The organism is Kitasatospora sp. NPDC033851 (assembly GCF_055576085.1).
Genome location: NZ_JBVIRL010000014.1, coordinates 115343 through 227198, shown reverse-complemented (window position 1 = coordinate 227198; position 111856 = coordinate 115343). Strand labels below are relative to the sequence as shown.

Annotated in this window: 103 protein-coding genes and 4 pseudogenes (2 of these 107 cut by a window edge); 51 read left to right on the top strand and 56 right to left on the bottom strand. The window is 73.8% G+C overall.

Going from position 1 to position 111856, the window contains the following annotated elements; all coding sequences use genetic code 11:
• Positions 1-643, bottom strand: the 5' portion of a protein-coding gene (locus tag ACZ51D_RS25720; protein WP_465663636.1) for a GlxA family transcriptional regulator. The gene continues 488 nt to the left of window position 1, outside the view; the window shows 643 of its 1131 coding nt (coding positions 1-643); it begins with the start codon at positions 641-643; the stop codon falls past the left edge of the window.
• A gap of 127 nt (positions 644-770) precedes the next feature.
• Between ACZ51D_RS25720 and ACZ51D_RS25715 the strand changes: the two genes are divergently transcribed.
• The 3 genes from ACZ51D_RS25715 (at position 771) to ACZ51D_RS25705 (ending at position 2846) form a co-directional block, all read left to right on the top strand.
• A complete protein-coding gene (locus tag ACZ51D_RS25715) occupies positions 771-1694 on the top strand; it encodes an NADP-dependent oxidoreductase (RefSeq protein WP_360500416.1) in 924 nt (307 codons plus the stop codon).
• A gap of 133 nt (positions 1695-1827) precedes the next feature.
• Positions 1828-2496, top strand: a complete 669-nt coding sequence (locus ACZ51D_RS25710) for an AAA family ATPase (RefSeq protein WP_465663635.1) — start codon at positions 1828-1830, stop codon at positions 2494-2496.
• Positions 2493-2846 (top strand): nuclear transport factor 2 family protein, encoded by a 354-nt coding sequence (locus tag ACZ51D_RS25705; protein WP_465663634.1) that lies wholly within the window; start codon positions 2493-2495, stop codon positions 2844-2846. Before ACZ51D_RS25710 ends, ACZ51D_RS25705 begins: the two co-directional genes overlap by 4 nt.
• Before the next feature lie 51 nt (positions 2847-2897).
• On the opposite strand, the gene ACZ51D_RS25700 is transcribed toward ACZ51D_RS25705, so the two are convergent.
• The 15 genes from ACZ51D_RS25700 to ACZ51D_RS25630 form a co-directional block, all read right to left on the bottom strand.
• Positions 2898-3650 (bottom strand): hypothetical protein, encoded by a 753-nt coding sequence (locus tag ACZ51D_RS25700; protein WP_465621920.1) that lies wholly within the window; start codon positions 3648-3650, stop codon positions 2898-2900.
• The gene (locus tag ACZ51D_RS25695; RefSeq protein ID WP_465663633.1) at positions 3647-5122 is read right to left on the bottom strand and encodes a DUF58 domain-containing protein; all 1476 of its coding nucleotides are present in this window, start codon (positions 5120-5122) and stop codon (positions 3647-3649) included. Before ACZ51D_RS25695 ends, ACZ51D_RS25700 begins: the two co-directional genes overlap by 4 nt.
• Positions 5119-6156, bottom strand: a complete 1038-nt coding sequence (locus ACZ51D_RS25690) for an AAA family ATPase (protein WP_465621916.1) — start codon at positions 6154-6156, stop codon at positions 5119-5121. Before ACZ51D_RS25690 ends, ACZ51D_RS25695 begins: the two co-directional genes overlap by 4 nt.
• A gap of 77 nt (positions 6157-6233) precedes the next feature.
• Positions 6234-6776 (bottom strand): hypothetical protein, encoded by a 543-nt coding sequence (locus ACZ51D_RS25685; RefSeq protein WP_465663632.1) that lies wholly within the window; start codon positions 6774-6776, stop codon positions 6234-6236.
• A 65-nt stretch (positions 6777-6841) separates the two neighbouring features.
• On the bottom strand, positions 6842-7810 hold the full coding sequence (locus tag ACZ51D_RS25680) for a DUF4129 domain-containing protein (protein WP_465663631.1): 969 nt from the start codon (positions 7808-7810) through the stop codon (positions 6842-6844).
• A 375-nt stretch (positions 7811-8185) separates the two neighbouring features.
• A complete protein-coding gene (locus tag ACZ51D_RS25675) occupies positions 8186-8782 on the bottom strand; it encodes a TetR/AcrR family transcriptional regulator (RefSeq protein ID WP_465621910.1) in 597 nt (198 codons plus the stop codon).
• A gap of 158 nt (positions 8783-8940) precedes the next feature.
• Positions 8941-11817 (bottom strand): condensation domain-containing protein, encoded by a 2877-nt coding sequence (locus tag ACZ51D_RS25670; RefSeq protein ID WP_465663630.1) that lies wholly within the window; start codon positions 11815-11817, stop codon positions 8941-8943.
• On the bottom strand, positions 11814-13658 hold the full coding sequence (locus tag ACZ51D_RS25665; RefSeq protein WP_465663629.1) for a non-ribosomal peptide synthetase: 1845 nt from the start codon (positions 13656-13658) through the stop codon (positions 11814-11816). The genes ACZ51D_RS25670 and ACZ51D_RS25665 overlap by 4 nt, the downstream gene beginning before the upstream one ends.
• A gap of 67 nt (positions 13659-13725) precedes the next feature.
• Positions 13726-15561 (bottom strand): amino acid adenylation domain-containing protein, encoded by a 1836-nt coding sequence (locus ACZ51D_RS25660; RefSeq protein ID WP_465621904.1) that lies wholly within the window; start codon positions 15559-15561, stop codon positions 13726-13728.
• A 27-nt stretch (positions 15562-15588) separates the two neighbouring features.
• The gene (locus tag ACZ51D_RS25655) at positions 15589-16764 is read right to left on the bottom strand and encodes an acyl-CoA dehydrogenase family protein (protein ID WP_465663628.1); all 1176 of its coding nucleotides are present in this window, start codon (positions 16762-16764) and stop codon (positions 15589-15591) included.
• A gap of 14 nt (positions 16765-16778) precedes the next feature.
• Complete coding sequence (locus tag ACZ51D_RS25650; RefSeq protein WP_465663627.1) at positions 16779-19913, bottom strand: non-ribosomal peptide synthetase; 3135 nt, start codon at positions 19911-19913, stop codon at positions 16779-16781.
• Positions 19914-20268: 355 nt separating this feature from the next.
• Positions 20269-21576, bottom strand: a complete 1308-nt coding sequence (locus ACZ51D_RS25645; protein WP_465663626.1) for a non-ribosomal peptide synthetase — start codon at positions 21574-21576, stop codon at positions 20269-20271.
• A gap of 48 nt (positions 21577-21624) precedes the next feature.
• The gene (locus ACZ51D_RS25640) at positions 21625-22998 is read right to left on the bottom strand and encodes an MFS transporter (RefSeq protein ID WP_465663625.1); all 1374 of its coding nucleotides are present in this window, start codon (positions 22996-22998) and stop codon (positions 21625-21627) included.
• A gap of 481 nt (positions 22999-23479) precedes the next feature.
• Positions 23480-24610 carry a PP2C family protein-serine/threonine phosphatase gene (locus ACZ51D_RS25635; protein ID WP_465663624.1) on the bottom strand — a complete coding sequence of 377 codons (1131 nt, stop codon included), beginning with the start codon at positions 24608-24610 and terminating at the stop codon, positions 23480-23482.
• Between the two features lie 54 nt (positions 24611-24664).
• Complete coding sequence (locus tag ACZ51D_RS25630; protein ID WP_465663623.1) at positions 24665-25396, bottom strand: maleylpyruvate isomerase family mycothiol-dependent enzyme; 732 nt, start codon at positions 25394-25396, stop codon at positions 24665-24667.
• A 71-nt stretch (positions 25397-25467) separates the two neighbouring features.
• Here ACZ51D_RS25630 and ACZ51D_RS25625 point away from each other — a divergent pair.
• Positions 25468-26487, top strand: a pseudogene (locus tag ACZ51D_RS25625) (LysR family transcriptional regulator); the annotation flags it as partial.
• A gap of 32 nt (positions 26488-26519) precedes the next feature.
• On the opposite strand, the gene ACZ51D_RS25620 reads toward ACZ51D_RS25625, so the two are convergent.
• Positions 26520-27773, bottom strand: coding sequence for an erythromycin esterase family protein (locus ACZ51D_RS25620; RefSeq protein ID WP_465663622.1), 1254 nt, complete (start codon positions 27771-27773; stop codon positions 26520-26522).
• Between the two features lie 111 nt (positions 27774-27884).
• Here ACZ51D_RS25620 and ACZ51D_RS25615 point away from each other — a divergent pair, with 111 nt between their 5' ends.
• A complete protein-coding gene (locus tag ACZ51D_RS25615) occupies positions 27885-28664 on the top strand; it encodes a TioE family transcriptional regulator (RefSeq protein WP_465663621.1) in 780 nt (259 codons plus the stop codon).
• Between the two features lie 5 nt (positions 28665-28669).
• Entirely contained in the window at positions 28670-29149 is a 480-nt protein-coding gene (locus tag ACZ51D_RS25610) for an SgcJ/EcaC family oxidoreductase (RefSeq protein WP_465663620.1), read from the top strand.
• A 128-nt stretch (positions 29150-29277) separates the two neighbouring features.
• On the opposite strand, the gene ACZ51D_RS25605 is transcribed toward ACZ51D_RS25610, so the two are convergent.
• Both ACZ51D_RS25605 and ACZ51D_RS25600 read right to left on the bottom strand, forming a co-directional pair.
• Complete coding sequence (locus ACZ51D_RS25605) at positions 29278-30132, bottom strand: AfsR/SARP family transcriptional regulator (RefSeq protein WP_465621946.1); 855 nt, start codon at positions 30130-30132, stop codon at positions 29278-29280.
• 359 nt (positions 30133-30491) lie between these two features.
• Complete coding sequence (locus ACZ51D_RS25600) at positions 30492-31223, bottom strand: ScbR family autoregulator-binding transcription factor (protein ID WP_465621888.1); 732 nt, start codon at positions 31221-31223, stop codon at positions 30492-30494.
• A gap of 459 nt (positions 31224-31682) precedes the next feature.
• Between ACZ51D_RS25600 and ACZ51D_RS25595 the strand changes: the two genes are divergently transcribed.
• Positions 31683-32681, top strand: coding sequence for a ScbA/BarX family gamma-butyrolactone biosynthesis protein (locus ACZ51D_RS25595; protein ID WP_465663619.1), 999 nt, complete (start codon positions 31683-31685; stop codon positions 32679-32681).
• A gap of 318 nt (positions 32682-32999) precedes the next feature.
• A complete protein-coding gene (locus ACZ51D_RS25590; protein WP_465621884.1) occupies positions 33000-33530 on the top strand; it encodes a DUF5959 family protein in 531 nt (176 codons plus the stop codon).
• A 13-nt stretch (positions 33531-33543) separates the two neighbouring features.
• Here the strand turns inward: ACZ51D_RS25590 and ACZ51D_RS25585 are convergent, their stop codons facing one another.
• Both ACZ51D_RS25585 and ACZ51D_RS25580 read right to left on the bottom strand, forming a co-directional pair.
• Complete coding sequence (locus ACZ51D_RS25585; RefSeq protein WP_465621883.1) at positions 33544-35046, bottom strand: MFS transporter; 1503 nt, start codon at positions 35044-35046, stop codon at positions 33544-33546.
• Positions 35043-35597, bottom strand: coding sequence for a MarR family winged helix-turn-helix transcriptional regulator (locus ACZ51D_RS25580; RefSeq protein ID WP_465663618.1), 555 nt, complete (start codon positions 35595-35597; stop codon positions 35043-35045). The genes ACZ51D_RS25585 and ACZ51D_RS25580 overlap by 4 nt, the downstream gene beginning before the upstream one ends.
• A 99-nt stretch (positions 35598-35696) precedes the next feature.
• On the opposite strand from ACZ51D_RS25580, the gene ACZ51D_RS25575 reads away from it, so the two are divergent.
• Positions 35697-36365: a response regulator gene (locus ACZ51D_RS25575; protein WP_465621881.1), complete on the top strand. Its 669-nt coding sequence runs from the start codon at positions 35697-35699 to the stop codon at positions 36363-36365.
• A gap of 304 nt (positions 36366-36669) precedes the next feature.
• On the opposite strand, the gene ACZ51D_RS25570 is transcribed toward ACZ51D_RS25575, so the two are convergent.
• From ACZ51D_RS25570 to ACZ51D_RS25560, 3 genes are all read right to left on the bottom strand, one after another.
• Positions 36670-37893 (bottom strand): sensor histidine kinase, encoded by a 1224-nt coding sequence (locus ACZ51D_RS25570; RefSeq protein ID WP_465663617.1) that lies wholly within the window; start codon positions 37891-37893, stop codon positions 36670-36672.
• Positions 37894-38153: 260 nt separating this feature from the next.
• Positions 38154-39545: an ABC transporter permease gene (locus ACZ51D_RS25565; protein ID WP_465663616.1), complete on the bottom strand. Its 1392-nt coding sequence runs from the start codon at positions 39543-39545 to the stop codon at positions 38154-38156.
• A gap of 5 nt (positions 39546-39550) precedes the next feature.
• A complete protein-coding gene (locus ACZ51D_RS25560) occupies positions 39551-40315 on the bottom strand; it encodes an ABC transporter ATP-binding protein (protein ID WP_465663649.1) in 765 nt (254 codons plus the stop codon).
• A gap of 254 nt (positions 40316-40569) precedes the next feature.
• Between ACZ51D_RS25560 and ACZ51D_RS25555 the strand changes: the two genes are divergently transcribed.
• The 8 genes from ACZ51D_RS25555 to ACZ51D_RS25520 all read left to right on the top strand — a co-directional run bounded on the left by ACZ51D_RS25555 (position 40570) and on the right by ACZ51D_RS25520 (position 47139).
• Positions 40570-40971, top strand: a complete 402-nt coding sequence (locus ACZ51D_RS25555) for a hypothetical protein (protein ID WP_465663615.1) — start codon at positions 40570-40572, stop codon at positions 40969-40971.
• 481 nt (positions 40972-41452) lie between these two features.
• Positions 41453-42613: a right-handed parallel beta-helix repeat-containing protein gene (locus ACZ51D_RS25550; RefSeq protein WP_465663614.1), complete on the top strand. Its 1161-nt coding sequence runs from the start codon at positions 41453-41455 to the stop codon at positions 42611-42613.
• Between the two features lie 193 nt (positions 42614-42806).
• Positions 42807-43337 (top strand): CbrC family protein, encoded by a 531-nt coding sequence (locus ACZ51D_RS25545; RefSeq protein ID WP_465621873.1) that lies wholly within the window; start codon positions 42807-42809, stop codon positions 43335-43337.
• Positions 43338-43706: 369 nt separating this feature from the next.
• Positions 43707-44222 carry a hypothetical protein gene (locus ACZ51D_RS25540; protein ID WP_465621872.1) on the top strand — a complete coding sequence of 172 codons (516 nt, stop codon included), beginning with the start codon at positions 43707-43709 and terminating at the stop codon, positions 44220-44222.
• The gene (locus ACZ51D_RS25535; protein WP_465663613.1) at positions 44219-45025 is read left to right on the top strand and encodes a hypothetical protein; all 807 of its coding nucleotides are present in this window, start codon (positions 44219-44221) and stop codon (positions 45023-45025) included. Before ACZ51D_RS25540 ends, ACZ51D_RS25535 begins: the two co-directional genes overlap by 4 nt.
• A gap of 38 nt (positions 45026-45063) precedes the next feature.
• Complete coding sequence (locus ACZ51D_RS25530; protein ID WP_465663612.1) at positions 45064-46032, top strand: ketopantoate reductase family protein; 969 nt, start codon at positions 45064-45066, stop codon at positions 46030-46032.
• Positions 46033-46042: 10 nt separating this feature from the next.
• Complete coding sequence (locus tag ACZ51D_RS25525; RefSeq protein WP_465663611.1) at positions 46043-46633, top strand: DUF6817 domain-containing protein; 591 nt, start codon at positions 46043-46045, stop codon at positions 46631-46633.
• A 107-nt stretch (positions 46634-46740) separates the two neighbouring features.
• Complete coding sequence (locus ACZ51D_RS25520; RefSeq protein ID WP_360500333.1) at positions 46741-47139, top strand: hypothetical protein; 399 nt, start codon at positions 46741-46743, stop codon at positions 47137-47139.
• Between the two features lie 298 nt (positions 47140-47437).
• On the opposite strand, the gene ACZ51D_RS25515 is transcribed toward ACZ51D_RS25520, so the two are convergent.
• Together ACZ51D_RS25515 and ACZ51D_RS25510 are read right to left on the bottom strand one after the other, a co-directional pair.
• Positions 47438-47671: a hypothetical protein gene (locus ACZ51D_RS25515; RefSeq protein WP_465663610.1), complete on the bottom strand. Its 234-nt coding sequence runs from the start codon at positions 47669-47671 to the stop codon at positions 47438-47440.
• Between the two features lie 102 nt (positions 47672-47773).
• The gene (locus ACZ51D_RS25510; RefSeq protein WP_465663609.1) at positions 47774-48619 is read right to left on the bottom strand and encodes an alpha/beta hydrolase; all 846 of its coding nucleotides are present in this window, start codon (positions 48617-48619) and stop codon (positions 47774-47776) included.
• Positions 48620-48736: 117 nt separating this feature from the next.
• Here ACZ51D_RS25510 and ACZ51D_RS25505 point away from each other — a divergent pair, with 117 nt between their 5' ends.
• From ACZ51D_RS25505 to ACZ51D_RS25495, 3 genes and pseudogenes are all read left to right on the top strand, one after another.
• A complete protein-coding gene (locus tag ACZ51D_RS25505; protein WP_465663608.1) occupies positions 48737-49669 on the top strand; it encodes a LysR family transcriptional regulator in 933 nt (310 codons plus the stop codon).
• 637 nt (positions 49670-50306) lie between these two features.
• Positions 50307-50843 (top strand): hypothetical protein, encoded by a 537-nt coding sequence (locus ACZ51D_RS25500; protein WP_465621862.1) that lies wholly within the window; start codon positions 50307-50309, stop codon positions 50841-50843.
• A 179-nt stretch (positions 50844-51022) separates the two neighbouring features.
• Positions 51023-51511 (top strand): annotated as a pseudogene (locus ACZ51D_RS25495) (transposase); the annotation flags it as partial.
• Here ACZ51D_RS25495 and ACZ51D_RS25490 read toward each other — a convergent pair.
• Positions 51438-51857, bottom strand: a complete 420-nt coding sequence (locus ACZ51D_RS25490; protein WP_465621860.1) for a MarR family winged helix-turn-helix transcriptional regulator — start codon at positions 51855-51857, stop codon at positions 51438-51440. The pseudogene ACZ51D_RS25495 and the gene ACZ51D_RS25490 sit on opposite strands and share 74 nt — an antisense overlap.
• Positions 51858-51918: 61 nt before the next feature.
• Between ACZ51D_RS25490 and ACZ51D_RS25485 the strand changes: the two genes are divergently transcribed.
• On the top strand, positions 51919-52695 hold the full coding sequence (locus ACZ51D_RS25485) for an alpha/beta fold hydrolase (protein ID WP_465663607.1): 777 nt from the start codon (positions 51919-51921) through the stop codon (positions 52693-52695).
• 311 nt (positions 52696-53006) lie between these two features.
• Positions 53007-53702, top strand: coding sequence for an alpha/beta fold hydrolase (locus ACZ51D_RS25480; RefSeq protein ID WP_465621856.1), 696 nt, complete (start codon positions 53007-53009; stop codon positions 53700-53702).
• A gap of 116 nt (positions 53703-53818) precedes the next feature.
• Here the strand turns inward: ACZ51D_RS25480 and ACZ51D_RS25475 are convergent, their stop codons facing one another.
• Positions 53819-55042, bottom strand: coding sequence for an ROK family transcriptional regulator (locus ACZ51D_RS25475; RefSeq protein ID WP_465663648.1), 1224 nt, complete (start codon positions 55040-55042; stop codon positions 53819-53821).
• Between the two features lie 430 nt (positions 55043-55472).
• Between ACZ51D_RS25475 and ACZ51D_RS25470 the strand changes: the two genes are divergently transcribed.
• The gene (locus tag ACZ51D_RS25470) at positions 55473-57263 is read left to right on the top strand and encodes a SpoIIE family protein phosphatase (RefSeq protein ID WP_465663606.1); all 1791 of its coding nucleotides are present in this window, start codon (positions 55473-55475) and stop codon (positions 57261-57263) included.
• Between the two features lie 136 nt (positions 57264-57399).
• Here ACZ51D_RS25470 and ACZ51D_RS25465 read toward each other — a convergent pair whose 3' ends face one another.
• Complete coding sequence (locus ACZ51D_RS25465; RefSeq protein WP_465663605.1) at positions 57400-58023, bottom strand: TetR/AcrR family transcriptional regulator C-terminal domain-containing protein; 624 nt, start codon at positions 58021-58023, stop codon at positions 57400-57402.
• Between the two features lie 301 nt (positions 58024-58324).
• On the opposite strand from ACZ51D_RS25465, the gene ACZ51D_RS25460 reads away from it, so the two are divergent.
• On the top strand, positions 58325-59854 hold the full coding sequence (locus tag ACZ51D_RS25460) for a hypothetical protein (RefSeq protein ID WP_465621850.1): 1530 nt from the start codon (positions 58325-58327) through the stop codon (positions 59852-59854).
• A 99-nt stretch (positions 59855-59953) separates the two neighbouring features.
• On the opposite strand, the gene ACZ51D_RS25455 is transcribed toward ACZ51D_RS25460, so the two are convergent.
• Positions 59954-61003, bottom strand: coding sequence for an ArsR/SmtB family transcription factor (locus tag ACZ51D_RS25455; protein ID WP_465663604.1), 1050 nt, complete (start codon positions 61001-61003; stop codon positions 59954-59956).
• A gap of 61 nt (positions 61004-61064) precedes the next feature.
• On the opposite strand from ACZ51D_RS25455, the gene ACZ51D_RS25450 reads away from it, so the two are divergent.
• Entirely contained in the window at positions 61065-62276 is a 1212-nt protein-coding gene (locus ACZ51D_RS25450) for an MFS transporter (protein ID WP_465663603.1), read from the top strand.
• 83 nt (positions 62277-62359) lie between these two features.
• Here ACZ51D_RS25450 and ACZ51D_RS25445 read toward each other — a convergent pair whose 3' ends face one another.
• On the bottom strand, positions 62360-62737 hold the full coding sequence (locus ACZ51D_RS25445; protein ID WP_465663602.1) for an STAS domain-containing protein: 378 nt from the start codon (positions 62735-62737) through the stop codon (positions 62360-62362).
• Between the two features lie 217 nt (positions 62738-62954).
• Here ACZ51D_RS25445 and ACZ51D_RS25440 point away from each other — a divergent pair, with 217 nt between their 5' ends.
• From ACZ51D_RS25440 to ACZ51D_RS25385, 12 genes are all read left to right on the top strand, one after another.
• Positions 62955-63248 (top strand): helix-turn-helix transcriptional regulator, encoded by a 294-nt coding sequence (locus tag ACZ51D_RS25440; protein ID WP_465621842.1) that lies wholly within the window; start codon positions 62955-62957, stop codon positions 63246-63248.
• A 305-nt stretch (positions 63249-63553) separates the two neighbouring features.
• Positions 63554-64471 carry a hypothetical protein gene (locus ACZ51D_RS25435; protein ID WP_465663601.1) on the top strand — a complete coding sequence of 306 codons (918 nt, stop codon included), beginning with the start codon at positions 63554-63556 and terminating at the stop codon, positions 64469-64471.
• A 5-nt stretch (positions 64472-64476) separates the two neighbouring features.
• On the top strand, positions 64477-65793 hold the full coding sequence (locus ACZ51D_RS25430) for an SRPBCC family protein (RefSeq protein ID WP_465663600.1): 1317 nt from the start codon (positions 64477-64479) through the stop codon (positions 65791-65793).
• A gap of 6 nt (positions 65794-65799) precedes the next feature.
• The gene (gene gvpJ / locus ACZ51D_RS25425; RefSeq protein ID WP_360500288.1) at positions 65800-66225 is read left to right on the top strand and encodes a gas vesicle protein GvpJ; all 426 of its coding nucleotides are present in this window, start codon (positions 65800-65802) and stop codon (positions 66223-66225) included.
• Positions 66225-67022 (top strand): GvpL/GvpF family gas vesicle protein, encoded by a 798-nt coding sequence (locus ACZ51D_RS25420; protein ID WP_360500286.1) that lies wholly within the window; start codon positions 66225-66227, stop codon positions 67020-67022. The genes gvpJ and ACZ51D_RS25420 overlap by 1 nt, the downstream gene beginning before the upstream one ends.
• Positions 67023-67024: 2 nt before the next feature.
• Complete coding sequence (locus ACZ51D_RS25415; RefSeq protein ID WP_360500283.1) at positions 67025-67276, top strand: gas vesicle protein GvpG; 252 nt, start codon at positions 67025-67027, stop codon at positions 67274-67276.
• Positions 67277-67681: 405 nt separating this feature from the next.
• Positions 67682-67921, top strand: a complete 240-nt coding sequence (gene gvpO / locus ACZ51D_RS25410) for a gas vesicle protein GvpO (protein ID WP_396289086.1) — start codon at positions 67682-67684, stop codon at positions 67919-67921.
• Positions 67918-68385, top strand: a complete 468-nt coding sequence (locus ACZ51D_RS25405; RefSeq protein WP_465663599.1) for a gas vesicle protein — start codon at positions 67918-67920, stop codon at positions 68383-68385. Before gvpO ends, ACZ51D_RS25405 begins: the two co-directional genes overlap by 4 nt.
• The gene (locus ACZ51D_RS25400; protein WP_465663598.1) at positions 68382-69188 is read left to right on the top strand and encodes a GvpL/GvpF family gas vesicle protein; all 807 of its coding nucleotides are present in this window, start codon (positions 68382-68384) and stop codon (positions 69186-69188) included. The genes ACZ51D_RS25405 and ACZ51D_RS25400 overlap by 4 nt, the downstream gene beginning before the upstream one ends.
• On the top strand, positions 69185-69415 hold the full coding sequence (locus ACZ51D_RS25395) for a gas vesicle protein (RefSeq protein WP_465663597.1): 231 nt from the start codon (positions 69185-69187) through the stop codon (positions 69413-69415). The genes ACZ51D_RS25400 and ACZ51D_RS25395 overlap by 4 nt, the downstream gene beginning before the upstream one ends.
• Positions 69412-69714, top strand: a complete 303-nt coding sequence (locus tag ACZ51D_RS25390) for a gas vesicle protein K (RefSeq protein WP_360500273.1) — start codon at positions 69412-69414, stop codon at positions 69712-69714. Before ACZ51D_RS25395 ends, ACZ51D_RS25390 begins: the two co-directional genes overlap by 4 nt.
• 142 nt (positions 69715-69856) lie before the next feature.
• Entirely contained in the window at positions 69857-70042 is a 186-nt protein-coding gene (locus ACZ51D_RS25385) for a CsbD family protein (RefSeq protein ID WP_465621832.1), read from the top strand.
• A gap of 109 nt (positions 70043-70151) precedes the next feature.
• Here ACZ51D_RS25385 and ACZ51D_RS25380 read toward each other — a convergent pair whose 3' ends face one another.
• On the bottom strand, positions 70152-70532 hold the full coding sequence (locus tag ACZ51D_RS25380) for a hypothetical protein (RefSeq protein WP_465621830.1): 381 nt from the start codon (positions 70530-70532) through the stop codon (positions 70152-70154).
• 222 nt (positions 70533-70754) lie between these two features.
• Between ACZ51D_RS25380 and ACZ51D_RS25375 the strand changes: the two genes are divergently transcribed.
• Complete coding sequence (locus ACZ51D_RS25375) at positions 70755-72398, top strand: LCP family protein (protein ID WP_465663596.1); 1644 nt, start codon at positions 70755-70757, stop codon at positions 72396-72398.
• A 100-nt stretch (positions 72399-72498) separates the two neighbouring features.
• On the opposite strand, the gene ACZ51D_RS25370 is transcribed toward ACZ51D_RS25375, so the two are convergent.
• The 4 genes from ACZ51D_RS25370 to ACZ51D_RS25355 form a co-directional block, all read right to left on the bottom strand.
• Entirely contained in the window at positions 72499-73158 is a 660-nt protein-coding gene (locus ACZ51D_RS25370) for a double zinc ribbon domain-containing protein (RefSeq protein WP_465621827.1), read from the bottom strand.
• A gap of 95 nt (positions 73159-73253) precedes the next feature.
• Positions 73254-73478 carry a hypothetical protein gene (locus ACZ51D_RS25365; protein WP_360500259.1) on the bottom strand — a complete coding sequence of 75 codons (225 nt, stop codon included), beginning with the start codon at positions 73476-73478 and terminating at the stop codon, positions 73254-73256.
• A 254-nt stretch (positions 73479-73732) separates the two neighbouring features.
• The gene (gene lepB, locus ACZ51D_RS25360; RefSeq protein ID WP_465663595.1) at positions 73733-74710 is read right to left on the bottom strand and encodes a signal peptidase I; all 978 of its coding nucleotides are present in this window, start codon (positions 74708-74710) and stop codon (positions 73733-73735) included.
• Positions 74711-74773: 63 nt separating this feature from the next.
• Entirely contained in the window at positions 74774-75370 is a 597-nt protein-coding gene (locus ACZ51D_RS25355; RefSeq protein ID WP_360500253.1) for a helix-turn-helix domain-containing protein, read from the bottom strand.
• Positions 75371-75449: 79 nt separating this feature from the next.
• Here ACZ51D_RS25355 and ACZ51D_RS25350 point away from each other — a divergent pair, with 79 nt between their 5' ends.
• A complete protein-coding gene (locus tag ACZ51D_RS25350; RefSeq protein ID WP_465621823.1) occupies positions 75450-75800 on the top strand; it encodes a hypothetical protein in 351 nt (116 codons plus the stop codon).
• Positions 75801-75843: 43 nt separating this feature from the next.
• On the opposite strand, the gene ACZ51D_RS25345 is transcribed toward ACZ51D_RS25350, so the two are convergent.
• Positions 75844-77370, bottom strand: coding sequence for a hypothetical protein (locus ACZ51D_RS25345; protein ID WP_465663594.1), 1527 nt, complete (start codon positions 77368-77370; stop codon positions 75844-75846).
• 313 nt (positions 77371-77683) lie between these two features.
• Between ACZ51D_RS25345 and ACZ51D_RS25340 the strand changes: the two genes are divergently transcribed.
• Positions 77684-79018 (top strand): NAD(P)/FAD-dependent oxidoreductase, encoded by a 1335-nt coding sequence (locus tag ACZ51D_RS25340; RefSeq protein ID WP_465663593.1) that lies wholly within the window; start codon positions 77684-77686, stop codon positions 79016-79018.
• Positions 79019-79054: 36 nt separating this feature from the next.
• On the opposite strand, the gene ACZ51D_RS25335 is transcribed toward ACZ51D_RS25340, so the two are convergent.
• Together ACZ51D_RS25335 and ACZ51D_RS25330 are read right to left on the bottom strand one after the other, a co-directional pair.
• Complete coding sequence (locus ACZ51D_RS25335; protein WP_465663592.1) at positions 79055-79975, bottom strand: ATP-grasp domain-containing protein; 921 nt, start codon at positions 79973-79975, stop codon at positions 79055-79057.
• A gap of 389 nt (positions 79976-80364) precedes the next feature.
• Positions 80365-80829 carry a hypothetical protein gene (locus ACZ51D_RS25330; RefSeq protein WP_465663591.1) on the bottom strand — a complete coding sequence of 155 codons (465 nt, stop codon included), beginning with the start codon at positions 80827-80829 and terminating at the stop codon, positions 80365-80367.
• Positions 80830-80926: 97 nt separating this feature from the next.
• On the opposite strand from ACZ51D_RS25330, the gene ACZ51D_RS25325 reads away from it, so the two are divergent.
• Positions 80927-81607: an MFS transporter gene (locus ACZ51D_RS25325; RefSeq protein ID WP_465663590.1), complete on the top strand. Its 681-nt coding sequence runs from the start codon at positions 80927-80929 to the stop codon at positions 81605-81607.
• Between the two features lie 552 nt (positions 81608-82159).
• Here ACZ51D_RS25325 and ACZ51D_RS25320 read toward each other — a convergent pair.
• Both ACZ51D_RS25320 and ACZ51D_RS25315 read right to left on the bottom strand, forming a co-directional pair.
• The gene (locus ACZ51D_RS25320; protein WP_465663589.1) at positions 82160-83503 is read right to left on the bottom strand and encodes a GH1 family beta-glucosidase; all 1344 of its coding nucleotides are present in this window, start codon (positions 83501-83503) and stop codon (positions 82160-82162) included.
• A gap of 208 nt (positions 83504-83711) precedes the next feature.
• Positions 83712-83972, bottom strand: a complete 261-nt coding sequence (locus tag ACZ51D_RS25315; RefSeq protein ID WP_465621809.1) for a SpoIIE family protein phosphatase — start codon at positions 83970-83972, stop codon at positions 83712-83714.
• Between ACZ51D_RS25315 and ACZ51D_RS25310 the strand changes: the two genes are divergently transcribed.
• A complete protein-coding gene (locus tag ACZ51D_RS25310) occupies positions 83955-84329 on the top strand; it encodes a hypothetical protein (RefSeq protein ID WP_465663650.1) in 375 nt (124 codons plus the stop codon). The genes ACZ51D_RS25315 and ACZ51D_RS25310 overlap by 18 nt on opposite strands.
• A 594-nt stretch (positions 84330-84923) precedes the next feature.
• Here ACZ51D_RS25310 and ACZ51D_RS25305 read toward each other — a convergent pair.
• Positions 84924-85112 (bottom strand): annotated as a pseudogene (locus ACZ51D_RS25305) (flavodoxin domain-containing protein); the annotation flags it as partial.
• 203 nt (positions 85113-85315) lie between these two features.
• Between ACZ51D_RS25305 and ACZ51D_RS25300 the strand changes: the two are divergent.
• Positions 85316-88234, top strand: coding sequence for a cation-translocating P-type ATPase (locus tag ACZ51D_RS25300; RefSeq protein WP_465663588.1), 2919 nt, complete (start codon positions 85316-85318; stop codon positions 88232-88234).
• A gap of 40 nt (positions 88235-88274) precedes the next feature.
• Here the strand turns inward: ACZ51D_RS25300 and ACZ51D_RS25295 are convergent, their stop codons facing one another.
• On the bottom strand, positions 88275-90821 hold the full coding sequence (locus tag ACZ51D_RS25295; RefSeq protein WP_465621797.1) for a cation-translocating P-type ATPase: 2547 nt from the start codon (positions 90819-90821) through the stop codon (positions 88275-88277).
• A 242-nt stretch (positions 90822-91063) separates the two neighbouring features.
• Here ACZ51D_RS25295 and ACZ51D_RS25290 point away from each other — a divergent pair, with 242 nt between their 5' ends.
• Together ACZ51D_RS25290 and ACZ51D_RS25285 are read left to right on the top strand one after the other, a co-directional pair.
• Complete coding sequence (locus ACZ51D_RS25290; RefSeq protein ID WP_465663647.1) at positions 91064-91135, top strand: DUF6126 family protein; 72 nt, start codon at positions 91064-91066, stop codon at positions 91133-91135.
• 179 nt (positions 91136-91314) lie between these two features.
• Positions 91315-91758: a universal stress protein gene (locus ACZ51D_RS25285; protein ID WP_465621793.1), complete on the top strand. Its 444-nt coding sequence runs from the start codon at positions 91315-91317 to the stop codon at positions 91756-91758.
• A gap of 22 nt (positions 91759-91780) precedes the next feature.
• On the opposite strand, the gene ACZ51D_RS25280 is transcribed toward ACZ51D_RS25285, so the two are convergent.
• From ACZ51D_RS25280 to ACZ51D_RS25260, 5 genes are read right to left on the bottom strand one after another with little or no spacing between them, the layout of a single operon-like run.
• Positions 91781-93160, bottom strand: coding sequence for a Ni/Fe hydrogenase subunit alpha (locus ACZ51D_RS25280; RefSeq protein WP_465621792.1), 1380 nt, complete (start codon positions 93158-93160; stop codon positions 91781-91783).
• Positions 93157-93945 (bottom strand): NADH-quinone oxidoreductase subunit B family protein, encoded by a 789-nt coding sequence (locus ACZ51D_RS25275; protein WP_465621791.1) that lies wholly within the window; start codon positions 93943-93945, stop codon positions 93157-93159. The genes ACZ51D_RS25280 and ACZ51D_RS25275 overlap by 4 nt, the downstream gene beginning before the upstream one ends.
• A 2-nt stretch (positions 93946-93947) precedes the next feature.
• The gene (locus tag ACZ51D_RS25270) at positions 93948-94751 is read right to left on the bottom strand and encodes an FAD/NAD(P)-binding protein (RefSeq protein WP_465621790.1); all 804 of its coding nucleotides are present in this window, start codon (positions 94749-94751) and stop codon (positions 93948-93950) included.
• Entirely contained in the window at positions 94748-95209 is a 462-nt protein-coding gene (locus ACZ51D_RS25265) for a Crp/Fnr family transcriptional regulator (RefSeq protein ID WP_452185545.1), read from the bottom strand. Before ACZ51D_RS25265 ends, ACZ51D_RS25270 begins: the two co-directional genes overlap by 4 nt.
• Positions 95206-96360 carry a 4Fe-4S dicluster domain-containing protein gene (locus tag ACZ51D_RS25260; RefSeq protein ID WP_465621788.1) on the bottom strand — a complete coding sequence of 385 codons (1155 nt, stop codon included), beginning with the start codon at positions 96358-96360 and terminating at the stop codon, positions 95206-95208. The genes ACZ51D_RS25265 and ACZ51D_RS25260 overlap by 4 nt, the downstream gene beginning before the upstream one ends.
• A gap of 174 nt (positions 96361-96534) precedes the next feature.
• On the opposite strand from ACZ51D_RS25260, the gene ACZ51D_RS25255 reads away from it, so the two are divergent.
• Positions 96535-97095 carry a hydrogenase maturation protease gene (locus ACZ51D_RS25255; RefSeq protein WP_465621787.1) on the top strand — a complete coding sequence of 187 codons (561 nt, stop codon included), beginning with the start codon at positions 96535-96537 and terminating at the stop codon, positions 97093-97095.
• Between the two features lie 58 nt (positions 97096-97153).
• Positions 97154-97987: a ZIP family metal transporter gene (locus tag ACZ51D_RS25250; RefSeq protein WP_465663587.1), complete on the top strand. Its 834-nt coding sequence runs from the start codon at positions 97154-97156 to the stop codon at positions 97985-97987.
• Between the two features lie 87 nt (positions 97988-98074).
• Here the strand turns inward: ACZ51D_RS25250 and ACZ51D_RS25245 are convergent, their stop codons facing one another.
• Both ACZ51D_RS25245 and ACZ51D_RS25240 read right to left on the bottom strand, forming a co-directional pair.
• Positions 98075-98728 carry a helix-turn-helix domain-containing protein gene (locus tag ACZ51D_RS25245; protein ID WP_465621783.1) on the bottom strand — a complete coding sequence of 218 codons (654 nt, stop codon included), beginning with the start codon at positions 98726-98728 and terminating at the stop codon, positions 98075-98077.
• Between the two features lie 27 nt (positions 98729-98755).
• Positions 98756-99799 carry a zinc-dependent alcohol dehydrogenase family protein gene (locus ACZ51D_RS25240; RefSeq protein ID WP_465663586.1) on the bottom strand — a complete coding sequence of 348 codons (1044 nt, stop codon included), beginning with the start codon at positions 99797-99799 and terminating at the stop codon, positions 98756-98758.
• Between the two features lie 194 nt (positions 99800-99993).
• Here ACZ51D_RS25240 and ACZ51D_RS25235 point away from each other — a divergent pair, with 194 nt between their 5' ends.
• Entirely contained in the window at positions 99994-101709 is a 1716-nt protein-coding gene (locus tag ACZ51D_RS25235) for a sensor histidine kinase (RefSeq protein WP_465663585.1), read from the top strand.
• Positions 101710-101868: 159 nt separating this feature from the next.
• Here ACZ51D_RS25235 and ACZ51D_RS25230 read toward each other — a convergent pair whose 3' ends face one another.
• The 5 genes and pseudogenes from ACZ51D_RS25230 to ACZ51D_RS25210 form a co-directional block, all read right to left on the bottom strand.
• Positions 101869-102849 (bottom strand): Acg family FMN-binding oxidoreductase, encoded by a 981-nt coding sequence (locus ACZ51D_RS25230; protein WP_465621777.1) that lies wholly within the window; start codon positions 102847-102849, stop codon positions 101869-101871.
• Positions 102850-102871: 22 nt separating this feature from the next.
• Positions 102872-103162: an SHOCT domain-containing protein gene (locus ACZ51D_RS25225; RefSeq protein WP_465621775.1), complete on the bottom strand. Its 291-nt coding sequence runs from the start codon at positions 103160-103162 to the stop codon at positions 102872-102874.
• A gap of 112 nt (positions 103163-103274) precedes the next feature.
• Positions 103275-103493, bottom strand: a pseudogene (locus ACZ51D_RS25220) (response regulator transcription factor); the annotation flags it as partial.
• A gap of 87 nt (positions 103494-103580) precedes the next feature.
• Complete coding sequence (locus ACZ51D_RS25215; RefSeq protein ID WP_465621773.1) at positions 103581-104267, bottom strand: CBS domain-containing protein; 687 nt, start codon at positions 104265-104267, stop codon at positions 103581-103583.
• A gap of 5 nt (positions 104268-104272) precedes the next feature.
• The gene (locus ACZ51D_RS25210) at positions 104273-106996 is read right to left on the bottom strand and encodes a bifunctional acetate--CoA ligase family protein/GNAT family N-acetyltransferase (protein ID WP_465621771.1); all 2724 of its coding nucleotides are present in this window, start codon (positions 106994-106996) and stop codon (positions 104273-104275) included.
• A 353-nt stretch (positions 106997-107349) separates the two neighbouring features.
• On the opposite strand from ACZ51D_RS25210, the gene ACZ51D_RS25205 reads away from it, so the two are divergent.
• Positions 107350-109710 carry a glycoside hydrolase family 65 protein gene (locus ACZ51D_RS25205; protein WP_465663584.1) on the top strand — a complete coding sequence of 787 codons (2361 nt, stop codon included), beginning with the start codon at positions 107350-107352 and terminating at the stop codon, positions 109708-109710.
• A gap of 18 nt (positions 109711-109728) precedes the next feature.
• On the opposite strand, the gene ACZ51D_RS25200 is transcribed toward ACZ51D_RS25205, so the two are convergent.
• A complete protein-coding gene (locus tag ACZ51D_RS25200; protein WP_465663583.1) occupies positions 109729-110346 on the bottom strand; it encodes an Rv1733c family protein in 618 nt (205 codons plus the stop codon).
• Positions 110347-110537: 191 nt separating this feature from the next.
• On the opposite strand from ACZ51D_RS25200, the gene ACZ51D_RS25195 reads away from it, so the two are divergent.
• The gene (locus ACZ51D_RS25195) at positions 110538-110798 is read left to right on the top strand and encodes a DUF1918 domain-containing protein (RefSeq protein WP_465621765.1); all 261 of its coding nucleotides are present in this window, start codon (positions 110538-110540) and stop codon (positions 110796-110798) included.
• 229 nt (positions 110799-111027) lie between these two features.
• On the top strand, positions 111028-111856 hold the 5' portion of the coding sequence (locus ACZ51D_RS25190) for a universal stress protein (RefSeq protein ID WP_465663582.1). The gene runs 44 nt beyond the window's last position; the window shows 829 of its 873 coding nt (coding positions 1-829); it begins with the start codon at positions 111028-111030; the stop codon falls past the right edge of the window.

The following is a 111856-nucleotide window of genomic DNA, read 5'->3' as shown; positions in this document are numbered from 1 at the left end:
TGGCGACCGCGGCGCCGTGGTCGCGGCGGATCACGTGCAGGCACAGGTCGACGCCGGCCGCCACGCCCGCGGAGGTGAGCACATCGCCGTCGTCGACGAAGAGGACCTCCTCGTCGACCTTGACCGTCGGGTACGCCTGGCGGAACTCCGGGGCCAGGTTCCAGTGCGTGGTGGCCGGCCGGCCGTCGAGCAGCCCGGCCGCGGCGAGCACGTAGGAGCCGGAGCAGATCGACACCAGCCGGGTACCGGGCCGGATGCCGGCGATGGCCGCGCCGACCTCGGGGGGCAGCGGGCCGCCGCGGCCCAGCTCGGGCATGGCGTGCGTGGGCGGGATGATCACGGTGTCCGCCGCGACCAGCGCCTCGGGGCCGGCGGCCGGTTGCACGATGAATCCGGCGTCGCTGAGGACCGGGGCGCCGTCGGCGGTGCACACCACGATGTCGTAGAGCGGGCGGCCCTCGGCATCCACCGCGCTGCCGAAGACCCGGGAGGGGATCCCGAGCTCGAAGGGCGGGACGCCGGGCAGGGCGAGCACGGCGATCCGGTGCAGCCGGGGCGGCGCCCCCGCCGTCCGCTCCCGGTCGTCCGCACTCCCCGCGGTGGGATTCGCCCGCACCGCCTGGTTCGTCTGCGCCGCACCCATGGCCAGATCCTGTCACATAGTGGCCGGACGGCCAACACCGCACCGGACCGGCATGCCGGATCGTGGACTGCGTCGCCGGGCAATCCCGGCGGCGTACGAAACGCAACGAAGAACGAGGCAGGTCAGCATGCGAGCGGTGGTCGTGGAGCAGTGGGGCGGGCCCGAGAACCTGGTCGAGCGCGAGATCGAGCGCCCCGAGCCGGGACTGAACGAGGTCCTGGTGCGCGTGCACGCGGCCGGCGTGAACCCGGTGGACTGGAAGACCCGGGCTGGCGGCGCCCTCATCGCATGGGGCGACGTACCCGCGGTCGGCTGGGACGTGTCCGGCACGGTCGAGGCCGTCGGGCCGGGCGTCGGCGTGTTCCGCCCCGGCGACGAGGTCTTCGGGATGCCGCTGTTCCCGCGCCAGGCGGGCGGTTACGCCGAGTACGTGGTGGCCCCGGCCCGCCACCTCGCCCCCAAGCCGGCGTCGCTGACCCACGTGGAGGCCGCGGCACTGCCCCTGGCCGCGCTGACCGCCTGGCAGGCCCTGGTGGACACGGCGGACGTACGCCCCGGGGAGCGGGTGCTGGTGCACGCGGCGGCCGGCGGGGTCGGCCACTTCGCGGTGCAGATCGCCAAGGCCCGCGGCGCGTACGTCATCGGCACCGCCAGCGCCGGCAAGCACGACCTGGTACGGGAACTGGGCGCGGACGAGGTGGTCGACTACCGGGCCGTGCGGTTCGAGGACGCCGTGTCCGACATCGACGTGGTGCTGGACGGGCTCGGCGGCGAAACGGCGGAGCGCTCGCTGAAGGTGCTCCGGCCCGGCGGCCGGCTGATCACCCTGCCCGGGCCGGACGACGTGCCCGCCGCCCCGGACGGAGTGCGGGCCCTGTGGGTCCTCGTCGAGCCGGACCACCTGGGCCTGCGCGAGATCGCCGCCCTGGTGGAGCGGGGCGCACTGCGGCCCGTCGTGGAGACCGTCCTGCCGCTGTCGCAGGCCGCGAAGGCGCACGAACTCGGCGAGCAGGGCCGCACCACCGGCAAGATCGTCCTGACGGTCGCCTGACCCGGACGTCGGCTGCCGGGCCGCCCTCTGCCGGAAACCGGGCCGTCGGGTACGAAACCGGGGGCGAGCACGCGAAGGGGCCGCGGGCGACCTCGGCGGTGTGGCGAGGTCGCGCCGCGGGCACGGTCCCGGCATGACAGGCAGCGCGGAGACCGTGTTGATCGTGGTGCGCGGCCCGAGCGGCGCCGGGAAGTCCAGCATCGCCGCACGGCTGCGCGCCGCCTACGGGCGGGGCATCGCCGTCGTCGCCCAGGACGTGCTGCGCCGCACCGTGCTGCGCGAGCGGGACGTGCCCGGCGGCGCCAACATCGGGCTGATCGACGTGGTAGCGCGGCACGCCCTCGACCACGGCTTCCACGTCGTCGTCGAAGGCATCCTCGACGCCGAACGCTACGGACGGATGCTGACCCGGCTCGCCGCCGACCACCAAGGGCGCAGCCACCTCTACTACCTCGACGTCGACTTCGCCGAGACCGTACGCCGGCACGCCACCCGCCCCGCAGGCCGCCGAGTTCTCCCCCGAGGACATGGCCGTCTGGTACCGGCCCCACGACCTCCTCCCCCACGGCATCGAGCACGTCATCAGCCGGCACAGCACCCTGGAGGCCGGCGTCGAACGGATCCTCACCGACACCGGCCTCACCCCACCCGGCTGGGCACCCCGCCTCTGAGCGTGGGCTCGCCCCGGACGTCGGCTGCCGGGCCGCCCGAGGCGCGGCCCGGCATGCCGGAAGCCGAGCGGGGGCCCGGGTGCGGCAGCCTGGTTTCGAGGACGATCCGTCGAGCCATGGAGATCGAATGAACGACAACCCGGCACACGGCAGCCCCGCAAGCGTCGTCGAGGCGGCCTTCCGCTGCTACCGGTCGCAGGACCGGGACGCGGCCCTGCCCCTGTACGCCGAGGACTTCACGTTCACCAGCCCGCAGGACGACCACATCGACAAGGCCGCGTTCTTCCGGCGGTGCTTCCCCACCGCGGACCGTTTCCAGGAGCAGCGGCTCCTGCGCATCACACCCGCCGACGAGGAACTCGTCTTCGCCTACTACGAGTACGAGCTCGCCACGGGCGGCCGGTACCGCAACGTCGAGGCGATCACGGTACGGGACGGCCTGATCCGGGAGGTGCAGGTCTTCTTCGGCGGCAAAGCGTAGGCGGGTGACCGAGGACACCCGCTCCTACAGCGGCCGGCCCTCGCCCTCCGATCAGTGCCGACGCCCGGGGCGGCGCCGGCCGGCGGGCTCGCGGGGACGGACCGGGCCACCGCCGCCCGGCTGGTGGTCCGCCGGAGTCGGGGGCGGCGCCGGCTGGCGCAGGGCCAGGCCCACGCCGACGGCGGCCGTGGCCAGGCCCAGCACGGCGAGGGGGCGGGACCACTCGCCCGCTCCGGTGGGGGCGAAGGCCGGCGGCAGGACCAGCAACGAGGCGGTGAGAGCGGCGGCTGCGCCGGCGGGGCGGATGCCCGGGCGCCGGGGGCCGAGCGCGTCGAGCAGCAGCAGGTGGCCGGCGAGCAGCACGGTCACTGCGAGCGCCCGCCACCACGTCGGCTCGCCGAGGGCGGCGAGCAGGACGGATCCGGCGGCGAGGAGGGTGGTGCGGGTGGCGGACAGACGCGCGGGCCAGCTCGTCGGGGCCGGGCTCTCCGGTGCGGGGACGGCGGCCCAGAGGGCGCCGGCGGCGACCGGCAGGAGGCAGACCGGCCCGGCCAGGTCGGTGAGCGTACCGGTTCCGGTGCCCGCCGCGGCGAGGGCGAGGGCGGTGCCGGTGCCGCGCAGGGCGGCGCGTTCCAGGCGCGCGGCCCAGCCGGTGTGGCGGGCCGTTCGGGCGGGGCGGGCCGGCTCGGCAACCGTGCGGACCGGTGGCCTCGGCTTCGTGGCACGCGTCGGGCCGGGCTTCGGACGGGACGCCCCCGCGCTCGTCGTACTCGTCCTTGTATTCGTACTTGCCGGGCCGGTCATCGGGCGGCTCCCACGATCCGGCGGCGCAGCAGGGGCGCGAGGGCGAGGTCCAGGGTCTGGCCGGGTGTGTGGCGGACCACCGGGATGCCGCGGCCGCGCAGGGTGGCGCGCATCGCCTCGCGTTCCGCGCGCCACAGGCGCAGCGCGAGGGCGTCGGTCTCGTCGTCGGGGCGGGCCGCCGGCTCCCCGGCCGGGATCTCCACCACGACGAGCGGGTTGCCGCGTTCGCGGACCCGGCCGAGGACGTCGAGGACACGCTGGTCGGCGAGCGGGGTGAAGGCGTAGACGAGGGCGTGGCCGGGCAGGGCCGCGAGCGGCAGGGGCGGGAGGGGGCCGCGCGGGGGGCGGTCCTGGCGGACCTCCAGCACACTCTCCACGATGCGGTAGAGCTGCCGGTCCCCGGTGGCGGCGGTGAGCAGGCGCAGGCGCCCGCCGACCGCGACGAGGCCGATCCGGTCGTGCCGGCGCAGGTAGGCGCGGGTCAGGCCGGTTGCGGCGCGCACGGTTTCGTCCAGGCTGCGCAGCCCGGTGGCGGCGTCGATGTAGTCGGCGAGCGTGTCCAGCAGGACGACCGCGTCGGCGGCGCGTTCGGCGGCGAACTGGTTGATCTGGACGGCGTCGCGGCGGGTCGTGGACGGCCAGTGGATCCGTCGCTGCCGTTCGCCGGGGACGTGCGGGCGGACGCCGATGACCTCGATGCCGGTGCCCTCGTGGGCGGTGGTGTGCTCGCCGATGCGTTCGGGCAGGCGGACCGGGATCGGGGTGAGGAGGGCGGCCTCGGGGACGGGGAAGACATCGACGGTGCCGAGGTCGGTGCGGATGGTGCGACGGGTCAGGCCGCGGGCGTCGGGAACGTCGAGGTCGACGACGCCCAGGTGTCGGCGGCCCCAGGTGTCGGCGCGCAGGACGAGGTCGACGCCGGTCGGGGTGACGGTCAGCGCGTCCAGGGCGAGGCCGGGGCCGAGCGTCACGACGGGCTCGGGCGGGCCGATCCGGCCGTCGTGGTGCACGGTGACGTGTACGGTGACGGGCTCACCTTCGAAGCAGCGCCGCGGCCGGGTGGTGCTCTCGGCGGAAAGCCGGGTGGGGCGGCTGCGGCCGGGGGCCGCCAGCGCGAGCAGGACGGCCGGGAACGCCGCCGGGGCGAGCAGCCAGGCGTGGCCGGTGACCAGGGCGGCGACGGCCGCGACGGTGGCCACCGTGAGCAGGCGCAGGGTCTGGTCGGCGGGCCGCCAGTGCGGTGACGGTGGATTGTCGGGCAGCCCGGCGGCGGTGGCACGGGTGCTGCGGGCGACCGCGAATGCCCTGGCGCGGCGGGCGAGCCGGTCCGTGCCGTCGGTGGCCGGGGTCTGCTCGGTCACCGGGGTCTGCCCTGTGGCCGGGGTCTGCCCTGTGGCACGCTCGGCCGAGCCGGCGGACGGGGCCTGCCCGGCGGACGGCTCGGCCGGGCCGGTGTTCGGTGCGCGGTTCACCGTGTCTCCGCGCGGGGCAGCGTCTGGGGTGCCGGGACGGAGGCGACCAGCCGCGCCAGCACGTCGTCCGCCTCGATCTGGCGTACCCACAGTTCCGGCCTGAGCGTGATGCGGTGGGCCAGGGCCGGCCCGGCGAGCGCCTTGACGTCCTCGGGGGTCAGGTAGTCACGGCCCTCCAGCATGGCGTGGGCGCGGGCGAGTTGGATCAGCGCCAGGCCTCCTCGGGGCGAGGCGCCCACCTGGATCTGCTGGTCGTTGCGGGTGGCGTCGACGAGGGCGATGACGTACTCGACCAGGTCGTCGTCGACCTCGACGCGTTCCACCGCGGCCCGCAGGGCGAGCAGTTCCGCCGGACCGGCCACGGTCTCAAGAACCGGCTCGGGGGTCGCCCGGTCGATTCTGGCGCGCAGCATCGCGGCCTCCGTTGCGGTGGGGAGGTAGCCCATGCGCACGCGTAGCAGGAAGCGGTCGAGCTGGGCCTCGGGCAGCGCGTACGTGCCCTCGTACTCGATCGGGTTGGCGGTGGCGATGACGAGGAAGGGGTCCGGGAGGCGGCGGGTGGTGCCGTCGACGGAGACCTGGCCCTCGGCCATCGCTTCCAGGAGGGCTGCCTGGGTCTTGGGTGGGGTCCGGTTGATCTCGTCGGCCAGCAGCAGCTGGGTGAACAGCGGGCCGGGCCGGAACACCATCTCGCCCGTGTTGCGCTCGTAGAAGGGCGCACCGGTGACGTCCGAGGGCAGCAGGTCGGGGGTGAACTGGATCCGGCGGAAGTCCAGGCCGAGGGTGGTCGCGAACGAGCGGGCCAGCAGGGTCTTCCCGAGTCCGGGCAGGTCCTCGATCAGGACGTGCCCGCCGGCGAGGGCGCCGAGCATGACCAGGCGCAGGGCCGCGGGCTTGCCGACCACGGCCCGTTCGATCTCCCGGAGCACCGCGCGGGCCCGCTCGCCGGCCTGCTGCGGGGTCAGCGGCGGTGGGGTTGCGGGGGCGACGGCGGGGTGCGCGGGGCCGTGGAGGCTGGTGGAAAGGTCGGTCATGACGCTCCTGCAGAAACGATTCGGACGGTGGTGGGAGACCTGGCATGCCCCGGAACGCCGGGTCACAGCGCGAGGGGTCACAGGGAGTCGAGCCGGTCGACGAGCTCGCGCAGAACCGCCGCCGGGAAGGCCTCGGCCGGGGCGGGCGCCAACGGGTCGATCCACGGCCACAGCCGGGGCCCGAGGAGTTCGGCCACCCGGTCGCGGTCGGCCGACAGGTCCAGGCCGTGGACCTCCGCGAGTCGTACCGTGTACAGCCGTCGGAGCCGGAAGCGCAGCGGCGCGGCGTCGCCCTGGGGATCGAGGCCCTGACGGACCGTCCAGCGCCAGTCGCCGAGGCCGGGCTCGTACGCCTCCATCTGTCGCGGCCGGCTACGCGGGGAGCGGGTCCCGGCTCCGGCTCCGGCCACCCGGCGGGCGACGAGCAGACCGGTCACGGTCAGCAGCACCGCGCCGGCCCCTGCCCCGGGCCCGCCGCCGACCAGGGCGAACAGGATCTCGGCGAGGACTGCGGGCGCGGCCAGCTCGATCAGGCTGTGGCGCACCGAGCCCGGCCGGGCGAGCTCGCGGTCCGGTCCGTGCACGGCCCCGGCCACGGACCGGTCGACGGATCCATCCACGGACCGGTCGGAAGATCGCTCGACGGACCCGGCCACGGACCCGTCGCGCCGGGGCGCGGCGCTGCTCATCGGTGCTCCCCTACGGTGTGGGCGTCCGCGGCCGCCGCGGGTTCGGCGCTCGCAAGCCGGGCTGCGATGGTGTCCAGGGCCGTACGGGCGCGGCGCACCTGGCTGTCGTCCATCGGGTGCGTCGAGTACCGGGCCTCGCGGAACAGCGCGGTGAGCTCCCGCACCCCGGTGGCGTCGATCCGCTCGTCGGACAGGGCTCGGCGCAGCAGTTCCGTCGGGCTCTCCCACGCGTGTCGGGGCAGACCGGAGACGGCCAGCGAGCCCTCCATCGCCGCGTAGCAGGCGATCACCGCCGCTCGGGCGTCCGCTCCCGTGAGGGCCCTGCGGCCGGAGTCGACGGCCTCGGCGAGAGCGGCCTCGGGCCCGGCGGGGGCGGCCGCAACGGGCAGCACCTCGGGCGTCTCCCGGCGGCGGCCCCGCAATCGGCGAAGCCGGAACGCGACGGCGACGCCGAGGACGACCACGGCTGCTCCCGCCAGGACGGCCAGGGCCGTGAACAGCACCCCGAGCCCTGCGCCGCCGGCCGACACGAGCGGTAGCGGCGGGGCCGAGGGGACGGCATCGGGGGTCAGAGTGGGCATCTGCCGCGGCGGGTGCGGCAGTTCGGACGGCCCGGAGGCGGCCCGGCTGCGCAGGACCAGCAGCAGGACCGGCACCACGGCGGCGGCCAGTGGCAGCAGGACCACGGCCGCCTCCCGCAGGCGCTCGGCCCGGGGTGTCGGCCCGTCGAGGTGGCGGACCTCCTCGCGGAAGCGCACCGCGAACCTGCCGACCAGCCCGGCCCAGCCGAGCCCGATCAGCACCACGAACCCGAGGCCGGTCACCGGCCCGGTCGCCGCCGTGCCCAGGGGCCCGCCCTCGGGCCGCAGCTCCGCCGCGGCGATCAGCAGCCCGACGACGACCAGCAGCACGCCCGCCGGCCGTCCGAACCGCCCGCGCGTACGCGACGGCGACCCACCACTCATCCGAACCCCCCCGGTTCCCCGCGCCCGACGGCGCGCGAGGTGCAGAGTCGCACACCGACCGTCGGTGTGTCACCTGCCGCCCCGGGCGGCCCCGAACCGCCAAGGGGCATGCCGGACTCCCCGTCACTCGACTCGGACCCGATCACGCCCGGCGCCCCGGCCCGCTGTGACAGTCGGAGGCGCGCCGAACCCGGGGGTTTGGCTTGCCGGATCGGGGTGAGAAGAGAGCCGGGTGGGCAATGAGCGGCCCGGACGGCACCCCTCCCCCCTCCTGGGGTCCGCCGTCCGGGCCTGTCCCACCACCGCTCAGAGCCCGGCCACCGTGACGTCCATCCGCCGGCGGCCGGGCGGGCGGGGGCTCGGGTCGACGGCGTCTCACGGACGTGTCGTCAGGCCGTCCAGGGTGAGGTCCAGCAGGCGTTCGGCCTGTTCGCGCTGTTCGGGTCTGGCGGAGGTGAGGGCGATGCCTTCGAGGGCGGCCCCCAGGTCGGCGGGGCTGATGTCGGTGCGGATCGCGCCGGCGGCCACGCAGGCGTCCATCAGTTCGGTGAGGGCCTGTCGGATCATGTCCCGGCTGTCGCCGTGCGGGTTGTTCCCCGCGGCGGCGATGGCGCGCAGCGCGTCGGCCATGCCGGATTTGGCGGCGATGTAGTCGAGGAAGAGCCGTGTCCAGGCGTGCAGGGCCTGGTAGGGCGGTCTGGCGGCGAGCAGGCCGGGGACGGCGTTGCACAACTGGGCGACTTCGTTGCGGTAGACGGCCTCGATCAGGGCTTCCCGGGTGGGGAAGTTGCGGTAGAGGGTCGCGCTGCCGACGCCTGCGGCTTTCGCGATGTGTTCCAGGCGGGCGTCGAGCCCTTCGTCGGCGTACACACGCACCGCGGCCGTGAGGATCTTGTCCCGGTTGCGTTGTGCGTCGGCGCGCAACGGGCGGTGTGAGTCGCCGTCCGTCACCTCTCGCCCCTCTCTGCACATGGTGGATTCCCGTTTGCATCGTAAGGCACCCTGCGGCGTGCACAGCCACGGAAGGTCCTGCACAGCTGGGGAAGGAAGCCACCCGTATCGTCCGGGCGAGGCTGCCGGGCGGAGGGGGTCCGGTGAACGACGGGCCCCTCCGCCCGGGGCGACCCGGCTCAGCCGACCATGGCTGCCAGGACGCTGCGCCAGTCCTCGCCCGGCTCGGGTGTGAGCGGGCCGGCCAGCGTGTCGGCCCGGTAGCGCCAGGGGCGGCGCAGTTCCTCGTCGGCGTCGGGACCGACGGCGAGCGGGCTGTCGGAGCCGAGCAGCCGGACCAGCTCCGCGGTGAACTCCGCCCAGGAGACGTGTCCGCTCACCGCGTTGACGACCCGCCCGGCCGCCGGGTGGTCCGGGACCGCGCAGGCGGCGAGCGCGCGGGCCAGGGCCGCGGCGTGGACCCAGGACGCTCCGTACCGGTCGTCGGCCGCCGGCAGGCTGATCGTCCGGCCGGCCAGGGCGGCCTGGTAGAGGGTGCCGGTGGAGCCCCAGCGGAGCTGGTCGCGCAGGCGGTGGTGCGGGCCCCAGACGATCGGGGCCCGTACGGCGGTGGCCGGGCCGCGGCCGGTGGCGGCGGCGGCTTCGAACAGGATCCGCTCGCAGTCCAGTTTGGCCTGCCCGTACGGGGTGACCGCCGTGCCGCTCGGGGCGCCCTCGGGGACCTCGGTGCCCGACGGCCGGCCGTACGCGTCGATGCTGCTGACGAAGACGAACGGGCCGCCCCGCCAGCCGTCCACCAGGGCGCGCATCGCGGCGAGGTCGGTGGCGTGGTCGGTGAAGGTGCAGGCGGAGTGGATGACGGCGTCCACGCCTTCGACGGCGCGCCGCAGGCTGTCCGGGTCGGCGAGGTCGCCCTCCGCCACCTCGGCGCCGTTCAGGGCGGGCAGGTGTGCGGACTCGGAGCGGACCAGGGCCCGGACCGGCCTGCCCTGGGCCATCAGCTCCTGCAGGACCGCCGCGCCGACCCCGCCGGTGGCGCCGGTGAGCAGGACGGTGCCGGTGCGGGAGCGGGTGCGCGGGCGGGCGCCGGTGCGGGCGAGGGCGGCGCGGCGCTCGTCCTCGCGGGTGGCGAGCACGGCGGCGAGGGCGCGCGGGGTGCGCTGTTCCAGGATGTCGAGGCCGGTGAGCGGCAGCCCGGTGCGGGTGCGCAGGCGTTCGGCGAGCTGGACGGCGACCAGGGAGTGGCCGCCGAGGGCGAAGAAGTCGCCGTCGGCGGGCGGGGTGGCGCCGAGCAGTTCGCCGAAGACCTCCCGGACGGTGTCCACCGGGCCGTCCCGAAGCGGGTCGCCCTGGCTCGGACCGTCCCGGAGCGAGCCGTCCCGATGTGAGCCGTCCTGGAGCCGGCCGTCCCGGAGCGGTGTGGCCCCGGGCAGCAGGCCGTGGTCGACGGTGCCGTCGGGGTGCCGGGGGATCCGGTCCACCAGCGTGACCGCGAGCGGGAGTTCGGCGGCCGGCAGGCGTCCGCGCAGGGCGGCCCGCAGCTGGGCACCGTTCGGGGCGCCGGGCCCGCGGACCACCGCGTAGGCGAGCGGCGGGCCGTCGGCGTTCTCGACCACGGCCGCGTCGACCACCCCCGGATCGGCCGACAGGCCTTCCACCACCGGGTGTTCGGCGGCGGCCAGGAGGCGGCCGGGCAGCTCGGACAGGAGCGGGTCCGCTTCCCCGGCCACGGCCGCGAGCACGGCGGCGAAGGCGTCCAGCAACTGCCCTGCGGTGGCCTCGTCCAGGGCGTCCCGGTCGTGCTGCACCAGGCAGCGCGGCGCCGGGCCGTCCTCCACCAGCAGCGCCAGACCGAACTTGGCGAGCCCCAGGTCGAGTTCCACGTTCTCGGCGTCGAGACCGGGCAGCGCCAGCGGCGCGACGGGCTGGACGAGGTCGCAGGTCACCGAGAGCAGCGGGGTGCCGTCCGCGCCGCGGGCCGCCGCGCCGAGTCGCTCGACCACGAGGTCGAACGGCACGTCGTGGTGCTGCTGGGCGTCGAGCAGCTCGCCGCGCACCGCGGCCAGCAGTTCCGCGAACGACGGGTCGCCGGCCGGATCGACCCGCACGGCAAGGGTGTTGACCGCGAGGCCGACGGTGTGCCGCAGGTCGGGCCGGGCCCGGTGACCGCTGGCGCACCCGAGGACGAGGTCGCCCTGCCCGGAGGCCGTCCGCAGGGTGGCGAACGCGGCGGCCAGGACGACGGTGAACAGCGTGGCCCCGTGCCGGGCACCGAGGGCGCGCAGGCCGTCCACGACGGCGGGGTCCAGCGGAGCGGCGTGCAGCGCGGCCCGGCGCTCGCGGGCGCCGGACGGGACGGGCCGCAGCAGCGTCGGCGGCCGGGCGCCGGCCAGCCGGGCGGCGAGGGTGTCGGCGGCGGCCGTGAGCTCGGCGTCCCGGGCACGTTCCTGGCGGGCGTACTCGGCGTACGACGGCCCGGGCGGCGGGAGTTGCGGCGCCACGCCGTCGCGTGCAGCTGTGTAGAGCGCAGCGACATCGGCAGCAAGGACCGGCAACGATCCGCCATCGACCGCGATGTGATGGATCGTCAGCAGCATCGTGTGGTCCTCCGGCCCGTGCCGCAGCAGGAGGGCGCGCAGGACCGGGCCGGTGGCGAGGTCGAACGGGCGGGCGGCCTCGGCGACGAGCTGCTCGGAGGCCGCGGCGTCGGTCTTCACGTCCACGACCGGCAGCGGCACCGGGGCGACCGGGTCGGTCTGCTGGTACGGCTGTCCGCCCCGGCGCGGGTAGCGGGTGCGCAGGACGGCGTGCCGCTCGGTGAGCCCGGTGATCGCGGCGGCGAGGGCGACCCGGTCGAGGGGGCCGCGCAGCCGGGCCGCGATCGGCACGTTGTAGAGGGCGCCGCCTTGGCCGAGGTGGTCCATCAGCCACATCCGCTGCTGGGCGTGCGAGAGCGGGGCCGGACCGTCGGCCACGGCGGGGCGCTGCGACGGGGCGGCGGCGCTGCGACGGCTGCGGGCGCGGCGCAGCAGGTCGGCCTGGTCCACGGCGGTCACCGGCCCTCTCCCGGCGCCTCGTCCGAGCCGTCCTCGTCAGCGCCGGCCGGGCCGTCGGTGGCCCGCAGCGCCCGTTCGAGCAGCTGCGCCTGCCCGGCGACGGTCGGGTGGTCGAGGAAGTCGGCGAGCGAGAGCTCGACCCCGAGGTCCTCGCGCAGGTCGTCGACGACCCACATGGCGAGCAGCGAGTGCCCGCCCTCGGCGAGGAAGTCGGCGGCCGGGTCGGTGATCGGGCGCTCCAGGGCGCGGCTCCAGGCCTCGGCGACGACCTGCTCGATCGGGGTGAGCGTGCCGCCGCCGGAGGGGCGCCGCTCGACCGGGTCGTCGGCGGCCAGCGCCCGCCGGTCCACCTTCCCGGAGCCGGTCAGCGGCAGCGCGCCGAGTACGGTCCAGGCGGTGGGCACCAGGTGGGCGGGCAGCCGTTCGGAGAGCCGGGCGCGCAGCGGCTCGACGGCCTGGCTTGCGCCCTCGGCGAGGACGAGGCAGGCGGTGAGGGCCGCGTCGGCCTGCCCGGCCCGGCGGACCACGACCGCCGCCTCCGCGACCTCGGGGAGCTGCAGCAGCGCGTGCTCGACCTCGCCCGGTTCGATCCGGAAGCCGCGCAGCTTGACCTGCTCGTCCGTGCGACCGTGGAACTCCAGGGTGCCGTCCGGCCGTTGGCGGACCAGGTCGCCGCTGCGGTAGGCGCGGCCGAGGTCCGGCAGCTCGCGGAAGCGCTCGGCGGTCAGCTCGGGCCGGTTGAGGTAGCCCTGGGCGAGGCGGTCGCCGGCGATCCACAGCTCGCCGACCGTGCCGGGCGGCACCGGCGCGAGCTGCTCGTCCAGGACCAGGACGCGGGCGCCGCCGAAGGGGCGGCCGATCGGGATGGGGCCGGCGCAGTCGGCCGGGGTCACCCAGTGCAGGGTGGTGAAGGTGGTGGCCTCGGTCGGTCCGTAGACGTTGACCAGTTCGAGCCACGGGAAGGCGCGCAGCACCGCGCCCGCGTGCTCGGGCGACAGCACCTCGCCGCCGACGCCCACGGTGCGCAGCACCCCGAAGATCCGTGACTGGCGGGCGGCCAGGCGGTGGAAGAGCGCGCTGGTGAGCAGCAGCGTGGTGACGCCGAACCGCTCGACGTCGCGGCCGAGTTCCTCGGCGGTGGGCCGGTCGGCCGGGGAGACGGCGACGGCGGCGCCGCGGGCCAGCGGGGCCCACAGCTCGAAGGTGGAGGCGTCGAAGGTGACGGCGGAGTGGAACAGCACCCGGTCGCGGGGGCCGACCGCGATGGCGTCCGGGGCGGTGACCAGGTCGGCGATGGCGCCGTGCGGGACGAGCACGCCCTTGGCCTGTCCGGTGGAGCCGGAGGTGTAGAAGACCAGCGCGGGTGCGGCCGGGTCGGCGGCGTCCGGCGCCGCCGCGCAGCCGGTGCCGGTCTCGACGTCAGTGTCGGTATCGGCATCGGTGCCGATGTCGGTTCCGTGCTCGGTCAGGACGAGGGTCTGCTCCTCGGCGAACCCGGCCTCGGCGAGCAGCGCCTTGTCGCCGAGCACGAGCCGGACCTCGGCGTCGGAGGTCATCTCGGCGATGCGCGGGCGCGGGTAGGCGGGGTCGATCGGGAGGACGTGGCCGCCGGTCCGCCAGATCGCGAGCTGGGCGACGACCAGGCGGGTGGAGCGGGCGCAGAGCAGGCCGACGGCGCTGCCGGGGCCGATCCCCCGGGAGGTCAGCACGGCGGCCAACCGGCCTGCGGCGTCGACGAGTTCGCGGTAGGTGAGGATGGTGGAGCCGTCGGTCACGGCGAGCGCGTCGGGCTGCCGTTCGGCCTGCTGGGCGATCAACGCGGGCAGGGTCGCGATGGTCATGGTGTGGTTCCCTTCCGGGCGCCCCGGCGGTTCGGCCGGGGCGCCCTGTTAAGGAGGTGCGGGAGGGTCAGGTGGTCGCGGTCAGGGCGGCCACCCGCTCCTCGACCAGTCGGGCGACGGCCCGCAGGTCCGGCTGGCGCAGCACCAGGGGCGCGCGCAGCCGGATCCCGTACTCGCTTTCCAGCGCCTCCAGCAGTCGTGCGGCGGCGAGCGAATTGCCGCCCGACGCGAGGAAGTTGTCGGCGGGGCCAAGGTCGGCGCGGCCGATCAGCTCGCGGCAGAGCTTCAGCACGGTGCGCTCGACGGGAGTGTCGCCGTCCTCGCCGATGGGCTCCGGCGGCTCGGCGGCCAGCAGCGCGTGGCGGTCCACCTTGCCGTTGGCGTCCAACGGGTAGCGGTCCACCAGCCGCACGGCCGAGGGCACCGCCTGCTCGGGCAGCCAGGGCCGGACGGCGTCGAGCAGCCGCGCCGGGTCGATGCGGTCCGCCGCACCGCCCGCGACACCGTCCTCGGGACCGGTCCCGGCGCCGGTCCCGGCCCCGTCCTCGGGCTGGACGAAGGCGATCAGCCGGACGCCGCCGGCCGGCGCCTGCTCGGCGGCCACCACCGCCCGGCGCACCTGCGGGTCGCGCTCGAACGCGGCCTCGACCTCGGCGGGTTCGATCCGCACGCCGCTGACCTTGACCTGGTCGTCCAGACGGCCGTGGAACTCCAGCACCCCATCGGGGCGCATGACGACCCGGTCGCCGGTGCGGTAGACCCGGTCGGTGCCTTCCACGCCCTCGGGCGCGCCGACGAAGCGGCGGGCGGTCAGCTCGGGGTCGAGGTACCCGGCGGCCAGGCAGCGTCCGCCGATCCGCAGCTCGCCGGGGACGCCGCGCGGCACCGGCCGGCCGTCCTCGTCGGTGACCACCACGACGGCGCCCGCGATCGGCCGCCCGATCGGCGGGGCGCCGGCGCCGTGGTCGCCGCCGGGGGCCATGCTGTGCACGGTGGTGGTGACGGTGGCCTCGGCGGGGCCGTAGGCGTTGTGGACGGCCGCGGTGACGTCGGGCCCGGGGGCGCGGCGCAGCCGGTCGCCGCCGACGGTGAGGTGGCGCAGCGCCGACCCGGCGGGCCAGCGGCGGGCCAGGACGGGCTCGGCCAGCGGGGTGGGCAGCACGGCCGCGGTGATGCCCGCCTCGCACCACCAGTCGGTGAGCGCGCCGGAGTCCCAGCGGACGGCCTCGGGGGCGACGACCAGGGCGGCGCCGGAGGTGAGGCCGGCCCACAGCTCCATCAGGTGCGGGTCGAAGGCGACCCCGATCAGCAGGCTGTGCCGCTCGCCGGGGCCGAGGCCGGTCAGCTCGCGGTACCACTGCAGCAGCGCGCCGAGCGCGGGCTCGGTGACGGCGACGGCCTTCGGGGTGCCGGTGGAGCCGGAGGTGAGCACCGCGTAGTGGGTGCCGGCCGGGATGCGCACCTGCTCGCCGGGGGTCAGGGCGGCCACCACGCCCTCGGTGGGCAGGTCCAGCGGCAGCCGCTCGCCGCCGGGCGGCAGCAGGTCCGGCTCGCCGACCAGGCAGGCCGGGCGCAGCTGTTCGGCGACGGCCCGCAGCCGGCGCTCGCCGGGGCGCGGGCCGAGCGGCAGGTGGACGGCGCCGAGCTTGGCGGCGGCCAGGGTGACGGCCACCAGCGAGACCGAGTGGCCGAGGCAGACGCCGAGCAGGTCGCCGGGGCCGACCGTCCCACGCAGGGCGTCGGCGGTTCTCTCGGCGAGGCGGTCGAGCTCGGCGTAGCTGTAGGTCCGCTCGCCGTCGATCAGGGCGGGGGCGTCCGGGGTGCGGTGCGCCCAGGTGGTGAACAGGTCGAGGACCGCGCCGTCCTGGTGCGGACGGCCGTACCCGATGCTCAGGGATTCCATCGTGGTCTCCATTTTCATGACGATCCGTCAGTTCAGGCCCATGGAACGGGCAATGATGACCTTCTGGACCTCGGAGGTCCCCTCGATGATCGTGGTCATCCGCACGTAGCGGTACAGGAACTCCAGCGGGTGGCCGCGCACCCAGCCGGTGGCGCCGTGCACCTGGAGCGAGCGGTCCACCGCGCGCACGGCGGTCTCCGAGGCGGTGAGCTTGGCGAGCGCGGCGTTCTCGGGCGACTCGGTGCCCTCGTCGACCAGCCGGGCGCAGGCGAGGGTGAGCAGCTTGGAGGCCTCGACCTCGGCGCGGGTGGACACCAGGTGCTCCTGGACGTGCTGGTACTCGCCGATCACCCGGCCGAAGGCACGCCGCTCCTTGGCGTACTCGACGCCGACGCGCAGCGCGTACTCGGCGATGCCGTTGCACATCGCGGCGACCACCAGGCGGCCGCGGGAGAGGCTGTCGATGGCGAGGGCGGTGGCTGCGCCGACGCCCTCCTCGCCGCCGATCACGGCCTCCGGGCCGACGGTGACCCCGTCGAGCAGCAGCTCGAACAGCGGCTCGCCGGACATGCCCTCGTAGCGCTGGCCGATACGCAGCCCGGGCTGGTCCATCGGCAGCACGAAGGCGGTGGCCCCGGTCGTGGGGCCGGCGCCGTCACCGAGGTCGGTGGCGGCGACGACCAGCGCGATCCCGGCGTGTTCGGCGTTGCTGACGAAGGTCTTGCGCCCGTTCAGCACCCACCGGTCGCCCTCGCGCAGGGCGGTGGTGGTGAGGCGGAAGGCGTCGGAGCCGGCGTGCGGCTCGGTAAGGGCGAGGCAGCGGGTCTGCTCGCCGCGTACCAGCGGGATCAGGTGGCGCTCGACCTGCTCGGGGGTGCCGTTGCGCAGCAGCGGGCTGGGGCCGTCGGAGCCGGCCAGCGCGTACGGCGCGAGGACGCAGCCGCTGCGCCCGGCGGCGTGGTGCAGCAGGACGACGGCGGTGAAGGGCATGTCGGAGCCGCCGAGCTCCTCGGGGTAGTCGCCCGCGTAGAAGCCGAGCGCGGCCGAGCGCTTGCGGACGTAGGTGCGCAGGTCACCCGGCACCTGGTCGGCGATCTCGGGCAACTCGGCGGCGAGCGGGACGAGTTCGCGGCGGACGAAGCTCTCGAAGGCTTCGACGAGTTCGCGGTGTCCGGCTTCCAGGACGGCGGAGGGGGCGGTCACTTGGGCTCTGCCTTTCACTTCTGGCCGGTGAGGGCGCGGGCCTGGTCGGCCAGCACGGCGTGGCGGAACAGGGTGCGCAGCGGCGGGCGGCTGCCGAGGTGCGGTTCCAGGTAGGCGGCGAGCTGGGCGGCGAGCAGCGAGTGGCCGCCGACCTCGAAGAAGTGGGAGTCCGCGCCGAAGCGGTCGTGGCCGAGCACCTCGCGCCAGGCGGCGGCGATCAGCTCCTGGCCGGGGTCGGCGAACGCGCTCGGCGCGGCCTGCTCTTCGGGGCCCGCCTCGGCGGCCTGGTTGGCCAGCAGGGTGAGGGCGGCGCGGTCGGGCTTGCCGCCGGGCAGGGTGGGCATCGCGGCGACGGCGGTCCAGCTCGCCGGGACGAGGCCGCCGGGCAGCCGGCGGGCGAGCGCCTCGTGCAGGGCTGCCTGGTCGGGGCGGTCGGCGCCCTCCAGGAAGCCGACCAGGCGGGGGCCGGTCTGCGGGTCGGTGTGCAGCACCACCGCGCAGGAGCGGCCGCCGAGTTCGGCGGAGGCGGCGGCCTCGATCTCCTCCAGCTCGATCCGGTGGCCGCGGAGCTTGACCTGGTTGTCGGCGCGGCCGAGGAAGCGGAGCCGGCCGTCCAGGTCGCGGTAGCCGCGGTCGCCGGTGCGGTAGACGCGGGCGCCGTCGAGCGCGCGGACGGTGACGAAGCGGGCGGCGGTCGGCTCCGGCAGGCCGGGGTAGCCGTCGGCCACCATCGCTCCGCCGACGACGAGTTCGCCGACGCAGCCGGCCGGGAGCGGGCGCAGCGTGTCGTCCAGGACGTGCATCCGTACGCCGTCCAGCTCGGTGCCGAGCGGGATCTCGCCGTCCTCGGCGACGTCGGCGGCGGTCACCTGGTACACGGTGGAGGTGACGGTGGCCTCGGTGACGCCGTAGGCGTTCAGCACGGTGGTGGCCTCGGTCAGGTCGGCGAGCGCCCGGGCGGGCAGGCGCTCGCCGCCGAGGACGAGCAGCCGTGGCGTCCAGCGGCCGTCGCGCAGCGCCTCGGACAGGTCCGAGCGGACGGCGAGCAGGTAGCTGGTCGGCAGGTTGGCGACGGTGACGCCGCGGGCGGCCAGGACGGCCACCAGCTCGGGCCCGGTGGGCACCTCGCGCTGCGGCACGACCAGGGCGGCGCCGGCGGCGAGGGCGGGCAGCACCTCCTCCAGCGCCACGTCGAAGGACGGCCGGGCGAACAGCAGCACCCGGTCGGCGGAGGTGAGTTCGTAGCGGTCGACGATCGCGGCCAGGTAGCCGGCGAGCGCCTCGCGGCCGACCCGGACGGGCTTGGGCACGCCGGTGGAGCCGGAGGTGTGGATCAGGTAGGCGGCGCCGTCCAGGACGTCGGCGGGCTCGGCCTTCGGGAAGGCCGGGCCGTCCAGCAGCGCCGGGGTGACACCCTCGGCGGGCAGCGCGAGGGCGCTCTGCCGGGTGGCCAGGACGAGCGCCGGGCTGAGCCGCTCCAGCAGCAGGCCGAGCCGGGCGGCCGGGTCCTCGGTGGACAGCGGCGCGTAGACGGCGCCGTGGCGCAGGCAGGCGAGCAGGGCGACCACGCTGTCCGCGCCGCGCGGCAGGACGGCGGCCACCGGCTGGCCGGGTGCGACCCCGGCGGCGCGCAGCCGCTCGGCCAACTCGGTGACTCGACGGTCGAGTTCGCCGTAGCTGATCCGCTCGGTGCCGGTCAGCAGGGCGAGTGCGGTCGGGTCGTGGGCGGCGGCCGGGTCGAGCACGGCCAGTGCGTCGGCGGGCGTAGCGGTGGACGTGTCGGCAGGTGTGGCGACCGGCGCCACGGTGGTCGGCGCGGCCTCGGGCGCGGGGGACAGCTCGGCGATCGGCGCCTGCGGGCGGTCGAGGTAGCAGCGCAGCAGCTCCAGCAGCCGCTCGGACAGCAGCACGGCCTCGGACTCGCGGAACAGGTCCGCGTCGTAGTCCCAGACCAGGGTCATCCCGGCGGCGCCGTGCTTCTCGCCGACCACCCGGCGGTCGTCCGGCAGCAGCACCAGGTCGAGGTCGAAGCGGGTGGTGCCGGTGTTGAAGCCCTCGTACAGCGAGACCTCCAGGCCGGGCGCCTGGACGTCGGGGAGCGCCGCGTCGTGCGCGCTGAACATCACGTTGAACAGCGGGTTGTCGGCACCGCCGGTGTGCAGGCCCAGGCGGCGGGTCAGCTCCTGCACCGGCAGGTCCTGGTACGGCAGGGCGCGCATCAGGACGTCGGTCACCTCGTCCACGGCCTCGGTGCCGGGGGCGGCGGGGTCGAGCCGCAGGCGCAGCGGCACGGTGTTCACGAACATGCCGACGGTGCCCTCGAAGCCCTCCGGGCGGTTGCCGACGGCGGTGCCGACCACGACCTCGCGGTGCCCGCTGTGCCGGCGCAGCAGTTCGGCGAACAGGGCGAGCAGGGTGCTGAACGGGGTGTGGCCGTCCGCCTTGCTGCGCTCGCGCAGCCGCTCGGCCAGGTCGGCGCCGATCGCCTGGCGCAACTGGCCGCCCCGGTGGCGGCGCTCGACGCCCGGCCGGGCCAGCCCGGGCAGGGTGACCTCGCGCGGCGCGTCGGCCAACTCCCTGGTCCAGAAGTCGAGTGCGCGGTCGCGGGGGACGTCGACGGCGGCCCGCGCGTGCTCCTCGTACGAGGGGGCGGTGGGCAGGTCGTACGGCTCGCCGAGGACCCGGGCGCGGTAGACGGTGAACAGGTCGCGCAGCAGGATCGCGAAGGAGTGGCCGTCGTGGACGAGGTGGTGCTCGACGTGGATCAGCCGGTGGTGGCCTTCGGCGATCCGCACCAGGTGCCAGCGCAGCACCGGTGCCCGCTCGGTGTCGACCGGTTCTTCGGCCTCGGCGGCGAGCAGCCGCCGGAAGGCGGCCTCCGGGTCGTGCTCGGTGGCGAAGTCGCTGTGGCGCAGCTCCGGTTGACACCCCTCGGCGACCCGCTGGCCGGGCAGCCCCTCCGCTCGGGGCACCAACTCCAGCCGCAGGCCGGGGTGGTGGTCCAGGACGGCGGCCAGACCGGCGTGCAGCGCGTCCCGGTCGAGGGTGCCCCAGAGGTCGAGGACGGCGGTGAAGTTGTAGGCGCGGCTTCCCGGCAGCATCTGTTCGTGCAGCCAGACGATCTCCTGCGACGGAGAGAGTGCGAACATGGGCGGTTCCCTTGTGTGGTGGGCTTGTCGGCACTGCGGTGGCCGGCGGCGGGCGTGGGGTGGTCCCGCTCCGGCCGCTGGACCCGGCCGCACCGGGATGACGGTGCGGCCCGGGGGTCCGGGCTTCGGGCTCCTGCGCGGGCATGCCTGTTCGGGCACGCGCGTCCAGGCGCGGTGGATCCTGCGAGGCGGATCCGGCATGGGAGTTCGGGCCCGCGGAATGGGGCGTGGGAGGTCGGGCAGCCCGTCGGTCGGGGCGCGGGCTCGGGAGTCGCAAACCCCTTCCGGGGCAGGCGGGTTCAGGCGTCGAGGGTCAGGCGCGGAAGGTCAGGCGCGGGAGGTCAGGCCCGGAAGGTCAGGCGTGGGAGTCCGGGCCTGGCCGGGCGTGCAGGTGGTGGCGCAGCACGGCGAGCAGGTCGTCGAAGGCGGCGCGGGCGTCGGCCTCGGGGAAGCGGTCGCTGTCCCAGGCGAGCCGGACCAGCAGGTCGTCGCCGTGCGAGGCGGAGACCGCGAGCGGGGCTGCGAGCGGCCGTCCGGCCAGGTGGGTCTCCCGGCCGGGCGTGCCGCCGAGCACCAACGGCGGGCGGCGGTGCAGGTCCTCCAGGGTGAGCATGGCGTCCAGGGCTCCCGTCCACGGCGCCCCGGCGGTACGGGCCGCGCGCACCACCTCGTCGAACGGGGTGCCGGCGTGGTCGAGGTCGTCCCACCAGGCGTCGGCGAGGGTGTCCAGGTCGTCCGTGGTGCTCGAACCGGCCGGGTGCACCAGGGTGTTGAGGAAGCAGCCGAGCGCGGCGGGCGAGCCGACCGGTCGGCCGCCCCACGGGTAGCCGAGCGCGAGCGGCCCCCCGTCCGTCCGGTGCAGTCGGTGCGCGGCGGCCCCGACGGCGTCCAGCAGGGCCGGGAAGACGGCGCTGCGGGCGGCGCCCTCGGCGGCCGGCAGCCGCTCGGTGAGCATCCCGGTGGACGTGGCCGCGCCGCCGCCCGCCCCGGTCAGCGCGCCGAGCCGGCGGCCCCAGTGGGCCTGCGCGGCGGGCCCGCCGGCGGCGTCCTCGGCGGCCAGCTGGAGTTCGACGGCCTGCCGGTAGTCGGCCAGGGCCTGCGGTGCGGGCCCGGCCGCCGGTGCCTCGCCCCGCTCGTGTGCCTCGTCCTTCTCGTACGCTTCGCTCAGCTCGGCGGTGAGTACTCCGAGCGACTGCTCGTCGCAGGCCGCGTGGTCCAGCGCGAGGGCGAGCAACTCCTTGTCGCCCTCCGGCTCCTGGGCGACCAGCAGGCGCAGGGCGGGCCCGTCGGCGGGCCAGTCCAGCAGGGCTTCGCGCAGCGCCTCGCGGGCCGTTCGGCCGGGGGCGACGGCGATCCGGGCGGCCTCGGCCGAGGGGCCGCCGACCCGCAGGACGGGCGTGCCGCGCACGGTCGCGAAGGCGCCGCACAGGGCCGGGTGCCGGGCGGCGACCGCGGCGGCGGCGCGGGCCAACCGGTCCTGGTCGAGGGTGCCGCGCGGGTAGGCGAAGAACAGCGGGACGACGTCGGAGCGGCTGTGCGGCGCGAGTCGGCGGCTGATCAGGAACCGCCGCTGGGCTCCGGTGAGCGGGAGCAGCTCCGCCGGGGAGTCGGCGGCGGCGGAGCGGTACCGGGCGAGGTAGGCGGAGGTGATGCTGGCGTGCACGGGAACGGTCTCCGGTTTCCGGTCGCGGCTCGGCAGGTCTGGGGTCGGTCAGGGGGTGCTGGTGCTCGCGGCGGGCTCCTCGGCGGTGGTGGGCCGCTCGGCGGTGGTCGCTCTCCCTGCGGTGTGCTCGGCGGTGGCGGCCTCCTCCGCGTCCGGCGTGCCGCCGCCCGGTGTGTCCCCGCCCGGCAGGTCGCGCATCCGCCGCAGTGGCGACAGCAGCAGCGGCACCGGCACGAGCAGGAAGCCGATCGCGCAGAGCCAGAGCGCGGCGCGCGGCCCGGCCGCGTCGGCGACGATCCCGCCGCCCAGCGCGCCGATCGGCAACGTGCCCCACACCAGGAAGCGCATGGTGGCGTTCATCCGGCCGAGCAGCTCGGGCGGGCAGACGCTCTGCCGGAAGCTGACCTGGGCGACGTTGTAGGCGACCGCGCCGAACAGCACCACCCCGGAGGCGAGGCCGAACAGCACCACGCCCGCGCCGCCGCCGGACAGCGGCCACAGCACCGCGAACGGCGCCGTCACCACCGTGGACAGCCAGATCAGCCGGGCCTGTCCGACCCGCCGCGCCAGGTAGCCGGCACACAGCGCGCCCGCCAGCCCGCCGACGGCGGAGGTCGACAGCAGCACGCCGATGGCGCCCGGCGCCAGGTCGAGCACCCGTACCCAGAAGACCGTCTGTACGGCCATCAGGACGGCCGCGAACAGGTTGGACACGGCGGTGGCGGTGGCGATCGCCCGCAGCAGCGGGTGTCCGAGCACGAAGCGGACGCCCTCCCCGACCTCGGCGCGCAGCGAGCGCCCGGGCGTCGGCTCCGGCGGCGGCTCCTCGACCCGGATCCGGGCGAGCAGCAGCGCGGAGGCCAGGTAGCCGCAGGCGTCGGCCACGATGGCGAGCGGCGCCCCGAGCAGCTGGACCAGCCCCCCGCCGAGGCCCGGCCCGGCGATCTGCGCCGAGGAGCGGACCGTCTCCAGCGCCCCGTTCCCGCCGACCAGTTGCTCGCGCGGCAGGACGGCGGGCAGGAAGGACTGGTGGGCGACGTCGAAGAACACCGTGGCCACCCCGGTGACCAGGGCCACCAGGTAGAGCTGCGGCATGGTCAGCACCCCGAGCGCCGCCGCCGGCGGGATCGACCCCACCGCCAGACAGCGCACGAGGTCGGCGCGGATCAGCACCGGCAGCTTGCGCATCCGGTCCAGCCAGGCGCCGGCCGGCAGGCCGACCAACAGGAAGGCGGCGGTCTCGGCGGCGGTCAGCAGACCGACCTCGAGCGGGGTGGCGTCGAGCACGATCACCGCCACCAATGGCAGCGCGACCAGGGTGACCTGACTGCCCGTCTGGGCCGCCGCGGCTCCGGTCAACAGGAGCCGGAAATCGCGGTGGTCGAGCAGACGGGCCTGGCGAGGGCGAGGCTTCTCGTTCATTGGTTCGACTCTCGGCCACCCCTTCGACACGGGGCAAGCGCCAGGTCCGTTTCCGGACGAACCACAGCGCGGCCCGATCCCGCCACTCCCCCGACCGCCTCTTGCGCGCCTCCTACGCCCCCTTATGGACCGGCCTCGACGTCCGGACCGCCCCTCTGCCAAGGCGGCACAGGCCGAAGGACGCCCGGGGCGCCGCCGGGGCCATCCGTCCATTTCATCGTCCGCTATGCGGACACCGTCTTTCCGGCCACCGGACGGCACCGCTCAACTTGGCCGAATTCCATGGAGTGCTGCCGTACCGACACCTCATCGTGATACCGGCGTGACCGTCGGCAACCGTCGAACTGGTCCAGGAGACCGCCGTACGGGCGTCACCGCCGCTCCTCGCACCTCGTACCTCGTATCGACACTCGGCCGGGCGCCGTAGCACCGGCCCGCCACCCGGCATCCGGCACCCGCACGCCCACCATCCGCACGCCTGTCATCCGCCCGCCCGGCGGGTGATCGCCAGCACCGCCATGTCGTCGTCCCGCGGCCCGCCGGTCCACCGCGCGACGTCCGCCACCAGAGCGTCCAGCACCTCGGCCGGCCCGGCGAACGGACCCAGCGGAGCCAGCCCGAGCACCGGGTCGTAGAACTCCCCCGCCGCGTCCCGGGCCTCGGTCACCCCGTCGGTCACCAGCAGCAGCGTGCACCCGGGCGGGAACGGCCGGCTCTCCGGCGCGGGCCGCGCGACCCCCAGCCCGCCCATCCCCAGCGGCAGCCCCGGGTCGGCCGCGTCCAGCCGCCGCACCGCCGGCTCACCGCCTCGCGGGTACGGGCCGGGGCTCTGCGTGTGCGCGTCGGCGCCCAGCAGATAGGGGCCGGGGTGCCCGCAGTCGAGCGTGCGCACCGTCCCCTCCCCCGGCGGGAACTCGACCAGCAGCGCCGTGATGAACCCCTCCAGCCGCAGTTCCTCGCTCAGCAGGTCGGCCTCCCGGAGCAGCGAGTCCTCCAGCGCGTCCGCGAGCGCGGCCAGTTCCGGCACCCGGTGCGAGTCCTCCCGGAAGGCCCCGAGCAGCACCGAGACCGCCCCCACCGCGTGCAGCCCCTTGCCCCGCACGTCCGCGATCAGCGCGCGCACACCGTACGGGGTGATCTGCAGCGCATAGGCGTCCCCGCCGATCAGCGCCTCGTCCTGGGCCGCGTGGTAACTGGCCGCGACCGACAGCTCCCCCACCCGTGCCGGCGGCTCCGGCAGCACCGCCCGCTGCGCCGCCTCCGCCACCGACCGCATCCGCTCCAGCCGCCGCCCGTGCCGGGCCACCACGCGGTTCACCCCGACCCCGAGCAGCGCGGCGAAGGCCGTGTTCGCCAGCTCCAGGTACCCGTCCCCCGTCCCGATCGACGCGTCCTGGGTGGACAGCACCAGGATCCCGAGCACATTGGCGATCCCGACCGCGACGGTGTCCCGCAGCCGCAGCAGCGAGCCCGCCAGCACGGCGGCCGCCGCCAGCAGCGGATCGCCCCAGTAGTCGGTCGGGTCCAGCGAGTTCCACACCAGCCCGCCGACGATCAGCAACCACGGCGCGACCCGCACGTACGGCGGCCACTGCACGGACCTCGGAGGCATCGGCGACCTGGCTTCCGTCTCACCACCATCCGGAAGGACTTCTTCCGATCGTAGTCACGGGCCCCCCGAACTCGCATGACGGCCGCCCGGCCCCGGTGGAGTACCTCCGCCCCGGGCCTCGCCCTGCCCGCCCCACCCGAACCGCCCCGCGCCCGACCCCGAGAGCAGTCCTTCCGGCACCCGGCGCCCGTACGCCACCGCCAGCAGGTGCTCCGCCCGTCCCGCCACGGTGAGCGGACCGCGCCCGTACGACCAGTCGAGGTCCGTCGCCACCAGGCGGACGCCGTCCACCCGCGCCCCGAAGAATCGCAGCGTCCACGGGGAGACACCGGCCAGCAGGGCCGTGGTGCGCGCCACCGGCAGGCGGGCGGGCAGACCGAGCGCCAGGGTGATGTCGAGGCCGTGGACGGCGTCGTGCGCGAGCGCCGCGATCCGGCCGCCGACCGGTGGGCGCCACGGGTGGCCGGCGTGGTCGGCCATCGCGGCGGCGAGTTCGCGCTCGGTCATCGCAGCGGCGTCGCGGCGGGCGATCCGGTCGGCCATGCGGTGGACGTTTCCGCCGGAGCGGGCGAGTTCCACGGCCGTACGCGCCGTCGAGTGCCGGAAGCCGGTGCTCATGTGCGCGGCGACCTCGCGGACCCGCCACCCCCCGCACAGCGAGGGCGCGTTCCACTGCTCCGGGGTGAGGGCGGCGAACACCTCGGCGAGTTCGCGGCGTTCGGCCGCGATCTGCTCGCGGATCCAGTCGAGCTGCCCGGCGCCCTGGTCCTTCGACACGGTTTCCATGCGTCCAGCCTGCGGCCGGAACCGTTCACCCGTCCAAGAGCAGGGAGTTCTGCCGCCTATGATCAGCAGTTATGGAACTGCGGCAGCTCCGGTACTTCGTCACCGTCGCCCAGCACGGAAGCTTCACCCGCGCCGCGCAGCTGCTGCACCTGACCCAGCCCGGGGTCAGTTCCCAGATCCGGCAGTTGGAGCGCGAACTCGGGCACCGGCTGCTCGACCGCTCGGGTCGCACCGTGCGCCTCACGCCGGTCGGCGAGGCCGTACTGCCGCACGCGCGGGCGGCACTCGCCTCCGCCGCGGCGGCCCGGCGGACGGCGCAGGAGTTCGGCGGCCAACGGCGCGGCCACGTCCGGTTGGGCATGGTCGCCGGAGCGGCGTTCACCCCGCCGTCCGAGCTGGGCACGTTCCCCGGGCTCGCCACCACGCTCGCCGCGTTCCGCCAGGAGCACCCCTGCATCGACTTCTCGCTGGCCGAGGACACCACCGCGGGCATGCTCGCCGCGCTGCGCGACGGGCGGCTGGACCTCGCCGTGATCGGCCTGCCCGCCGCCGCGAGCGGACGCGAGGACGACGACGGCTGGACGACACTGGCCGGACTCGACCTGCACACCGTGCTGGAGGTCCCGCTGGTCGCGGCCTGCCCCGAGCACCACCCGCTCGCCACCGCCCTGGGCAGCGCCTCCCCGCTCGGTGGCGCCCCGCAGGGAACCGCCCGGGACGAACCCATCTGCGAAAGCATCCGCGATGCCACCGCTCGGAACCGCACCAGCCGGGACGACGCGCTCCCGGTCGCCGCGCTGGCCGGGCACGCCCTGGTGAGCACCCCGCGCGGCACCGGCATGCGCACCGCGCTGGAGCGCGCCCTGGCCGAGGCCGGGGCGCGCCCGACCGTCGGCGTCGAGGCCGCCGCGCCACCACAGTTGGCCGAACTCGCCGCGCACGGGCTGGGCGTGGCCATCCTGCCGAACCCGGGCCCGGCACCCGGACTGCGGGTCCGCCCACTGGCCGATCCCGTCCCGCTGGTACGGATCGCGCTGGCCTGGCCGAGCGGACGGCCGACCGAGCCGCCGACCGCCGCCCTGCTGTCCCACCTGCGGACGGCCTACCCGGGCCCGACGGTTCCTCAGCCCCGCGGCGACGCCGGTGCCACCGACGCGTCCGACGCCGCGGGCGTGCCCGACGCCGCCGGTCCGTCCGGCGCCGCCCGTGCCCGTGTGTCCCGCGCCGCCGATGCTGCGGCTGCCGCCGCGCCGTCGCCGATGTGCAGGAGCGCGGCCGCGCCGTCGAGCACCTCCCGATCGAGCGGGAAGTAGCCTTGCCGCGGTGTGGTGTCGGTGCGGGTCCGGCCCGCGGGCAGCACCGCCTCCGTCAACTGCCAGAGCACATCCGGCCGTTGCAGGAACGCCTCGTACGTGTCCGGCGCCGGCTCGCCCAGCAGGATCGCTTCGCTGCGCCCCAGGCTCCCGGCGACGAAGGCGTACCGCTCGCCCAGCAGCGCGCCGACGATGCGACCCGCGCTGTTCCATCCGCAGTCCAGCTCCCCCAGTGCCCAGGCGCTGGGGTTCCGCTGCAGGTGCTGGTTGTGCGAGAAGACCAGGGTCGGGCCGCGCTGCGCCTCGAGGTCGCGGATGTCGAGGAGGTTCTGCGCCATGAGCGCGTCCCGCACCCCGAGCAGACCGCTCAACCGGTCGCTCGGGGTCAGGCCCCGGACCGCCGACTGCGCGTGGTAGCGCAGCAGTCCGATGCCCGCGGTCAGCCGCGTCCTGGCCCTGAGCCATTCGGCCCGGGAGGTCGCGCCGATCAACTCCGGCGCCCGCGCGTGGAGTCGGAGCAGCAGGTCGTCGGCAAGGCAGCGCAGCCGCCCGGCCTCGGCGGTGGCACCGGGCGACTGCGCCGGGTCCAGCACCGCCTCGGCTCGGCTCCAGCGCTCGTCCTCCCCGGCCGGACCGGCGATGTCGAGGTCGAGTCGCAGGTAGTCGCGGGCGTGCTCGAGGTAGCGGCGCGGACTGGGGGCGCTGTACGTCTCGGTCGGGGCGTCGAAGCCGTGGAAGGACAGCTGCTCCCCCGGCGGTCGGTTCCGGTTGAACTCGCGCATCCAGGCGATGAGTCGGCGGTTGGCGTCGTGCTCCCCGAAGCCGTGCGAGAAGCCCTCGCTCAGCGCCGCGTCCAACGTGCCCACGCCCTCCCGGACGTAGTCGTCCACGGCGAGCGCGGCCACCCGGTCGGTTTCGAGGGCGATCGACCGGAAGCCCCGGTCGACCAGCCGGGCGAACAGTTCGTTGCGGACCCAGCCGAATGCCGGCTCCTGGTGCGTCGGCTCGCCGAGCCCCAGCAGCTCGCACGACGGGGTGACGAAGTCGTGAATGTCCTGGCTCATGAACCTCAAGCGTATCCTTGAAAGAACGGTTGAGACTTTGCCCCAGCCAGCCCGTCGACTGCAGCGAGAACTGGACGCGAAGCCTCAAACGCGCTCGAACGGAAGACGACCATGCGCCCCTCCGACCTCGCCCGCGAGCACGGCATCTCGACCCAGGCGGTCCGCAACTACGAACGCGACGGCTGCCTCCCGCCCGCCGCCCGCACCCCCACCGGCTACCGGATCTACACCGAGCTGCACGCGGCCGCCCTGCGCGCCTTCCTCGCCCTCGTCCCGGCGTACGGGCACGCGACCGCCGGCCTGGTCATGACCACCCTCCACGCCGACCGCCTCGACGAGGCCCTGACCGCCCTCGACCGCGGCCACGCCCGACTGCTGCGCGACCGGGAGACCCTCGCCGCCGTCCGGGACGCCGTCGGCCACCTCACGGCCGCACCCGCCACACAGTCAACGGCGCAGTCGACGGCGCAGTCGACGGCGCCCGAGCGTCCGATGCCGTCCAGCCCCCTCAGCGTCGGCGACGTCGCGCACCGGCTCGGCGTCACTCCCGCGACCGTGCGTGCCTGGGAGGCCGCCGACATCCTCACCCCGGCCCGCGACCGCGCCACCGGCCACCGCGTCTACGGCCCGGCCGACGTCCGCGACGCCGAACTCGCCCACCTGCTGCGGCGGGGCGGGTACCGGCTGGACCACATCGCCACCGTGGTCCGGCAGATCCGCACGGCGGGCGGCACCGACGAACTGGCCGCGGCCCTCGACGGCTGGCAGCGACACCTCACCGCCAGGGGCCTCGCCATGCTCACTGCCGCCGCCCGTCTCGGCGAGTACCTCGCCCTGGGCTCCACTCCACCAAGCGGCTTGACCTCAAGTGGACTTGAGGGACAAGAGTGATCCGCATGAACACCCAGGCAGCAGACAGCCCAGTCAGCGACACTCTCAGCCCCGACACCGACACCAGCACCGACGCCCGCGCCGCGGACGTCGAGGCCATCGAGCGGATCGTCGCCACCGTCGAACGCACCCAGCGTGCCAAGGACGCCGAGGGCTTCCTCGCACTGTTCCACCCCGAGGCCCTCTGGACCACCGCCCACGGCAAGGTCCTCCTCGGCCTCGACGCGATCGCCGCGTTCACCCGCGCCGTCCTGCCCGCCGCGAACTGGAGCGGCGACGTCACCTACGAGGTGGCGCACATCCGCTTCCTTCGCCCCGACGTGGCGGCCGTCAAGGTGCGACAGGTCTACCAGCCGGCGGCGGGCGGGGCGGACGGCCGGGCGGACGGTGGCTCCGAAGGCTCCCCGCTCTACGTCATGACCAAGCAGGACGACGGACGGTGGCTGCTGCAGGTCGGCCAGAACACCGAGGTGAAGGCCGCCTAGTTCGGTCAACGGCCGACCACCGCGCCGCCGTTCGCCCTGCCGCTGTTCTCCCCGCCGCCGTTCGTCCTGCCGCCGTTCGTCCTGCCGCCGTTCGCCCTGCCGCGAACCTGCGACTCAGGCCGCCCGGGTCAGCCGACCCGGCTGAGGCGGGCGGGGCGGGCGGCGGCTCCGTCGGCGGGCGCGGCCGGCTGGTCCTGGTCGGGCCGCTCGGGGCCGGCGAGCAGGATGGAGCGCTGGAGGCGGCGCAGCACGGTGGACGGCTCCATGCCCAACTCCCGTACCAGGGTGTTCCGCAGGCGCTGGTAGGCCTCGAGGGCCTCGCCGCGGCGCCCGGAACGGTGCAGGGCGATCATGTACTGGCCGTGCAGGCTCTCGTGAGTGCGGTAGCGGTCGACCAGGACGGTGAGTTCGGCGAGCAGGACGCGGTGGCGGCCCAACCGCAGGTCCGCCTCGATCCGCTGGTCCAACGCACAGAGCCTGGTCTCCTCCAACCGCTTGGCCTCGACGGCGAGTTGACCGCCGACCGGGACGTCGGCGAAGGCCGGTCCGCGCCACAGCGCGAGCGCCTCGCCCAACTGGCGGGCGGCGAGCGGGAAGTCACCGGCATCCATGGCGCGGTAGCCGTGCCCGGCGAGGCGGTCGAACTCCTGGAGGTCGACGAGGCCGCCTCCGCTGTTCAGCATGTAGCCGCCGGCCGAGGTGACCAGGACGTCCTTGGCGCAGGACGCCCCCGGACCACCGTCGCCCTGGGCTAGCGCGCGGTCGATCAGGTCGCGCAGTTGGAGGACGTAGGTCTGCACGGTGGTCCGCGCACTGCGCGGCGGCCGGCCGCACCACAGTTCGTCGGCGAGGACGCCGGCCGGAACGACCTGGTCGGCCCGTAAGGCGAGCAGGGCGAGTACCTGCCGCGGCTTCGGGGCGGTCGGCACCACCGACACCCCGCACAATTGGACCCCCAAGGACCCCAGCACCCGGATTTCCACGACGTCCACCCCAAATCCAGACGGGTCGGCGACCCCGACGGCCACCGGCCGGGCGGGTGCTCCGCTGCTCGAGGCCCCCGCGAGGTTGCGCGGAGGGATCGGCTGAGCACCCGACACCTATCCAAAAACAGGACGGACGGTTTGTCAATACAAAACCGAACGCGCTGTTTGTTTTTAGGCGGAGCAATCGCCCCTGGGGAGCAGGACAGCGGACCAGCCGGCGTCAGGACCGGCCGCCCGAAATGGGGAGGGCAGACGACACCGGCCGGCGTCGGACCGGCCCGATCGATCGCCCGACTGATCGCCCGACCGACCGACCCATCGGCCGGCCGACCGGCGAGGAAGCGGGGCCGCCGGCGTCAGACCGAGCCGATCCCGCCCACGCCCGCCTCGGCGACCTCAGCCTCGGCGACCTCGTCCTCGCCGGCCCCGCCTTCGCCGGCCTCCGCGGCCCGGGCCGCCTCAAGTTCGGCCACCACCCGACCACCCCGGTCCGCCCCGAGGTCGAGCGTGGCGAGCACCCCGGGCACGGCGATGCTCGGCATCAAGTGCTGGTACAGGACGGCGATCCGGCGTTCCAGGTCGGCCCGGCCGGACATCTTCTGGGACTGGATCTGCACCCCCGTCCAGGCCCCGGTCACCAGCCACGCCGTCTCGGCGGGCACCACCTGCGGCAGCAGCTCGCCGCGCTCGCCGGCCATCATCAGCACGCTCTCGGCCCGCTGGATCCACCCGGGGGCGGCGCCGCCGCTGAAGTCGCCGAACACGTCCTGGCCGAGGGAGAGCCGCGCGCCCGCGCTCAACAGCGGGTCACGGGGCATGAGATGGGCGACGACCATCCCGAGGTCCACGAACTCCTGCAGCTTGCACTGCCGTTCGGGAAGTTCGTCCCGGCCGAACTGCTCCTCCACGACCCCCTGGGCGAGCTCCCGCTTGGACGCGAAGTGGAAGTACACCGCGCCGCGGGTCACTCCCGCGCGGGCGACGACCTCACCGATCGTCGCCCCCTCGTACCCGCACTCGTCGAAGACCGACGCCGCCGCCTCCAGGATCAGCCGACGCGTTCGGACCGCCCGTTCCTGCCGCACCACCGCAACCACCCACCCGAAACGCTCGGCAAATAAAACCAAACACCCCGTATCTTACCCGCGAATCCTGCGGCGATCCCTGCGTCCCAGGTCACATAGGGGCCCGCCTCTTGGCGCTGGAACCCGCGCGGACGGTATGAGTCGACCAAGTGCCCGAGTCTTCGCTGGAGCCCCTAGAACCGGAGCAGCAGCTCCTACTTGTGGCCGTCACCCTCACGGAAACCCCCCTCGTGATAATGAACTCGTCAAGTTTGAGTCATGAAATCACCGCAGGTCAACCGGCCTTCACCAATCCGGCACAGGCTGCGGAAGGGCTCAGACCCCTTTGGGGCGTATCCGAACGCCCCGCTCGGCCGCCGACGAACCTTCGTTCTGGCTCCTTGAAAAGCAAACCGGTAGGTACGTATCTTACGAGCCCTGAGCAGCCCACCCCGCCCGTTACGGCCTTTCGGAGCGCTCCCCATGACTCTGCTTGCCTTCCGCACGCCTGCCGACGCCCTCACCACCGCCGAGGCCACCGGGGCCCTCCCCGGCCCGGGCCCGGCAACCGGCCCGGCATCCCGCCTGACCAGTACCGTCGCCAAGGAGTACGTCCACCGGGCCTGCCACGCCGAGGTGTTCCTCACCGGCAGCGAGCAGCTGGACGAGACCACCTTCGCGGTCTCCGCGCAATGGCCCCGGGCGCACACCTTCTTCAGCACCCCGGACGGTACCCGGCACGACCCGATCCAAGCTGCTGAAACGATCCGCCAAGTCGGGCTCTATCTCGCGCACACCCGGTTCGATGTCCCGCTCGACCACAAGTTCATGATGTGGAACCTCGACTACACCACCCGGCCGCGCCGGCTGCTGATCGGCCCCAAGCCCACCGACCTCACCATCGAGGCGAAGCTCGTCGCCCAGCCGCGCCGCACCCGCAACACCGTCGACTTCACGCTCAGCACGGTCGTCCGGCGCGGTCCGCACCTGGCCGCCACCGGGCACTCCCGCTTCACCACCGTCTCGAACTCGACCTACCAGCGGCTCCGCCGAGGACGCCACGACGTCGACGCGCTGCCGGCGCCCGGCGTGACCGCAGAGCCGCTGCCGCCGGCTCGGGTCGGCCGGCTCCGCCCGTGCGATGTCGTCCTCACCCCGGCCGACGCACCGGGCACCTGGCACCTCACCCCCGACTTCTGGCACCCGATCCTCTTCGACCACGCCAACGACCACATCCCCGGCATGGTGCTGATCGAGGCGGCTCGCCAGGCGACCAATGCGCTGACCAGCCCGGTCGCCGTCACCCCGACCGCCGCCGCCACCACCTTCCACCGGTACGCCGAGCACGACGCGCCCACCACCATCACCGCCCGGCACACCCCCGGCGAGGACCCGGACGCCCTCACCACCACCGTCACCGGCCACCAGCACGGCGAGCCGATCTTCACCACCGTCCTCACCGGTCACCCGGACCACCGCTGACCCGACGCCCACCGCCGTACGGACCGGGCAGCCCGGCACGGCGGCACCACCCGAACGGCCTGCCCGACCTCACGGTCAGGCGGGCCGTCGGCCTCTCCGAGGGGAGCGGACCGCCACCGAGGGACGAATGGTGCGACGGCTGAACGTTGCGAGGGCTGAACGTTGCCAGGACTGAACGTTGCCAGGGCTGAATGCTGCGAAGGCTGAATGCTGCGAGGGCTGAACCTGGCGGGAACGCACCACCCCTCGGTCTGGCACCGGAGCGAACACCTGCGCGAGGATGTCAGCCCTTGAATCCGCTGCCACCGGGAGCACGCAGTGAGTGAAGTCGCTTCGCACCAGTACGAGTTGATCAGACTGACGGACCGTCCCGGCACCGACGAAGCCCCCGGATGCAACGGGCGGACCGGCGGCCGGAACGTCCGGGTACGGGTGCTCGGGCGGCACGCGCCGGGCTCCCTGCTCGGGCACGACTGGCTGGACTGCGAGATCACCGTCACCGCGGACTCGGTGCGCGGACACTTCGTCACCCTGGTGACCGATCGCCATCTGCAGGAATGGGAAAGGGCCTTGGAGCGGCTCGGCCAGGGGTTCGCGGTCCGCTGGCTGGACGAGGAGCACGGCCCGGAGCTGCGGATCGAACCCGGGCGGCCCGGCGGGCTCTGGCTGACCGTCTCGGACACCGAGAACTCGGGCGTCACACTCCGGGTCGTCCTCTCCCCCGCCCCCGACTGGCTGGACGAGCAGCGCGCACTGCTCGAACTCGTCCGGGCCGCCTATCCGCCCGAGGTGGTCGAGGTCTCCCCCGGCGTCCACGCCTGGCGCGGAACGCCGCGCACCGAGAACTGATGGATCGTCAATGTCACTTCCGGATCCGGCTCGCGATCCGTCCGAGGGAACGGTCGGGCAGGGTCAGGAGGAAGAGCAGGGCCGCGCCGCCGAGCATGAACAGCGCGAGGCCGTGCAGCCCTTCCGTAGTGGCACCGCGACGGAAGAAGGCGGCGTTCGCGGCGGAGGCGGCCATCGCGCCGACGTACATGAAGGTGCGCAGCAGCCCGGCCGCGGAGGCGATGGCGGCCGGATCGGCCTGGTGGTAGAGAGCGGTCTGGGTGCCGATCCCGATCAGGCCCTGCGGGATGCCCGCCACCACACCGACCGCGCTCAGCAGAACGGCCGGGCTGTCCGCGCGCACCCACAGCAGGGCCGCCCCAGCGGCGATCTGGCACGCGGAGCCGATCAGGAGCTTGCCGCGAACGGCCGAACTGCGACCGGTGAGGCCGGAGACCGCGAGGGCGGTGAGCGAGAGCGGCAGCAGGATCAGCCCCGCGCCGGCGGCGGACAGGCCGCGCCCCTCCTCCAGCCACTGGGTGTAGCCGTAAAGGAAGGCGTAGATGGCGGTGCAGCCGAGGAGTTGGCGCACATACGTGGCGATCAGCGGCCGGTTACGGGCGAGCGCCCGCAAGTCGATGAAGGGGGTGCGGGCCCGCGTCTCGCGGACGGCGAAGCCGGCGGCGGCCAGCAGGGCCAGCACCGGCAGGTACCAGAGCGCCGGGCTCGGCTTCATCAGGAACAGCATCAGCGAGAGGAGCAGGACGGCGAAGAGCGCGATTCCGGCGTGGTCGAGGCGGTCGGGCTGGTCGGGCTGGTCCGTTCGGCCGATTCGGTCGGCTTGGCAGATTCGGTCGACCCGGTCGGTTCGGCCGATTCGGTCAGGCCGGTACTGCCGGTCGCGGCGCGCGGCGGCAACGGGCAGGCGGGCCGCACCGAGGACCAGACAGGCAAGCGAGAGCGGCACGTTGACGACGAAGACCGTCCGCCAGCCGCCCGCGCCGATCAGCAGGCCACCGAGGGTCGGGCCGACCACGGCGACGGTCTGGTTGGCGACGGCGAGCACGGTCAGCACCCCGGTGGGGCTGGACCGCCCGGTCCGCTCGGCCTCACCGCGGGTGAGGTGCATCGCGGCGGGGTACGCCGCCGAGGTGCCCAGCCCGAGCAGCACCCGCGCGACGATCAGCAGCCCGAGCGACGGGGCGAGCGCGCCGAGCAGGCCGGCCGTGCCGACCAGTGCCGTCCCGGCGAGATAGAGGCGGCGCGGGCCGTAGGTGTCCACCAGCCGTCCGATCACCGGCTGGCCGACGGCGGTGGCGAGGTAGAGCCCGGTAACCAGCCAGGCGGTCTCGGCGGGCGGCGCGCCGAAGGCAGCCCCCACCGGCACCAGGGCCACCGCGGTCATCGAGGAGTTGATCGGGTTGAGCACCGAGCCGAGCACCATCGGTACGAGCAGCCGTCGATCGAACCCGCCGTCCGGAGCGGACTGCCGACGGTTGGCCCGGAGGCGGGCCAACCGGGCGGCCGGGCCGGTCATCGACGGTTCAGCCGGTCGAGCAGGGTCAAGGCGGCCAGCACGGTGGCGCGTTCGGCCTCGGTGTACTGCTCCTCCATTGCCCTGGCCAGCCACTCCTCGCGTGCCTGACGGCTGTCCGCGATCCGGCCCAGACCGGTCTCGGTGAGGCTGATCAGCTGGCGGCGCCCGTCCTCGGGGTCGGGCCGACGCCCGATCAGGCCGTGTTGTTCGAGCCCGGCAAGGGTGGCGGCCATGGACTGCGGCCGGACCCGCTCGGCGACGGCCAGCTCACTCGCGGAGGTCAGGCCGTCGTTGATCAGCCGGCTGAGCACGGCGGACTGGGAGGGGGTGAGGTCGCTGGTCCCGCTGGCCTCCCGGAGCGTGCGGCGCAGCCGACTGAAAACGGCGCGCAACTCGCGGGCGGCCAGAGCCGCGGAGTCGATGGGGGAAGCCGAGTCAGCGGGGCAAGCGGAGTCAGCGGGGGAAGCGGAGTCAGCGGGGGAAGCGGAGTCGGCGAGGGAAGCGGAGTCGGCGAGGGCGGCGGCAGTACGGACGGTTCGCTTCTCGGTCACGGTTCCACGGTAATTTCATCAGTCTGGACTGTCCAGTCTTGGCTGAAGATTTCTGCGGGTGCGGGACGACCTCCCTCGTATGCCCGGGATAATGGCGGCATGATCGACAATCAGCTCCGCGTCGTCCTCGCCGAGGACTCGGTGATCCTCCGGGACGGGATGGTCGAACTCCTCACCGCGCGCGGCTGCGCGGTGGTCGCCACCGCCGGTACGGCGTCCGAACTGGTCGCCGCCGTCACCGAGCACCGGCCCGACGTGGCCGTGGTGGACATCCGGATGCCGCCGACCCACACCGACGAAGGGATCCGGGCGGCCGTCGAGATCCGGGCCGCGATGCCCGAGGTCGGGATCCTGGTCTTCTCCCAGCACGTCGAAACCACCTGGGCGGCCCGGCTGTTGGCCGACGGCGCCGCCGGTATCGGCTACCTGCTCAAGGAACGGGTGGCCCGCACCTCCCAGTTCGTGGACGCCTTGCACCGGGTCGCCGCAGGCGGCACCGCGCTCGACCCGGAGATCGTCAACGAGCTGATCCGCGGCCGGCGGCGCAGCCGGGTGGACGCGCTCACCCCGCGCGAGCGGGAGGTGCTGGAACTGATGGCGCAGGGCCACTCCAACCGGTCGATCGCCACGCAGCTCGTGGTGTCGGAGCGGGCGGTAGAGAAGCACGTGGCCGCGGTGTTCACCAAGTTCGAGCTGCCGGCGACCGACGCCGACAACCGGCGGGTCAAGGCCGTGCTCGCCTACCTCGCGGAGAGCGGCACATCCTGAGCCGGGCCTATCGGGCCGCTCATGAGCGTTACTCATGGGGCAGGTCATGAGCAGCGTTCATGAGCCCGGCCTCAAGAGCCCTCTCATAGCCAGCGCATGAGCGTTACTCATGGGGCAGTCTCATGAGCGTCGCTCATCGCGCGGTCATGAGCGATGCTCATGGACTGGCCTCATGAGCGTTACTCATAGGCGCGGTCATGAGCGTCACTCATGGGCCAGGCGCATGAGCGTCGCTCATCGAAGCACTCATGAACGGTGCTCATGCCCCGGCCATGAGCCGCTCTCATGGCCGCCCCTGCCCCCGTCAGAGCCTGCCGGGCAGCTCGGCGCTGACCACCGTCGGTCCGCCCGGCGGGCTGTCCACCCGCAGCACCCCGTCCACCGCCGCAAGTCGCTCGGCCAGGCCCGCCAGTCCGGTGCCCGTGCCGATCGCGGCGCCGCCGCGCCCGTCGTCGCGTACGGTCAGCCGGACCGTCCCGTCGGCCGCGCTCGCGGTCAGCTCCGCCGACCGCGCGCCGCTGTGCTTGGCCATGTTCGTCAGCAGTTCGGCCGCGCAGAAGTAGACGGCCCGTTCTATCACCTCCTCCGGCCGCTCCCGCAGGTCCAGCCGGACCGTGACCGGCACCGGCGAGGCGGCGGTGAGCCCGGGCAGTGCCTCGGCGAGCCCGCCGTCCAGTGCCACCGGGTGGATGCCCCTGGTCAGTCGACGCAGGCCGGTGATGGTGTCGTCGGTCTGCCCGCGGGCCCGGTCGACCAGGGTGCGCAGCCGCCCGAGGTCGGGCTCGGCCGGGTCGGCGAGGGCGTCGTCGGCCAGTGAGAGAGTGATGGCGAGCGCGACCAGTTGCGCCTGGGTGCCGTCGTGCAGGTCGCGTTCGAGGCGCCGGAGTCGGCCGCTGTTCTCGGCCAGCAGGGTGGCCCGGGCGCTCTCCAGCTCGCGCACCCGCTGCTGCGAACGGACCGGCCCGAGCAGCGTGCGGGCGAGCGCCCGGTTGGCCCGGCTCAACGCCCGCAGGACGGCGGGTACGGCGGCCAGCAGCGCGAGGCCGGCCGGTATCGCGCCCACGTCCCACCAGCCGACCGGCCTGGGGCCCGGCTCCAGCAGCCGTACCCAGAGCGGGAAGCCCATCAGCCAGACGCTTCCGAGCGGCAGCCCGATCGCGGCCAGGAAGCCGAGCACCCCCACCGGCAGCCGTAGGAAGAGGTAGAGCAGCACCCGCCAGGCGACTGGGTCGGTCAGCACCGCCCGGCCCCGGGCGAGCACCCCCGACGGGCGGGGCAGCGGCAGCGGCTCGGGCACCGCTTCGTCGAGCAGCCGCCGGACCAGCCACCGGTGCAGCCGGCCGATCCGCCGTGCCCCGAGCAGGGAGGCCACCACGAAGGGCAGGCCCAGCACGGTGAGCGAGAGCAGTGCCCCGGCGTAGAGGACGGCGACCGCGTAGACGCCGCCGAGCACCCCGAGCGGCAGTCCGAGGACGGCGAACGCCGCCTCGTCACCGCGCACCGCCAGGAATCGCCGCCGCTCAGCCATCGTCCGCGTCACCGCTGTCCACCGCATCGCCTTCCGTCGCACCGCCGTCCACCTCACCACTCACCCGCCGATCGGCCCCCAGCATTCACCAGGCACCGCAGGCACCACCGCATCACCCTGTCTTCCCCCGGCTCCACCGCCCAGCACGGCCGCCGACCCGCTCGCCTCGCCGCCCACGCCCGCACCCCCACTTCCACCTCCACACCCACCCCCACGCCCACCCCACCCCCACACCCACCGCCACGCCCGAACCCGTCACCTCACCCCCGTTCCCCGCCCACCGACTCCACCGCCGATCCCCCGATCGCCCACAGCCCCGTGCCCACGATCCCGGGCACCGTCAGGACCGCCGCGCCCAGCACCACCCAGGCGCACCCCGCGCCCGGCACCACCGGCACCACCGATCCCCGCACCGCCCAGCTGAACGCCCCCGAGGCCGCAGCCGCGACCGCCGCGCCCAGCAGCACGCCGACCGCCGTGGTCAGCAGCGCCTCCACGGAGAGCATCCGCAGCAGTTGCCGTCGCGTTGCCCCCACCAGGCGCAGCAGCGCGAACTCGCGGCGCCGGTCGGCGGTCAGCGCGACCAGGGTGTTGACCGTGGAGACCGCCGCGAAGCAGACCAGCAGGCCGAGTTCCGCCTGGCGCAGCCAGACGTCGCTCGCTTTGGTGACGCTGGTCGCGGCGCCGGTGGCCCGGGCCACGCGTTCGGCGGTGCTGGTCATGATCAGCATCGTGCCGGAGAGCCCGACCAGCAGCGCGACCGGGACCACGGCCGAGGAGAGCCGGGCCGCGTAGCCGCGCAGGTTGGCATCGGCCAGCCAGCCGGCCCGCGGGACGAGCGCCCGGACCGGGACGCCGAGCACGGCGGCCAGCGCCCGCGCCGCCAACGGCCCCAGCAGGGCGACCGCGACCAACAGCACCAGCGAACCGAGCAGCGAGGCCTGCCCCGCCTTGTCCAGCTCCCCGGGCGGCCTGGTCGCGGCCAGCCTCAGCAGCAGCGCACCGCCCGCCAGCACGGCTGCCCCGGCGAGCAGCCGCAGCACGCCCGTCCCCCGCGGGCCGCCCGTCCCCTCCGTCAGGGCCACGGCCGGCGCGGGCCGGGTGATCCGCCGGGCCGCGACGGCGGTGGCCACCATCCCGACCAGCAGCGCCACGCCGAGCGCGACCAGCATCGGCACCGGTGACCCGGGTATGTGCAGACCGGGCGCGGCCATCCCGCGCCGCTGCAGGGCGGTGAGGAAGGCGCGGGCGGCGAGGAGGCCCACCGCGCAGCCCGGGACGGCCGCCAGCAGGACGGTGCCCAGGACCTGGGCACGGATCACCCGCCGCACCTGGCGGGGTGTCGCCGCGACGGTGCGCAGCAGGGCCAGGTCACGGTGCTGCTGACGGAGGGTGAAACCGAGCGCGTTGGCCACGACGAACAGCGCGACCAGGACGGCGATCTCGCCGAACGCCGCGGCGATCACCATCACTCCCGGCCCGGCCACCGGTGCCCGTGCCACCCCCGCCGGGGCCGTCACCTGCGCGGCGACCAGCGAGCCGAACAGCGTCACCGCCGCCATCGCCAGGAACAGTGCCGCCCCCAGCCCGGCGAAGGCCGCGGGCCGCCGCCGGATCTGCCCGCCGGACAGGGCCAGGACAGGACTGCTCATCGCGCTCACCCGCCCAACCGGCTCAGCCGCTCGCCGACCTGCGCGGCGGTCGGCTTGACCAGTTCGTCCACCAGTAGCCCGTCCGCGAGCAGCAGCACCCGGTCCGCATAACCGGCGGCCGCCGGGTCGTGGGTGACCATCACACAGGTCTGACCGTCGGTGTCGACGCCCGTGCGCAGCAGGTCGAGGATGTCGTGCCCGGTCGCCCGGTCGAGCGCGCCCGTCGGCTCGTCGGCGAACAGCACCTCCGGCCGGGCGACCAGCGCCCGGGCGATCGCCACCCGCTGCTGCTGGCCGCCCGACAACTGGCCGGGCCGGTGTCGTTCGCGCCCGGCGAGCCCGACCCGGGCCAGTGCCTCCCGTACCCGGGCCCGCTCCGGCGGCTGTCCGGCCAGCCGCCCGGGCAGCTCGACGTTCTGGGCGACGGTCATCGCCGGCATCAGGTTGAAGGCCTGGAACACGAACCCGATCCGAGTGCGGCGCAGCTCCGCCAACCGCTGCTCGGGCAGCCCGGACACCTCCGTGTCGCCCCACCGGACGGTGCCGCGGGTCGGCCGGTCCATCCCGGCCAGGCAGTGCAGCAGGGTCGTCTTGCCCGAGCCCGAGGGCCCCATCACCGCCGTGAAGGTCCCTGGCGTGAAGGCCACGGACACTCCGCGCAGCGCCCGGACCGCCGCCGTGCCGCGCCCGTACTCCCGGTGCAGCCCGTCCCCACTCAGGGCCGCGCCCGTCACCCCGTCATGCGCCGCCGGGGCTGCGGCTGTCGTCATCCCGTTCATGCCCTCCATCGTGGGCGTCCGGGGCCGGGAGATCGATTGTGCTGGCCCCCGAATCCGGGGTTCGGAAAACCGAACCCCGCAGGTGGTGCCGACTCCTTCGACCAGTCGACTCGAACGGCCACCGACGCGACCCGACATTCCACCGGTCGTCACCCACGACGCGCACGGCGGCTGCTACGGCCGCGTGCCGTCGCCCGGCCACCCGACAACCCCGCGCCCCCACCCCGCCTGTCAGCGGCCCCGTCATGACGGCCGAGAGCGAACACGCCAGGAAGATCGCGACCCTGGCGCGGCGCTTCAGCGTCGGCTGTCTGGTCGCGCTGCTGCCCCGCGCCCACCGCGCGCCCGCGCTCGCGCTCGCCGAACTCGTCGACGGCCTGATCACCGCCGAACAAGCGGTGGCCCATACCCGCCCGGCCGCCGCCGTCGCCTGCCACGCCGGCCAGACCTCCTCCTTCTCCGCCGACGCCCAGGAGCCGGGCGGCGGTCTCGCCGCCTTCCACACCGCCGCCCGCGCCCACCTGGCCCGCCATCTGGCCTCGTACCCGCACGCCCCCGGCTTCTGGCACGAGGTCGGCGCCCTGATGCACCCCTTCCGGGGCACCCTTCCCGCCCTCCTCGCCGCCGCCCACGTGGCATCCCCCTGACCTCCGCGCGCCCCCGGAGAACGGCGGATCGTCACCGTGGGTGGGACGTCGGAAGTACGTGACGAACCGGACCGGCCGGGTCGGTCCCTGCGTGGGCAACTGGTCGAGCTGATCGCCGCTTTGAGCCCCGGCGCCGACCTCAGCCTGCTGTTCCTCGACGAGCCGTCGGTCGCCGACTGGCACGAGCCGCTGCGCTACCACTACTCGGCCGTGTTCCGCGGCGAACGTCCCGCGAGGGTCACCGCTACCGAGACCGTCTCCCGTCACACCCGGTTGGTGCCTGCTTGTGAGCCTGACCTGACAAGGGACTGCCGGGATCCGGGGTGTCCCCTCTCGGCGATGCGAGGAGGAGAGGAACGCCGGGAGTTCGGGCGGTGCGAACGGGCGTCCTCGACGCGCCCGAGCAGTTGCGTAGCGTGATGATGCTCTTACGGATTGTCGATCATCCTGGGAGACGAAAGTGAAGAGACGTGTCACCGCTATGGCCTTCCTGCTCGCTCTGCTGGCCAGTGTCTCGGCGACGGGCACGGCCCGGGCAGCGCCGGTCACGCCACCCGTGGCCTCCGACTGCTCGCAGGACGTCACCGATGCGTTCAACACCTGGCTGGGCGGGGTTCCCGACGGGGCGACCATCCGCCTGGCCCGCAACGGCTGTTACCTGACCAACGGCTCGATCACCTTCACCCAGCGGAGGAACATCACCATCGAGGGCGGCGGCGCGACCATCAAGGCCACCGTCGACGCGCCCGTGAGCACCAACCGCGCGCGGCTCTGGTTCGACCGCGGGGGCGGCTTCGTCGTCCGGGATCTGACTCTGCAGGGTACGAATTTCTCCGAGCACTGCGCGGTGGTCGGCCAGCCCTCCTGCTACAACTCGGCGCGGGAGCACGACGCCGGAGTCAAGATCGGGGGTGCCGACGGCGTTCTGCTCGAACGGCTGCACATCGAGAACACCTGGGGCGACGCCGTGGAGCTCTTTTCCGGTGGAACGTGGGACGGCCAGGGCAACGGAGCCGTGGCGCCGCGCGATGTCACCGTCCGCGACTCAACAGTCCACACGACCGGCCGGCACGCGTTCTCGTGCGACAACTGCCACAACTACGTGATCGAGCACAACGACGTGAGCAACGTCGGCTACTGGATGACCGACGTGGAGATCGAGGGCGCGGTGTGGACCGGGGACGTGACGCTCGTCCGGAACACCTACCGCGATGTCTACCTCGGGCTGCTGGCTGCGGCGAGCGACTACGGGGTGAAACCCGGTCCGTTCATCCTCCGCGACAATGTCCAGACCAGTGACCCCGTCACCTGTTATCCCCCGGTCTACATCGCTCCACCGAGCAACGAATACGGCCCGGCACAGGTCACGGGGAACTCCCTGAGATCGTTCGGCACCACGATCGCGCTCGGAAACGTCTCCCGGGCCGATGTCTCCGGAAACACCACCACCATCCAAGCCGGCGGCTGCGGTTTCGCCGCCGGGGTCGAACTGGTCGGCGTGCCGAGCGGCGAGGTGATCCACAACACGTTCATCGGCGCGGAAGCTGTCGTGCAGACCTACTCGTCAACGGTCACCGTGTGCGGCAACCGTACGACGGCGTCGGGCCCGTACAACGAGCCGGTGCCCTGCGGCAGGGTGTAGACGGGGGGCGAGCCGCAGCGGGGGCCTCAGGGGGCGGGCCCCCGTCCGTCTCGCCCGGCCCCTGGCCACCGACCTCCGCCGCCCGTGGGAGAAACCCGCCGAACCGAACAAGCTCGCCACCTCGGAGAGCTGGTGGGTGTACGCGGCGTCGTCCAGCTGAGCAGCCGTCGCTGCGGTGATACGGTCGCTCGCCGTGACAGAGCCGCTTCCAGAATTCCCGTATCACCCCGACCCGATGGCCACCGGCGCCATCGTCCAGTCCGGCGCAGAGTGCATCTGCTGCCGTCGGGTCCGTGGCTACATCTACGCCGGCCCGGTCTACGCAGCGGAGAACCTTCGGGGTCGGTTGTGTCCGTGGTGCATCGCCGACGGCAGCGCAGCCGAACGCTTCGAGGCCCAGTTCACAGACGTCGTCGACGACGTGCCGCTGGACCGGCTCTTCGCGATCACACAACGCACGCCAGGATTCAGCGGGTGGCAGCAGGAACGCTGGCTGATCCATTGCGGCGACGGTGCTGCCTTCCTCGGGAGCGCCGGGGCCACCGAACTTGTGGACCACCCCGAAGCGTGGGCAGCGCTTCGGCAGGAACTCAGCCACGGGCCTTGGTCCTCGGCGCAGGCCGAGCAGTACCTCAGGGCCTTGACCAGGAACGGCCAGCCAACCGCTTACCTCTTCCGTTGCCGGGTCTGCGGCACCCACCTTGCATACGCGGACGCCACGTAGGCCCGGGCGAGAGGTTGAAGAGCAAGCTCACGTACTCTGCTAGGAGTGCGAGGGCCCCAGGTGGCGCTCCGGATGCGGCGGCCGCGGGTGGGTACCCAGCGAGCCCCACGGACGGACCGGCTGCATCGAAATGCCACAGGGAACAGGTGTGCCCGATCTGCCGGGGCGGGGGTCAACTGACCCTCTCCCAGCTGTCGGAACACCCACGGGGCTACTACCCGGGAGTGGGCTGACCCTGACGCGTGGGCCCGGTCGTTCTTCGCGAGGTTCGCCTGCCGCTGGAACCGGTCGCCACAGCGGTCGCGGAGCGGGCTCACCATTTTCCGCCCCGGCCTCCCCTCCGCCCGCCTCGCAAGAGACCATGATCGGGTGACCATCGACCTGCTGCCCGGCCACGGCGTCCGCCTGCCCGCGCCGCTGCCCGAGGTGCGCTTCGGCCTCACCGAGGCGGCGGTGCGCACGTTGCTGGCCCCGCACGGCGAGCTGCTGCCCGACGGCGTGCGGAACACCTTCGTCTGCGGCTGCCGTTGGGCGCTGGCCTTCCAGCTGCCCGGGGTGGGCGTCACCCTCTGCTCGGACGACCGCGACCGCCTCTGCAGCGTGACCGTCGGCCGGAACCCGAGCGACGACCGGCCCGCCTGCCCGGTCGGCTACCGGGGGATCGACCTGCTCGGCTGGCCGGCCCACGAGCTGGTCGAGGCGTTGCGCGCCGAGGGGTTGCCGGTGCCCGATCCCACCCGCGGCACCCTCCACCACTACCCGCTCCACCTCTACCGCCACCACGCGCCGGGCCGGTCGGCCGCGCCGGGGCGGAAGCCGCGCCACGAAGGGCCGTTCAGCTTCGACGTCGTCTCCTTCTACGAAGCCGCCGAGGCCACCCCATGACCCCACGAATCTCGTCGCCCTCGCCGACCCCGGCATCCTCGTCGCCCTCGCCGACCCCGGCATCCTCGACGCCCTCGCCGACCCCGCAGCCCACCGGCACCGCAACCGGTCCGCACGACGCCGCTTTCCTCCCCCGCCTGCAGTTCGTCCTGCGGGAGCCCGAGCGGCCGATCACCGCTCCCGTCCCCAAGCTCGGCGGCGAGCCCTGCTGGCTGGCCGAACCCGCCTGGCCGCTCTCGCCGACGACCGGTGAACCACTGTTGTTCATCGGCCAGTTCGCCGTCCCCGGCGAGGAGCTGCGACTCGCCTACCTCTTCCTGGAGGAGGGGGAGATCACGGGTGGCATCGACCCGGAGGCGGGCGACGCCCTGCTGCTCGTCCAGCCGGGCGGGCGGATCCCGCCCTTCGCCGTCATCGGCCCGCCCGACACCCGCGGCCGTACGCTGTGGCGCCGCGACCCGGACGGCGACGAGACACCGGTCGAGTTCCACCTCGATCTGCGGCCGCTGCCTGAGGACCTCGACCGGTCGATGGACGAACGGGCCGTCTTCCAGCGGTACTTGCGCGGCGAGGGCCCCGAGGTCCGGTTCCCGGACGGCGGTCACGTGCACGACCACGTCGGCGGTCTCCCGTCCTTTCCGAGCGGCCAAGCCGAGGTCCCCGCGCCCTGGCGGTACTTCTTCGCCCTCTCGGACGCCCCGGACGAGGGCGATCCGTACTTCCTCGACTTCGGTTACGGCGACGGCTTCGGCTTCCTCAGCCCGGACGGTCTGGAGGGCCGCTTCTTCTGGGACATCCCGTAACCGCCCCCCCAACCCGCTTCTCACCCACAGGAGTCAGCATGACCACCACCCCCCTGACCGTCGCGATCCTCGGACCGGGCGGCGTCGGCGGACTGATCGGCGGACTGCTCGCCCGCGACGGGCACCGCGTCGTCTGCCTGGCGGGCGAGGAGACCGCCGCCATCCTCGGCCGGGACGGACTACACGTCCACAGCGGGCAGTTCGGCGACTTCACCGCCGCGGTCGAGGCCGCCACCGAGCTGCGCGAACCGGTCGACGCCGTCTTCGTGACCGTCAAGGAGACGGCCCTGGCGGCCGCCCTCGACCGGCTGCCGCCCGAGGTGCTCGGCACCGGGATCGTGGTGCCGTTGCTCAACGGCCTGGACCACATGGCGGTCCTACGCCGGCGCTACCCGGCCGCCCGGGTCGTGGCCGGCACGATCCGGGTCGAGGCCACCCGCACCGCGCCCGGTCGGATCGAGCACACCAGCCCGTTCGCCGCCGTCGAACTCGCCGCTCCCAGCGAACCCAACTCCCCCGTCGGGGAGTTCGCCGATCGACTGCGGCACTCCGGCCTGGCCGTGACGCTGTGCGAGGACGAGACGGCGATGCTGTGGAGCAAGTTCTCCTTCCTCGCCCCGTTGGCGCTGCTCACCACCCGCCATGCGAGCGACGTCGGCACCGTGCGCACCGAGCACCGGCCCGAACTCCTCGCCGCGCTGGATGAGATCACCGCCGTCGCCCGGGCGGTCGGCGCGCCCGCCGACGCGCAGGCCCTGCTCGCGGCGGTCGATCGGGTCCCCGGGGCGATGAAGTCCTCGATGCAGCGCGACGTGGAGGCCGGCCGCCCGACCGAGCTCGGCGCCATCGGCAGCGCCGTCCTGCGGGCCGCCGGCACGCACGGGGTGGCCGTCCCGACCCTCGCCCGACTGGTCGGCGAGCTGTCAGAGGCCGCCGGACGGGGACGGCCGCCGGGGCGCGGACCCGCGCGGGGCCCCAACGATCAGAATCTGGCGGAAACGAGTTAGGACGCGCGAGGTGACGCCTTCCGACCACCGAAGCGCGCTCGCGTGGGACCGCGTCGAAACCTTCCTCCGCGCCCACGGCACCGACCGGATCCCCCACCCGGGCGGCACGCTGCTGTCCCATCTCCTCCGGGTGGCAGGCCTGTTGGCGGACTGGGGCTGCGACCATGCCGTCCGGGCCGCCGGGCTCTGCCACGCCGCGTACGGAACCGACGGATTCGACCAGGCCCTGCTGGGGCTCGACCGACGGGACACCCTGGTCGACCTCATCGGCCACCGCGGCGAAGCACTCGTCCACCTCTACGCCAGCTGCGACCGGGCGGCCGTCTACCCGCGCCTGGGGGTCGACGAACCGGTGGTGTTCCGCGACCGGTTCACCGGGGCCGACCACACCCCGCCGGAGGAGGACCTGCGGGCCTTCCTCGCCATCACGGTCGCCAACGAACTCGACGTCCTGGCTCACAACGCGGACCTGGCCGCCCGCTACGGACCAGCCCTGTACGGGCTCTTCGCCCGCACCCGCGACCTCCTGCCGCCCGCCGCCTGGCAGGCCTGCACCGACCTCCTCGGACCGGGAACGCCCGGTCCGGACCAGGCAAACTGACTGATTGCCACATTCGGTAACGGGCAAAGGCTTTGCCAACCCTTCATCCACGCTGCCGGAACCGCCTTACGGCAAAACGGCGTTGTGCAGGCGGGAGGGATTCTGACATGACAAGAAAGCCGTACCGCCTGGCCGCCACCGCACTCGCGGTGCTCGTCGCGGCCCCGTTGTTCACCGCGTGCAAGAACGCCGACCAGGCCATCGACTGTGGGAAGCGTGCGATCAGCCTCACCGGCGATGTCCAGGACCTCGCGGACTCAGCGGTCAACGTCGGCCAGATCACCGACGAGGAGCGCCGCAAGCACACCACCAACGCTTTGAAGAAGATCGTCGACGATACCAAGAAGATCCATCAGGACGGTGGGGGCAAGCTCGACACCGCCACCGACAAGCTCTCCAAGGCTGTCGACGATGCCCTCGACAAGGTCTCCCACAACCAGCAGCCCGACTTCGGCGCGATCACCAGCGCCGCCGGTGACGTGACCAAGGCCTGCGCCACAGCCTGACCAGCCCCCGCCACACCGCGGTCGCTACCAGGATCTGCCGCTCCCGGCCCGGGCACCGACCGGGCCGGGAGCACCACGGAGCACCCACCGCCACCGGTCGCCACCGGCCCGCACTTCTGCCTCGGCGCCGCCCTGACCCGCATGTTCCTGCACACTGCCTACCAGGCTCTTTTCGCCGCCGCCCAGGGGATGTCGTGCGGCGGGATAGCCGCATCTGCCAGTGGCGCGGCCGGTCGGTTCCGATCGCGCATCCGAAGGCTGATCAGCGCGGTGACGGTGAAGACGGCGGCCTCGTAGATCATGGCGTGCCGAAACGCGGCGCCCGGGCCGGCGGGTGCGAGGTAGACGAGCCCCGCCGCATCCACCCTATCGACCCGCCCAGCTGCTGAGCCGTGGGCAACAGCCCGGACACAGAACCGGCCGCGGAGGCGGAGGTCAGGGTGTACCCGGCCACCATCAGCTGCACGGCACCCGGGTCGGCCCGGATCGCCGGGGCGGCGATCTGCCCGATGGTGACGTTGAGCAACTGCACGGATGTCGCACAGCACGACCGGCAGTACGAGCCGCCCGCCGGCACCGGCCGCGAGCCGGCCCGCGCTCAGGAACGGGAAACCCTTCACGGGCCGATACCGGCTCACGAGGCGAGGACCGCGGCGAGCTCGCCCGGCCGGGCTGCGAACGGGCTGTGGCTGCCGGGCAGGGTATGCACAGTGAACGGGTTACCGGGGAAGGCCCGGTCGGCTTCCGCGATCGTCAGGTCCTGCGCGGCCGGTGCCAGCGCCCGGTCCTCGGCGCAGCGCAGGAAAGTTCGTGGAATTCGTCCCCACCGTGCCGCGGTCAGGGTGACCGGAGCCGTCGGGATCGCCAGGGGCAGATCAGGGCTCAGCGCGGACCGCCACCGGTCAAAGCGGTCCAGCGGGGTGTCGTGGTAGTGGGTTTCCCGCAGTTCGTCGAGGTAGGCGGGATCCGGTGAGAGCGGATTGATCCGTACGGCGCCCAGGGCCTCGGGGTCGCCGAGGTTCAGGTTCCGGCCCAGCGCGGGGGCGTTCTCGGGTGAGCCCAGGTAGTCGAAGAACCGCGGCCGCCCGCCCGGGACGAACGCGGACAGGTAGACGATCCGGTCCACCAGCTCGGGTGCCCACTCCGCGGCCAGGGACGCGGGACCGCCGCCCGCGCTGTGCGCGACGAGCACGACAGTGCGATGGTGACGCACCTGGCGCAGGACGCTCAGTACTGCCTCGGCGCAGTCGTCCATCGCCAGGGGGGCGAGCCGTGACTTCTCGGTCAGCAGGCCCGGCTGGCCGGGCAGCAGGTATCCGGTTGGCAGGGGTGCGTCGAAGCCGTGCCCCGGCAGGTCGACGGCCACGCTCGCAGCGCCCAGTCCGGCCAGCGCGCGCTGCGTCGCTGCCCACTGTCCGGAGCTGTGCCAGGCGCCGTGCACGAAAACGAAGACGGTGCCGGTCAGAGATACGTTCTTCATGGCTCCATTCCAGACAGGAACCACCGCGCCATCCAGTCATAGATCTGGTAAGTGGCATGGCAATATCTTTGAGGTCTTGTCGGCAGCCGATGGGATCGATGGGATGGAGGGCGAGCCATGGAAGCGCGACACCTGCGGTACGCGGTTGCTCTCGCCGAGCACGAACACTTCGGCCGGGCGGCCGGCGAGCTGGGCATCGCGCAGCCGCCGTTGTCCAAGCAGATCGCCGACCTGGAGCGCGAGGTCGGGGCCCGGCTGTTCGACCGCACACGTCAGGGGGTGTTCCCGACCGCCGCCGGTGAGGCGTTCCTCGCGCGGGCACGCCGGGCGCTCGACGAGATCGCGGCGGCCACGGTCGATGCGGGCCGGGCCGCGCGCGGCGAGACGGGACGTCTGCGCCTCGGCTTCATCGCCTCGGCACTGCTCGACCCGCTGCCGGGCGTCCTGAGCCGGTTCGGCCGTGAACGGCCCGACGTGAGACTGGAACTGCACGAGATGGCGACCAACCGCAGCAGCTCGGCTCTCGTCGCCGGGGAGCTGGACGTGGCCCTCACCCTCGGCCCGCCACGGGGCGCCGGAGCCGAGCATCTCGTGTCCGTCCCGATCGGACGCGACCACGTGATCGCTGTGGTAAGTACGGTGCACCCGTACGCGGGTCAACAATCGGTAACGGCCGACCAGTTGCGGCGACAGCCACTGATCGTGTCGGCCGGCGAGGACGAGCCCGCCGTAGTCGCCGGACTGCGCACCCTGCTGGGCACGGACTCATCGGCTCTCGCCGGCGCGACCGTCGCGAGGGACGTGCACACGATCATCGGCCTCGCCGCCTCGGGCGTGGGCGTCGGCCTGGGGCCGTCCCGCATGAGGGCGGTCCCGCGTCCGGGAGTGCGGTTCTGTGAAGTGACCCCGCGCACGCCCCTGCCCGATCTCGTCCTGTCCTTCGCGGGCCGCGATCACTCCCCGGTGCTGCGCGCCTTCCTCGACATCATCCGGAAGAACTGCCCCGACGTCGGTGCCGCGCTCAACGACCGGCTCCGGCACCACACTTGATTCGGGCCGGTCATCCCTTCGCGTGGGCGTGTCCGGCCTTCCGGCACGGGTCTGCTTCGGCGGGAGGCGCACGGCGTACCCGAGCGAGTCTCAGAACGTTGCGTCGACCCGCAGGCCCGGTACCTGTCACCGCTCGCCGCAGTCACCGAAGAGGCCGAGCGCAGACCTGACGGGGCATCCAGGCGTCGGGGCTTGCGCCGAGGGCGTCCGCGAAGTCCCCGGATCGGTGCGACCGCGTCCAGCAGTGCCAGGAGTTGGGTGCTGTCGTCGTGGGGCATACCGAGCGGGTGCGCACCGCGACCGCCGACACCTGTCCGGTCACTGGTCCTGGACCGGCCCGCCGTCGGCAACGCCGGCGTCGAACGGGCGGGACGGCCCGGCGCGCCCGCCCGCCGGCTGTGGAAGCTGACCACCCGCGCCACCGCCGAGGCCGTCGCCGACCGCGGGCCCGCGACCTCGACCAGGCCCGATGCCTCGCGAGACGGCGATGGCCGAGCGCTCCGGGAGCTCCCGGCGCACGCCCGCTCGCGACCGTCGACTTGCAAGCGGGCATCACCCTGCCGGGTGATACACCCGCCTTGCGAGCGTCCCTACATTGGCGATGGCACATTCCGCTGGCATCCGTCTCGGAGGCATCATGTCATCGCTGCGCACCGGACTTACCGCCGTAACCGTCGCCGTGCTCGTGGGCGCCACGACCGTCGCAACCCAGACCACCGTCACCGCGGCCCCCGCGGCGCCCACGGCGGTCCGAGGAATCGCCCACCTCAACACGGTGGTCAACCTGCCGCCCGGTGTGTGGACCGACGCCCCGCTGGAGGTCACCCTGCCCCGGGCCGGGACCTACGAGCTCGACGCGAACGTCCGTGGCCGTCTCGCAGGCGTTCCCCCGGTCAACACGTACATCACCGCTCGGCTGTGGGATGCCACATCGAACACCGCCGTCGCGGACAGCGAGCGGCTCGTCTACCAGGTCATCGACCTGAACCCCGGCAACGCCCAGGCCGGCGGTAACGCGACCGCACCGATCAGCGAGCTGATCCACGTGAACAGGCCGACCACGATCCGGCTGCAGGGCATCCGAAGCGACGCAGTCGGGACAGCGTCCGTTGCCCAGATCTACTCCGACGCCGCCGGTCGCACGTCACTGCGCTACGACCGGGTCGGCCCCTGAAGTTGGAACCAGAGCTCCGAGGATGCGTCGGTTACGCGAGGCGTCTGAGCTGAGCTTGTCGTTGAACCTCGCTGGTCACCCGACCTGCTGATCTGCGGTTCCTTCCGGGACAGCGGAGGCGGCCGTTCTCCACGCTTCGAGATGTCGAGTCACGAAATGCGAGAGAACGGCCGCTGCCCATGAGTCTTCCCGCCGACGCGCCCGTAGGGGACGCGTTGGGCATTCTGTGCCGCTTTCGGGTCGAGTTCCCCGAGAGTCTGTACAAGCGAGCGGATGTGCTCTTCGAGCTCACCGACGCGCTGTTGTGCACGGAGGGGCCGGTCAAGACGCTTGTGGACCTGTCGCTGGCGGCCGAGCACCGGCGCGGGCACGGCGCGATGTACGCCGCGCTGGACCGGGGCCGGCTCGAGCCGACCCGGCTGCGACGCACACGTGCCGCCCTGCCGATCCCCCGGCTTGCCGTCCCCGTCAGCCCCCTCCGCGTCAGGATCTCCGAGTCGGCGGTCGTGCGATTCCAGCACGCCTCCCACGCGGCCTACGCACAGTTTCCCCACTCGTTGGCAGATCGAGATCCGCCAACCTCACCACCCGCTTTTATCCGCCCGCTCCGGCGGCGAGCCGCCTCAGCAGGTCGAGCAGGGCGGCTCGGTCCACCTCGGACAGGGGGGCGAAGCAGTCGGCGAGCACCTCGTCGGCGACCGTATGGCCGGCCGTCAGAACCTGCTCACCGGCGGGCGTGAGGTGGTGCTCGATGCGGCGGCCGTGCCCGGGGCGGCGCTCCACGAGGCCCTGGGCGGCCAGGCGGCCGACGAGCGCCCCGAAGGCCTGTTCGCTCTGGAAGGTCGCGACGGCCAGCGCACGCGCCGAGGCCCCGGGTGAACGGCTGATCGCGCGCAGGGCGTCCCACTGCGCCAGCGTCGTGCCGACGGCCGCGAGGGCACTGTCGAGCGCCCGATGCTGTCGGTACTGGGTCTGCTTGACCGCTCTGCCGAGTTCCTGCAGCTCACCATGCATGGAGTGATCCTACGACACAACCAAGCTAGCTTATATAAAGATATTTAGTTACTGTGGAGCCATGCACCTCGACCTGTCCCTCACCCTGTCCGAGACGGGCGCCGGCCGGCCCGTCCTCCTTCTCCACGGCGGCGGAGGCCCCGCCACGGTCGCCGGCCTCGCCGAGCACCTCTCCAGGAGCGCGCACACCATCACCCCCGTCCACCCCGGCTGGGACGGCACACAGCGCCCCGCCTGGCTCACCGGCATCGACGACCTCGCCCTCGCCTACCTGCATCACCTCCACGACCACCACCTCAAGGACGTCCTCGTCGTCGGCTCCTCGCTCGGCGGCTGGATCGCCGCCGAGATGGCCGTCCGCGACAGCGCGGGAGTCATCACCGGCCTCGTCCTGATCGACGCCGTCGGCGTCGACGTCGAGGCGGAGCCGATCACCGACGTCTTCGCCCTCGACGCCCGCGGGCTCGCCGAGCTCTCCTGGCACGACCCGGACCGCTACCACGTCGACCCCGCCGACCTGCCACCCGGCGAACTCGCCCGCAGGCAGGCCAACCTGGCCACCATGCGAACGCTCGCAGGCGACCCCTACATGCACGACCCCAAGCTGTTGCGCCGGCTCGGCCGCGTCCGGGTCCCGACCCTCCTGCTCTGGGGCGAGAGCGACCGCATCGTCACCCCCGCCTACGGCGCGGCCTACGCCGCCGCCTTCGGCGACGCCCGCCTCGAACTCGTCCCCCGGGCAGGACACCTCCCGCAGCTCGAACAGCCGGAGGCCACGTCCGCGCTGATCGAAGCCCACCTGCACCGGACCACCACCCGTCCCGTGACCGCCGGGTGACCCACGAGCGGGGCCGAGAGCCGCTGTCCGCCGGGCGACTGTCGGACGGGTGACGGGTGACGGGTTCGCGCGTCGCCCGCCGCACAGTCGGCCCGGCGGGCACCCGCCGCCGGTGGACGCTCTCGGAGCGCTGCTGCTGATCGGCGTCGCCGGCCAGGTCAGCTGCACCGGCGACTGGAACCACACCGAACTCCGACCGGCACCGCCGCCGCGCCACGCCCGACCTCCGCCGCCCGCAGGGGAATCGACGCCCGTGGGAACCTGTGATCGTAGGCCTGTTCTTCCCGGGAGTGGCCGACGCGGAGGTGGCGATGAGGGTCGTGTTCGTGCACGGGGCGTGCGTGCGGGACGGGTCGTGGTGGTGGCACCGCACCGCCGAGCTACTGCGCGAGCGGGGGGTGGCGAGCGTGGCCCCGGCGCTGCCGAGCTGCGGTGAGACGGGCGCGCCCGGCGGCGCCGACGGTCCGGGGCTGCCCGAGGACGTCGCCGCGGTACGGCAGGTGCTGCAGACCGGTAAGGAGCCGACCGTCGTGGTCGCCCACAGCTACGGCGGCATCGTCACCGCGGAAGCCGCCGCGGGCATCGGGTCGGTGCGGCACCTGCTGCTGGTCACCAGCTACCTGCCCGAGGTCGGGCAGAGCCTGTCGGAGTTCGGGGACGGCGGCCCCGCCCCGTTCATCGACGTCGACGCGGGCGCCGGCACCTTCGGCGTCCGCCCCGAGCTGCTCGTGGAGACGTTCCTTCAGGACTGCGACACCGAGGTCCAGGCGCAGGCCGCCGACCACCTCGCCCGGCAGAGCGTGCGGGTGACCGGGCAGCCGGTCGGGGCGGCCGCCTGGCAGCAGGTGCCCTCGACGTACCTCGTCTGCGCCCAGGACCGGGGCACCCCGCCGCGGCTGCAGCGCGAGTTCGCCCGCCGGGCCGGCCGCGTCGTCGAGCTCGACACCGGCCACCACCCGTTCCTGTCCCGGCCCGCAGCGGTCCGGGACCTGCTGCTGAGCCTGTGACGGCAGCCGCGGGCGAGCCTGGCCGGAGTACCCCGGCCACCGGCTGACACCCCTACCGCATCCGCCGGCGCAGCCCCGTCGTCGGCGCAGCACCCACCCTCAGCGCCGTCCTGCCGTCAGCGCAGCCCCGCCGTCCGGCGCTCGAACACCTCGGGGCGGGCGGACTCCAGCGCCGTGGAGACCGCGCCGAGGAGCACCGCCTCCTCCCCCAGGAGGCTCGGCGCGAGTGTCGGACGCATCGGGGCGAGCCGGTGCAGGGCCTGCTCCAGCGGTTCCAGGAGCAGGTCGGCGCTGCTGCCGATCCCGCCGCCGAGCACCACCAGGTCCGGGTCCAGCACGGCGGACAACACGGCGACAGCGTAGGCGAGTTGCTCGGCCTCCCGCTCCACGGCCCGGAGCGCCGCGGCCTCCCCGGCCCGGGCCAGTTCGAAGACCTGCTTCGCCGTCGGCTGCCGCGCGGTGCCCTCCCCGCCCAGCCCGAAGTCCCGGGCGGTGCGCACCACGGCGTCCGCGGCGGCCTCCTGCTCGATGGTCGCCACCGGCTCGTCGGGGCGGGCGGGCAGCGGCACCAGTCCGATCTCGCCCAGCGCGCCGTGCGCGCCGAGCAGTAGCTCGCCGTCCTTGACCACGCCCAGCCCGAGGCCGGTGCCGACCAGCAGGTAGGCGAACATCCGGCTGCCGCGCCCGGCGCCCAGGGTGTACTCGCCGAGCGCGGCCAGGTTGGCGTCGTTGGCCACCGACACGGCCGTCCCCAGTCCCTCCCCGATCCGGTCGAACAGCCCGGGCCGGCCCCAGCCGGGCAGGCTGGAGGCGTAGCGCACCCCGCGCCGTTCCTCGTCCCACACGCCCGGGGTGCCGATCACGGCGTGCACGATGTCGTCGGCGGCCAGGCCCGCTTCGGCGATCGCCTCGTGCGCGGCGGCGACCACGGCGTCCGCGACGGCGTTCGCCGAACGGCCGCGGTTGGCCACGTCCCGGCGGGCGACGACCGTCCCGGCGAGGTCAGCGACGGCCACCCGCAGCCGGGCCCGGCCGATGTCGACGCCGAGTACGTGCCCGGCCGTCGGGTCGACCTCGTACAGCACGGCGGTGCGGCCGCGTTCGGGGGCCAGTCGCCCGGCCTCGCGGACCAACCCGGCTTGTTCCAGGGCGGCCAGCGCGGCCGAGACGGTCGGCTTGGACAGGCCGGTGTCCCGGGCCAGTTGGGCACGCGAGGAGCCACCGCCGGTGCGCAGCAGCTCCAGCAGCAGCCACTCGTTGTTGCTGCGCAGCCGCTGCCGGTTCCAGGGCACCGCGGGGGCCCCGGCCGCCGGGCGACTGGTCGGCTGGTGGGGGCTCATCGGTTCCTCCGGTCTGGTGCTCACGGACGTCTCCGGCACGGGCCTCGCGCGGTCCGGCACGCGTCGCGCATGAGTGTCGCGCATGAGTGTCACGCGGTCTGGCACGGGTCGCGCACGGTTTCGAACGGTCGCGCACGGGTTCGCACGGGTTTCGCACGGGTCTGACGCTGGTCTGCGGGTGGTCTGGCACGGCCTGCGGCGTCCGGTGTCGGGCGCCGACGCCCCAGTATGACCGGTGATCATCCGGCGTTCGCCCGCCGGACGCAGGCCGCTCTCCGGCACGCCACCCGGGCGCCGCTCCAGGTCGTGCGGCTCATCCCTCCCGGTTCCTCGCTCCTGCGGCACCGCTGCGGCTACAACACCGTCCCCGGCCGGTCAAGGTTTCGTCCAGTTGTGGGCGTGCCGCGCTCCGGCGCGTGATCATGGGCGTATGCACTTCCGGCGCGACAACCGAGCAGAGGGCTCCCCGCCCGCGACACCGGGCACCCGGTCGCTGGCGGCGACGGCGGCGGCCCTCGCCGCGAGGATCGGCGCGATCACCGGTGGTGACCACGGCGGTGCCCGCGACGGTGACCCGGGCAACAACCACGGCAACGACCCCGGCGGCGACGATCCCGACCTGCTCCGCGCGGTCCTCGACGCCGCCCCGGTCGGCGTCGCCGTGCTCGACGAGCGGTTGCGCTGGCAGTACCTCAACCCCGCCTTCACCACCGCCACCGGCCTGCGCCGGGCCGACCTGCTCGGCCGCACCACTGAGGCCACCGCCTTCGCCGGTGCCGCCGCCGTGCTGCGCCGCGTCCTCGCCGACGGCCTCGATCGCGAACAGGCCACCGGCGGCGCGGGCGCGGGCCACCCCGTCCCGCCGGGCCTGCGAGTGCGCTACCGGCCGCTGCGACACGCCGGACGGACCACCGGCGTGATCGTCGTCGTCCTGGACGACCCCGACCCGGCCCGCGAGCAGCTCCGCGAGCTCGAACAGGCCCGCGCCCGTCTCGCGCTGCTCGACGCCGCCGCCGAGCGGATCGGCACCACCCTCGACATCGGCACCACCTGTGCCGAACTCGCCGCCTTCGCGGTGCCCGGCCTCGCCGACCTCGCCGTCGTCGACGTCCTGCCGCCCGAGGCCGACCCCGCCCGGGCCGGCCGCGGCGCATCCCAGCGGCTGCACCGCGCCGCCGTGCGGGCCGTCCCGGCCCTGACCGACGCGCTCGCCGACCTGACCCGCCCGGGCGAATCGATCCGGCACCGGGAGGGATCGGCCGCCGCTCGCAGCCTCGCCGGCGCCATCGCCGTGCTCGCCGAGCCTGGCCCGGAGGACGCCTGCCCCGCCGGGACCGCCTCCCTGCTCGTCCTGCCGCTCGCCGCCCGCGGCCGCCTCGTCGGGCTGCTCACCCTCGGCCGTACCGCCGCCACCCCGCCCTTCACCGCCGACGAGGCCGTCCTGCTCGGCGACCTCGCCGCCCGGGCCGCCACCGGTATCGACAACGCCCGCCGCTACGCCCGTTCCCAGGGCATCGCCCTCGAGCTTCAGCGGGCCCTGCTCAGCGAACCCGGCAACCCGCACCAGAACCTCGCCCTCGCCTCCCGCTACCTGCCGTCCGGCACCAGCTCGGTGGTCGGCGGCGACTGGTACGAGACGGTCCGGCTGCCGTTCGGCCGCACCCTGCTCGCGATGGGCGACGTCATGGGGCACGGCGTCGAGGCCGCCGTCGACATGAGCCACTACCGTTCCGCCCTGCGCGACATCGCCGGGATGGACCTGCCTCCGCACCGGATCCTGCGCCAGCTCGACACGGTCATCTCGGCCGACGACTCCGCCCGCCCCGCGACCTGCCTGCTCGCCCTCGCCGACCCGGGCCGCGGCCGCTGGACCCTCTCCAGCGCGGGCCACCTGCCGCCCGCCCTGATCACCCCCGACCAGCCCACCGAACTGCTGCCCGTCCCCACCGGCCCGCCCCTCGGCACCGGCCTCGGCGGCTACGAGCAGACCTCCCACCCCCTCGACCCCGGCCGGACCCTGCTGCTCTACACGGACGGACTGGTCGAACGGCGCGGCGAGGACATCGACGCCTCCCTGGAGCGCCTCGCCGCGCTGCGTCTGCCCGCCACCGGCGACCTCGACGACCTCCTCGACGCCGTCCTCCACTCCCTCGTCCCGCCCCCGTCGCCCGCCGCCGAGGACGACATCGCCCTCCTCGCCGCCCGGGCCAGGCCGCGCTGACGGGGTTCCGCTTCGCGGCGGTCACCGAGGTGGACGTCGTCCCGGAGCAGGTCGAACGCGCCCGCGCCGGGCGACGGGCCGCGACGCCCGGTGCGGCGGCGGGTCGTCAGGGCTCCGGCGCGGCGCTTCGGGCGCGTCAGCTCGGCTGCTGGGCCCGGAGGTCGTCCAGTTCGTCCCGGAATCCCCGGATCAGAAGGGCCAGCCCGGTTTCGAAGACCTGTTCGCGAAAGTCGGGCGCGGGGTTCAGGAACGGTTCGAGTCCCAGCGGAAGGTCCTCCGCCGGTGCGGTGCCCAGTGGGTGTCCTTCGAGGGCGAGGGTCGAGCCCATGACGAACTGCTTGAGGGCCATGGTCACGGTCAGCAGGCGATCCTCCGGGAAGCCGGCCTCACGCAGCATCGCGAAGGCGTTGGCATAGACCTGGAGTGCCGCCACCGACTGGGCCGGACGGGCAGCCAGCAGCGGCATGGCGTTGGGGTGGGCGGTGAACGTGGCGCGGTAGGCGCGCGCCCAGGTGGCCAGCGCGGTCGTCCACGGCCGGACCGCCGGGTCGAGGTCCATCTCGGCGACGATGAGTTCGAACATTCCCTGGATGATCTCGTCGCGCCCCGCCACGTAGTTGTAGAGGGACGGGCCCTTGACGCCCAGCCGGGCCGCGACGCGCGTGGTCGACAGCGCGTCGGCGCCTTCCTCGTCGACCAGCTCCAGGGCCGCCCGCATGATCCCCTCTCTGGTCAGCAGCGACCGCGGCGGTCTGCCCATCGTCTCTCCTCTTTCCTTCGGCTGCGCCACCCCCGATGCGTGCTGTGATCACGGACTAGTGTACGTTCTCGACCAGGTAAAACTACTGGCTCTAGTTTTAGGGCGCCGGTGGATCGCGCCCGGTGCCGCACCTGCACCCCGGGCTTCGATCCGAGGCGCTTTTCGCCCCGGAATCCTGTCGTTCCTCCCGCGGTGGACCTTGCCGACGCGACGCCTGGCATGCCCCTGACACTCTCGTGGTGGATGACGGCCGGTGCGCTGCTCCTCTCCTGTCCCACATTCACTGAAGGTGACCCTCCGCATGAACATGCGCACCCTCGTGCTGCCCGCGCTCGCCGTGTCCGTTGTGCTCACGCTCAGCGCCTGCGACCCGACGACGCCGGCCGTCCAGTCCACCGATGCCGCCGCCCCGGACACAGTCGCCGGCGCCCCCGGCTCCGCGTCCACCGCCCAGGCCCAGGGCCCGGCTCCGGCCGGCGACGCGAAGGTGACCCTGCTGTCCCCCGTCGCCGACCGCACCCCGGCCGCCGCACCGGCCGCCGCACCAGTGCCCGCGCCGGCCCCGGCCTCGTCCTCGCCGTCGTCCCCGTCCAAGGCGGCTGCCGCCGCACCCGCCCCCGCCCCGTCCGGCACGCCCGCCGTCGTGACCGGCACGCCCGACCTCAAGCTCGCCGCCTACGACCAGAAGTCCGGCAAGGCCGTGCTCGCCGTCGTCGACAGCGGCAAGGGCACCCCGAGTCCGGCCGCCACGGCCGCGGTCGCCGCCGCCGTCAAGCCGGGCCAGGTGATCGACAGCCCGCCCTCGGCCGCCGCGCCGAACGGTGCCCTGCTCGCGGTCACCGCCGTCAAGCCGGCCGCCGCCGGAAAGGTCGAGGTCAGCACCCGCCCGGCCACCATCTCCGAACTGCTCGGCCAGGCCTGGGCGAACGTCAAGACCGCGCTCGACCCGCACAAGATCAAGGTCACCCCACAGCTCAAGGACGTCAAGGTCTCCTACGTCCCCCGCGCCGACGGCGCCGCCGGCTCCGCCTCCGCCGCGCTGAAGCTGGACGCCGACGACACCATCGACCTGCCCGGCGGGGCGAAGGCCCAGCTCACCGGCTCGATCGAACTCGACCCGAGCGTCACCTTCTCCTACCAGGGCGGCGGCCTCCTCAGCCTCGACCAGGCGAAGGTCGGCTTCGACCTCGGCGCGCACGCGAACTGGCGCGTCACCGCGGGCCTGAGCAAGTCGATCAGCCAGGTCAAGATACCGATCGCCACGCTCACCTCCCCCTACACGGTGATGGTCGGCGAGGTGCCGGTCGTGATCACGGTCAACGTCACCGTCTACGCCGAGGTCTCCGCCGACGGCACGGTCACCGTCGACGTCGCCCAGGCCGCCGACGGCGACTGGGCCGTCCACGCCGACTACACCAAGGCCGGCGGCTGGACCGGCACCAGCGAGCCGATCAAGACCACCATCTCCCCGGTGAAGGCCTCGCTCGACGGCAAGGCCAACGTGCGCAGCGGGCTGGTCGCGGACGGCTCGGTCGCCCTGTACGACTCCGTGGGCGTGAAGGCCACCGTCGAGCCGTACCTCAAGGCCGCGGTGGACGGCGCGGTCACCATCGACAGCAGCGCCGGCAAGCCGGTCGTCCAGGGCAAGGCCGCCCTCTCCGGCGGGGTCGAGATCGACGGCGCCGTGCTCGGCCGCATCGCCGTCTTCGGTACCCCGCTGTTCGAGAAGGACCTGCCCTTCAAGATCTACCAGCACGAGTGGCCGATCGTGACGGGCGCGTACAGCAACGCCGGCCCGGCCGCGAGCCCGGCCGCCGCGCCGAAGAGCTGACACCGGGCCGACTGCCCCGTCGGGATCCGGCGAGCCCGCCGGATCCCGACGGGGCCGGGCCCGGCTCGAATCCCCCGAGACCGTCGTGCCGCGCCGTTGTCAGTGCGCTCCGGGTTCGGACAGCTGTTCGTCCACCAGGGTCCGGCCCGTCGTGGTCCGGCAGTAGAGGACGGAGCGGCCCGCTCGCCGGCGTTGGGTCAGCCGGGCCTCGCGCAGGATCCGCAGGTGCCGGCCCACCGAGCCCAGCGGGAGGCCGGTGAGGGCCACCAGCTGGGTGGTGGTCTTCGGGGTGTCGAGCAGGGCGAGGATTTCGGCGCGGGCGGGGCCGAGCAGGGCGGCCAGGGCCTTCGGCACCGGGCGGCGGTCGTCGTCGACCAGGACTCCCGAGCACGGGTAGACGACCGCGAAACGCCGGGCGGGGAGCATGCGCCCGGCGGGGGGCAGGCGCCGAGCGGGGGGAATGCGCCGGCCGTCGACGGGCGGGGCGTCCCAGCAGACCCAGCTCTGGTTCAGGGTGACCGGGACGAACATCAGCTGGACGCCGGAGAGTTCCAGCGGCGGGCTGTCGAAGCCGGTGATCTGCAGGCGGTCCTCCCCGAGCCAGCGCATCCCGGGGCGCATGTCGTCGAGGGTGGTGGCCCAGCCGTGCAGGCCGAGCCGGGCGGTGCGGGCGAGGATGTCGGCCTCGATGATCCGCCAGCGGCGCGGCCAGGTGTCCTGGACCGTCTCCGTCCACACCCATTCCAGCAGGTCAGCGGCTCGTGGGGCCAGGTCGTCGCGCCGCAGCAGGTCCGGCAGCGAGCGGTCGAGTGACTCCGCCAGGTCGGCGCGGACGACGGCGGCCGGGGTGCCGCGTACCTGCTCCAGCTCCTCGGCGAAGGTGGGTTCGCCGTCGCCGAGGGGGGTGGGGGTGAGGAAGGTGGCGTTCCACCGGCGCCCCAACGCGGCCCCGACCAAGGCCGCCGTGACCGGGTCGCCGGCCAGGCGGTCCCGGTAGTCGGCGAGGTGGGCGGCGAGCCATCGGTGCTCGCCGACGTGACTCGCGCTGCCGCGGTGCAGGGTCTTCAGGCCGGCGAGCGCCTCCGCCAGCGGTGACGTCACGAACCGGCCCCCGGCGAGGGTGTCCGCGTCGACCCGCCACCAGCCCATGTGGTTTCGCCTCCCCGCGAAAGTCTGCCGACGCGTCGATCATGCCGGAGAGACTCCCCGCATGCGTACGTATCGGGAGCTCTTCGGTACCAGGGAGTTCACCCCGCTCCTCCTCGCCTCGGCCGGGCAGACCGCGGCCCAGACGGTGGGCGGGCTGGCCCTGGGCATTCTGGTGTTCCAGCGGACGGGCTCGGCGCTGCTCTCCTCCCTGGCCATGTTCGGCCCCGCGCTGGCCCAGCTGGTCGGTGCGGCCACCGTCCTGTCCGGCGCGGACCGGCTGCCGCCCCGCGCGGCGATGACCGGCCTCAGCCTGCTCCTCGGCGCGGGCACGGCCCTGCAGGCGATCCCCGGGCTGCCGGTCTGGGCCGTGTTCGCGGTGCTGCTGGGGCTCGGCGTCGTCGACTCCGTCGGCGGCGGGGTGCGGTACGGGCTGCTCAACGAGGTCCTGACCCGGGACGGGTACCTGCTGGGGCGGTCCGTCCTCAACATGTCGGTCGGCGTCATCCAGATCTGCGGCTTCGCGGTCGGCGGCGCGCTGGTGACGGTCCTCTCGGCGCGCGGCACGCTGCTGCTGTCCGCCGGCCTGTACCTGCCGGCCGCCGTGGTGGCACGGTGCGGGCTGAGCAGCCGTCCGGCCCGGGGCGCGGGGCGGACGTCGGTCGCCGAGACCTGGCGCACCAATGCGCGCCTCTGGTCCTCGGTACCGCGACGGTACGTCTGTCTCGCGCTGTGGGTACCGAACGGCCTGATCGTCGGCGTGGAGTCGCTCTACGTCCCGTACTCGCCCGCCGACGCCGGCCTGATGTTCGCCCTCGGGGCGGTGGGCATGCTGGTCGGGGACACCGTCGCGGGCCGCTTCCTGCCCGCCCGCCGGCGGGATCGGCTGGCCGTCCCGCTCTGCGTCCTGCTCGCCGCCCCGTACCTGGTCTTCGCGGTCCACCCGGGGAGGCCGGTAGCCCTGGTGCTGGTCACGGTCGCCGCCTTCGGGTACGCGGCGGGGCTGCTGCTGCAGGAGCGGTTGATGGCGTTGACACCGGACGAACTGAGCGGGCACGCGCTGGGCTTGCACAGCTCCGGAATGCTGACCATGCAGGGGGTCGGCGCGGCCGTGGCCGGTTCGGTGGCCGAGCTGACGTCGCCGGCCACCGGCATGGTGGTGACGGCGGCGGCCTCACTGGCCACCACCCTGCTGCTCGCGCCCGGGCTGCGCGCAGGCCCTGCGGCGGGCGGGGCGGCGGCCCCGGAGGAGGAGACCCTCCCCGCACGGCAATAGGTCGGTGTCCCGGTGGATCCCGGTCCCGGTCCCGGTCCCCCGACAGCGAACCCGCACCCCCAGCGCCGGTCCCTCGCACCGGGTCAGTTGAGAGGAACCGGGCCCGGGCCACGCGGCCGACTCCTCCGGACGGCGTCTTCGGCGGTGGCGTGGACGGGAAACAGCGTGGCGGTCTCGGTGATGTCCAGGACCCGCAGGGTCCGCGGCGACGGGGCGATCAGCACGAGCGGGATGCCGGCCTCCAGCGCACGTCGGCGGGTGCGGAGAAGCAGGTTGAGGCCGGTGGAGGTGAACAGCGTGACGCCGGCCAGATCGACTGCGAGCAGAGCCGGGCGCCGGTCGAGCGCGGTGTCCAGGGCCTGGGCGGCGATGGGCCCACTGTCCATGATCATGTCCCCGTTGAAGGAGCACACGAGGGCATCGCCGACCCGGACGGTCTCCGACTTCAGGCAAGCAAGCACTTCTCCGCGCCCTTCACCCTGAGCTCGCCCGGTGCCTTCCTGTTGATCGGGTTCACACAAACCATCTCCAAACGACAGGCCGCCGTGCGAATACACTGCGGACGCGACGCGAAGTGCGGCTCACCCACTCTTCGCCCGTTCTCCGGGCATGTCAACCATTGCACGAATCTGCTGTCGTGTTTCGGCAGTCGTGAAGCGGAAGTCCTATGGTGGAGACATGGAGAACGGCACCAGGACCGAGCGGCACTGGACCTTCCTGACCAACCACGCCCGCGTCCTGGTCCAGATCGCCCGCGACCCCGGCATCCGCGTGCGCGACATCGCGACCCGCTGCCTGCTCACCGAACGCGCCGTCCAACGCATCATCGTCGACCTCGAACAGGCCGGGTACCTCACCCACGAGCGCCGCGGCCGCGCCAACCACTACAGCGTCATCGACAGCAAACAGCTGCGGCACCCCGCCGACGCCGGCCCCACCATCGCCGAACTCCTCTCCACTCTGCTGCGCTGACCCGCCCCTGCCCCGCGGTCATCGGGCAAGGGGGTAGCGCCGGCAGCACGGAGGTTACGTGCTGTCACGGCGTGGTGCGCTGAGAGGCATCCGGCACCGAGAGACACATCTGAAGCCCAGTCAAGTGGCCCGGCCCCGAACGATTCAGTCGACCGATTCGGCCCTCAGCCGAGTCGGGTGCGCCGGACACAGTGACCCTAGGTTGTTTGTCGGGGCCGGGCCGGGGTAAACGGGCGGGCCGTGGAGCGGCTTTCCCACTGGAGAGGGCCGGGGCCGCTTCAGGGACTCTTCCAGGGACATCGATCATGAATAACGCCAAACTTGCCGTCGCATTGGGCGCGGCCTACGTCCTCGGGCGCTTCCACAAGGCCCGATGGGCGCTGGCCCTCGCCGGAATGGCGGCGGGAAAACGTCTGAATGCCAACCCCGGGGTGCTGCTCGGTGAGGTGCTGGAATCGTCGCCCCAGCTTCGTCAGCTGGCCGGCGACGTGCGCGGCGAACTGGCCCAGGCGGGGAAGAAAGCGGCCATCGCGGCGGCGAGCAACCGGGTCAGCGCCCTGACCGACCAGTTGCAGCGGCGCACCGAGGACCTGCGGGAGGGCACCGCAGGACGCGACGAGGAGCCGGAAGAGCCGGACGAAGAGCCCGACGAGGAGAAGGAGGAGCCGGACGAAGAGCCGGACGAGGAGCGCGAGGAGCCGGACGAAGAGCCGGACGAGGAGCCCGAGGAGGACCAGGCCCACGACAGCGGCACCGCGAAGAAGCAGCGGGCGCCGCGTTCCCGGGCTGCCACCTCTCGCTCGACGTCGTCGGCCCCGCGCCGCGCGTCGCCGTCCGCGTCGAAGCGGACTTCCGCCTCCGCGACGAAGACGACCCCTTCACGCTCCCGTACGACCGGTAGCAGCGGCACGACACGCAAGAGTGCGGCATCGTCCGGTCGACCGGCGAGCAAGTCGAGCGAGTCAAAGGCTCCGTCGTCGAAGGCTCCGGAGAGGAAGGCTCCGGCGAAGAAGGCGGCCGCCCCACGCAAGGCCGCGGCCGCGAAGAAGACGGCGTCGGCTTCGGCCCGTAAGACCGCCGCATCCTCGTCCACCGGCCGTAAGAGCGCGGCCTCCTCCTCCACCGGCCGTAAGAGCGCGGCTGCGCCGGCGAAGAAGAGCAGCGCCACCGCCGCGCGCAAGACCACGAGCACGCGCGCCTCGTCGGCGCGCAAGCGGGGGTGAAGGTGATGGCCGAGCAGACCAAGGACCGAGGCCTGGGCGGGCTGGGCGAGGTGCTGGAGGCACTGCCCACCGACCGGCTGCTGCAACAGGCGCGTGAGTTGGCGACCGCGGCGGGGGAACGGGCCGTCGCGGTGGCGAGCGACAAGGTGGCGGAGACCACCGGCCGGCTCGCCGACTACGTGGAGCGCGGCGGTCGTCCCTCCGACGATCACGGTGAACAGGGCGGGGGCGGCGGAACGTCCGCGATGCGGGTTCTGCTGAGTGCGGGAGCCGCAGGCGTGAAGCAGATGGTCGGCAACAAGCTCACCGGCGGGGGAGGAGGCGGAGGCAAGGGCGCCAAGCTCAAGGTCACCAACATCGTCGAGGAGATCGAGGTCGGTGTCCCCGTGCGGGTCGCCTACAACCAGTGGACCCAGTTCCAGGACTTTCCCCGCTTCACCAAACGGCTGGAGAGCGTGTCTCAGGAGTCCGAGGAGAAGCTCAAGTGGAAGGCCGGGATCTTCCTCTCCCACCGCACCTGGGAGTCGACGATCATCGAGCAGGTGCCGGACGAGCTGATCGTCTGGCGGTCGCAGGGCGAGAAGGGTTCCACCGACGGCACCGTCACCTTCCACGAGCTGACGCCGAACCTCACCAAGATCCTCCTGGTCCTCGAGTACCACCCGAAGGGCCTGTTCGAGCGCACGGGCAACCTGTGGCGGGCCCAGGGTCGGCGGACACGCCTCGAACTCAAGCACTTCCGCCGGCACGTGATGACCCGCACCATTCTCGACCCGGACGGGGTCGAGGGCTGGCGCGGGGAGATCCGCGACAGCGAGGTCGTGCGCTCCCACGAGGACGCCCTCGAAGAGGAAGAGGCCGAGGGCGGCTTCGACGAAACCGCGGACGAACCCGAGGACGAGGACGAGGCCGAATACGACGCCGAGGACGACTCCGAGGACGAGCGGGAGCCGCAATCCGGCGAGTACGACGAGGAGGAGGAACCGGCCGAGGAAGGCGAGGACGAGTACGACGAGGAGCCCGGGGAGTACGACGAGGAGGACCAGCAGGACCAGGAGGACGAGGATCAGGAAGAGCCCGAGGACGACTACGCCGCAGAGGAGGAATGGGAGGACGAACCGGATGGCGAGGACGAGGAGCAGGAGCGCGAGAGCGAAGACGAGCAGTACGACGACGAGGAGGAACCGGCGGAGGAGTACGCCGAGGACGAGTACGACGAAGACGCCGAGGACGAGGACGAGGACGAGGAGCCCCCGCAGGCGGACACCGACGAACGACCGGTCCCACGGGCCCGCAGGCGCGCGCCGGCACGGGTGAGGTGAGCCGTCATGACCGTCGCCCCCCGTCCCAGCCACTACCTGGACCGGCCCTCGTCCAGCGGTCTGGTCGACGTCATCGACCTGATCCTCGACAAGGGACTGGTCATCGACATCTACATCCGTGTCTCCCTGGTCGGGATCGAGCTGCTGACCATCGACGCGCGCATCGTCGTCGCCAGCGTCGACACGTACCTGCGGTTCGCCGAGGCGGTCAACCGCCTCGACCTGAAGGAGGACAAGAGCGAGGGGCTGCCCGAACTGATGCAGAACATGCGCCAGGGCGGGGCCCGGAGCAAGACGAAAGGCGCGCTCGAAGGCGTCAAGGAAACGGTCGGCGAAGTGATCGACCGGGTCACGGGGAACGACGAGGAGGAGCCCGAGCCCAAGGAACGGCCCCGGACCCGCTCGCGCACCCAGCGTAGGGAGCGCGAGTGATGAACGGCCGTGCACCCGCCGACGAACGGGCCTGTTACGTCTACGGCATCGTGCCGGCGGGCGCCGACCCCTCAGGACTGGAGGGGATCGGTGACCCGCCCGTGCCGGTCACCCTGGTGCGACACCGGGGCATCGCGGCGCTGGTCAGCGATGTGGTGACCGACCGACCGCTGGGCACCGCGGCCGACCTGCGGGGCCACGCGCGTGTCCTGGACACCGTGGCAGCCCACGCGGCGGTGCTGCCGCTGCGCTTCGGTGCGGTGGTCCGCGACGTGTCGGCCGTGGCCGACGACCTGCTCGCCCCCCACGAGGAGGAATTCCTGCGCGCACTGGAAGGCCTGCGCGACACCGCCCAGTTCACCCTGCGCGCGATCTACCAGCAGGACCGCATCCTGCGAACGGTACTCACCGACCGAGAGGACATCGCCCGGCTACGGGAGGAGGTCACCGCCCTCCCGGAGGAGGCCGCCTACTACGACCGGGTGCGTCTCGGCGAGATGATCGCGAACGAGATCGCCGCCCACCGGGAGGCCGACACCGCGATCGCACTGGAACGCCTCGCGCCGCTCGCGGCGGCCGTCAACGCCTCGCCCGCCGCCGACGGGTCCGGCGACCAGGCGGTCAGCGCGTCCTTCCTCGTCGCCAAGACCGACTGGGACGCGTTCGAAGCAGCCGCGGAAGACCTCGCCCGCGACTGGGCGGGGTACATCACCACACGCCTGCTCGGCCCGCTCGCCCCCTACGACTTCGCCACCGACGCCGTGGCCGAGGCCGCACCCGCGGAGGAGGCGCCCTAGCCATGGGTCTGATCACCGGACTGCTCACCCTTCCCCTGGCCCCTGTACGCGGCGTCGTCTGGGTGGCGGAACAGCTCTACGAGCAAGCCCGCCGGGAGCTGACCGACCCCACGGCCATCCGCGCCCAGCTCGCCGAACTGGAGGAAGCCCGCGCCAACGGCACGATCGGTGAGGAGGACGCCGCCGCGCAGGAGGAGGAACTCGTACAGCGCCTGTGGCAGGCCAAAGGCGCCGCCGGAGGCCTGGAGGTGTAGACCATGCCCGAACGCGAGCCACGCCCCCGTCGCCCTTCCGCCCCGCCCCGGGACACGGAGGAGCCTCCACGGCGCCGCCGCCCCGCCGCGGACTCCGAGCCCACCCGGCCACGGCGGCGGGCCGCGCCCGCGCCCGATCGGGAGGACGAGGCCCCGGCCCCTCGGCGCCGCCCCACGTCCGCGCCCGATCGGGAGGACGAACCACCGGCCCCTCGGCGCCGCCCCACGTCCAAGCCCGATCGGAAGGACGAGGCCCCGGCCCCTCGGCGCCGCGCCACGTCCGATCCGACGCGGCACGCACCCCGCCGCCGCTCCCCCGAGCCGCAGGAGGAGACCGAGCACCCCGCCGCACCACCCCGGCGCCGTGCCCCTTCCGCCGACCGGCTCGACGCGCGAGGCGCCGCCGTGCGTGCGGCCATCTGCGTCCAGGACCTCACCGGGCGCAGCCCGGAGGGCGTCGCCTCGCTCGACCGCACCCAGGACGGTTGGCAGGTGGGGGTGGAGGTGCTGGAGGCACACCGCATTCCCGATTCGACCGACATCCTGGCCGTCTACCAGGTCGTGCTGGATCCCGAGGGCGAGCTCGTCTCCTACCGCAGGGAACGCCGCTATCACCGGGGCCGGGCGAACGAGGAGCTGTCATGAGTGAGTTGAGCGGCTACGGCGGCGCCGGCCCGCTGTCGCACCTGCCGAGGACCTCCGCGGCTCCGCAGTCCGCGAATCTGGCCGACCTGCTCGAGCGGGTGCTCGACAAGGGCATCGTCATCGCCGGGGACATCCGGATCAACCTGCTGGACATCGAGCTCCTCACGATCAAGATCCGCCTGCTCATCGCCTCGGTCGACCGGGCCCGCGAGATGGGCATCGACTGGTGGGAGCACGACCCGAGTCTCTCCTCCGGCCGGCGCGACCTCGCCACCGAGAACCGGCTCCTCCGCGAGCGCCTCGGCCAACTCGAGGCCTCCCACAGCCTGTCCGCCGCCACCGACGCCTCCAGTGCCACCGACGACTCCAGTGCCACCGACGCCGCTACCGAGCAGGTGGCCGCCCCCCGCCCCGCCCGCAAGACCACCCGCACCCGGCGCACGCCCCGGATCGACCCCTCATGAGCACCCAGCCGCCGACCAACACCTGGCTCTACGCCATCGCCGACGCCGGATGCACACCCCCGCCCGGTCTCACCGGTGTGGCCGGCGAAACGCTGCGCGCCATCGCCGCGCCGGACCTGACCGCGCTGGCCGGCAGTGTGCCCCGGGGAGACTTCGACGAGGAGCCGCTCCGCGCGCACCTCGCGGACGCCGCCTGGCTGGAGCACGCCGTCCGCGCGCACCACCGCGTGGTCGACACCCTCGCCCGTACGGCCCCGATGCTGCCCCTGCGCTTCGCCACCCTCTACCGGGACGACCGGCGGGCGGCCGCCATGCTCGAGCGGCACCACGACGAACTGCTCGCCTCACTCGGGCGCGTCACCGGGCGCGTCGAGTGGGGTGTCAAGGCCTACGCCAGGCTCGCCGGCCCGACGCCCGACGCCGCCGCCGAGAGCGGCGATACCCGGCAGGATCCGGCGGCGCGCCCCGGCACGGCCTACCTCCTGCGCCGCCAGGCCCAGCACCACCGCCGGGAGCAGGACCGGCAGCAGGCCGCGGACGACGCCCAGGACGTCCACACCGCGCTCGCGCAGGCCGCCGCCGAGGCAACCCGCCACCCCCTGCAGCGGCCCGAAACGGTCGGCCGTACCGAGCCCATGGTCCTCAACGGCGCCTACCTCGTCGAGCAGGCCCGCACGGCCGCCTTCCACGCGGCCGTCGACGCGCTGTCCGCCCGCTTTCCCGGCCTGCGCCTGGAGACGACCGGCCCCTGGCCGCCCTACTCCTTCACCGCGGCTGTCCAACCCGGCGATGAGCAGCGATGACCACCGGCTCCCTACCCCCCACCGCCCGGCCCGGGCTGCCGCCCACCGTGCCCGAGCGGAACGTTGCCCTGGTCGACCTGCTGGACCGTCTGCTCGCCGGCGGGGTCGTCATCGCGGGCGAGATCACCCTGTCCATCGCCGATGTGGACCTCGTGCGGATCAGCCTGCGCGCCATGATCGCCTCGGTCCGCGCCGCGACCCAAGCCACCGACCAGGAGCCGACGTGAGCGCGCCCGACACACAACCCCAGGCCGCCCGCCGTGTCCCGCTGGAACCCGAGACCGTCGCCCGCGACCTCACCTGCCTGGTCCTGGCCCTGGTCGAGCTGGTCCACCAGCTCATGGAGCGCCAGGCCCTGCGTCGCATCGACCAGGGAGACCTCGACGACGACCAGGTCGAGTCCCTGGGCCTGACCCTGATGGCCCTGGAACAACGCGTCGACGAGCTGCGCGAGCACTTCGGTCTCACCCCGGACGACCTCAACATCGACCTCGGCCCGCTCGGCCCCCTCCTCGCCCCCGACTGACCCCGACCGACCGCGACCTACCGCGGCGCCGCCGGCTCGCGGACCGGCTCGGGCTTCACATTTCCGCAGGCCACGGGTCTGAAATCGCCGACCCGGGGCATACGCGTCAATGGATCCCGTCTCCTCGAGGAATGAGGACACCATGAGTGTCGGCAAGAAGGCCAAGCACACCGCGACCACGACCAAGGGCAAGGTCGAGGAAGCCGCTGGCAAGACGGTCGGCAATGAACGACTCATCGCCAAAGGAAAAGGCGACCAGGTCAAGGGCGACATCGCCCAGGCCGGCCGCAAGGCCAAGGACGCCATGAAGGACGTGACCGGACACTAGCCGTACGGCTGGGCAGGTCGTGCGCGGAGCCGCCCTCGGGGGCGGCTCCGCATCAACGTCGGTGAGCCGGTGTCGAGCCGGCCCGGACGGGAGTGTCGGCGAACTGTGCCTACTTGCGGCGGCTGAAGATCCGCTTCGCGGCGTAGATGATCCCGACGATCAGGAGCACGAAGAAGAGGATGATCAGGATGATCACGACCAGGAAGAACTTGCCCAGCTTGGCGAGGAAGCCCTTCTTCTTCTTGGTGTCCTTGGCCGCGAGGTGCGAGGCATCGCTGCTCGACGGGGCGACGGACGAGGCGATCGACGAGGCGGCCGGTGCGGCGGTGGCCCGGCCCGCGTAGGCCGGTGCGCCGGGGCCGGACGCGGCAGCGGCGACGGTTCGGGGTGCGGCCACGGCCGTCGCGCTCGACGCCGCGGCGGTGAGGCCTGCGGCGGCCAGCAGTGCCACCAGGGCGCCGGCTATCGAACGTGCGATCCGGTGAGTCATCGTGCTCCTCGTGCGGGTTCGGGGTGGTGTGGATGAGCCCGGTCAGCCAATTCTCATGGTCTGACCAGCTGGTTTTCTCATCTGCGCCTAGTATGCTCCACTGAAGTTCTACAGCGGTGTAAAAGTTTGGCGACGGGCCCTCGCCCGGATCGGCTCCGGCCCCGGGCCACGCAAGCCCACCGCTCCGACGGGGGCTCCGTGGCAACTGTGGAGGATGACGACGTGTCTGGCCGCAAGGGTTCCCCCGACGCCGAGATTTCGCCGAACCGGGCGGGCGGACGCCGGGCGGCGAGCCGAAAGGCCACTCCGGATCGGGGCGAAAAGGACACAGCGGATACCGCGGACGGCCGTCCGGCGAGCCGGGCGAAGAAGAAGCCCAAGCGCAGCACCAAGGAGAAGGTGCTCTGGACGACCGCCGGCTGCACCGCGCTCGTGCTCCTCGCCGGTGGCGCCCTCTACTACCGCCTGGACAGCAACATCTCCACCTTCGACCGCGACGCCGTCAGCAAGGACCGCCCGGAGGCCGCGGCCCCGGACGCCCAGGGCCGGACCCCGGTGAACGTCCTGCTGATCGGCTCGGACAGCCGTGGCAACGGCAACAGCGACCTGGGCGGCGGCGGGGACGGCGGCGCCCGCTCGGACACCGCGATCCTGCTGCACGTCTACGCCGACCACAAGCACGCCGTCGGCATCTCCATCCCGCGCGACTCCCTGGTCAACCTCCCGCCGTGCAAGCTGCCCGGCGGCAAGTGGACCAAGGAGCAGACCAATGTGATGTTCAACAGCGCCTTCTCCGTGGGCAACACCGAGCAGGGCAACCCGGCCTGCACCCAGAACGCCGTCGAGAAGCTGACCAACCTGCGCGTCGACCACACCATCGTGGTGGACTTCAACGGCTTCGCCTCGATGACCAAGGCGGTCGGCGGCGTCGAGGTCTGCCTCCCGAACGACATCCACGAGGGGGACCTCAACCCCAATCTGGGCCACAAGGGCAAGCTGATCTTCGCCAAGGGCAAGCAGAAGGTCGAAGGCCAGACCGCGCTCGACTACGTCCGGGTCCGCCACGGCATCGGCGACGGCTCCGACATCGGCCGCACCAAGCGCCAGCAGGCCTTCCTCTCCTCCCTCATCAAGGAGATCAAGTCCCGCGGCATGGACCCGACCACCCTGCTGCCGCTCGCCGACGCGGCCACCAAGTCGCTGACCGTCGACCCCGACCTCGGCTCGGCCGCCAAACTGCTCGACTTCGCCATGTCCCTCAAGAACGTGGACCTGCACGACGTCAAGTTCCTGACCACGCCCTGGCGTTACGAGGGACCGCGGGTCGCCCTGGTCCACCCGGACGTCGACCAGCTCTGGGCCGCCCTCAAGGCCGACCGCACCATCGACGGCCAGGACGCGAGCGCGCCCGCCGGCTCCGGATCCGCCGCCGAGGCGACACCCACCCCGTCCGAGACCCCGACCACGGATGCCGCCAGGGCCGCCGACATCAAGGTCTCCGTGCTCAACAGCACCGGCCAAGCCGGGCTCGGCGGCAAGGCCGCGGAGGCCGTCAAGGGCGCCGGATACACCGTCACCACCGTCGGCAACGCGACCGGGAAGGCCCGCAGCACCACGGTCGTCGAATACGGCGCGGGCGAGCGCGGCTCCGCCGAGGCGGTCGCCAAGCTGTTCCCGGGCGCGACCGTCCAGCCCGGCGGCCGGGGCGTCAACGTCGTCCTCGGCCACGACTTCGCGGCCGCCAACCCGGCGACCGCCGCCACCTCGGCCCCCGGCGCCACCACCCCGGCCCCGCTGCCCACCAGCGTCAGCGGCACCGCCCGCTCGGCGGACGACGACCCCTGCGCCAACGTCTCGTACGGCTGAGCGGCGGCCCGCGGCCGCTCCCCCGCACACGACGGCGGGGCGGCCCCGGACCGCCGTCCCGGGGTCGCCCCGCCGTCTCGCCCTCCGCGCCGACTCCGTGTCAGCGTCTCGTCCCGCAGGACGGGCAGAAGGCGGCACCGTCCGGAACGTCCTGGTGGCAGCTCGCGCACTGGACGGCCTGCGCCAGCCGGAAGCCGCACCCCGGGCAGAACGGCGTGCCGTGCGTCTCGGTGTGGCACTGCGGGCAGACCAGCTGGCGCGGCGCGTCGACGTCGAACGCGGCGCCCGACTGCTGCCCCGCCTTGTACGCGCGGTCGCTGACCGCGTCGTTGAGGCCGCGGTGCTGCGCCGCCGTCGCCTCGGCCGCGGTGTCCGGGGCGCAGCTGAAGCAGAGGCCCTGGGCGGGGTTGAAGCAGCGGCCGCAGACGTAGTGGGTGCACCGGGCGCACCGGTTGAAGTGCGTCTGGGCGTTGGCGATCGCCCGTTGGAAGGCGGCGTCCCGCGAGCCGCCCCAGGTCTGACCGGCCAGGCCGTCGGCGGCGTTGCTGATGGTGTTGGCGTTGCCGCCGATGAGGTTCCAGGCCGCGCTGACGCCCTTGCCGATCCACCCGGCCATCTGGCCGGTCCGGAACGCCTCGAACGGCGAACGCCAGGTGTCCGAGCAGCGGTAGCAGGAGAACTCGAACTGGAAGCCCGCGCCGGTGCCGTGCTGCTCGCACAGGTCGCGGTAGTTGCTGCTGAAGTAGATCTCCGAAGTCACGTCGTCCCCGGTCGCTGAAGTGGCATGTCGGCGGTCGCTCCCAGGGACGACAGGGGCCGCCCGACGGTTCCGCCAAGGAGTTGCGGCCGGGCTGTTCAGAGCCCCGCGACCGGTAACAACAGCACCCGCGCCGGGTCGAACCTCTCCCAGCGCGCGGGCCGACCGCTGCGACCGACCCGCAGCCGGCACCAGCGCCCGCCGGCCGTGTCCTGCCACCAGCCGCTGATCCGGCCGAGCGCCCAGACGCCGTCGCCGAGGTCCACCTCGACCGGCTGGTAGACCCACTGGACGTCGCGGTCCGCCGGGTCGACCCGGTCCACCCGATTCTCCCGGTCCGCCGGCTCTTCGGCTCCCCGGGGACCGCACTGACTCTCCATCACGGCTCCGCCTCCCGACCCGGCCTCGGCCGCGGCGGCCGCCCGGTGCGGGGCGGCCGTCGCGGCCGGAGGTGCAGCACAGCACACCTCGGGACTCTACAGGCGTGTAGAGAACGGCGGGAGGGGTTCGTCGAAGCCGGTCGACCCAATCCCCAACGGGCCGAGCCGAATCGGGCCGAGCCGGTGGGCGGATCAGCTCAGCGGCCCGTGCGCACCGGCCGCCGGCGCCGCCACAGCGCCACCGGCACGACCCCGGCCAGCGCGAGCGCCGCCGACGCGGGCGGCGCCTCGAACGGGGCGCCGGCCGCCCCGGCCGCCCCCGCCGGCACCTTGTCGAAGGTGCCCGGCACGGGCAGGGTGGACCAGTTCGACAGCGGCCACGCCACCACGAAGGCCCGGCCGATCACGTTGCCCACCGGCACGAAGCCGTCGCCGGTCACGTTGTGGTGCCAGCGGGAGTCCCGCGAGTTGTTGCGGTGATCGCCCATCACCCAGAGCTTGCCCTTGGGCACGGTGATGGTGCCGACCGGGTCGTCGTCGCAGGGCGTCGAACCGGGGAACAGGTACGGCTCGTCCAGCGCGAAGCCGTTCACCTTCACCGGGCCGCCCGCCTCGCACTGGATGGTGTCCCCGCCGACCCCGATCACCCGCTTGATCAGGTCCTTCTCGTCCGCCGAGGGCATCAGGCCGACGGTGCTCAGCGCCTTCCGGGCGGAGTCCATGACGGAGTCGCCGGAGGTGGTCGGCGTGCTTTCCAGCCAGCCGCCCGGATCGTGGAAGACCACCACCTCCCCGCGCTCCGGCTCCGCGCCGAACCACGGGGTGAGCTTGTCCACCAGCACCCGGTCACCGATCGCCAGGGTCTGCTCCATCGACCCGGACGGGATGGAGAAGGCCTGCACGAAGAAGGTCTTGATGCCGAGCGAGAGCAGCAGGGCGATCACCAGCAGGATCGGCAGCTCCTGCCAGAACGGGCGCTTCTTCCGCGGGCGCTTCGCTCCCTTGTCCGGATCCTCCCCTGCACCAGGCTCCGCGCCCGACCCCGCGCCCGACCCCGCACCGGGCCCCGCGCTCGCGCGCACGCCCCCGCCCCCGGCCGCCCGGCCGTCCTCGGCCTCGTCGCGCTCCCCGGCTCCGCCGCTCTCGCCGGACTCCGCGCTCTGCTGCACACTCATGTTCTCGGCCCCTCCCGACGGCCTGACGGGAGCCCCAACGGAGACCCCCTGTCAGGAACGAACCTACCGAACAGAGGTTCCCGGGCGCGCCCTGACGTGCATCCGCTCGCCCTGCGGGCCGAACAGGCTCAGGAACTCCACCGGCTGCGGGCCCGCGTTGCCGAACGCGTGCGGGGTGCGGGTGTCGAACTCGGCGGCCTCACCGGCCGTCAGCACCAGGTCGCGCGATCCGAGCACCAGCCGCAGCCGGCCGGACAGCACGTACAGCCACTCGTAGCCCTCGTGGACCTTCAACTCCGGCTCCGGCTCGGTGTTCCGGCCCGGCGGCACGATGTGCTTGAACGCGTGCATCCCGCCCAGGTGACGGGTGAGCGGGATGATCGTCTGGCCGTTCCTGGTCACCGGGCGCGGATGGATCCGCGGGTCGCCGGTGGCCGGTGCGCCGACCAGTTCGTCCAGCGGCACCCGGTACTCCCGGGCCAGCGGCAGCAGCAGCTCCAGGGTCGGCTTGCGCTGCCCGGACTCCAGCCGGGACAGGGTGCTGAGTGAGATGCCCGTCGCCGCGGCCAGTTTGGCGAGCGTGGTGCCCCGCTCCCGGCGCAGGGCCCGCAACCGGGGACCCACCGTGGTGAGGACGCTCTCGAAGTCTTCGTCGACCATGCCTGCCATTTGCCGGTACGGCAAGGTGGCTTGTCAATCCGGCACCCGGGTGAGCTCCGCCGCGAGCTAACCTCGCGTCATGCGCATCCTCCTCACCCGGGACAGCGTCGCCGCCGGCGACGACGTGGACGCCCCGCACACCGCGACGGCCGCCCTCCCCGACGGCCTCGACGTCCCGGCGGCCCTCACCGCCCTCGGGCTCCCCCGGCCCCGGCTGCCACTGATCGGCGGCGGCCGCGCCACCTGGGTGGTGCGCGGCGCCGACGGCACCGCGCTCGCCGTCCTCGCCCAGCAGTGGCCGCGGCCGCGCCCGCTGCCGGCCGGCCGGGGCCCGCTCGCCGGGCTGGCCGGACCGGACGGCACCGTCCGGCTGCACGTCGAGTACCGGCGCCAACTCGACCCGGACGCCGAGTACCGGCGGCTCCGCTGAGACCGAGGACCAGCGGCTCCGCTGAAGCCGACCGCGCCTCCGGCTACCGGTACTCGCGCAGCCGGGGCCGCACCCCGATCGCGGTCAGGCCCAGCGCCACCGCCAGCACACCCGCCGCGAGGGCCGCGGTGGTGCCGTCCAGGTCGCCGTCGGTCTCGGCGACCGCCCGGTCCATCGCGGCGGCGTTGATCGCGATGGTGTCCCCGATCGCGTTGCCCAGCTGCTCGAAGTCGTAGTTGGACTGCCCCTTCGAGAGGCCGGTGTTGAGCGTGACCGCCTCCTTGAGCTTCCCGGCGGTGCGCAGGTCGCGGATCCTGCGGTCGGTCGCCTGGTACTGCCGGAAGGTGTCCAGCACGCGCTCGGCGGCGTCCTGCTCCCCCGCGAAGGTGACGTTGCGCAGTTCGCTGCCGAGGTAGCCGCCGAAGGGGACCACCGCGCGGTCGGCGCGGTGGCGCTCGGCCGCGTCCGCCAGCCGGGCGTTGTAGTCCGCCAGGGTGGCGCCCTCGATCCGGGCGATCGCCTGGGTCTGCTCGAGGAAGACCTGCTCGTACGCGACGGCACGGGTCGGGTCGATCAGGTAGCGGCTCTCGTCGGCGTTCATGTCGTACGCGACGGCGCGGGCCCGGCTGAGCGCGATCACCGAGTCGTAGGCGTTGCTCTTGGCGGTCACCAGGTGGTCCTCGGCCCGGCCCGCCAGGTTCAGCCCGATCACCAGCACCGCGCCGGTCAGCAGCGTGACGGCGGCCAGCGCCGGATTGACCACCCGGCGGTAGCGCACGGCGAGGGCGCGCTGGAGCCCGAGCAGCACGACGAGGGCAAGCAGGCCGACGGCGAGCAGCCACCACCAGCCGCTGCCCAGCGCGTCGCGCTGCTGCTGGTAGACGCGCTCGACGGCGGCGTCGTTGGCGACGGTGACCTGGTCGGCGGCGGGCAGCAGCTGCCCGCGCAGCAGGTCGGTGGCCTGCCGGTAGGTCTCCAGCGCGGCCGGCGAGGGCTGACCGGCCGGCGACCCGGCCTGCTCCTCCAGCAGCTGCGCCCGGGCCACCAGGGCCTCGTAGCTGCCGAGCCGGCCGAGCACCAGCTGGACGGCGCGCTGCCCGGCCTGGTCGTCGGTCGCCGCCTGGGCGGCCTGCTGGAGGTCGTCGTCGGCCTGGGCGCGGCGCTGCTCGTAGGTGTCCAGGGTCTGTGTGCGCAGCGTCGTGTACTCGGGGTCGGCGCCGACCAGCAGCAGGTTGGCGGCCTGGGCGTCCATGTCGCTCAGCGCGAAGTACAGGTCGGCGGCGCGGGTGGCCTGCGGGGCGGCCCGGTGGCCGATGGTGTCGGTCCCGTCGCGGGCCCCGGCGAGCACCACGGTGGCGGTCACCCCGAGGCCGAGCAGGGCGGCCAGGCTCAGCGCGGTGAGGCCGCGCACCAGGCGCGGGGTGGTCCAGTGGGCCCGGCTGCCGACGGTACGGGCGCCCCGGACGAGGCGGGCGAGGGCGCCCGGCGGGACGGGTTCCGCCGTCTCGGGCGGGCTTTCCTCCTTCGAGGTGGCCGCCGCCCCGTCCCTGTGCTCTGTGGAGGTCGTCATGACCACACGTCCCTTTCCCCCGTGGCACGGCCCGCCGGTGCCCCGGACATAACCGGCGAACCCGAACGCAGAACCGTTTCTGTCTGCCGCTTCTCGCTACTGATCTCTCTTCCGCCGCGCGACGCTAGTGCCACACCACCCCGGGTAGAGCGCTCCCTGACGCCTCCTTGACACCGCCGGGCACCGTTCTTGACGCTTCCTTAGCGCCCGCGACCCGGGGGGTGTCAGGGAGTGTCAACAGGCGCCCGCTACGAGGATGTTCGTCCAGGTGAAGCGGTTACGGAGGTCGGCACGCACCACTACGCTACGTGCCATGAGTTCTTCGGAGAGGGCCCCCGGGCGGGGCACGGCGGTGGTGGTAGGCGGCGGGCTGGCCGGGCTGGCGGCAGCCTGGGCGCTGCGCGGCCAGGCCGAGCGGATCGTCGTGGTGGAGCGGGACCACTACCCGGCGGAGGCGGCGTTCCGGGCCGGGGTGCCGCAGGGCCGGCACGCGCACCTGATACTGGAGGCCGGGCACCGGGCGCTGGAGGAGATGATGCCCGGGATCAAGCAGGAGCTGATGGCCGCGGGCGCGATCCGGGTGACCACCTCGGAGGTCAAGTGGCTCAGCTCCGCCGGGTGGATGGCCGAGTACCCGGCGCGGATGGCCTTCCTCTCCTGCACCCGGCCGGTGCTGGACCAGCTCGTCCTGGACCGGGTCCGCACCGAGTCCTCGATCGAGCTCCTGGAGGGCACCGACGTGGTCGGCCTGCTCGGGTCGGCCGGGACGGTGACCGGGGTGAAGATCCGCGAACGGGGCCCGGAGCGCGGCGAAGTCCGCGACCTCCCGGCCGAGTTGGTGGTGGACGCGGCGGGCCGCTCGACCTCGGTGCCGAAGTGGCTGACCGAACTGGGCTGCCGCCCGGCGCCCGAGGAGCGGGTGGACGCGGGCGTCGCGTACACCTCCCGGCTCTTCCACCGCCCGGCCGGGGTCGACCTCGGCGGCCAGGCCGTCTACCTGCAGACCAAGGCCCCGGACGCGCCGCGGATGGGCGTCCTGCTGCCGGTCGAGGGCGACCGCTGGATCGTCAGCCTCGCCGGGATGCGCGGCGCCGAACCCGAACCCGGCGAGGAGGGGTTCACCCGGCACCTGGCCGGGCTGCGCGACCCGCTGCTCCGCGAAGCGCTGCGGGACGCCGAACCGGCGGGCGAGGTGCGCGGCTTCGTCCCCGGCCCGGGCGTGCGGCGGCACTACGACCGCAGCTGCCCGGACGGCCTGGTGGTGGTGGGCGACGCCGCGAGCACCTTCAACCCGGTGTACGGCCAGGGCGTCACCGTCGCCCTGTTCTGCGCCCAGGCGCTGCGCCGCACCGCGCTACGGCAGGGCGGCATCGGCCACGCCGCGGCCCGGGACGCGCGGCGCGCCATCGCGGCGGTGTCCAAGAACCCGTGGGTGATGTCCTGTGCCGAGGACGCCCGCTTCGCCACCACCACGGGCGCGCCCTCCGGCGCCCTGCTGAAGCTCCAGCACCGCTTCCTGGACAAGGTGCTGGCCGGCGCCACCCGCGACCCGGTGGTCACCGCGGCCTTCCACGAGGTGATGTCCCTGGTGGAGCCGCCGTCGCTGCTGTTCCGCCCGTCGGTGCTGGGCGCCGTCCTGCGGAGCTGAACCGGCTCCGTGCCGGGCCGCTCCCGGCGGCGGGCGCTACTCGCCGAGGTGCGCGGCGACGTAGGGCAGCGCCACCTGCTCCAGGGCGCGCCGGCCGAAGGCGGGGTGGACGTTGACCTCGAAGACCACGCCGCCGCTCTCGGCGGCGAGGTCCACGCCCGCCAGGTCGAGACCCAGGGAAGCGGTCGCGCTGATGGCCAACTCGGCCAGCTTGTCCGGCAGTTCACCGTCGTCCAGCAGGGTGGACACGGCGCCACGGCACTCGTTGCACGGGGCGTCCGGGTCCGCCTGCACGTGCTCGACCGCGCGGACCACGCGGCCGTGCAGCACCACCACCCGGAACTGGTGGCGCCGGCCGTCCGGCAGGAAGTTGCGGGCGTCGCGGGCGATCAGCCACTCCGCCCCCGTCTGCGCGTAGTACCGTGCGGCGGCGGCGAGTTGGGCATGGGTGGTGACATGGAAGACGTCGTCGCCGCCCATCCCGACGCAGGGCCGGGCCCAGACGTCGCCGCCGAGTTCCTCGAAGGCCTCGGCGGCGGCCTCCGGGCTCGGCCGGGAGAACGCGACGCTGGGCATGTGCGGGACGCCGTCCCGGACGAAGCTCGCGACGGTGGAGTCCTTCTCGGTGGCGGCCCGCCACGCCTCGGCGTCGGTGCCGAGCGAGCGGGCACCGTGGCCGCGCAGCAGCCGCTGGCAGTCCTCGAACGCTCGGCGCCGGTGCGGCGGGATCTCGTACACGACCACCGCGTCGGCGGCCACCGCCCGACCGTCCGTCACCAGCCGGAACCCGTCCGCGCCGTCGGCCTCGATCCGACCGCCGCCACCGTCCATGAACGGCCGGGCGTCCACGTGCACGGGCTCCCGCCCGGTCAACGCCCGTGCGGCGGCGGCAAGCACCTCCCGACTGCCTTCGGTCGAGCTGTGATCGGTCAGGAGAACGAGATCAGGTCGGCCCATCCGGCCATGGAAGCGGCCACCGCCCGCCGGCCACAAGACAGCCTCCCAGGCCACCCGCCGAACGCCATGGCCGAAACCGGGTACTCGCGGAGGCGGGCTTCCGTGAACCAGCCGACCGGGCCCCGCGCTCAAACATTCGAAGACGGGCCGACCCTGACCGCTTGTCATGACTGAAACACCATCGGGCTGGGCATACCATCGATAGCCCACCGATGGGCCCGGCTGAAGCTCCCCCACGAAGCGCAACCGGGCCCTTGGCCGGCGACCGGGCCTGGACGTGACTCCCCCCACGGAGTGGCGGCCAGGCCCGCATGGTGTTCAACCAGCGACACGCAGCGTACATGCCATATCCACGTAACGCTACCGCGCGGCACTCGGTCCTGCGGGGCTCAGGCCGCCGGCGCGGCAGGAGGGGGCGCCGGCGACTCCTCCCCGGGATCGGTGACCACGAGGATGACGTGCCTCGCGTCGTCACTGTGAACGGCGCCGGCCCGGTAGCCGGGCGGGAGGTACAGGGCCTCGCCGCCCAGGGTGGGGACTTCGGCGGCGGGGCCACCCGGGGACCGGAGCGTCCAGCGGCTCGATCCGGCGGACTGGATCACCAGGACGTGGCCGTATGGCAGGCGGGCACCGGTGGCGTGCTCGACCTTCCAGCCCAGCAGGGCGGTGAGGCCCGCGGCGACGTACCCGGCCAGTGCCGTGCCCGGCGGCCCGCCCGCGCCCCGGGGGACGACGGGGTCGTTCTCGGGCCAGAGCAGCCCGAAGGTGCGGGCGAAGTGGGCGTCCAGGAAGAGCGCCGGCTCCTGGAGGTAGGGATCCAGCCCGGGGCGCTCGCTCAGGCGTTCCCAGTCCACGTGTTGTCTCCTCGAGGAGTCGGTCGGACCGGAGCCGTCCCACGAGCCCTTCCTCCGCAGCGCCCTCGCGGGCATCCGGCACATCAGCGCCACACCGGTGCTGGCCCAGATCGGCTACGCCGCGGCCTGCGCGTTCTGCGTCATCGGCCTGAGCCACACCGTCATGTTCGCGGTCGTGGACGAGGGGCTGGGCCGGCCGCCCTCGGCGCTCGGCACGCTCAACGCCGTCCAGGGCGTCGGCGCGGTGATCGGCGGCCTCACGGTCTCCGCACTGATCCGGCGGGTCGGCATGGCGCGCACCGCCGGCCTCGGGATCTTCGCGTTCACGCTGGCGGCGCTCGCCTACTGCGTGCCGCACCTGGCGTTCGTCGTCGCGGGCGAGGTCGCGGGCGAGGTCGCGGACGGGGTCGCGGACGGGGTCGCGCTCACCTGGACCATGGTGGTGCTGTCGTCCGCGGCGCAGCTCCACACGCCGTCCCGGCTCCAGGGCCGTGTCAACGCCACGTGCACGATGCTGGTGCTGGTCCCGCAGTCACTGTCGCTCGCCGCCGGCACGGTCCTCATCGACCGGTTCGACTACCGGACGCTGCTGATCGTGATGGCGGCGGTCACCGCGGCCTGCGCCGCCGTGCTGGTGCTGAGGCCGACCCTCGCGCTCACCCAGCGAACGCTCACGACCTCGGCGCCGACCGAACCTTCGGACCGGACCAAAGCGACGGAGCAGGCCGAACCGGCCGACCGGGACGCCGCCAACTCCGGCCCGGCAGCGCAGCGCTGAGGCCCGCGGCCGACCCCGCCCCCGCGGGCGGAGCGACAACACCCCAGGCGCCGCCGAAATACTGACTGTATGTCATGACTGAACCACTGTTCGACCGGGCATAACACCCTCACCCACCGGCGGGCCCGGCTGAAGCTCCCCCACGAGCCCAACCGGGACCTGGCCGGCGGCCGGGCCTGGACGTGACTCCCCCCACGGAGCGGCGGCCAGGCCCGCATGGTGTTCAACCAGCGACACGCAGCGTACTTGTCATATCGACGTAACGCTACTGCGCCCTTTACGCCGGAGCTCCCGGCTTCCGCGCCTCGATCAGGAACCGCGCCGAGTAGGCGACGAACGGCCCCCCGGGGGTTCCGACCACATGGCGACCACAGGCCTCACCCGCGGCATGGGCAGCTTCTTCAAGGAGTGCGAGCACCCGGAGTCGCGCTGGAGCAGGTGCCCGCATGAGGCGGGCTTCGGCCCGTCGAACAGGCTGTCATGACAGGAGGACCGTAACCACCAGTCACGAGCTTTCCCAACTCGCCGATATCGCAAAGAAGTTACCGAGCTCTACATTGCACTCCGCGCCCGGTGGGCAGCGATCAGGTCTCGGTACCAGGCGTACGAGGCCTTCGGCGTGCGCCGCTGCGTCGCGAAGTCGACGTGGACCAGACCGAACCTCTGACGGAACAGCCCCTCCGCCCATTCGAAGTTGTCGAGGAGGGACCAGGTGTAGTAGCCGCGGACGTCGACTCCTTCGGCGGCGGCCTGGGCGAGGGCGTCGAGGTGGGCGGACATGAAGTCGATGCGGGGCTGGTCGGGGACGGTCTCCTCGGTGACGGAGCAGCCGTTCTCGGTGATGGTGACGGGCGGGAGGGCCTTGCCGTAGGTATCGCGGAGGCCGAGGAGGAGTCGGGTGAGGGCGACGGGGACGACGGGCCAGCCGAAGGCGGTGTGGGGAGCGTCGGGAATGTCGACGAGGTTGAAGGGCAGCCCGGGTTCGGTGGGGGCGGCGACGCGGGTGGGGTTGTAGAAGTTGAGGCCGAGGCCGTCGAGACCGGGGGCGTGGACGAGGTCCAGGTCGCCGGGGCGGACGGCGCCGAAGATGTCCTCGGGCACGCCGAGGGCGGAGAGGTCAGGGTAGTGGCCGAGGAGGACGGGGTCGGTGAACAGGCGGTTGTGCAGGGCGTCGTAGGCCTTGGCGGCGGCCGCGTCTTCGGCGGAGTCGGAGGCCGTCTCCACCGGGGTGAGGTTGTTGGAGAGCATCACCTCCAGGCCGCGATCGTGGAGCAGGGACGCGGCCAGGCCGTGGGCGAGGAGCTGGTGGTGAGCGGCCGGGAGCGCCTCGAACATCAGGGTGCGGCCGGGGGCGTGGGTGCCCAGCGCGTAGCCGAAGACCGTGTGGACAAAGGGCTCGTTGAGCGTGATCCAGGTGGGAACGCGGTCGCCCAGGCGGTCGGTGACGACGGCCGCATACTCGGCGAAGCGGTAGGCGGTGTCGCGGTTGAGCCAGCCGCCGGTGTCCTCGAGCGCCTGGGGCAGGTCCCAGTGGAAGAGGGTGGGCAGCGGGGCGATGCCGGCCTCGAGCAGGGCGTCGACCAGGCGGTCGTAGAAGGCGAGTCCGGCCTCATTGACCTTGCCGGCGCCGGTGGGCAGGACGCGGGGCCAGGCGATGGAGAAGCGGTAGCCGTCCAGCCCGAGGCCCCTCATCAGGGCGATGTCCTCGGGGTACCGGTGGTAGTGGTCGCAGGCCACCGCACCGGTGTGCCCGTCGCGGACGGCGCCGGGGCGGGCGGTGAAGGTGTCCCAGACGGACGGGCCGCGGCCGTCCTCGTCCACCGCCCCCTCGATCTGGTAGGCGGCGGTGGCGGCACCCCAGCGGAACCCCGCCGGCAGGTCGAAGCGATCCGGCATGGCAGCCTCCTGGCGGTAATGTGAGGATTCCTCATGTTACCGACGCCGCGCCGGAACACCAGAGGACCATCAGCCGAGCCCAAAGACGCGCACACCCGGTCCCGCCCTGGTCCACGACGACTCGGCTGCTCGATCGCCCGGTACACGGAGGTCGAGCGTGACCGGACTGCCTCGGTGTGGCGCGGCGGCTGGGCCACGGTGTGGCGGGTCAGCCGACCCGCACGCCGATGAGGCAGGTGTCGTCGTCGGTGTCCGCGTCGGTGTACCGCAGCAGGTGGTCGAGCCTGTGTTCCAGGTCGTCCGGGCCGTCGGAAGCGCGGTTGCTCTGCGTAAGGCTGAGGAGGTTGGCGAGCGAGTCCTCCACGGAGCAGTCCCGCCGCTCGATGAGGCCGTCGGTGTACAGCAGGAGGGTGTCGCCGGACCCGAGCTCGAAGTCGCCGCCCGCGCCGTCGTGTTCGCCGCCGACCATCCCCGGCGGCGCGAGTACTGGGTCGGCGCCAGCACGGTGGCCACCCTGGTGGCGAACGCGATCGCCCCCGGGCTGCTGGACCGCTACCTGGCCCGGACCGGCTTCGACTCGCAGCAGACCGGCGAGCGCCGGCGCATCGACGGTCCGGGCAACCTCTTCGAACCGGTGGACTCCTGGCAGGACTTCGGCGCACACGGGCGCTTCGACGACCGGGCCCACCCCCGCAGCATCCAGCAGCAAGCCTCCCAAGGGATCGCCGCCGCGGCGGAAGCAGTCCGGCGGGCAGCCGCAGTTCTTCGACGCCCTCGGCCACTGACCAAGGAGGAGCAGGATGGCTTCCGTCCCCGTCCCGCCTGACCCGGACATCACCCCCACGCCCGCTCCGCCGGCTCCGCCCGCACCGCCGGACCCGGGCCGGCCGCCGGTGCCGCCTGATCCGCCCAAGCCTCCCGGGGCACCCGAGCCTCCCGCCGACCCGCCCCTGCCGGGCCGCCCCGGTGGATCCGAACCCGAGCCTGGGAACCACCCCGAGCCGTCGCTGCCCCACGAGCCCCGCCCGCACGAACCACCGGACTGACTGACCGCGAGGCTGGTCGACCTGCCACCCGCACGGCGCCACTGCTCCGTGCGGGTGGCAGGTCTCGTGCCGGTCGGCCGGGCGGCTGTCGGCTGGTGCGGCTCCGAAGAATGACGATGACTCAAGACCAGTCGGCTGGGGACGAGAGGGGCAGCTGTGGGCGGTACGGTGCGAGAAGACACGTGCGTCCTGGAGATCGGCGAGCCGGACGAGGTGCTGGTACACGCGCTCGGCACAACGCCGGGCCCCGTGGAGCGCGTCGTCACCGACGGTGCGGCGAGGGCGTCATGAACGCCTGGGCCGCAGCTGCCCTCGTCCTGCTGGTGGCAGCGGTGCCGGTGTGCCTGTGGGTGGCGGCGCGAGGCAGCGCGGTGCCAGTGGCCCTCGTAGAGCGAGCTGCCGAGAACGACGGCGTCGAAGTCCGACACGTCCTGTACCTCTGCGGCGGGGACGACGACGGCGTCGAACCCGTCCTGGTCCAAGGTCCGGCCGATCTCCTGGGCGATGCCGGCCGTGGCGCCGTGCTTGCTGCCGTAGGCCACCAGGACCCTCTGCTTCTTCATGGCGCTCCTCCTGCGTGTGCCTGCGCCGTCGGTTCGCGTGGCGAGGCCGACACCTTCAGCGTGAGCCGTCGTCGGCACCCGGGCCAGGGCCGCTCGCCCCGTTCCCGGGGCCGGTCGGCCCTGCCGCGGGGCCCGGACCGCTGCCTACGGTTCGTACAGGGCCCGGGGTCACCGGGCCGCCCCACGACCACCGGGGAGGGAACATGGCACCGACCGCCGAGCTCCGGTCGTCCGACCGCTCGGACGCCCCCGACCCGCGCGAGCCGATCGCACTGCTGTTCCGGGATCTGCGCACGTCACCGGCGGGTCTGGCGGAGCGCGAGGTGCTCCGGCGCCAGGCCGTGTACGGCCCCAACACCCTTGCCCGGCGCGGCGGGCGGCGCTGGCCCCGCGAGCTCGCGCAGCAGTTCACCCACCCGCTCGCCCTGTTGCTGGCCCTCGCGGCCGCGCTCGCGGCGGTCAGTGGGGCCCCGGCGCTGGCGGTGGCGATCGTCGCGGTGATCCTGCTCAACGCCGCGCTCGCCTTCGCCCAGGAGCAGCAGGCCGAGCGGGCGGTGGAGGCTCTGGCCGCGTTCCTGCCGGAGCAGACGACCGTGGTGCGCGACGGCGCCCGGCGGGACGTGGCCGCCCGCTCGCTGGTCCCGGGGGATGTACTGGTGGTCGAGGAGGGCGAGCGGATCTCCGCCGACGCCCGGCTGCTCGCGGGAGGCGTCGAGGTCGACCTGTCGGCGCTGACCGGTGAGTCGGTGCCGGTGTTCCGCTCGGCGGAACTGGCGGATGTCGAGGGCTCGCTGCTGGACGCCCGCGACCTGCTGTTCTCCGGGACGACGTGCACGGGTGGCCAGGCCCGGGCGGTGGTCACCGCCACCGGCATGCACACCGAGCTCGGCCGGATCGCGGCGCTCAGCCAGCGCACCCACCGTGAGGAGAGCCCGCTGGAGCACCAGGTCAAGCGGGCCGCCCGGCTGATCGCGGTGGTCGCGGTCGGTGTCGGGCTGGCCTTCCTGCCGATCGGTCTCGCCGCGGGCCTCTCACTCGCCGCCGCGGTGAGCTTCGCGATCGGCCTGCTGGTGGCGAATGTTCCGGAGGGCCTGCTGCCGACCATCACCCTCGCGTTGGCCTCCGGAGTGCGCGACCTGGCCCGGCGCGGCGCGGTGGTCAAGCGACTGTCCGCCGTCGAGACGCTGGGTTCCACGACGGTCGTGTGCACCGACAAGACGGGCACGCTGACCGAGAACCGGATGCTGGTGACGGCCGTCTGGACGCCGGGCGGCGAGAGCGCAGTCGACGCCCTGCCGGACGTCCCGCCGCAGGTGCGGCTGGTCGCCGAGGCGGCGGCCGCCTGCACGACGGCTCATCCGGACTCGGGCCACGGCGACCCGACCGAGCTCGCGTTGCTCGACCTGGCCGACCGGCTCGGCGTGCCGTGTCCGCCCGAGCGGCGTGATCGCGACCGTCGGGCCATGTACCGCTTCGACCCCCGCATCAAGCTGATGACCACCGCCGACGCCGAGGACGGCACGGTCGTCCTGCGCACCAAGGGCGCGCCGGAGGAGGTGCTCCTCCACGCCGCGTACTTCCTCGACCACGGCGCGGGGCGGGCCCTCACACCGGACGACCGGACCGAGGTGGCCCACGCCGTCGGTGTCCTGGCCGCCCGGGGCCTGCGAGTGCTCGCCGTGGCCGTGCGTCGGCTGCCGGCCGGCGCACCGCCGCCCGCCCGCCGTGAGGAGGCCGAGCGTGACCTGTGCCTGGTCGGCCTGATCGCCATGGCCGACCCGGCCCGGCCCGAGGTCGCCGACGCGATCACGCTCGCCCACCGGGCCGGCATCACCGTGCACGTCGTCACCGGTGACAACGGTCTTACCGCGGCTGCCATCGCCGCGCAGGTCGGCATCGGCCACCGCGGTTCCCGCATCGTCACCGGCACGGAGCTGGCGGCAATGAGCGAGCCGGAACTGGACACACTGCTCGCCCGGGGCGAGGAGGTGATCTTCGCCCGCACCTCGCCCGAGGCCAAGCTCCGGATCGCGGACGCGCTGCGCGCCGAAGGCCACACCGTGGCCATGACCGGAGACGGCGTCAACGACGCCCCCGCCCTGCGGCGCGCCGACATCGGCGTCGCCATGGGCCGCTCCGGCACGGACGTGGCCCGCGAGTCGGCGACGATGGTGCTGACGGACGACAACTTCGCCACCATCGTGGCGGCCGTCGAGGCCGGGCGGCGGACGTACGACAACATCCGCAAGTTCATCGTCTACATCTTCACCCACGCCGTCCCCGAGGTCGTCCCCTTCCTTGTGTTCGCGCTCGCCGGCGGTGCCATCCCGTTGCCGCTCACGGTGATGCAGATCCTGGCCATCGACCTCGGCACCGACACCCTCCCGGCCCTCGCCCTCGGCCGCGAACGCGCCGAGCCCGGGCTGATGAACCGCCCCCCGCGACCGCGCGGCCAGCGGGTGATCCAGCCCTCGATGCTGGCCAGGGCCTGGGGCTTCCTCGGACTGATCTCGGCCGGCCTGGTGATGTTCGGGTTCCTGCTCACCCTGACGCTGGGAGGCTGGCACCCCGGTGACCCGACCGGCCCCGGCACCGCGTTGCACCTGACCTACCAGCAGGCCACCACGGTGACCTGGCTCGGCATCGTCACCTGCCAGATCGGCACCGCCTTCGCCGCCCGCACCGAGCATGCCTCACTGCGCTCCATCGGCGTCCTCAGCAACCCGCGGCTGCTCGGCGGCATCGGCTTCTCCCTCGCCTTCGCCGCCGCCATCGTCTACCTGCCGCCCCTGCACCACATCTTCGGGACGGCAGCGCTCACCCCGGCCCAACTGGCCGTCGTGGCCCCGTTCCCGTTCGTCGTCTGGGGCGCGGACGAGATACGCAGAGCCCTGGTGCGCCGCCGTACGGCGGAACACGTGGCGCCGGTCGCCGTCGTGCCCGCGCCAGTGCCTCCCGTCGCCGAGGCGTCCGGGCACCATCCGCTCGCCGTCCTCCTGGCCCGGCACGGCTGGAGTGCCCACCGGCTCACCCGCGCCCTCGGGGTCAGCGAGCACGCGGCCGACGAGATCGTCACCCATGCCCGCCGGGTCGCCGCCGAGCACGGCCGCCGCATGCCGTGAGGCGGACCCTCCACGTACCGGAACCGGGCCGGGGCCCTGCTCAGCCCGGCCGCTGTGACGGGAGGATCAGCCCGCGCGCACCCAGCCGTGCCGCCCCGAAGGCCGCCAGCCCGGCTGCCCCCGCCAGCCCGACGTCCGTCCAGGACAGCGGTACGGTCTTCAGGACGTCCTGGAGCAGCGGCAGATACAACGCGCCCGCCGCCAGCCCCGCCGACGTCAGTACGGCCGCCGGGAGGAACGGATTCGCCCGGGTGAACAACCGCTCACGCAGCCCGAGCACCACGCCGAGCTGGGCCGCCAGCAGGGCGAGGAACAGCACGCTCTGCCAGGGCCGCCCGGAAGCCTCGGCCCAGCGGGCGGCTGCCAGGCTCACGGCGGTGACCATCGCGCCCAGCGCGAGGACGCCCTGCCAGAGGCCGGCGCCGAGCACGTGCTCGTGCGGGGCCCTGGGCGGCCGCCGCATCGCCCGGACGGAGACCGGTTCCGCGCCGACCGCGACACCGGTCAGGCCGTGGGTGAGCAGGTTGATCCACAGGATCTGGCCGGCGCGCAACGGCAGCGCGAGACCGAACAGCGGACCCAGGAGCATGACCAGGATCTCCGCCGCACCGCCGGACATGGCGTACAGGAGGAAGCGGCGGATGTTGTCGTAGACCCGGCGGCCCTCCTCCACGGCCGCGACGAGGGTGGCGAGTTCGTCGTCGGCCAGGACGAGGTCGGCGGCCTGGCGGGCCACCTCGGTCCCGCGCCGACCCATCGCCACGCCGATGTCCGCCTGCTGGAGGGCGGGGCCGTCGTTGACGCCGTCGCCGGTCATCGCGGTGACCGCGCCGGCCGCACGCCAGGCCTCGACGATGTCGAGCTTCTGCTGGGGGTCCGTGCGGGCGAAGACGCGCACGGCGGTGAGATCCGGGACGGTTCGCTCGGCCAGGTCCCGGCCGGTGGCCACCGTGCCCGCGCCGCGTTCCAGCAGGCCGACCCGCTCGGCGATCGCGCGGGCCGTGGCCGGGTGGTCACCTGTGATCAGGACCGGGGTGATCCCGGCCCGGCGGCAGGCGGCCAGGGTGGCGGTGGCTTCGGGCTTGGGCGGGTCACTGAGCGCCGCCAGGCCGAGCAGCCGCAGGCCGGACTCGACGGGCCCGGCCTGGGCGCTCCGGGGTCCGCCGGCCACCGCGAGGACCCGGTAGCCGTCAGCGGCGAACTGCGCCGCCCGCGCCGACGCCCGTGCCAGGGTGCTCGCGTCCTCGTCGAGTACGGCCGGGTCGAGAACGGCCTCGGGAGCGCCCTTCAGGCAGGCCTCCAGGCGCCCGTCGGATGTCCGGTGCACAGTGGTCATCCGCTTGCGGAGACTGTCGAACGGCAGCTCGTCCACCCGTGGGAACCGCTCGGCGAGCTCGGCCGGGTCGAGGCCCGCCTTGGCGGCGGCCACCAGCAGAGCGGCCTCGGTCGGGTCCCCGAGAGCCGTCCACTGCCCGTTCTCACCCGGCTTGGGCGGCCGCAGCCCGGCGTCGTTGCACAGTGCCGCCGCCCGCAGCAGCGCCCGGGCCTGGCCGAAACCGTCCGGTGGGTCCACCCGGATCTCGCCCTGCGGCCGGTAGCCGGTGCCGGTCACGGTGGCCTCCCAGCCGGGTGCCCAGAGCCGCTCGACCACCATCCGCCCCTCGGTGAGCGTGCCGGTCTTGTCGGTCGCGAGCACGGTCACCGAACCGAGGGTCTCGACGGCCGGGAGCCGGCGGACCACGGCATGACGGGCGGCCATCCGACGGGCGCCGATCGCGAGCGCGAGCGTCACCACGGCGGGCAGCGACTCCGGCACGGCCGCCACCGCCAGGCTGATCGCGGTGACCGCCATCGCCTCGGGCGCCAGGCCCCGGGCCAGCCCGAGGACGAAGACGACCAGGCACAGGGCGACGGTGACCAGGGCCAGCACCCGGCCGAGCCCGGCGAGCCGCTGCTGCAGCGGTGTGGCCCGAGGGCGCGGGTGAAGCGCGGCGGCGATCCGGCCGAGGGCGCTGTCCGCGCCGGTGGCGGTGACGGTCGCGACCGCCCGGCCGCGCACCACCACCGTGCCGGCGCTGAGTCCGGCGGCACCGGCCACGTCCTTCTCCACGGGGACGGACTCGCCGGTCAGCATCGCCTCGTCCACCAGCAGCGCGGACGCCTCGAACAGCTCGGTGTCCGCGGGAACGATGTCCCCCTCGCCGAGCAGCAGGACATCCCCCGGCACCACGGCGGCGGCCGCCACCTCGCGCTCCTGGCCGTCACGCAGCACCCGCGCCGCAGGCGCGGACAGCGCCGAGAGCGCTGCCACCGCGTTGTCCGCCCGGACCTCCTGGGTGACGCCCACGGCGGTGTTCACCACGACGACGAGGCCGATGACGATGGCATCGGCGTGGTCACCGGTCGCCACCGTCAGCACGACCGCGGCGAGCAGCACCATGATCAGCGGGTCGCGCAACTGTGCAGCGATCCTCGACCACAGTGGCGGTCGCGGCGCCGCCCCGACCACGTTCGGCCCGTGCAGCACCAGCGACCGGGCCGCCTGCTCCGCGGTCAGACCGGCAGGACGGCTGACCGTCCGGGTCACCGCACCACCCGGTCGGCCGGCCACGTGACCGGCCGGAGTCGGCGCGAGAGCGCAAGGTCCGGCCGGGCCTCCACCCGGACGGCCGACGGATCGGCACCAACCACGGCGATCACCTCCGGAGCGCCGCACCCGGACGGCAGCCCCTCCCCGACCGGTGACGGGGGAGGCGGGCGCGGCGCGTTCTCGGACACCCTCATGGTCTCTCCGAATGCCCGGGCCCGGGAGGGCCGGTCCGGGCCGGGATCTACGTCCTCGGCACCCACCTGTTCGCCGGCTTCGTCATCCTGCTCTTCGCCCTCGGCAACCGCCGCTGAACCCGCCGCCGAACGAACACCGAGCAGAGGCCCGGTGTCCCGCCCCGTCCAGTCGCCGACCCGAGCGGCCTTCACCGCGGAGATGGGGAGATCGGCTGCGGAAGAGCGTCACGTCGTGACAGGGCGGACAGTTGAACAGCCCTGATCCCGCCAACCGCACAGCGACCAGGAGGTTCGTCATGGAATCCGCACGCCGAGGTGCCCGCACCATCGTCGTCGGCGTCGACGGCTCGCCGTCCTCGACCACGGCACTGCGCTGGGCAGTGGAACTCGCTCGGCTGGACGGCTCCGCGGTTGAAGCCGTGACCGCCTGGGACTACCTGCCGTGGAGCGGTTGGGGCCTGCCGATCCCGGGCTCCGAGGTGGAGGAGGCGGCCCGTCTCACCCTCTCGAACACCGTGGAGCGCGAGGAGGACACCATGGAATCCCCGGTACCGATCCGGCAGCGCGTCGAATACGGCCACCCTGCCGAGGTGCTGCTGCAGGCAGCTCGCGGAGCTCGGCTCCTGGTCGTCGGCAGCAGGGGTCTCGGCGGCTTCAAGGGCACGATGCTGGGCTCCGTGAGCCGGTACTGCGTGGAACACTCCCCCTGCCCCGTGGTCGTCGTTCGCGGCACCGTCTGAGCGCGCCCCGCTCGGGACCGGCTCAGGTACCGGCCGAGGTGCGCTCCACGGTGAGGTCGAGGAAGTGGGCCGAGCACGAGATGCACGGGTCGTGGTTGCGGATCGCCCGCTCGCACAGGGCGGTCAGTTCGGCGTCGGTGGCATCGCCGGCTCCCAGGCGGTCCTGCACGATGCGGCGCAGGTCCGCCTCGATCGCGCCCTGGTTCTGCGCGGTCGGCGGGACGAGGACGGCATCGGTGACGGTTCCGTCGCCGTCGATGGCGTAGCGGTGGTAGAGCAGCCCTCGCGGTGCCTCGGTGGCTCCGTGACCGGTGGCGGCTCGCGGTGACACCCCGACGTGGGGGCGCGGTGGGGGTCGGTAGGCGTCGATGATGCGCAGCGCCTCGTCGACGGCGTGGAGCACCTCGACCGCCCGGACGACGATGCTGCGGAAGGGGTTTCGGCAGACGGTGCCCTGGCGCGGGTCGCCGAGTCCGGCGTCCTGGGCGGCCTGGAGGGCGATCGGGGAGAGCCAGCGGCCGCTGATCGCGTAGCGGGCGAGCGAGCCGGTGAGGTGGCGGCGGCCGTCCAGCAAGGAGTGGAGGGCGGTGGAGTGCGGCACCTGGCTCTCGACGACGTGGTCTCCGAACGCGTGGACGTCGAAGGCACGGGTGGGCAGTGCGCGGTCGGACCCGTCGGGCAGCCCGGCGGTCTGCGGGGCGGGCATCACGGTCGGGGTGCCCAACTCGATGGCGTAGCTGCCGGGCTCGGCCAAGGCGAGCAGGTCGTGGTCGCAGCCGGCGTCGGGGAAGTCGAAGCCCGCCACCCAGCGGACCGTCTGCTGTGCGTCGTCCCGGGCTCGGCGCAACCGCTCGGCCAGGGGCCGTAGTTCGGCGGTGGTCGGGGTGCGGTGGAAGCCACCGACGCGGACGTTGACGGGGTGGATCGCCCGGCCGCCGAGTAGTTCCATGATCGCGTTTCCGGCCTGTTTGAGTCGAAGGCCGCGTTCGACGTCGGTCCGGTGGGTGCGGGCCAGGTCGACGGCGCTGTCGCAGCCGAGGAAGTCGGGTGCGTGCAGGAGGTGGATGTGCAGCGTCTGGCTCTCGATCCACTCGCCGCAGTAGAGCAGTCGGCGGAGCGCGGCGAGTTGCCCGTCCACGATGACGCCGCAGGCGTCCTCGACGGCCCGGCAGGCGCTCATCTGGTAGGCGACCGGGCAGATCCCGCAGACCCGCGAGGTGATGTCGGGCGGTTCCGTGTAGGAGCGTCCGCGCAGGAACGCCTCGAAGAACCGCGGGGGTTCGTAGATCGCCAGCCGGGCCTCGGTGACTTCGCCGCCGTCCAGGCCCAGGTGCAGTGCGGTCTCGCCCTCGACACGGGCGAGCGATCCGACGTGGAGCACCCTGGAGCAGCGGTGGGTCACCGGTCCAGCTCCTTCCGGGAGGCCGCCTCGAACTCTGGAGCTGCCGCGTTGAAGGTGCGCAGGACCCGCACCACGTCGAGGGTGTCCATGCCGTCGCGGCGCAGGAGGGGGATGAAGGAGGGGAGGTTCGTGGAGTTCGAGGGGCCGAAGCAGCCGTAGCAGCCCCGGTCGTAGGCGGGGCAGAGCGCACCGCAGCCGGCGTGGGTGACCGGGCCGAGGCAGGGGGTGCCGTGGGCGACCGTCACGCAGACCGTGCCGCGTTGCTTGCACTCGAAGCAGACGCTGTGCGCGGGGACGTCCGGTTTGCGGCCGGCCAGGTGGGCGGTGATGACCTCGATGAGCTGGTGCCGGTCGATGGGGCAGCCGCGCAGTTCGAAATCGACGGGGACGTGGGCGCTGATCGGTGTGGAGGTGGCGAGCGTGTCGATGTAGTCGGGTCGGGCGTAGACGACGGCCTGGAACTCGGCGACGTCGGCGTAGTTGCGCAGGGCCTGGACGCCGCCCGCGGTGGCGCAGGCGCCGATGGTCACCAGGCGGCGCGAGACCGCGCGGATGTGCTGGATCCGCTCGGCGTCCTGCGGGGTGGTGACCGAGCCCTCGACGAGCGACAGGTCGTACGGGCCCGGAGTGCTCGCGCTGGAGGCCTCCGGGAAGTGCGAGATCTCGACCTGCTCGGCGATGGCGAGGAGTTCGTCCTCGCAGTCCAGCAGGGTGAGTTGGCAGCCGTCGCAGGAGGCGAACTTCCACACGGCGAGCGTCGGGCGCCGGTCGGCAGTGCTCGGCATCGTCACAATTCCCTGACCGTGAGGAGGGGTTGGGCGCGGGTCCAGGTGACGACCGGGCCGTCACGGCAGAGCAGGAGGGGGCCGAGCTGGCAGTGCCCGCAGTGGCCGGTCCCGCAGTGCATGGTGCGTTCCAGGGAGACCCTGATCCGGTCGGGGGCGACGCCTCGCTGCACCAGGTCGCGGGCGGTAGCCCTGATCATCGGCTCGGGCCCGCAGATGAACGCCGTTGCCGCCGGCGGGTCGAAGGCCGCCCGGTCGAGCAGGGTCGTGACGACACCGACCTCGCCCCGCCACTGTGTGTCGGGGCGGTCGACGGTGGTCATCGTCCTCGCGGCCGTCCGCCAGCCGCGCACCTCCTCGGCGTAGAGCAGGTCACCGGGCGTCCGCGCTCCGATCAGGACGTTCAACCGCCCGTACTGCTCGGGTGTGGCAAGCGCTGCGCGCACCAGCGGGCGTAGCGGCGCCAGACCGATGCCTCCGGCCACCACCACCAGGTCGAGCCCTGCGGCGGTGGGCAGCTCCCAGCCGGTGCCGAACGGGCCGCGTACCCCGACCGTCGCGCCGGGCCGCAGCCCGTGCAACGCGCCGGAGATCGCGCCGACCGCGCGGACGGTGTGGGTCAGCCGGTGCCCGTCGAAACCGCTGACCGACAGCGGGATGTCCCCGACACCGAAGGCGTACACCATGGCGAACTGCCCCGGGGCGAACGGTGGGAGGGACGGGCCGGGCGGCTCCAGGACGACCGTGGCGGTGTCGGGTGTGTCGGCCTCGCGGCCGACCACCCGGTAAGGGACGGGAGCCGTCATCGCGCCCCACCGTCACCGGGGAGCCCGTAGAGGTCCAGCAGGCGGGTACGGGTGGCCTTCAGCCGCCGGGCGATCACCTGGGCGACGCCGTTCGTCACCGCCAGGCCGAACGCGGGGTCCTCCTCGCACGCGGCGCGGATGCGCTCGGCGTCGAACTCGGACGCCAGCACGGTGCCGCGGGTCTGCGCGCCGAGGTGCCAGCGGTACGGTTCGAACAGCCAGGACCAGCCGAGCAGATCGCCCTCGCCGAGGGTCTCCACGACGGCTTCGCGCCGGCCCGGGACGTGGACGTCGAGCGCGACGCTCCCGGAACTGATGATCCAGAACCGGTCGGCGACGCCGTCCTCCTCGAAGATTCGGGTGCCGCCGGGGAAGGCGACCTCACAGGAGAAGCCCAGCAGACGGTCGCGGTGACCGGGCGGCAGGGCACCGAGGAATCCGTGGCGGGCGACGGTCACGACGGACCCTCCTCCTCCGTCGGCCGAGCCGCGCCCTCCCGCTCGAGGTGCAGCGCGTGGGCCTCCTCCGTGATGTCGATGCCGACCGGGCACCACACGATGCAACGCCCGCAGCCGACGCAGCCCGAGCTGCCGAACTGGTCGTACCAGGTGCCGAGTTTGTGGGTGGCCCACTGCCGGTAGCGGCTGCGCGGGGTCTCCCGGACCGGGCCCGCCTGGAGGTGGGAGAAGTCCAGATCGAAGCAGGACTCCCAGCGCCGCCACCGCTCGGCGTGGTCGCCGGTCAGGTCGGTGACGTCCTCGGCGGTGGTGCAGAAGCAGGTCGGGCAGACCATCGTGCAGTTGCCGCAGGTCAGGCAGCGGGCCGCGACGTCGTCCCAGCGCTCGGCCGTGAGGGTCTCGCGCATCAGCGCCCGCAGGTCCACCGGCGGCATGCTGCGGCCCATCCGGTCGGCCGCCCCGGCGACCCGCTCGCGGGCGGCCGACCGGGTCGCGGCATCGGCGGTGCGGCTCGGCAGTTCGGCCAGGACCGACTCCCCCTCCTGGCTCCCGGCCCGCAGCAGGAAGCGGTGGCCGTCGGCGTCGAGCACCTCGGTGAGCGCCAGGTCGTAGCCGGGTCCGACGGCCGGCCCGGCGCCCATGGACACGCAGAAGCAGGTCGCGCCCGGTTCGGTGCACTCCACCGCCACCAGGAACGCCCGTTCGCGGCGCCCCCGGTACGCCGGGTCGGCGTGCGTCCCGCCGGTCAGCACCCGGTCCTGGATCGCAATGGCCCGCAGGTCGCAGGGGCGGACGCCGAGGAACGCATAGGAGGGCGGCGGCGTCCGGTCCTCCGTCACCACCAGCTCCCCGTCGGCGCCCCGGTCGGCCGTCCACTGCCGCTCTCGTGGCGGGTGCAGGAACGTCTTCCATGACTGCGGGCCCGCGCTGTGGGCGAACCCGGCGCCGTCCTCGCGGGCCCGTAGCCGGTACGTCCCGGCCTCCAGTTCGACTCCCCAGCCGTAGGGCAGGTCCTCGCCGCCGGAGAGTTCGGCCAGGACGATCGCCCCGTCGCGGACCGTCGGCCCGACGACCGTACGACCGCGCCCGGCGAGGACGGCGATGAGCACGCTCAGCCCGTCCTTCTCGATCACCACCGCGCCGTCCGCCACGTCAACCTCCGCGCACCGATCACGCAGCCCGGCCAGGAGCTGTCCCGGCCAGTATCTGCGCGGACCCGTGACCAGGCGTCTCGGCGTGGTCCAGGTGGCGGCGTCCACTCCCCGTACGGTCCCGGGACGGCCTCGGTGCGACTGGCGGCCACGACGAACGGGAAGGCGAACCGCATGAACGTCGCCACGAGGATCGCCGTCATCGGTGTCGGGAACGAGTACCGGCACGATGACGGTGTGGGCTGGGCCGTCGTGGCGCGGCTGGCAGAGCGGGCCGAGCGGCAGCCCCTACCGGGCGGGACCGTGCTGCGGGTGTGCGACGGCGACCCGGCCCGGCTCATCACGCTGTGGGATGGCGCCGAACTCGCCATCGTGGTGGATGCCGCCCATGCCCACCCCGGACGCCCCGGACGGGTCCACCGCCTGGCACTGGAGAGTGAACGGCTGACACCGGCGGGCGGCGCGACGAGCTCCCACGGGCTCGGCCTCGGCGAGGCCGTCGAGCTCGCCCGAGCGCTCGACAGGCTCCCCGGACACCTCGTCGTGTACGCCGTGGAGGGCGCCGACGCGAGTCTGGGCACCGGCCTGTCGGCACCCGTCGCAGCCGTCGTGGAATCCCTCGCCGGGCGGATCGCGGACGACATCGCGCTGCTCGGAGGCTCGCCCTCCCCGGCCCGGCGGCGTCCGCCCCTGGCGTCCGGACGCTCCGGGAGACCACCAGGGTCAGATAGTTAGGTTAGGCTTACCTCATAGGGCATGCCCCGCCCGGAACCCGTGCTCCCCGGAGCCTCCCATGTCAGGTCCGCAGATCGCCCTGCTCGGCGCCCTCGCCGGCCTCACCATCTACCTCGGCCTACCGATCGGGCGCGTGCGCAACCCCGCTCCACGGCCGCGAGCCGCACCGAACGCTCTGGCCGTCGGCATCCTGCTCTTCCTGCTCTGGGACATCCTCACCGCCGCCTGGAAGCCGATCGACGCGGCCCTGACCGCGCACCGATGGAGCACCGTCGCCACCGATGGCCCGCTGCTCGCGACCGGCCTGGCCGTCGGGCTGCTGGGCCTCGTGCGCTACGACCGATGGATCACCCGCCGCCGGGCACCGAACGCACCGACGTCCAGCGGACCGGGCGCGTCGGCAGCGACCGGACAACCCGCTACCCCCAGCCGCTCCCGGGCCGCCGATCTGGCCCTGGTGATCGCCGTCGGCATCGGTCTGCACAACTTCGCGGAGGGCCTGGCCATCGGCAACTCCGCCGCCAAGGGCGAACTCTCCCTCGCCCTCCTGCTCGTCATCGGCTTCGGTCTGCACAACGCGACCGAGGGCTTCGGGATCGTCGCCCCACTGGCCGCCGCCGGTGAACGCCCGTCCTGGGGCACCCTCGCGCTGCTCGGCCTCATCGGGGGCGGCCCCACCTTCGTGGGCACCCTCGTCGGCCGACAGGTGGCCGACGCAACCGTCAACATCGCGTTCCTGGGGCTGGCCGCCGGCTCCGTCCTCTACGTGGTCATCGAGTTGCTCGCGGTAGCCCGACGCGCCGCGATGAAGGAACTCACCACCAGGATGATCCTGCTGGGCCTGCTGCTCGGCTTCGCCACCGATGCCGTTATCACCGCCGCGGGCGTTTGAGGCCGACCCGATCGCCAGGTCACCGGAGCAGCGACTGGTCGTCGGCCGGCACGGCGAGCCACGCGGCCCCGTGTCCTGGAGAAACGTTCACCCGGTGCCGATTCGGCGGCCGGTGATCTGGTCCGCCCCGATGCGCACCCACAGCGGCCGGGAGCCGCCGGCCCACGGCGTTGCGCCTGGCAGGGCCGACAGCCGCAATTGCTCCTCGGGATCGTCGACGTGCTGGGCGTGGCCGACGACGAGGACGCTCCAACCCCGACTCCGGCGGTCGTCGATGTGGTCCACCTGGAAGGAGACCGGGGAGCCGTCGGGCGGGGCGGCGGCGCCTGCGGGGGCCGTGCGGTAGACGATCGTCGCGGCATCCACCGCGTAGTTGACCGGAAAGACGGCCGGTCCCGGCTGGACGGGCAGGACAATCCGGCCGATGCCGTGGGTGCCGATCAGCTCCCAGCACTGGGGCTCGGTGAGATGCAGCAACAGGGGGCGCGAAGCGGGCTCCGTCTGTCCGGGCGGGGCGTCGGGGCGATGGCCCTCCATGAGCTCCGGCCAGGTCATCCCGAGCACGGCGGCGATCCGGACGAACCCGGGCGGGTCGAACTCCGGCCCGGCCTCCAGCAGATGCCGCAGGTAGGTCGGCGCCATGGCGGCCTGGTAAGCCAACCTCTCTTCGCTCAGGCCGAGTTGGTCGCGGCGCCGGATGATCCGGCGGGCGAGGTCGGCGGGGTCGGGCCGGTCGGTCATGGTGTCAGCTCCTCCGTGCGACAGCGGTCACGTCCGGAAGAGCGCGACCTTCAGGGCCCCGGTGTCGGCAGCGTCAGCGAAGACGTCGTACGCGTCCTGCATCTCGTCGAGGCCGAAGCGGTGGGTGACCAGCCCGGCGACGTCCAGTCGGCCGACGGCCAGCATGTCGAGCAGCATGGGGGTGCTGTGCGTGTCGACGAGGCCGGTCGTGATGGTGACGTCGCGGATCCAGAGGTCCTCCAGGTGGAGCACCGCTGGCTTGCCGTGGACGCCGATGTTGGCAACCCGGCCGCCGGGGCGCACCAGGCGGGTGCACAGTTCGAACGTGTCGGGTACGCCGACCGCCTCGATCGCGACGTCGACGCCGAGACCGCCCCGGCTCAGTTCCCGGACGGCCTCCGGGGTGGCCTCGGTGACGGTGAGCACAGTGTCGGCGCCGAAGCGCTCGGCCGCGTCGAGACGACTCTGCGCGAGGTCGACGGCGATGATGCGGGCCGGGCTGTAGAGCCGGGCAGTGAGGACCGCAGCGAGTCCGATGGGCCCGGCGCCGACGATCGCGACGGTGTCGCCCGGGCCGACCCGGCCGTTGCGGACGCCGACCTCGTAGGAGGTGGGCAGGATGTCGGCGAGCAGCAGGGCGTCCTCGTCCCGGACGCCGTCGGGCAGCGGGTGCAGCGAGGTGTCGGCGAAGGGGGTGCGGACGTACTCGGCCTGGCAGCCGTCGATCAGGTGGCCGAGGATCCAGCCGCCACCGCCGGTGCACTGGCCGTAGCTCGCGGCTCGGCAGTAGGCGCAGCGGCCGCAGGCGGAGATGCAGGAGACCAGGACCCGGTCACCGGCCTGCACGGTACGGACCCCGGGGCCGGTCTCGCTGACGGTGCCGACGGCCTCGTGGCCGAGGACGCGGCCCTCGGTGACCTCGGGGACATCGCCCTTGAGGATGTGCAGGTCGGTGCCGCAGATGGTCACCGCGTCCACCCGGACGACGGCGTCCTCGGGGTCGCGGACGACGGGATCAGGGACGTCGCCCCAGGTACGACGGCCGCTTCCGTGGTAGGTGAGTGCCTTCATGCCCTGACCACTCCTCTCGGGCGGCGGAGCCGGGCCGGTTCCACTCGCCCTTCCAGGTTTCCGCGCATCCGTGACCGCCGCCAGGGGCCCGGTGGGGTCCTGGCGCTGGACCGATGGGCCCCCTTCGTGTCCGGCGCGGCAAGCCGGGCGCACCTACGCTGGTCAGTGGCGTCGGGTGAGCCGTGGAGGATGCCTTGGGCAGCGCGTCGGAGAGTTCCGCCCCCGTGGCGAAGCTGCGCCTGGACGACCTTCTGGACGAGCTCCAGGCCCGGCTGGACACAGCCCGGGGTACCCGTGACCGGGTGCACAGCCTGCTGGAGGCGGTGCTGGCGGTCGGCCGCGACCTGGAGCTGTCCGAGGCCCTGCGGCACATCGTGGAGGCGGCGGTCACCCTGGTGGACGCCGAGTACGGCGCGCTCGGCGTGATCGGCGAGGACCAGCGGCTGTCGCAGTTCATCCCGGTCGGCGTCACGGACGAGCAGGTCAAGCTGATCGGCGCGCTGCCGTCCGGGCACGGTGTGCTGGGCGAGCTGATCCGCCACCCCGAACCGTTGCGGCTGGCGCGGATCTCCGACCACCCGGCGTCCTACGGCTTTCCCACCAACCACCCGCCGATGAGCAGCTTCCTGGGAGTGCCGATCCGGATCCGGGGCAAGGTGTTCGGCAACCTCTACCTGACCGAGAAGCGCGGCGGCGGCGCGTTCGACGCCGACGACGAGGCGGTGCTCGCCACCCTCGCCGTCGCGGCCGGGGTCGCGATCGACAACGCCCGGCTGTACGCCCGGGCCCGGCAGCGGCAGCGCTGGCTGGAGGCGAGCGCCGAGGTCACCAACAGCCTGCTCAGGGGCAGCGCGGAGCAGGAGGTGCTGGACCTGCTGATCGCCCGCGCCACAGAACTCGCCGAGGCGGACCTCGCCGTCGTCGCCGTACCGCTGCCGGACACCGGCGGACTGGAGGTCCGGATCGCCGTCGGTATGGGCGAGGAGGACCACCGGGGTCTGGTGCTGCCAGTCGAGGGCTCGTTCATGGGCGCGGCCGTCCGCACCGACGGGATCGTGGTGAGCCCGGACGTCCAGAAGGACCGTAGGATCACCGCCGGTCCGCCACGCTGGGAGGGCCTCGGCCCGGCCGTCGCCGTCCCCATCGGCACCGCCGAACAGGGCGTACGCGGTGTGCTGATGCTTGCCCGGGCAGCCGGCGCCCCGCTGTTCGAGGAGAGCGAGTCCGTGCCGCTGCTGGGTTTCGCCGGCCAGGCGGCGGTGGCGATGGAACTCGCCGAGCGCCGCCGGGACTCCGAGCAGGTCGCGCTGCTGCGGGAACGCGACCGGATCGCCCGCGACCTCCACGACCTGGCGATCCAACGGCTCTTCGCCACCGGGATGACGCTCCAGGGTGCCACCCGCTTCATCGACCATCCGGAGGCCACCAACCGCGTCCTGCGGGCCATCGACGACCTGGACGAGACGGCGAAGACGATCCGCGCCACCATCTTCGGCCTGCGCCTGCGCGAGTCCGGCCCAGCTGCAGTCGGCCTTCGCACGCGGCTCGTCGATATCGTCGAACACGCTACGCGCGCCCTCGGCTTCACCCCGGCCCTGCGGATGACCGGCCTGCTCGACGCCACCGTGCCCGCCGAGATCGCGGACGCCGCCGTTGCGGTCCTGGAGGAAGCCCTGTCCAACGTGGCCCGCCATGCGAAGTCCGACGCCGTCGAGGCATCGGTCGCCGCCGGTACGGACCTCACCCTCACCGTGACCGACAACGGGATCGGCCTGTCCGACGGCGGGCGGCGCAGCGGGCTCGCCAACCTGGCCGACCGCGCCGACGCCCTCGGTGGCACCTTCACCGTCCGCACCCGCGCCGAGGGCGGCACCGAACTGGTCTGGCGGGTACCGCTGCCCGATGATTAGGGCCCGTCCCGAGCTGCCACACGGGACACCGGCGGGGTGTGCGGGTGTGTCCGGCCACGACTACGGGAGCCGGCGGGGGCACGCGATCGTCATCAACCTCTCGCCCGAGGACCGGGCAGGCCTTCGCGCCATGCGCGAGGGCCCGCACCTGGCTCGCCGTCACAACGGGTCCAGCACGTCATCGGCGGCCAGGCGGGGCGTGGGGGCGCCTTCGGGCCCGTAGCCGAGGCGGATCAGCATCTGGACGTAGCCGGGGCGGTGGTGCGGGTCGCGGGTCTCCCAGCGCAGGTAGGGCCACTCCATGGCCTGGTGCAGCAGGGAGGCGCGGACGCCGTGGACGGTGGCGGCGAGCAGGACGTGTTCCAGGGCGAGGCCGGCGCGCAGCCAGTCCGTCGGCGTGTCGTGCTCGGTGGTGAGGACGGCGATGCGGGGCTCGGCTTCGAAGGAGGCGGGCGCCCGGTGCTCGGCGGCGTGGATGGCGGAGAAGTCGCGCATCGGCAGGTGGCCGCCCCGGTCCTGGGGGCCGAGCGCGGCGACCGGGATGCCGTAGGGCGGCACCTCGCCCGTGCGGATCCAGCTGCGGCTCTCGTCCCGCTGGGCCGGGGCGGTGGTGTTGCGCCGTTCGGCCTCGGCGGTGAGGTGCAGCAGTCGGGCGGTCTCCGCGTGGTCGGGCAGATGAAGCGCCGCATCCTCAGCCCGCGCGGCCGTGGCCAGTTCGTCGAGGACGGCCGGCGGCACGGGCTCGCCGGTGAACGGTGTGCGGATGGAATGGCGGTGCCAGATCGCCTCGTACAGCTTCTCGGTAACCGGGACCGGCGCTGTGGCCACGATGTCGAGCCGGACGGCGGCGAGCAGGTCCGGCTCGGCCGGGTCGGGCAGCAGGCGCACGTCGGGCGCCCAGCCGAGATGACGGGCGGCGACCCGCAGGTTGAGGACGGCCGCGCCGACGGAGATGTGCAGGGCCCGGCCCTGCGGGTCGGCCGCCGGGACGGCCCGGCTCCGGTCGGCCCGGACCTCCAGGGTCGAGGTGTCGGGCTCGAACCGGAAGCGCCAGGGCTGGCTGTTGTGGATCGAGGGTGCGGCGACCGCCGCGGAGACGAGCTTCTCCAGTGCGGCGGCGTCGAGGGCGAGGGTGGGCATGACCGCCTCCAGGGGTGCGGTGTCAGCCTGAGCCGGGCGGGTCGCCGCCGCGCAGGGTTTCCAGGCGGCTGCGGTACTCGTCGGGGTCGATCTCGCCACGGGCGAGGCGTTCGGCGAGCAGCTGTTCCGGCGTGGGCCGCTGTGGCGGTGGCGCGGTGGGCGTCGACGCCGCCGGGCCGTGCGGGGCGGTCCGCCCCACGTACCGGACCAGGGCGATCACGCCGAAGGCCACGAGCGCGAGGAGGAGCAGCATGCTCACGGTCATCAGGCCGATTCCCCAGCCGTTCATGCCGTGATCGTTCCAGTACATCATCGCCGTCTCCTCAGCCGTGGTGGGCGGTCGATCACCTCCACCTTGCAGCCGGGGCCCGGCGCGGCGCTTGGGCCGTTCGGCTCCCTCCGGGGGTCCACCCGGGCACTGTGGCTCAGTGCGGGCGCTGGTGGTGCTGTTCGGGCTCGGCGTGGGCGGCGAGGACAGCGGCCTGGAGGCGGCGCTCGACGCCGAGCTTGGCGAGCAGGCGCGAGACGTGGTTCTTCACCGTCTTCTCGGCGAGGTAGAGCTCCTGACCGATCTGGCGGTTCGTCTTCCCCTCCCCCACCAGGGCGAGGATCTCCCGTTCCCGGGGCGTGAGTTGGGCGAGCGCGACATCGGTCGCACTCTCCTCGTGGTGGCGCAGCTACCGCAGCAGGTGGACCTGCGGCTGATCCACGCGGTGTGAGTCGGGGTGAGGTCAGCAACCGGCCGACGGCCGGCTGTCGTCCGTGTCCCACGTGAGGTGGTCGGCGAGGCCGTTGATGCCGTCGATCCGGGCGATCTGGAGGCAGAGCGCCGCGGCATCGCTGCGGGTGCGGGTGCGTCCGGCCACCGAGACGCGGCCCCGCTCGCAGCGGATGTGCAGCGAGTTCCCGACGACGCCGCTGCCCGGGGTGAGGGCGAGGTCGAGGGCCTCGGCCCGGATCGCCTCGTCGTCGCGGCGCAGGGCGTCAAGCAGGTCGTGCGAGGACAGCAGGCCGACCAGCCGGCCGTCACCGTCCACGACGGGCAGGTGGTGCAGGGAGTGCCCGGCCAGCAGGGCCACCGCCGCGACGGCGCTCGTGTCGTCCGTGACGGTGATCGCGGGGGCAGCCATGAGGTCGCGGGCACGGAGCTCGTCCTGGAGGTCCTCGTCGGCGTAGGCGGCGAGCAGGTCGGACGCGGCGACCACGCCGGTGACCGTGCTGTCCGCCGTCACCACCGGCACGATGCCGCGCCGCGAGGCGCTCAGCACGGCGGCGACGGTGGCGAAGTCGGTGCCCGGGGTGACGGCGACGCCGGGTCGGCTCATGCAGTCGCCGACGCGGGTCCGGCCGGGCGGCCGGGCGGGATCGGGAGACGGGAAGGTGTCGCTCGGTGTGCCGTCGAGGATGCTGTGCTTCACGGTGTTCACTCCCCCTCGACGACCGTGGGCCGCCGGAGCCGCCGCAGGTAGGGGTCGAAGGAAGGCCGGGGTTCGAGCCGGACCCGGGCGTCCACGCAGACGGCTCCGTCGGGGCGGGCGATGACGGGGTTGAGGTCGACCTCGACGACTTCCGGGAAGTCGTCGGCCAGCCGGGACAGCCGGGCGAGCACGGACCGCACGGCCGAGAGGTCGACCGGAGGTGATCCGGCATGCCCTGACAGCAGGGGCGCGCCGCGCAGTTCGGCGACCATGGTGGCGAGGTCACGTTCGCTCAGCGGAGCGAGCCGGGCCACCCGGTCGGCGAGGACTTCGGTGGCGGTGCCTCCCATGCCCAGGATGACCAGCGGCCCGAAGACGCGGTCCTGGACGACGCCGGCCAGCAGCTCGACCCCTGGCACCGCCATCGGCTGAACCACCGCCCCGGCCAGGTCCGCCCCGAATCTGCGGGCGAACTCCCGGTAGGCGGCGCGGACTTCACCGTCGTCGGCGAGGCCCGTACGGACGGCGCCCGCGGCGCTCTTGTGCACCTGGCCCGGCCAGTACGCCTTCAGCGCGACCTTGCCCTCGTACCCCAGGCGTCGCAGCCCGGCGGCGGTGAGCACGGCGAGGTGTTCGTCGCGCGCCCAGACCGAGGTGACGAGCGGCAGGCCGTAGCTCTCCAGCAGGTCGGCGGTGGTCAGCGGATCGAGCCAGCCGCCCTCGCGGTGGGCTGTGAGGTAGCCGTCGACCAGACTGCGCGCGGTGCGCTGGTCACAGTCGGGCGGGTCCACCTCGGCGGAGGCCGGTTCGGCGAGCCACTGAGCGCGGTCCCGAGCGTGGGCGAGGGCGCGGGCCGCCGCTGCGGTGTCCGAGTACACCGGCAGTGCTCCGCTGTCCGCGCAGCCGCGGTACCGGACGGGCACCTGCTGGTCGAGCAGGACGGCGGCGATCGGGACGCGGCGCCGGGCCGGGCCCTCCAGCAGGGCACGCACCGGGTCGCGGCCGGGGGTGGTGCCCAGCGCCGTCGGCACCAGGCACACCAGGATCGCGTCCACAGCCGCCTCGTGCTCCAACGCCCTGAGGAAGCAGGCCAGTTCGGTCGGACCGATCGCCGCCGTGGTGTCCACCGGGTTGCGAACGGAAGCACCGGGCGGCAGCAACTCGCTCAGCTCCTGCGGGAGTTCGGGCAGAGTCAGCCCGACGTCGACGCAGGCGTCCGCAGCCAGGATCCCGATGCCGCCCGCGTTGGAGACCACGGCGACCGCGCCGCGCGGGGCGGGCAGCGGCTGGGCGTGCAACAGGGCGGCGGCCTCGACGAGTTCCTCGATGCTGCGGGTGGCCGTGATGCCGGCCTGCCGGAACAGCGTCTGCCGGGTGACGGTCGGGGTGGCAGCCGCCGCAGTGTGCGAGGCGGCTCCCCGGCGCCCGGCGTCCGAGCGGCCGGCATCCACGGTCAGCACCGGCAGCTTCCGGGTGACGCGGCGGGCCGTGCGGGCGAAGGCCCGCGGGCTGCCGAAGGACTCCAGGTGGAGCAGGGCCAGGTCGGTGCGGCCGTCCACCTCCCACCACTGGAGCAGGTCGTTGCCGCTCACGTCGTACTTGTCGCCGAGCGAGACGAAGCTCGACACCCCGACCCCCAACCAGGCCAGCCGCTCCAGCAGGGCGATCCCGACGCCGCCGCTCTGCACGGCCACCCCGGCGGTTCCGGGCCTCGGGAACGCCCCGCCGAACTCGGCGTCCAGCCGGACGGCGGGATCGGCCTGCGCGATGCCGAGGCTGTTCGGGCCGACCAGCCGCACGCTGTACCGGCGGCAGGCGCGCATCAGCCGCCGGGCGCCGTCCGGGCCGAGCCCGGAGGTGAGCACCACCAGCGCCCGGACGCCTGCCCGGCCGCACTCCTCGGCAACCTCCCCCACCGCGGCAGCCGGGACGGCAAGCACCGCGAGATCCGGCACGGCCGGTAGCGCGCCGACGGACGGGTACGTGGGCTCGCCGTCGACCTCGGCGGCGTGCGGGTTGACCGCCCAGACCGGCCCGGCGAAGCCGCCCTGCCGGATCCTCGCGAGGACGGTCCGCCCGACGGACCCCTCCCGACGGGACACCCCGACCACCGCGACCGAGGCCGGGCGCAGCAGCGCGGCCAGGCTCGCCACGTCGGCCCGGCGGCCTCGTTCGTCGACCGCCGCACGGTAGCGCTCGTCCGTCTCGTCCAGCGGCACCCGCACCCTGACCTCCCCTTGCGCGAGCCGGCGATGCACCGGCAGGCCGAGGTCCGCGAACACCTTGTGCACCCCGCGGTTGCCGGCCAGGGTGTCGGCCTCGAAACAGCGGACGCCCACGGCCCGGGCGGCGTGCACGAGGTGCTCCAGCAGCAGGGTCGCGACGCCGCGACGGTGCCAACGGTCGGCCACCGCGAGCGCCAGCTCCGCCGTCTGCGGCGAATCGTCCAGCAGCTCACAGTCCGCCTCGCCCACCAGCTCCTCCCCCGCCCAGGCCCCCAGTACCAGCAAGCCGGGGCGCGGCGGCCCGCACAACCGGTCGGCGGCCTGCCGCGGCGCGTTGCGGCTGACGCCGAAGAACCGCATCCGGCGGCTCTCCTCGGACATCCCGGCGGTGTGCAGGTCGAGCACCGCCTGGTGGTCCTGCGGGCCGAGCGGACGGATCCGGACGGTGGTGCCGTCGGCCAGCAGTGCCTCGGCGGTGCTGCGCAGCGGGTGGACGGTGGACATGGCGCATCTCCTCGGCCGTCGCCGTTCTACCCCTCCAGCCTCCACGTCCGCCCCTGGCCCCGGCAGGGCCGACCGGCCCCGCCCGCGCCGCCGAACGGCGCCGTCGCCCACGGAGGGTCGCCGGATGGCCCGTCGGTCCTGCCGAATCCTCGCCCGCGCCGTCCACCGGGCACTCACCGCGCTGGCCCCCCAGTCAGGCGTTCCTCGCCGGTGCCGGTCCGCTCACCACCCGCACATGCCGCTGTCCGAGCAGAGCGGCGAGCGGCTCGGCGGCGCGCTGCGCACACTGGAGGCAGACCCGTCGGCGCGGAGGTCGCGAGGTGGCAGCGGACGCAGCAGCGGGACAACCCGACATGCCGGACCCGTGGACCCTCCGCTACCAGGGCTTCGACCCCGCCGAGGAGGGGCTGCGGGAGGCGTTGTGCGCGGTCGGCAACGGCTACGTGGTCAGTCGGGGTGCCGCGCCCGAATCCGTCGCCGACGGTGTCCACTATCCGGGGACGTACCTGGCGGGCTGCTACGACCGCGCGGACTCGACGGTCGCGGGGCGGGTCGTGACCAACGAGGACCTCGTCAACTGGCCGAACTGGCTTCCGCTGACATTCCGCCCGTCGGGCGGTGTCTGGTTCTCCGGCCCGCCTGCCGAACAGACCGTGGAGCTGGACCTGCTCCGGGGCGTTCTGACCCGCACCGCCCTGGTCGTCGACGACCGGGGACGGCGGACCCGGCTGGTGCAGCGCCGCCTCGCCAGCCAGGCCCGCCCTCATCTGCTCGCCCTGGAGAGCGCCATCACTCCGGAGAACTGGTCGGGTGGACTGGAGGTCCGCTCGGCGCTGGACGGTGACGTCGCCAACACCGGCGTCGCCCGCTACCGCGGATTGACGGAGCGCCACTTCGCCTCGTCCAGCCAGGGCGTGGACGCGAACGGACTGCTCTGGCTGGAGGCCTCGGCGGCCGACTCGCCGTTGCGCATCGCGCTTTCCGCCCGCACCAGGGCGAACGGGGCCACGGTGTCGACCGAGTCCCGTGACAGCTGGGCGACCCACGTCCTCACCGTGCGGGCCGACCGTGGCCGACCGGTCACGGTCGAGAAGACCGTGGCGCTGCACACCTCCCGCGATCGGGCGATCGAGACCCCGCTGCGCGCCTCCCGGCTGCTCGCCGCCGAGGCCGGGGTCTTCGAGGAACTACTGGCCGAACACGCGCTGCGCTGGGCGGAGTTGTGGCGCCGCTGCCGGATCGAGGCGGACTTCGACGGCGCCGGCCCGCTGCACCTGAACCTGTTCCACCTGCTCCAGACCTACTCCGAGCACTCGATCGACCTTGACGTCGGCATCCCGGCCCGCGGCCTGCACGGCGAGGCGTACCGGGGCCACGTCTTCTGGGACGAGCTGTTCGTCCTCCGGCTGCTCAACCTCCGCTTCCCCGAACTCGCCCGCGCCGTGCTCCGCTACCGCCACCGCCGCCTCGACGCCGCCCGCCGGCAGGCCCACGAGGTCGGGCTGCGCGGGGCGATGTACCCGTGGCAGAGCGCCAGCGACGGCCGGGAAGAGTCCCAGCAGCTGCACCTCAACCCGCTGTCCGGCCGCTGGCTGCCCGACCACAGCCACCTCCAGCGGCACGTCGGCTCGGCGGTCGCCTACAACGTCTGGCAGTACTACCAGGCCACCGGGGACCGCGACTTCCTCGCCTCGGCCGGAGCCGAGACGCTGCTGGAGATCGCCCGCTTCTGGTCCTCCGCCGCCACCCACGACCAGAGCCGCGGACGCTGGTCGATCCGCGGGGTGCTCGGCCCCGACGAGTACCACGACGCCTATCCAGGGGCGGACCGGCCCGGTCTGGACGACAACGCCTACACCAACGTGCTGGCGTCCTGGGTGCTGGCCCGCGCCCAGGACGCCCTGGACGTCCTGCCCGCCTACCGCCGCGACGAGCTGCGCGAGCGCCTCGCCCTCGACGATCCGGAGCTGGACCGCTGGCAGGAGGTCGGCCGCCACCTCCACGTCCCCTTCCACGACGGCGTGTTGAGCCAGTTCGACGGCTACGAGCAGCTCGCCGAGCTCAACTGGGCCGCCTACCGGCGCCGCTACCCGGACCTGCGCCGGCTCGACCGGATCCTGGAGGCCGAGGACGACACGGTGAACCGCTACAAGGCGTCCAAGCAGGCCGACGCGCTGATGCTCTGGTACCTGTTCTCCGCCCGCGAGGTGCGCGACCTGTTGCGGCGCCTGGGCTACCCCGCGCACCACGAACTGCTCCGCCGCACCACCGACTACTACCTGCGGCGCACCGTCCACGGCTCGACGCTCAGCTCCGTGGTGCACGCCTGGGTGCTCACCCGCTCCGACCGCCGCGCCTCCTGGCGGTACTTCCGCGACGCCCTGGTGGCCGACCTGCAGGACAGCCAGCGCGGCACCACGGCGGAGGGTGTTCACCTGGGCGCCATGGCGGGCGCGGTCGACCTGCTGCAGCGCTGCTACACAGGGCTGGAGGTCCGCGAGGACGCCCTCTGGCTCGACCCGCACCTGCCGTCCGCCCTCGGCCGGCTGGAGCTGGACTTGCGCTACCGCGGCCACTGGGGCGTCGCGATCGCCGTCGACCGGGGCGCGGTCACGGTGAGCCTGCGTGAGGACCGGCAGGACCCGGTCGTGATCCGGCTGCGCGGCACGCAGGCGACGATCCGACCGGGCGAGACCCGCCGTTTCCGTCTGTGAGGCCGACAGCCGGCCCGCTCATCGCCGCCCGGACCAGCGCGGTTCCACCTGCTCCCAGTCGGACTCCCAGCTCTGCTCCGCCCGCCGGTCCAGCGTGTGGCGGCGCAGCGCGAAGCCGCCCTCCGCGGCGAGCCCGAGCACGGAGACCGTGCCCAGGCCCAGCAGGGCGGCATCCGAGAGGATCTGCGTGGCTCCCTTGGGCGCGCCGACCGGGTGCCCGGCGTCGTCGAGCCCGATCACGACGGCCGTCCCGACGAGCGTGCCGTCCGGGACCGGGATGGTCCCGGCATCGGGCCCGGCCGGGTACGTCCAGCGGGCCGGGGCATACGCCCGCGCGCCGCCCGCCCGCAGGCCGTCCGACAGCGCCGGACCCGTGGTGACGGCGCTGACGACGTGCCGGTGCCGGGCGACCTGGGCCGCAGTATGCGCCTCCGCACGGAACACGACCAGCGCCGCGACCGACGCCACGACGAGCGCGGCCAGGACCGTCAGCGCGAACCCGGCCACCAGGCGGCTGTACGCCCGGTCCAGCGGGCGGCAGAGCGGGTTGCGGTCCCGGCCGGCGGCCCGGCGGGCGTGCTGCCGCAGGGAGGTCCGCGAGGCCGGTGGCCTGTGCGTGGTGGCTGCGACGGACATGACGCGCCTCCTCCGTGCCGGGATGGCTCTGCTGGTCGTACCGCCAGTGTTCGCCGGCCCGGAACGGCGGTTCCAGGGCCGGGTGGGCCACCGGCCCGGGCCCTTCCGGCCCCTTCCGTACCCGGCCTCCGGTGGTGCCATGGAGGTACGGACGGCTGGACCCGTCCTCGTATCGACCCCAGGAGGACGGCATGGAAGCCGCCGTCGGAGACCGCATCATCGTCCAGGGCACCCGGCCGGGCGCCACCAGGAGGGACGGCGAGATCGTCGGCCTGCACCACCCGGACGGCAGCCCGCCGTACGACGTGCGCTGGTCCGACAGCGAGCGGGTCACCGAGTACTGTCCCGGCCCGGACGCCCGGATCCACCACTTCCACCACTCCCCTCACGAGCGCGAGGACGAGGACGCCGCCGTGCCCGCACCGCCCGACCCCCACCTCTTCGCCGACTGAAGGGCCGCCGCCGTGGCCGTCTCCGGCCGCGAGTTCGGCGGGGCGGGGAGGGCCAGGGGAAGGAGGAGGTTCGCGGGGACCACCAGCCTCCTGCGCGGCAAGGCGTCGGTTCCGGCTCGCGGGTGGGGCTGCCGGGCTCCGGCGGCTGGGGCCGGTCGGCCCTCGTGCCGGGCGTCGGAGCTGCCTAGCGTGGGAGCAAGGGTCCGTTCGACGGGCCCGAGGAGGAGCCATGACAGCCGTCAGTTCCGACGGCACGCGCCGTCCCGTCGTCCTCGGCGTCGACGCGCTCGACACCGGCCGGATGACCGCCACCTGGGCCGCCGACGAGGCCGACCGCCGGGGCCTGCCGCTACGCCTGGTGCACGCCATCCCGTCGCTGTACCGCGAGTACCGGGTCCTCGACGAGGGCCGGTACCACAAGGCCCTGCGCGAGCGGGCCGACCAGGCGCTCGACCGGGCCTCCGCCGTGGCCCGGGAGCGGCACCCCGGGCTGACGGTGACCACCGCCGTCTCGGAGGACGTTCCGGCACCGGCGCTGTGCCGGGAGTCCGCGCACGCCGCGCTCGTCGTGCTGGGCTCCCGTCGGCTGGGGCGGACGGCGGAGGCGCTCAGCGCCTACTCGGTGGCCGTCCCGGTGAGCGCCCAGGCCCACTGCCCGGTGATCGTCGTCCGCGACCCCGAGCACGTCACCCAGGAGCCGCCCTACGTCGTGGTCGGCGTGGACGGCAGCCTGTCCTCGGCGGCCGCCGTCGACTTCGCCTTCGACCTCGCCTCCGAACGACGTGCCGCCCTGCGCGTCCTCTGGGTGTGGCAGCGTCCGCCGATCGGCAACCTCGACGAGCACGCCACCGAGCAGACCCTGCGGAGTCTGCTGTTCGAGAGCACCGCCGGGCGGCAGGAGCTCCATCCCGACGTCGCAGTGACCCACGAACTGGTGCACGGCCACCCGGTCGAGGAACTGGCCCGGGCCTCCGAGCACGCGCTCGCCGTGGTCGTCGGCCGCCGGGGGCACGGCGGCTTCACCGGCATGCGGCTCGGCTCCGTCCCGCACGGACTGC

Coding starts and splice junctions, on each gene's coding strand:
- ACZ51D_RS25715 (WP_360500416.1), top strand. CDS start 771: ATGCGAGCGGTGGTCGTGGAGCAGTGGGGCGGGCCCGAGAACCTGGTC.
- ACZ51D_RS25710 (WP_465663635.1), top strand. CDS start 1,828: ATGACAGGCAGCGCGGAGACCGTGTTGATCGTGGTGCGCGGCCCGAGC.
- ACZ51D_RS25705 (WP_465663634.1), top strand. CDS start 2,493: ATGAACGACAACCCGGCACACGGCAGCCCCGCAAGCGTCGTCGAGGCG.
- ACZ51D_RS25700 (WP_465621920.1), bottom strand. CDS start 3,650: ATGACCGGCCCGGCAAGTACGAATACAAGGACGAGTACGACGAGCGCG.
- ACZ51D_RS25690 (WP_465621916.1), bottom strand. CDS start 6,156: ATGACCGACCTTTCCACCAGCCTCCACGGCCCCGCGCACCCCGCCGTC.
- ACZ51D_RS25680 (WP_465663631.1), bottom strand. CDS start 7,810: ATGAGTGGTGGGTCGCCGTCGCGTACGCGCGGGCGGTTCGGACGGCCG.
- ACZ51D_RS25675 (WP_465621910.1), bottom strand. CDS start 8,782: ATGTGCAGAGAGGGGCGAGAGGTGACGGACGGCGACTCACACCGCCCG.
- ACZ51D_RS25665 (WP_465663629.1), bottom strand. CDS start 13,658: ATGACCATCGCGACCCTGCCCGCGTTGATCGCCCAGCAGGCCGAACGG.
- ACZ51D_RS25660 (WP_465621904.1), bottom strand. CDS start 15,561: ATGGAATCCCTGAGCATCGGGTACGGCCGTCCGCACCAGGACGGCGCG.
- ACZ51D_RS25650 (WP_465663627.1), bottom strand. CDS start 19,913: ATGTTCGCACTCTCTCCGTCGCAGGAGATCGTCTGGCTGCACGAACAG.
- ACZ51D_RS25640 (WP_465663625.1), bottom strand. CDS start 22,998: ATGAACGAGAAGCCTCGCCCTCGCCAGGCCCGTCTGCTCGACCACCGC.
- ACZ51D_RS25635 (WP_465663624.1), bottom strand. CDS start 24,610: ATGCCTCCGAGGTCCGTGCAGTGGCCGCCGTACGTGCGGGTCGCGCCG.
- ACZ51D_RS25630 (WP_465663623.1), bottom strand. CDS start 25,396: ATGGAAACCGTGTCGAAGGACCAGGGCGCCGGGCAGCTCGACTGGATC.
- ACZ51D_RS25620 (WP_465663622.1), bottom strand. CDS start 27,773: ATGAGCCAGGACATTCACGACTTCGTCACCCCGTCGTGCGAGCTGCTG.
- ACZ51D_RS25615 (WP_465663621.1), top strand. CDS start 27,885: ATGCGCCCCTCCGACCTCGCCCGCGAGCACGGCATCTCGACCCAGGCG.
- ACZ51D_RS25610 (WP_465663620.1), top strand. CDS start 28,670: ATGAACACCCAGGCAGCAGACAGCCCAGTCAGCGACACTCTCAGCCCC.
- ACZ51D_RS25595 (WP_465663619.1), top strand. CDS start 31,683: ATGACTCTGCTTGCCTTCCGCACGCCTGCCGACGCCCTCACCACCGCC.
- ACZ51D_RS25585 (WP_465621883.1), bottom strand. CDS start 35,046: ATGACCGGCCCGGCCGCCCGGTTGGCCCGCCTCCGGGCCAACCGTCGG.
- ACZ51D_RS25575 (WP_465621881.1), top strand. CDS start 35,697: ATGATCGACAATCAGCTCCGCGTCGTCCTCGCCGAGGACTCGGTGATC.
- ACZ51D_RS25570 (WP_465663617.1), bottom strand. CDS start 37,893: ATGGCTGAGCGGCGGCGATTCCTGGCGGTGCGCGGTGACGAGGCGGCG.
- ACZ51D_RS25565 (WP_465663616.1), bottom strand. CDS start 39,545: ATGAGCAGTCCTGTCCTGGCCCTGTCCGGCGGGCAGATCCGGCGGCGG.
- ACZ51D_RS25560 (WP_465663649.1), bottom strand. CDS start 40,315: ATGACGACAGCCGCAGCCCCGGCGGCGCATGACGGGGTGACGGGCGCG.
- ACZ51D_RS25555 (WP_465663615.1), top strand. CDS start 40,570: ATGACGGCCGAGAGCGAACACGCCAGGAAGATCGCGACCCTGGCGCGG.
- ACZ51D_RS25550 (WP_465663614.1), top strand. CDS start 41,453: ATGGCCTTCCTGCTCGCTCTGCTGGCCAGTGTCTCGGCGACGGGCACG.
- ACZ51D_RS25535 (WP_465663613.1), top strand. CDS start 44,219: ATGACCCCACGAATCTCGTCGCCCTCGCCGACCCCGGCATCCTCGTCG.
- ACZ51D_RS25530 (WP_465663612.1), top strand. CDS start 45,064: ATGACCACCACCCCCCTGACCGTCGCGATCCTCGGACCGGGCGGCGTC.
- ACZ51D_RS25520 (WP_360500333.1), top strand. CDS start 46,741: ATGACAAGAAAGCCGTACCGCCTGGCCGCCACCGCACTCGCGGTGCTC.
- ACZ51D_RS25510 (WP_465663609.1), bottom strand. CDS start 48,619: ATGAAGAACGTATCTCTGACCGGCACCGTCTTCGTTTTCGTGCACGGC.
- ACZ51D_RS25505 (WP_465663608.1), top strand. CDS start 48,737: ATGGAAGCGCGACACCTGCGGTACGCGGTTGCTCTCGCCGAGCACGAA.
- ACZ51D_RS25500 (WP_465621862.1), top strand. CDS start 50,307: ATGTCATCGCTGCGCACCGGACTTACCGCCGTAACCGTCGCCGTGCTC.
- ACZ51D_RS25490 (WP_465621860.1), bottom strand. CDS start 51,857: ATGCATGGTGAGCTGCAGGAACTCGGCAGAGCGGTCAAGCAGACCCAG.
- ACZ51D_RS25485 (WP_465663607.1), top strand. CDS start 51,919: ATGCACCTCGACCTGTCCCTCACCCTGTCCGAGACGGGCGCCGGCCGG.
- ACZ51D_RS25480 (WP_465621856.1), top strand. CDS start 53,007: ATGAGGGTCGTGTTCGTGCACGGGGCGTGCGTGCGGGACGGGTCGTGG.
- ACZ51D_RS25475 (WP_465663648.1), bottom strand. CDS start 55,042: ATGAGCCCCCACCAGCCGACCAGTCGCCCGGCGGCCGGGGCCCCCGCG.
- ACZ51D_RS25470 (WP_465663606.1), top strand. CDS start 55,473: ATGCACTTCCGGCGCGACAACCGAGCAGAGGGCTCCCCGCCCGCGACA.
- ACZ51D_RS25465 (WP_465663605.1), bottom strand. CDS start 58,023: ATGGGCAGACCGCCGCGGTCGCTGCTGACCAGAGAGGGGATCATGCGG.
- ACZ51D_RS25460 (WP_465621850.1), top strand. CDS start 58,325: ATGAACATGCGCACCCTCGTGCTGCCCGCGCTCGCCGTGTCCGTTGTG.
- ACZ51D_RS25455 (WP_465663604.1), bottom strand. CDS start 61,003: ATGGGCTGGTGGCGGGTCGACGCGGACACCCTCGCCGGGGGCCGGTTC.
- ACZ51D_RS25450 (WP_465663603.1), top strand. CDS start 61,065: ATGCGTACGTATCGGGAGCTCTTCGGTACCAGGGAGTTCACCCCGCTC.
- ACZ51D_RS25440 (WP_465621842.1), top strand. CDS start 62,955: ATGGAGAACGGCACCAGGACCGAGCGGCACTGGACCTTCCTGACCAAC.
- ACZ51D_RS25435 (WP_465663601.1), top strand. CDS start 63,554: ATGAATAACGCCAAACTTGCCGTCGCATTGGGCGCGGCCTACGTCCTC.
- ACZ51D_RS25430 (WP_465663600.1), top strand. CDS start 64,477: ATGGCCGAGCAGACCAAGGACCGAGGCCTGGGCGGGCTGGGCGAGGTG.
- gvpJ (WP_360500288.1), top strand. CDS start 65,800: ATGACCGTCGCCCCCCGTCCCAGCCACTACCTGGACCGGCCCTCGTCC.
- ACZ51D_RS25420 (WP_360500286.1), top strand. CDS start 66,225: ATGAACGGCCGTGCACCCGCCGACGAACGGGCCTGTTACGTCTACGGC.
- ACZ51D_RS25415 (WP_360500283.1), top strand. CDS start 67,025: ATGGGTCTGATCACCGGACTGCTCACCCTTCCCCTGGCCCCTGTACGC.
- ACZ51D_RS25405 (WP_465663599.1), top strand. CDS start 67,918: ATGAGTGAGTTGAGCGGCTACGGCGGCGCCGGCCCGCTGTCGCACCTG.
- ACZ51D_RS25400 (WP_465663598.1), top strand. CDS start 68,382: ATGAGCACCCAGCCGCCGACCAACACCTGGCTCTACGCCATCGCCGAC.
- ACZ51D_RS25395 (WP_465663597.1), top strand. CDS start 69,185: ATGACCACCGGCTCCCTACCCCCCACCGCCCGGCCCGGGCTGCCGCCC.
- ACZ51D_RS25385 (WP_465621832.1), top strand. CDS start 69,857: ATGAGTGTCGGCAAGAAGGCCAAGCACACCGCGACCACGACCAAGGGC.
- ACZ51D_RS25380 (WP_465621830.1), bottom strand. CDS start 70,532: ATGACTCACCGGATCGCACGTTCGATAGCCGGCGCCCTGGTGGCACTG.
- lepB (WP_465663595.1), bottom strand. CDS start 74,710: ATGAGTGTGCAGCAGAGCGCGGAGTCCGGCGAGAGCGGCGGAGCCGGG.
- ACZ51D_RS25355 (WP_360500253.1), bottom strand. CDS start 75,370: ATGGTCGACGAAGACTTCGAGAGCGTCCTCACCACGGTGGGTCCCCGG.
- ACZ51D_RS25350 (WP_465621823.1), top strand. CDS start 75,450: ATGCGCATCCTCCTCACCCGGGACAGCGTCGCCGCCGGCGACGACGTG.
- ACZ51D_RS25345 (WP_465663594.1), bottom strand. CDS start 77,370: ATGACGACCTCCACAGAGCACAGGGACGGGGCGGCGGCCACCTCGAAG.
- ACZ51D_RS25340 (WP_465663593.1), top strand. CDS start 77,684: ATGAGTTCTTCGGAGAGGGCCCCCGGGCGGGGCACGGCGGTGGTGGTA.
- ACZ51D_RS25335 (WP_465663592.1), bottom strand. CDS start 79,975: ATGGGCCGACCTGATCTCGTTCTCCTGACCGATCACAGCTCGACCGAA.
- ACZ51D_RS25320 (WP_465663589.1), bottom strand. CDS start 83,503: ATGCCGGATCGCTTCGACCTGCCGGCGGGGTTCCGCTGGGGTGCCGCC.
- ACZ51D_RS25315 (WP_465621809.1), bottom strand. CDS start 83,972: ATGGTCGGCGGCGAACACGACGGCGCGGGCGGCGACTTCGAGCTCGGG.
- ACZ51D_RS25300 (WP_465663588.1), top strand. CDS start 85,316: ATGGCACCGACCGCCGAGCTCCGGTCGTCCGACCGCTCGGACGCCCCC.
- ACZ51D_RS25285 (WP_465621793.1), top strand. CDS start 91,315: ATGGAATCCGCACGCCGAGGTGCCCGCACCATCGTCGTCGGCGTCGAC.
- ACZ51D_RS25275 (WP_465621791.1), bottom strand. CDS start 93,945: ATGCCGAGCACTGCCGACCGGCGCCCGACGCTCGCCGTGTGGAAGTTC.
- ACZ51D_RS25270 (WP_465621790.1), bottom strand. CDS start 94,751: ATGACGGCTCCCGTCCCTTACCGGGTGGTCGGCCGCGAGGCCGACACA.
- ACZ51D_RS25255 (WP_465621787.1), top strand. CDS start 96,535: ATGAACGTCGCCACGAGGATCGCCGTCATCGGTGTCGGGAACGAGTAC.
- ACZ51D_RS25250 (WP_465663587.1), top strand. CDS start 97,154: ATGTCAGGTCCGCAGATCGCCCTGCTCGGCGCCCTCGCCGGCCTCACC.
- ACZ51D_RS25245 (WP_465621783.1), bottom strand. CDS start 98,728: ATGACCGACCGGCCCGACCCCGCCGACCTCGCCCGCCGGATCATCCGG.
- ACZ51D_RS25240 (WP_465663586.1), bottom strand. CDS start 99,799: ATGAAGGCACTCACCTACCACGGAAGCGGCCGTCGTACCTGGGGCGAC.
- ACZ51D_RS25230 (WP_465621777.1), bottom strand. CDS start 102,849: ATGCCCACCCTCGCCCTCGACGCCGCCGCACTGGAGAAGCTCGTCTCC.
- ACZ51D_RS25225 (WP_465621775.1), bottom strand. CDS start 103,162: ATGATGTACTGGAACGATCACGGCATGAACGGCTGGGGAATCGGCCTG.
- ACZ51D_RS25210 (WP_465621771.1), bottom strand. CDS start 106,996: ATGTCCACCGTCCACCCGCTGCGCAGCACCGCCGAGGCACTGCTGGCC.
- ACZ51D_RS25205 (WP_465663584.1), top strand. CDS start 107,350: ATGCCGGACCCGTGGACCCTCCGCTACCAGGGCTTCGACCCCGCCGAG.
- ACZ51D_RS25200 (WP_465663583.1), bottom strand. CDS start 110,346: ATGTCCGTCGCAGCCACCACGCACAGGCCACCGGCCTCGCGGACCTCC.
- ACZ51D_RS25195 (WP_465621765.1), top strand. CDS start 110,538: ATGGAAGCCGCCGTCGGAGACCGCATCATCGTCCAGGGCACCCGGCCG.